Below are 111,421 nucleotides of genomic sequence, written 5' to 3'. Positions count from 1 at the left end.
ACCCGCCAGGCCGGAAAGCCCTGCCTCATACTTCGCGGCGATCTCCCGGCGGCGAGCCACTATCTCGCCCAGCCGGCCCAGCTGCACGATGCCGACCGTGGCCTGCAGATCCGTCATCTGGTAGTCGAAGCCGACCTCGACGTACACCTCCGGCGCGGCAATGCGGGATCCGCGACGGTCCGCCGCCGGCACGTTCAGGGAGTGGCCGCGGAGGCTCCGGGCCCGTGCCGCCCAGTCCGCCCGGTGGGTTGTCAGCATGCCGCCCTCGCCAGTAGTCAGCACATTGTCCTGGTGGAACGACCACACGGAAATATCGGCCCCCGTGCCCACGGGCCTGCCCTTGTATTCCGAGCCAACGGCGCAGCCGGCGTCTTCGATCACAGTGATTTCGTGACGGTCGCACAGTTCGCGGACGGGGTCCAGGTCAACGGGCACGCCGGACTGGTCCACCACGATCACGGCTCGCGTGTCCAGGGTCAATGCCGCCCGGACCGTGGCCGCCGTCACAGTCCCGGTGGCGGGGTCCACGTCGCAGAAAACCGGCCGAGCCCCGATATACGTCACCGCATTCGCCGTGGCGATGAAGGCCAGCGACGGCACCACCACGTCATCGCCGGGACCGATGCCGGCCACTATCAGCGCCAAGTGCAGCGCGGTGGTACTGCTGGAGGTTGCGACGGCGTGGCGCACTTCTTGAGAGGCGCTGAACCTCGCCTCGAACTCCCTGACCTTGGGCCCTTGCGAGAGCAGACCGGTGGCCAGGACGTCCGCCACGGCTCGGGCTTCTTTGTCGCCGAGCCAGGGTTCCATGACGTTGATGCGGGCAAGGACGGTTTCCGCAGTCACCGTGCACCGACCTTCCTGGTGGCCGTTCTCATGTCCGAGTCCTTCCCACGTGCAGCTCCGGGATGTGCATTGCCTATTGCAAAATTAGTCCGTTCCGTCCCGTTCCGGTGCGGAACGGAGGCGGTACTGCGGGCGCTGACCGGGAACAATGCGGGAACTGCGGGTACCTGCAACGCCGGCGCCTCAGCCGGGGGCCCGGCGGCGGAATGTACCCCATCAGGGGGCACGCCGCCCGGCTACTGTCCTAGACGGCAGGAAGGACGAACGGCTCCTTAGCCAGGGCGGCTTCCTTGCCGGCCGCAAGGGCCGTCAGCTGGGCTCGTGATTCGACTCCGAGCTTCCTGTAAATCGCAGTCAGGCGCACCTCCACGGTACGGACGGACACATAGAGGGTGGCCGCGATTTCCTTGTTCCGCATCCCGCGGGCCACCATTCGCGCCAGCACGCGTTCGTGGTCTGCAAGCATCAGCATCGCCGGATTGTCGGGCGTGCCGGCTGGTTCCACCCGCTCGTCGAGCAGCAGCGAGTCCACGTGCTGGGCCCAGGCACGGGCACCCGCTTCGTCGAACATCACTTTGGCACGAAGCAGACCGTCCCGGGCGCTCCGAAGGCGGCCGAAGGCGTTGAGGCGTTCGGAGTAGCAGAGCAGTGTCCTGGCGCGTTCCAGCAGGGATTCCTGGGCGTTCCTGCCTGCAAGTGCATCATTGAACATCTGGAGGGACTGCTCGCCGTCAGCCAGCATCGCCCGGCTCCGGGCAACCGCCATCATGAGCCAGGGCGAACGCAGGCCCACCGCCCGGCTTTCCAAGTGCCACAGTGCCTGGGCGGCTTCCCTGTGCCTGCCCAGCCTGACCAGGACTTCCACCAGATCGGCCTCACAGCGCAGCAGAGTCGGGTTGCTGAAGGCCTGGCCGATCTCCGCTGCCCGGGACAGCTGCGCGAAGGACTCGGCGAGATTTCCGCGCATGAGGGCAAAATGCCCCTGGCACGCGGCCAGTTGCGCCGTGATGGCCGGGTGGCTTTCCGCCCCGGAGAAGTGCTGTGCGTCTGTTGCGTAGGCGTGGGCGAGTTCCTCGTTTCCGAGCGCATTGGCCCGCCAGACCCGGAAGACGTGCCGCATTCCACGGTGGTATTTGGTTTCCGGTTCGGCCAGTTCAAGGTCCTCGATCAGTTTCACGGCTTTCCGGACGTTGCCGGCACGGATTTCGTTGTCCACAGCAAAGAAAGCGGCGGTTTCCCGCCAATTGACGGTATTGGCCTCCAGGACGTTCCGCACCCGGGCAAAGGCCTCCTGGGCGGCAGCATGGTGTTCGGCATAGGCCAGCGCGCGGCCCTGTACCAGAAGGGCCGCCACCGTTTCGTTCCCGCCGTCGGGCTTGCGGCCGAACTGTCCGGACTTCCCGCCGATCACCTCGATGAGTCGCCGGGCGCTCTCCGCCAGCGCCAGGCAGTCGGGGGAGGCATGGTCCAGGTACTTCTCGGCGTACTGCACCAGGCCGGCGGCATCCTCAAGCTCCCAACGGTCCGCGTAGTACAGCGCACCGGCCACGAGCAGGCGGGCTGCAAATGCCGGATCATGCTGTCCGAATTCCTTCACCAGCCGGAGCACCATGCTGGAGCGCACGGCGCCGCCCTGGATGAACTGGATCTCGAAGGCGAGGCCTGTCAGTCGAAGGACCAAGGCAGGGTTCCGCGTCACCCGCTGGGCCCAGTCCAGGTAGCGCTTGGCGTAGACGAACTCACCCCTGTTCAACAGCAGTTCGGCCACCGTGGTGAGCCTGGCGGTGGTCTCCGCTTCCCAGGGGTTGATCGTCAGGGCCCGTTCAATGTACTCGACGGCGAAGGGCACCTCGCCGCTTCGGATCAGGTCAACGGCAAACCGGAGCAGGCCAAACGGAGTCTGCCGCTCCAAAGCGGTAAAACTCAGATGCCAGCGGTGGGCATAGGGGTCCGCGGGCTCCGCCGCGGCCGCCATGGCACGGTGGCTGGCGGTCCGCGTTGCCGGTGTCATGGCAGCATAAACGTAGCCCCGGAGCAGCTGGTCCTGGATCCTCAGGTGTGGTCCGGACCTGTTGACCATGCCATTTGCCAGCAGTTCGTCGATCCCGCCCCACAGTTGGTCGTATGCCCGTTCCAGGGTGGCGATATCGCTGCGGCAGGACAGCGAGAGGAGGTCCAGGACCTGCCTCGCACCTGGCGAGAGCCCGCCCACGGTGGCGGCGAACTCGGCCTCGAAGCTGCCTTTGCCGGGGAGCGGGACGGGGAGTGCGTATTTTCCCTCGGCCTGGCGTTCCAGCAGCAGCCCAAAAAGCTCGACGGCGGCGAGCGGGTTCCCCTGGGTGGCCGCGGCAACTGCATGGACCGCCGCTGTCGCGGTCTGCCGAGCCGGAATGGACTCCAACATGCGGACCGTGTCGTTGTAGCTCAGCGGCGCCAGCTGGAGGGCCGGCAGGGAGGCGAAGGGACTTTCGGCAGTCTCTTCCCGCACACTCATAAACAGTGCCATGTCCGTCCCGGTCAGCCGGCGTGCCAGGTAGCCGATCACGGCCTGGCTGCTGGGGTCCAGCTGGTCGGCATCATCGATGACGATGACCGTCCGGGATGACGAGCGCTGGTGCAGCCCGTTGAGCAGCATGGTGGAGACAGTGGGGACGTTCATGGCGCCGCTGGAATCGCGCAGCAGTTCATCGGCGAAACGGTTAAGGACGGGGTCGTCGATGCCGGTGAGGAGCGCAGTAAGGCCGGAGAGCGGCCAGTCGGACTCGGACACGCTCGCGGTGAGAAAAACGGTCCGGAAGTCGGAGAGGCGGGGAATCTCGGACAGGAGGGCGGATTTGCCCATCCCGCGCCGGCCCACCACCTTGAGGGCTGAATCTTTAGGACCCCGGATTACGGAGAGTATCCGGTCCAATTCCCTGCTTCTGCCTATTAACGACATGTGGTCCCCATCCATCGAAGAAGGAGACCGAACTGCTTGCTCTATCCAAAATCCTGGGTCCATCCAGCCGCTTGCGCGACACGCGGACCGGCTTTCCTGGCCGCGTCATTGCGTCCAGCACGGTACCCAGCCGTTCTTGCAAATATAGCCCTGTTCCGCGGCGGGCACCAGAGACTTTTGCCTCATGCGCGGAGCCTGTTTCCCGGGTTATCCACATAGCCCGCCGGACGCTTCCGGCGACGCGCGCGCTACGCGTAGCCTTGAGTCAAGCGCGAATCGCCTATCCGGTCCAAATGCACTAAGATATTGAAGTCTGTGCTGCGCCCTGCCTCCGTTCTGTTGGCCGGGCATCGCACGGCATCGCAAATGAACCTCCTGTTACGGAAATGCCGTAACCGCTTAGCCCAAAGGAGGTGGGTTCACATATGCGTCCTTACGAATTGATGGTAATCATCGACCCCGAGGTCGAAGAGCGTACCGTTGAGCCGTCGCTTCAGAAGTTCCTGAACGTCATCACCAACGATGGTGGAACCATCGAAAAGGTTGACATCTGGGGCCGTCGTCGACTGGCTTACGAAATCAAGAAGAAGTCCGAGGGTATCTACGCCGTGGTGAACTTCACCGCCAAGCCGGACACCGCCAAGGAACTTGACCGCCAGCTGTCTCTTAACGAGACCATCATGCGCACCAAGATCACCCGCCCCGAAGAGCAGAAGGTTGTTGCTGAGTAATTTCAGCTCCGATTTTCATTCTTTACCCCGCAGGATCGAATTCTTCACCCAGGATCGAACAAGGAGGCAGTAGATGGCAGGCGAAACCACTATTACGGTCATCGGTAATCTCACCAGTGACCCGGAATTGCGGTTCACACCGTCAGGTTCGGCAGTCGCGAACTTCACCATCGCTTCCACCCCGCGCACCTTTGACCGCCAGTCCAATGAGTGGAAGGACGGGGAAACCCTGTTCCTCCGCGCAGCGGTTTGGCGTGAAGCAGCCGAGAACGTTGCCGAGTCCCTCACCAAGGGCATGCGCGTGATCGTTTCCGGCCGTTTGAAGAGCCGTTCCTACGAAACAAAAGAAGGCGAAAAGCGCACCGTTATCGAGCTCGAAGTCGATGAAATCGGCCCGAGCCTGCGTTACGCCAATGCCAAGGTCAACCGCACCCAGCGCTCCGGCGGTCAGGGTGGTCAGGGTGGCTTCGGCGGCGGCAACAGCGGCGGTGGCTTCGGAGGCGGCAACACTGGTGGAAACCAGGGCGGCAACTCCGGTGGAAGCTTCGGTGGCGGCAACCAGCCGGCTGCACAGGAGGATCCCTGGGCGACGCCCGGTGTCTCCAATGCAGGTGGTGGCTGGGGCAACGGCCCCGATTCCGAACCTCCCTTCTAAACCAATCATTTAGGCCCGACGCCGGGACCGCCGAAAGTGCCGCAAGGCACCTGACGTGGCTGCCGCCGTCGGACCACCACCATCCCGTGGATCAACATCCACGGGCTCCATAGAATAGGAGCTCCACGATGGCTAAGGCTGAACTCCGTAAGCCCAAACCAAAGTCCAACCCCTTGAAGGCCGCTGACATCACTGTCATCGACTACAAGGACGTAGCATTGCTGCGCAAGTTCATCTCCGACCGCGGAAAGATCCGCGCCCGTCGCGTCACTGGCGTCACGGTGCAGGAACAGCGCAAGATCGCCCAGGCAATCAAGAACGCCCGCGAAGTTGCACTGCTGCCCTACTCCGGCGCTGGCCGCGGCTAAGGAAGGGACTGACTAACATGGCAAAGCTCATTCTGACCCACGAAGTAACCGGTCTCGGTGCCGCTGGCGACGTTGTCGAGGTCAAGGACGGTTACGCACGTAACTACCTGCTGCCCCGCAACTTCGCCCTGACCTGGTCGAAGGGTGGCGAGAAGCAGGTTGAGTCCATCAAGACTGCCCGCGCCGCCCGCGAGCACGCTTCCCTGGAAGACGCTCAGAAGCAGGCCGCTGCACTCTCCGCCAAGCCGGTCAAGCTCGTCGTCAAGGCTGGCGAGACCGGACGCCTGTTCGGCACCGTCAAGCAGGCCGACGTAGCCGACGCTGTTGAGGCCGCTGGCCTTGGCAAAATCGACAAGCGCAAGGTTGAACTGCCGGCACACATCAAGTCGGTTGGTTCCTACCAGGCCAACGTCCGCCTTCACGCTGACGTTGCCGCTGTGATCGAACTCAACGTAGTCGCAGGCAAGTAGCCTTTCCGGTTACGCAGCCTCAAACTGCACAAAAACCCCCGTTGCCTTCACCGGCGGCGGGGGTTTTCTGTGCCCTGCGCTGCGCCGACATGGCACTTGGCGGCAGTGTCGGTGCCCGGGACTGCGGTTAAGTGCCATCTCGCGCGTCAGTCAGGGGCTGTGAAGGGCCGTGGTCACGTGCCTGTAGCCTGACTTGATCAGCTCGGCCAGCACTGCCTGGTCCACGTCCTCGAGCCTGTTCACGTACAGGCACCCCGCACCGGTCTTGTGCTTACCGAGCCGGGGCAGCAGTTCCGCAGCCTCGGGCCCGTACGTCAGCCCGTAGAGCGAGAGGCTTGCCTTCCGGGGTGAAAAGCCCACCACCGCCGCATCCCCTTCCCTGCCGCTCTCGTATTTGTAGTGGTACCGCCCAAAGCCCACGATGGTCGGCCCCCACATCTCGGGCTCTTTGCCGGTGATCTCCCTCATGAGCGCCAGCAGCCGCAGGCCATCACGGTGCCTGACAGGGTGCTCCACTGCCGCCAGGAATTCGTCCACTGACGCGCCGGTTGCGTGGGTCCTGTTTTCAGCCATGACGGAAGTCTGGCAGAGCCCAGGTCACTTGTCAGCCGCGCCGGTCCGGGTGGTAGCCTGCGGCGGTGAGCCAGAAAACTCCCCGCGCGCGCCGCCGTCGTCATACCCTGCGTGGTAACTACACCTAGACCTGTCCTGGGTGACGCCCGAGGAGGCTGCCTCGCTCGCCGCTCATATCCTTGCACGCGCGCGTGCAGCCCGCCTCCGGTGCGCTGACACCGGTACGGCTCAGCCACCGTCCGGACGCCAGTACCGCAGCCCGCCGCTGGTGGTGCCGTCGCGGGCGGCGTCGACCACGGCATACGGGAACGCCCGACGGTCCGACTGGTCGGGTCCGCGACCGCGGACGTCCGAACACCACGTGCCGGTGTTGACGTACCGGGTGGGGGACGCCTCGATCGCCGCCTCGAGGGCCCGGTGGGTGTGGCCCGAGACGTACCAGGCCACTCCGGAACCGTGCGCCTCGAGGGTACGTGCGAACCGGCCCGCTGCAGCAGGAGCCTTCTCGCCGGTGACTCTGCGCCCGGCGGCCGAGAGCACTATGCGAGTCGCGGCGACCGGGAGCGCCGACACCGTCCGGAACCGGGACAGGCGCGCCAGGTCCCGAACGGCCACCCCGTCGAGCGCGAGCCGCAGTGACTCGCCCTGCAACAGCTCGTCGTACGCGGGCTCCCGAATGCGACGTTCCGCCAGCTCCGACGCCAGGCACGACCGGGCAACGGCCCCGGCACGGCCCAGGCGCGACCTCGACGGATGGGCGTGCCAGGCGGCGAGCGGCGGAAGGTCCAGCTCGTCGGTGCCGTTGACCGCCGCGCGGAGCACCTCGGGAATCCGGTGCAGCGCGTGGTGCTGGTGCCCGTGCTCGGCCACGAGCACATGGGGCACGTGCAGGAACCACGGGTGCACCCGGACCCGCGTGGGCTCTGCGGGGGACAGCAGCGCCGACAGGCGGGCCGCAACCGAGGGCCGGGCCAGCTCCACATCGTGGTTTCCGCACACGAAGTGCAGCTGCACGCCGCGCGCCGCACACTCCTCCAGCGCCCGGAACGTCTCGAGATGTCGGACGAGGATGGACTCGAGCCGGGCCAGGCTCTCGTCCTCATTGACCCCAGCCAGCTCGAACGTGTCACCGACAAAGACGACGTGCTGCTGCAGACCGGAGGCAGCGAGCACCTCGCGGCGCAGGAAATCGGGCAGCACTTTGCCGGGGCACCGGGGGTCGTCGTCGGACACACCCAGGTGCAGGTCGCTGAGGAGCCACCACCGTGCCGGGCGGCTCACGCTAGCAGTTCCAACACACGTGGAAGGAAGAAGAGCAGGGACACCATCCACATGACGGCCACGACCCTGCGGCTCACTGTCCGGCCGAGTAGCCTCGGACGTGTCGTGGGCTGACCGGCTTCCGGCCCAACGCGTCGGACCTCAAGCCCGACGAGGGTAACGAGCAGGGCGAGGGTGACGACCAGCGCGGCTGTCGCGAGCAGTACCGACAGATCGATCATGAAACGGCCTCCTGTCGTGCGCGTGCTATGCACGCGAGGATGGTGATGACGCCCATCGTGACAACGCATGCCTGCCACGACCACACAGCGAGGTAGAACATCGCCGTGGACACCGCCGTGAGGGCGGCGAGGCCAAGCGCCAGGACCAGCAGCGCGCGGAGCGCGAAGTCGGTAACCGGCGTGAGGCGGGCCAGTGCCTGCCCTGGAAGCAGGATGAGGACGGCTATCGCGGCGACCGCCTGCAGCGGTGTCGGCAGCCCGAGGAGCGTCACCAGCGACAGTGCGACGGCCGCGAGACCGAGCACCGCGGTGGGCCGGCTGATGCCGGCGTTCATGGTGTCACCCGGTAAACGCGTGCGTCAACGTTGCTGAACACGAGCTCCACGCCGTCCTGCGCGCTCAACCACGCCTCCAGCTCGTCGAAGCTGCCCTCGCTGCTGACGCCCCGGAGCACGAGACTCGCCTCCGACGAGCGCGTGAGCAGCACGACGGCACCGGCAGGGTTGTCCCTGGCGTCTTCGTAGACGAGTGGGCCGCACGTCGCCGTCGACAAGTCGGACTTGCACATGAAGTCGATCGTCCGGTACCGGTGTTCGAGGTATGCCTCGCTGCGCCACGGCGTCGGGGTGGACGCCGAGATGATCATCGAGCCGGGGGGCGCGAGACGCTTCACAGCGGCGACGGCGGTGATCTCATTGTCGGTGAAGACGTCATACTGGGCGTTCCCGAACCGGCCTGTCACGGTCATCCCGGCCAGCAGGAGGCACGTGAGCACAAGGCCACCCGCGGCGCGGGAGGAGGGGCGTGTGCTGCCGTCCGCGGGAAGCAGGACCGAGCACGCCTGCAGGGCGATGAAGGGCAACGCGAAAAGCGAGACGCGGATGAGCATCTCCCCGCCGTACAACTGCACGGGGAAGAGCAGCAGTGGGGTGACGGCGAGGAGGACCACCCGGATGTCGAGACGCCCCCTGCGCCAGTCGCGCACGGCCCCCGCCGTGGCGAGCGCCCACAGCACGAGGGTGAGAAGGACCCTGACCTGCACCACGAGCACGTGGCCGGCAGTCCCGCTCACGCGGTCGACGACGTTGGCGTCGATCGCGGCCAGCAGTCCTCCTTCCGCCAGGGGTGGGTTTCCGGCGAGGTATGCACTGGCGGGAAAGACGAGCCAAAGCGCCAGCACGACCGCGGTGATCAGGGGCAGCCGGCTGGGCCAGACACGTCCGCTCAAGGTGAGAGCGGTAACGGTGATGAGCACCAGGAACGGCGTCAGCTGATGGCTCGCACTGATGACCGTTATGAGCAAGAGGGTCACCGCGAGGGCGCTCACCCGGTGCCCCGGCCGGTGCTCTGCGGGCGACCGCCCTAGCCACCACGCCGTCAGGTCGGCGCGTCCGAAGCCGAGAAACTTAGGGGTCCGCGCGGCCAGCGGGCCAAGGACCAGCGCGATCACGACGAGGTACAGGAAGAAGCCGAAGGCCTGGGGAGACAAGTAGTCCTGGTCCTGCCAGTTGCCGAGGCAGAAGATCCAGAGCACGAGCCAGCGCCGCCGCGGATCGCGCGTCAGGTAGCCCGTCAGCACACTCAGGGCAGCGAGCCACAGTCCCATGTTGAGCACCGGTGCCCACAGGGCAACGGTCACCGGGTCGAGACCGGTCGCCTTCAGCACCGTCGCCAGAAGGGCGAAGAAACCCGGCCAGTTGAAGTAAGCATCGATGTCGGGGTCGATCCCCTCGGTGCGCGAGAGGGCGTCCGCAATGCCGAGATGACGGAACGCGACCTCACCCCGCGGTACGTCCGTCACGAAGGCTGCGGTCCCGAAGAGCACGAGCACCAGCACCACGACCAGCCACAACATGACCGGGCGGCGCGCAGGGCCCGCGGCATCTCCGCGCAGCGCCACGATGAAGGCGACGTTCAGGATCAGAACCCCCACCCAGAACGGGTAGGGGAGCACGGCGGCGAGCCCCAGATCGCTGCTAACGGGCACTGCCACCGTGGACGCGGCCCACACGGCAAGAGCCAGTGACACTACTCCCGCCAGTGCGCACCACACGTCACGGGGCTTCCAGCGTCCCTGGATGCGTTTGGGTGCTTCAATTGTGGTGGTCATCGTGACTCCTTCGTGATGCGCCGGAGAACGGCGACTAACCGGAGGCCGGCCGCAACGGCCCCAGTGGAGAGCACCACCAGCCACGCAAGGGCCATGGCGCCGGGGCCCGTTCCGGCGACGAACAGCGCTGAGGTGCAGAGGGCGACTCCGAGCGTCACGCCTACTACGATCGGCTCTGTGTAGCGGCCGAGAGCCCGGCACACGGCGTTGTACGCCTGCAGCACCGCGTACGGCACCAGTCCGGCCGCCAACCACCGCAGAGCGTCCGCGGATGCGTCGGCGTACCGCTCGCCCAGCAGACTGAGCAGCGGGTGAGCGAGGAGGACGAGGACGACTGCCGCCAGACCTCCTACGGCAAGCGACCAACGGAGACTCGCCCAGGTTGTAGACACCAGGCGGTGCGGGTCGCGGACGCCTTCGGAGAACTGGACGATGCCCATCAACATCGGAGCGGAGTAGGCGGCCCAGGCCATCATCCATGCGGGATACCAGTAGGCAGCGATCTCCGGCGCCACCGTGTGGGCCAGCAGGAGCGGCAGCACCAGCCCGGGGGCGCGCTCGGTGAGGGTGAGGAGCTGGTACGGAATACCCACCGCCAGCAGTGGACGGCCGCGCGCCGAGCGCAAGGATGGTCGCGGCCGGTAGCCAATCAGTTTTCGCAGCTGGATCACACCGACGACGCACGCCACCGTATTCCCGAGGGTCCAGCAGGCCATTACGACGTCGGCGGAGGCGCCGTGCGCCTGCCAGGACACGAGCGCTGCAGCCCCGAGTGAAACCCCGCCGCCCAACGCGTACCTCAAGGTCGCGCTGGCACCGCGTCCCAACGCCACGAGCGCCTGGTCCAGCACAATCACCAAGGTGCCGGTGACGGCAGCCGCGAGGAACGTAAGCCAGAAGAGAACCGATGCCGACGCCGTGTCCGGCGCCACAGCCGACTGCAGCACGAGGTAGCCGAGGGCCAGCACGGTGCCGGCTACCCCCACGATGGCGAACGCCGCGTCCAGCACCCGTGCGGGGGGCTCTCCTCGCCCCACCGCGACGATTACGGCCGACCCGGCACCCAGCACCGCGAGCTGCGTGCAGATCATCACTGCCGCGACCGCGGCCATGGTGAGCCCGACCTCACGGTCTGACGTCGCGCGCGCGGCCACGACCCAGAAGGCAAAACCCCAGCCAATCTGGGCAGCCTTGCCCACGATGAGGCCGAGCGAGCTCCGCAAGGCGGAGTGCCGGACGGTCGAGGCGTCCCTGACAGTGGTCCCCCGCTCAGCGCTCACGACGCAACCCCTTCGCCAGGCCGGCGTAGTTATACCAGCAGAAGGCGAAGTAGTAGCGCAGCCACCGAGGCTGGCCCGCGGCGAGGCTCAAGGCACTGCCCCGGACTGCCGCGGCGAAGGGCAGTAGCGCCAACCTCGCACCGCGCCAGCCGTGCTTGCGGACCATTCGTCCCAGTCCCGTTCCGTCCATGAGGAACTGGTCGAGCGCGAAGTCGAAGTCGTCTGCGGCGAAACGATGTTCGACGACGACCCGGCGTGACACCGCCGTTCGCAGCCCTGACTCCCGCATCCGCCAACGCAGCTCGATGTCCTCCCCCGACTTGAACGAGTCGTCAAAACCCACGCCCAGCATCAGGTCTCGGTCGACGATCGTCGCCACGAGCCCAAACCAGTTGCGGCTGCGGCCGGTGCGATGGTGATGTGCCAGCGCCTGCCCCCAGTAGCCCGGTCCAGCGACACTCTCCAAGCCGGCCTGGAGGGCGTCGTAGCCGCCCTCGACCAGCTCCGTGAGCAGGTCGGCAACCCCCGCGGGCCCGAACACGACGTCGGCGTCGACGAGCAGGACCCAACGGGTGCTGCTGCTTCGCACACCGAGCGTTCGAGCCCATGGCAGGCCGCGCCCCTCGTCACTCAGGACCCGGGCACCGGCCGCGAGGGCGAGGTCGACGGTGCGGTCGGTGGAGCATCCGTCCACGACGATGATCTCGGCTACACCGGACTGACGCAGGGCCCCCAGGCAGCGCGGGAGCAGGTGCTCCGCGTTGCGGGCCGGAACGACCGCGGTGACCTCGGCAGGGCTGTGACTCTCTGTGTCCCGCACCTCAGGCCTCCTGGTCGAGGACCGACGGCAGCAGCTCCTCGAGATACCGGACGATGTCGTCCGACGCTTCGTCCGCCGTGTACGCGGAGGGCACCTGCAGCAGGTGGCAGGGACGTCCGTCGAGTGCCTTGCTCAGCACGACCCCCTTCGCCGCGAAGTGCTCGCGCCACGGGACGACGGACGTGGCCGCCAGCCCAGTCACGACCCGCTGCGAGAAGCCCGCCATCTCGATGTGGAAATTGCCGATCATGCGGTCGACCATCCACTCGGTCGTCCGCTCGACGATCCGAGACCGGGCGCCCTCGAAGCGCTCGATGTAGATGGCGGCCGCGAGCGGAGCCGACGTCGTCACTTCTCGCCCCGGGAACGCGGTCCCTGCCTCGACCATGCGGTGCTCCGGCGACCATCGCCGGGAGAAGTCCGCGAGGCGCGGATAACGGATGACGTACGGATGCACCACCGTAGTGAGACGGCCGACGCTCCCCGAGAGCCGTGACGGGACGAGGGGCTTCCGGACACCTTCGAACAGGTGCGGGTAGATGTCCCGGTGGTGCGGCTTGATGAACATCGGCTTCGCGTAGCCGAGCAGCGTGGCGTCCTCGGCGAGGAAGGCCCAGTCGTCACCCATGAACGACCACCCCTCGCGCCGCATCAGCTTGGCGGCGGTGCTCGTCTTGCCGGTCCCTCCGGCGGCGGGAAGCGCAATCGCGTGACCCCGGTACGCCATCGTTGCCGCGTGGATCATGCCGGCTCCTCGACCGACCATGGCGGCATCGAGAACAGGGACCACGGAGGTCAACAGCTCGCCCGGCCCGTGAATGCGCCACTGCTCTCCGTCCCTCACGACCTGGACCCGATCGGCTTGGAAACGCACGCTGTTCCCCGTGTACGCGAGCTCGTGCTCGAGCAGACTCGCATCCGGCATCGGCTCCGGCCCGGCATCGACGACGATGTCGGCCGGCCGTTCGGTGTCGGTGGCGAAACACGCCAACATACTCTGGAGCTGGGTCGCTGCCGGCGCCTTTGCGTCGACGCGGATCGTGACGCGGCCGTGGATGTCGAAGTGCAGTGCCTTGGTCTGCCAGGTGCGCATGGTCATCTCCTGTCTGGGTGGTCTCGGTCGGATGGTGTCTCGGCCCCGGCGACTAATCCAGCCAGTGCCCGTAGAGGGATTCCAAACCCCCGGCCGAGTGACTCTGCCCGTAAATTGAGCATATGACCAGCCCGGCCAGGTAAACACCAGTACTGAGTACTCGCTTTTTGTATCGCGTCCTACATAGGGAATTTCGTGCTCCCGCCAGAGCTAGGTGTGGAGGGGCAACGCCGAGTGATCTGTTAGGTGCATTGGGGACTTATCCCGTAAGCGCTTTAGGTAGAAGCGGTGCCCGTCCCGCGCATCCCGGAAAACGCAGATGCTCGTATCATGCCGCCCGGAGTGCAACCGCCGGTGACCTGGCACCGCTGGAATAAACGCGGACAGGCATCGGTTATCTCGATACATGCAAACACATGTAGCATAGGCTGTATCGAACCTCAGGAGTCCAAGTGGAAACCCGCCGCATCACCGTACTGTCCGCCGGCCTGGGCGTGCCGTCCTCGAGCAGGCTGCTCGCCGACCAGCTCGCCGCTGCAGCAGAGCACCGCCTCGCCGATGCGGGTTTCGAGGTGAAGGTTGAGGTCGTTGAGCTCCGGGACCTCGCGGTCGACATCGCCAACAACTTTGTCACCGGCTATGCGGCCCCTCGCCTGGCGGATGTCATTGCCGGCGTGGAGGCTTCCGATGGCATCATTGCCGTTAGCCCGGTGTTCAGCGCCTCCTACAGCGGCCTGTTCAAGTCCTTCATTGACGTCCTGGACCCCAAGTCCCTGGACGGGAAGGCTGTCCTCCTGGGTGCCACTGGCGGCACGGACCGCCACCAGATGGTTCTCGAGTACGCGATGCGCCCGCTGTTCAGCTACCTGCGCACCAGGATGGCCGCTACGGCCGTTTTCGCCGGCCCCCAGGACTGGGGAAACACGGACGACGGCGGCTCGCCCCTCTCGTCGCGGATCGACCGTGCGGCGGCTGAGTTTGCCGCCCTCCTCGCGGAGGATCAGCCCGGCCGCAAGCCGGCGGCACTGGAGTCCCTGCCGTTCGCGCAGCTCCTGGCAGGCATTTCCGGCGGACGCTAAGGCGCGCCGGTCCGCAAAGTCCGCGCCCGTCCGCAAAGCTCCCCCGTCAGCGCCCGGGATCCCGGCTGCTGAACTATTCGGTCTTCCCGGTCGTTGACCGGAACATGAAGTGTCCTGTGGATTCAATTGACCTGATCATGAGCGAACGCAGCGGCGTCGAGATCGACTACTGCCCGCAGTGCCGCGGCGTCTGGCTGGACCGCGGTGAGCTGGACAAGATCATCGACCGCGCCAACGACGCTATGGACGGCCGCGCTCCTACGCCGGCGCGCCCGGCGGCCGCGGCGCCTGTCGCTGCCCCGGTTCCGCCCCCGCTGTATCCGAACTTTGAACCCCGCCGCGAGCAGCCGCGGTACGAGCAGCCCCGTTACGACCAGCCGCGCTACGACGACCGGAAGTACGACAAGCCGGGGTATGACCGCGACCACGAGCGCCGGCGGCCCAAAAAGAAGGAAGGCTGGCTGGGAGACATCTTCGACTTCTGACAGCCGGACGGGGCACTGTGCCGTGGCTGAGAGCCCTGGGGTCCAGGAGCGTAGCCGCCCAGGTGCCCTAGTCGTCCAGGAGGGCGATGAACTCGCGTGCCTGCTTCATGGAGATGTCCGAGTGCTTGGTCAGGGCAGTGGCGGCGCCTTCGGTGTCGCCACTGCGCGCCAGCGTGCGGATGCGGCCGTAGATCTCGTCGTTGAGCATGTTGCTGCTGACCTCACGCGTCACATCGCCCTTGCTGGCAATGGCGCGGTAGCGGTAGGGGAACCGCTGGGGCGTGTCGTCATCGTCGGGCTCTGCCTCCGCCGCTTCAGCGGCAGGGCTGCGGTAGGCCTGCGGGTGGGCGGCCAACGCCCCCACCGCGTCCCGGGATGCCCGCAGTCCTTCTCCTGTGGCCTCGTAGTACAGCTTGATGGCCGCCATCGCCTGTCCCTGGGCAATCAGCGCGTACAACCTGCGGTGCTGGTCCTCAGAGAGCTTGGCGGCGGCCCGGCGGGCCACCTCAATCGGATCCGGCGCAGGGGCCGTGCCGGACTGCTTGATGGCCGCCTGCCGCCTGCTGACCGCCCGGGCAGCCAATGCGACACCGGCGGCCACGACCGCGAGGATGATAACGGGGATCACGAGCGATTCCATTTCTAAAGCCGATCTACATACTTTTTGGCTGTCGCCAGGTCCGTTTGGGTTGCCTGGCGGAGGAGTTTGATGGCCTGGATCTTGTGCCCGTCGTGCGCCATTGTCTGCAACTGCATGGCCAGCTGAGGGTCCAGAATCCCGCCGGGGAGCGCCGCATAGCCATACTGGCCGGCACCCGCTCCGGACTGCCCGCGCCGTGCTGTCCGGGCATGGTCTTCCTGCTGCGATTGCTGCTGTTCGTTCTGGCTGGGCCGGGTGTTGGCTTCCAGGCGGGCACGCACGGCTGTTGCCACGCGTACCTGCTCGGCATAGTGCTCCGCAGAGCGCCTCGCCAGGTCCTGCTGGTACTTCTCGGCGTCGGACGTCCCGGAATTACGGGGTCTGAGGGCCGTCGTAAATGCCCAGATTATTGCCGCCAACACGCCGGCCGGCAGAAACACCATCAGTACATCGCCCATAGTCAGAGCTTATGCCAGATGCCCGTTATCCACAGCACATTCCTGCCGTTGCATACAGTCGATTCGCTGTGGCGTCAAAAGATGGCTGGCGGTGTGCAGCGTATCACCAAGCGGGCATGAATCGCCGGTGGAGACACTCGGAAAGCCGGATCTTTCAACAGCGCCGCGCCGCAAGCTGTGGATGAAGGTTGAGAAAAAAAGAATTTAGTCCACATCCTCGATGAACGTTTTCGCAGGTCAGACGCCTATATACGGCAAAAGTTTTTTTGTTTCCACAGGTTCACCCACAGGCTGTGCACAAGCTATGCCCCTTAGTGCACAGGTTATCCACAGCCCTCCGGGTTGGTGGGCTTGGACGCTGGGGCGGTGGCGGCTACCGTTGCGGGATACCTGCTTTTGGGGCGAGATGACGCCGTCGCGGACATGTGCTGTCGCAGCAGTGGAAGGACTTCGGTCCGGCTGCTGCGGCGCTTTCTGTGGATAACTTGCGGAACATGGGGATAACTCCCACGCGCGTTGCGCAGACTCAACGTTGCGGAGGCTTCAATCGGGCCGCCGGGCTTAATTGTCGGAGGCCGCTGATAGACCTGAATGTATGCCGTCCCGTGGAGGTCCCGCAGGATGGCACCCGGCAGGTGAATGACTTACTCGCCGCCTCAAGTCGCGGCACACTATGGAGGACGGCAGCTTTGTCAGTAACTCACCTGGACTCGATCGAGGGTACCCGCGGATCAGAAGGCAGCCGTAAGCCACCACAGGACATTCCCGCTGAGCAGTCCGTCCTCGGCGGCATGATGCTGTCCAAGGACGCCATCGCGGACGTTGTGGAAATCCTCCGCGGCCAGGACTTCTACCGGCCTGCCCACGAGACCATCTACGAGGCGATCATCGACCTCTACGGCCGCGGCGAGCCGGCGGATGCGGTTACCGTCTCGGACGAACTGACCAAGCGCGCGGAGATCAACCGGATCGGCGGACCCGCCTACTTGCACGAGCTCATCCAGACTGTCCCCACGGCCGCCAATGCCGGCTACTACGCCGAAATTGTGGCAGAGCGCGCCGTTCTGCGCCGGCTCGTCAACGCAGGCACCAAGATCGTCCAGCTGGGATACGGCTCCGACGGCGAGGTGGAGGACCTGGTCAACCAGGCACAGGCCGAGGTTTACGCCGTGGCGGAACGGCGCACAGCAGAGGACTATGTGGTCCTCAAGGACGTCATGGAAGCCACGGTGGACGAGATCGAAGCGTCCGGACACCGCGGGGAAGGCATGACCGGTGTGCCCACGGGGTTCTACGAACTCGATGAACTCACCCATGGACTGCACCCGGGGCAGATGATCGTTATTGCCGCCCGTCCGGCAGTGGGTAAGTCAACGTTTGCCCTGGACTTCGCCCGCTCGGCGGCCATCAAGAACAACCTGGCCACGGTCATGTTCTCGCTCGAAATGGGCCGGAACGAAATCGCCATGCGCCTGTTGTCCGCCGAGGCAACCATCGGCCTGCAGGACCTTCGCAAGGGCACCATCAAGGACGAGCAATGGTCCAAGATCGCCACCACCATGGGCCGGATGAATGATGCCCCGCTCTTCATCGATGACAGTCCGAACATGTCGCTGATGGAAATCAGGGCCAAGTGCCGCCGCCTCAAGCAGCAGCATGACCTGAAGCTCGTGATCCTGGATTACCTGCAGCTCATGAGCTCCGGCAAGAAAGTGGAGTCACGCCAGCAGGAAGTCTCCGAGTTCTCCCGTGCGCTGAAGCTGCTGGCCAAGGAACTCCAGGTTCCGGTCATCGCCCTGTCGCAGCTCAACCGTGGCTCCGAGCAGCGCCAGGACAAGCGGCCCATGGTCTCTGACCTCCGCGAATCCGGCTCCATCGAGCAGGATGCGGACATGGTCATCCTGCTGCACCGTGAGGACGTCTATGACAAGGAATCCCCGCGCGCAGGCGAGGCGGACATCCTGATCGCCAAGCACCGTAACGGCCCCACCAAGGACATTGTGGTGGCATTCCAGGGTCACTACTCGCGGTTCGCCAACATGGCGGCCGACGCCGGAGGCAGCGGCTTCTAGGGTCGTTCCCGCCCGGCTGGCTGAGCCCTGCTCCAGCAGGTGGATCCCTTGTCTTAGCCCTGCCCCAGCAGGTGGTTGGGCAGCCGGTTCCCCGGGGCGGTCCCACGGATTTCGAGCAGTTCGCGGGCGTGGGTATGCAGGCGTTTGTCCTCCGCCGAGACCGGCACCCAGCCGGTGACGGGCACCGAGTTGCCGTCGGCGTCGCGCGCCACCATCACTGTGAGGCAATACGTGGTGAGATTCAGTTCCTTGCCCTTCGGATCTCCGGAGCGCACGTGTACGGCGATGTGCATGCCTTTGGTCCCGGTGTAGACCAGCCTGGCCTCGACCTCCACCACATGGCCGATCAGCAGGGGCCGGTAGAAGCGCACGCCACCGGAGAATACCGCCACGGTGTCCATGCCGCAGTAGCGGGACGCGCAGACGTAGGCGGCTTCGTCGATCCACTTCATCACGATGCCGCCGTGCACTTTCCCGCCCCAGTTCACGTCCGTGGGGGCGGCCACGAACCGCAGCGTCACGCGTTCGGCGGTCCCGGCGTCGGTATATTCCTGGGCGTTCATGGCTTCGACGATCCGTTCACGGACCTTGATCCGCGCCAGGGCGTGGTCCCGCTGTTCGATCTCCGCGGCCGTGACCGGTTCGAACTGTTTGACGGGTATCGGCTTGCCGTTGTCGCCGACCGCCACAAAGATCACCATGCACTGGCTGCGCATCGTGGCAGGCCCGCCCTTGGGATCGTTTGACGAGACGACGGTCCGGATGTGCATGGAGGAGCGTCCCGTGTAGACGATGGTGGCCTCCACCTCCACCATGTCGCCGCTGTTCACCGGGTCCGCGAAGTGGATGTTGCCCACGTAGGCGGTGACGCAGTAGGACTTGGCCCAGCCCACGGCGGCAGCGTAGGCAGCCTTGTCCACCCATTCGAGGACGGTCCCCGCATCTACCGAGCCGCTGTGGCCCACATCCGTGGGGGCAGCCAGGAAGCGGAGGGTTACGGAATTGGCGGCGGTCTCAGTCATGCTGCGATCTTACTGAGACGTTGTGTTACCGGAGGGTCGGGGCTGACATATATGCAACAGGAACTGCCCCGCCCGCCTTATTGTGGCGGACAGGGCAGTTCTGTCTGTGGATTGCTGGCTGCTGGCGGCTACTTTGCGCCGGCGTAGGTGATATCCGGCTGCGCAGGCAGTTCCATGCCCACCCCAATGAAGAAGCTGGGGTGCGGCGGCTGGTTGTAGGCGATGTTCTCGCGCGCAACCGACTGCCGGTACACAGGATCATGCATCAGTGTGCGGAGCCGGACATCAGTACCGACGGTGGTGGTGTAGATCCGCAGTTCGGTGCTGTCCGACGACGGCCACGCAATTTCCTCATGCCAGTCACCGAGAAGATCGGCCTGGATGGCCGGGGTTCCCTTGGTGCTGTTGTTCGACTTCGTTCCGGCCGCCGTCCCGCCATGACGCAGTCGAGGTCATCCAATTTGCCTCACTATTGATAATGACTATCGTTAGCGATATGATAAAAACTCACTCACATCCCGGCCATATGCGCACTTATCCGCAGGCTCTCACGGCAGTTCTCGCGGTTTCGGCACTGCTCCTCACGGCGTGCGGGGCAGCTCCGGGCGCGGGCTCTGGACCGTCGCAGGGCGCAGACCCTGAATCGGCCGGCACTTCCGCCTCTGCCACAGCAGGCAGGCGAAGGAAGGCCAGGCCCCCACCCCTCGGCTGGTCCTGACCCACGACGCGGGCATCACGGTTCTTGACGCGAAGACGCTGAAGCCCGTGGAGGAAGTGCCGCTGGAAGGCTTCAACCGCCTCAGCCCGGCGGGCGACGGCCGGCACGTTCTGGTGGCCACCGGAGATTCCTTCCGCGTCTTCGATGCAGGTGTGTGGACCGAGGCGCACGGCGACCATGGGCACTCCTATGCCGCCGCACCTCGGCTGACGGACCGGGCCTTCAGCGCCAGCAAGGCCGGCCACGTGGTCAACCACGCCGGGAAGACAGTGCTGTTCAATGACGGTTCAGGGAAGGTGGAGGTCTTTGATCCGGCCGCGCTGACTGACGCACTCAAGGCCGGCCTGCCCGAGACCAGCACCTACACCGCTCCCGAAGCCCACCACGGCGTCGCCATCGCGCTGGAGGATGGGAAGCTGCTGGTCACCCTCGGGAACGAGGAGGGCCGCACTGGCCTGGCGCTGCTGAGCGCGCCGGAAAATGGCGGCGGGCAGGGACGCGGTGAACTGCTCCGCAACGAGGAATGCCCCGGCGTGCATGGTGAGGCAGTGGCGGGCCATGAAACCGTGGTGGTGGGCTGTGAGGACGGCATGCTGGTCTACCGCAACGGCGCCTTCACCAAGGTTGCAAGCCCTGACCCGTACGGCCGCATGGGCAACCAGGCCGGAAGTCACGTATCTCCCGTGATCCTCGGCGATTACAAGGTGGACAGGGACGCCGACCTGGAGCGGCCCACCCGGATCTCGCTGGTCAACATCGACGCCGGGACCCTGCAGCTGGTGGACCTGGGCGCCAGCTATTCCTTCCGTTCCCTGGGCCGCGGTCCGGGCGGGGAGGCTCTGGTGCTGGGCACAGACGGGGCGCTTCATGTGATTGATCCGACGACGGGCGAGGAGACCGCTGCCATTTCCGTGGTTGGCGCCTGGACGGAGCCGGATGCCTGGCAGGATCCCCGCCCTACCCTGTTTGTCCAGGGTTCAACCGCCTACGTCACAGAACCGGCGGCTTCCAGGATCCATGCCGTGGATCTCAAATCCGGGAAAATCATCAACAGCACGGACCTGGACCACGTGCCCAACGAACTGACCGGGGTGACCGGCTGACGCTCCGGCCACGGCAAAGACGTTAAAAGCCCGACGGCGGACCGGCACCTGGGTGCCTGTCCGCCGTCGGGCATTGCTCGTTGAAGAGGAGTCCGCTTAGGCGAGGACTGCCAGCTTGGCGCCCTTGCGGGCGAACAGGACGCGGTCCACGGACACGCGGCCGGCTCCGGTGAGTGCGAGTGCCAGGGCGGCAGCGCCCAGGAGCAGCACCAGTTCGTACCCGCCCTTGTCGGCGAAAACTCCTGCCGAGGCATGCACCAGGAAGAAGGCGCCGATCATATTGACGGCCAGCAGGGCGGCTACCACGCGGGTGAGTACGCCCAGGATGAGGGCAATGCCGCCAGCCAATTCGAGGCCTGCGACGAAGGGCGCTGACACATTGGCTGCCGGAACGCCCATCTGGGTGAACGCGGCCTGGGTGCCGGCGATGGTCCATTCGTTGAACTTCTGCCAGCCGTGGGCGGTGAAGAGGAAGCCGAGGATGACGCGCAGGACGGTGATGGCGGTGGTGGTGAGGCGTGACTGATTCATAAGTCGAGTCTGTGTCATCGTTAGTTGAAGTGTCAACTAACCGTCCACCGTTGTGTCCTTTGTCATGACTTCCGGCGTCACGGAAGCAGGGCCGCCAGGTGGTCGGTTCCGGCCGTTAGGCTGAAACTGTGCCCAACCAATCCGCCCCCGCTGCCGTCCAGCGTCCCGCCAGCCATGCCCGGGAAATCCTGCGGCTCGCCGTTCCGGCGTTCGGCGCACTGATCGCCGAACCGCTGTTCCTGCTCGCGGATTCGGCCATTGTGGGCCATCTCGGCGTGGCCCAGCTGGCCGGCGTGGGGCTCGCCTCCGCCGTGCTGCACACCGCCGTCGGCCTGATGGTTTTCCTCGCTTACTCCACCACCCCGGCGGTGGCCCGCGCGATGGGACACGGCCAGCTGGGCAGGGCACTAGCCGCAGGGCGCGACGGCGTCTGGCTGGCTCTTCTGCTCGGCATAATTCTGGCGGTGGCCGGCTTCTGGGCCGCTGAACCGCTGGTGGCCCTGATGGGGGCGGAGGGTGACGTTCGCTCGTTCGCTGCTGACTATCTCCGCTGGTCCATGCCCGGCCTGGTGGCCATGCTGCTCATCTTCGCGGGCACCGGCGTCCTGCGCGGATTGCAGGACACCAGGACGCCGCTGCTCGTGGCCACCGCAGGCTTTGCCCTGAATATTGTCCTCAACCTGTGGCTGGTCTACGGGCTGGACTGGTCCGTTGCAGGCTCGGCGGCAGGCACCAGCGTGGCGCAATGGGCCATGGCGGCCGTCTATCTGGTGATGGTCCAGCGCAATGCCGCCCGGCACGGCATCAGCCTGTGGCCCGACTGGAGCGGCATCCGCGCGATGACCCGGGTCGGTTCGTGGCTTATGCTCCGGACGCTGAGCCTGCGCATCGCCATCCTGGCCACGGTATTTGTGGTCACGGGGCAAGGTGCCGTCAACCTGGCCGCGCACCAGCTGGCCATGACCATCTTCTCGTTCCTCGCCTTTGCCCTCGATGCCCTTGCCATCGCCGCCCAGGCCCTGATCGGCAAGGAACTGGGCGCCTCCAACGCCGTCAGGGCACGGCACCTGACCCGGACCATGATCCGCTGGGGTATCGGATTCGGCGTGGTCACGGGAGCCCTGCTGGCCGTCGCGGCGCCCTGGGCAGGGGCGCTGTTCACTTCCGACGCCGGCGTCCAGTCCGTGCTGACCTACGCCCTGTGGATCCTGGCCGCCGGTCAGCCTCTTGCCGGTTATGTTTTTGTCCTGGACGGCGTGCTGATCGGCGCCGGAGACGCCAAGTACCTGGCGCTGGCGGGCGTGGTCAACCTCGCTGTCTACGTCCCCATGCTCGTGGCCGTTGCTGTCTCCGGCATGTCCGCCGCTGCAGGCCTCGTGTGGCTGTGGGCCGCCTTTGCGCTGGGGTATATGGCAGCCAGGGCGCTGACGCTGGGCCTGCGCGCCCGGTCGGACCGCTGGATGGTGCTGGGTTCGCCATAGGGCTGGCGGCCACTAAACTGGACCGGTGAACCAACCACTGACGCCCACAGATGCTCCCGCCGGCACCGCCCAGCAGGCAGACCTGTGGAAGCCGGTTCTGCTCCGGGCCGTGGCCGCACTGGTGTTCGGCGCCGTGACCATTTTCTGGGCCGGACCATCGGTCCAGGTCATGGGTTGGGCGGGCGGGCTGTATCTGCTGGTCACGGGCCTGCTGCTGCTCTGGGCCATCCCGAAGACCGGCTACGCGCGTGACGGCATGCCCGGCAAAATCCTCTCCGCTGCAGGGGCCGCCCTGGCAGGCGCCGGTGTTGCCTTGGCGCTGCTTCACGGGGACCGCGTCTTCGGCGTCGTTGCGGCAGTGGGACTTGGCCTGGCCGGAGCCGTGGAGCTGTACTGCGGCCTCAAGTATCGCGGCAGGCACGTGCTTGCCCGCGACTGGCTGGCCTCGGGCATCATCGGGCTTGGTACCGCGGCGATCCTGCCGTTCTTCATCAGCCTCGGAGCCCATGCCCTGCTGGGCGTCGCCGGTGGCGGAGCCATCATCTCCGGTGTGCTCTGGGTCCTGTCGGGGCTGACTCTATGGCACGATTCCCGGCCCGCCTCCGCGAAGCCGTAAACTAGAAGCGAAAGGTTCTACCCGGCGTAGAAAACGCGCCCGGAACAACCCCACACACACATTCGAACCAGCACGCCCTTCGGCATGGCTGTAGGAGAGGAACTACCTTGGCAGACCAGAAACCAGGAAAACCGCGCAAGCTGCGGACCTCGGTGAAGGGGCCGCTGATGTTCTCTGCGTTCTGGGCCGTCCTCGCCTTCGTTACGGTGCTGATCTTCGCCTCCGGCGGCAGCTCGAAGACCCCGCGGTTCGACCTCGCCTTCACCGGCGCCGGCATTGCGTTCATCGTCACGCTGGTGATCGCGGCCATGCTGGCCATGAGCCACAAGGAGAACTCCGAACACCTTGGCAAGGGATCCGGCGTAAACCTGAGTTCAGCCCGGAAACCCTCGCACGGATTCGGGGGACACGGCCCCAGCCAGGCCGGCGGCGCCCCTGAGACTCCGGACGCTGACGGTACCGGCTCCAGCCACTCCTAGCGAACGGTAGCCTGCCGCGCGCGGTACGCTGCCACGTGCGCGCGGTTGGCGCAGTTCCCGGTGTCGCAGTACCGTTTCGACCGGTTGCGGCTGAGGTCCAGGACCACGGCATCGCAGTCCTCGGCCTCGCACACGAGCATGCGGTCCATCTCCTTGCTCCGGATGACGTCCGCCAGGGCCATGGCGGCTTCGGTGCCCATTCGCTCTGCCAGCGGCGCGTCCCTGGCAGTGGCGTGCAGATGCCAGTCCCACTCATCGTGCTTCATCAGCTGGGGGAGTGCGTTGGCCTCGCGCAACAGGCGGTTGACGCCCGCCACAGCAGAGTCTTCGTCTGCAGTCCAGAGGGCGGCAAGCTGCCCGCGCAGTTCGTGGACACTCGACAGCTCCGCCGCATCGCCGGCGCGGGCTCCACTGAACCCCTCGGACTGAAGGAAGTCATCGAGGTCCGCCACCGTGGCGAGTGATTCGCGTCCGTTGGCGGCGGTGTTGATCAGGTTGACGACGGCGCGCAGGGCTATTTCGGTGTCAGGGGCAAAGACCATCTTGACTCCTTACTGAGGTCGGGCGTAATGTCAGGACCATTACCCCACTTTACTCCTGACAGGAGGCGTCGGTGACTGCCGCCCCTAACCCCGCAGCCGCGGGCGGATTCCTTGGCTCCGGCCTTGGAATCGCGTTGTTCTCTTCTGCCGTCTTCGGGCTCTCCGGCTCCTTCGCCAAAGCGCTCCTGGAAACCGGCTGGTCCCCGGGCGCTGCCGTAACGGCCCGCCTGACCGGTGCCGCGCTGATTCTCGCCGTTCCTGCCGTTCTGGCTTTGCGCGGACGGTGGTACCAGCTGCGCGACAACTGGGTCACCATCGGTCTATTCGGCCTGATCGGCGTGGCCGCGTGCCAGCTGTTTTACTTCAACGCGGTAGCCCGCCTGTCCGTGGGCGTAGCGCTGTTGCTTGAATACCTGGCTCCCGTCCTCATCGTCCTTTGGCTATGGGGAGCCAGCAAGAAGCGGCCACGGGCGCTGACCTTCGGCGGAACAGTGCTGTCGCTCGGCGGCCTGGTCCTCGTCCTGGACCTCACCGGAACGGTCAAGATCGACATCATCGGGGTCCTGTGGGGGGTGGCCGCTGCCGTATGCCTTGCCATCTACTTCTTCATCACGGCCAAGGAGAATGATTCCCTGCCGCCCATCGTCCTGGCGTCCGCCGGGCTGCTGGTGGGGGCAGCCGTTATGTGGCTGGCGGCCGCCACGGGACTGCTTCCCATGGCCTTCAGCACCGCGGATACCAGGCTCGGCCCCTGGATCACACCCTGGTGGGTCTCCCTGGGTGGCCTGGTCATCCTGGCAACAGTCCTCGCGTACGTTTCCGGCATTGTCGCTGCCCGCGCCCTTGGCTCCAAGGTTGCATCCTTCGTCTCGCTGACCGAAGTGCTGTTCGCCGTGACCTGGGCCTGGCTGCTTCTGGGTGAGCTGCCCGGCGCCATCCAACTCCTGGGCGGCGTCCTCATTGTCGGCGGGGTGGTTCTGGTCCGGCTGGACGAGCTGCGCTCCGGCACAGCCGCTGCAACTGTCGGTGCGCCAGCCCCGCTGGACCACGCGAACGACGTCGAGCCGGTGCCCTGAGTGCCGGCAGCCTTGCCCTGAAGGACTTGCCCTAAAGGGCAGGTGCCACAGGCCGGGGCACCGCCGTCGCCCCGCCGTTGTGCCTCCCATTCGTTGAGCACCCGCCGTTAAATGCCGCGGGGGCCCGGACACTGTGCAGTGTCCGGGCCCCCGCAGTAGGGCTTCTGCGGTTAGCGTGAAGCCTGGTCCTGCTCGCTGGCGTTCTTGGTGGCCTTCTGGCCCGCGTCCTTCAGCGCCTGGATGACCTGGTTCAGCGCCGCCGTGTGCGTGCCCGCCCATTCGCCGCGGAAGTGGTCGGCGTCCGGGCCCTTCCAGTTGGTGCTGTCCAGCACGCGGGTCAGGTTGGACCTCTGCTGCTCGATCTCGCCGGCACCGGCCTGCAGCTTGCTGCCAAGAGTCCTGAGCTGTTCTACATCTGCGCCCCACATAGCCATCAGTTTTCTCCTCGTTAGTCTTGGATCCGATCCAGATCGGCATCCCCAGCGGCCCCCGGCTCATCCGGAAGATCCATTACCTAGAACCTATCCCGGCCCCAAATCACTGTCGATGGGCACCGCTGCCCATGCACCACTCCCCATGGGCCACAGCTCCCGGTGGTTGAATCTCGACAAGCTCGATCACCGGTGGGCTGGGGGTCGATCCGAGGCGTTCCAGAGCCTAGCATGGGCATATGTGCCGGAACATCCGAACCCTCCACAATTTCGAACCCCATGCCACCTCTGAGGAAGTGCATGCCGCCGCGCTGCAGTATGTGCGCAAGGTCAGCGGCAGCACCAAGCCGTCCAAGGCCAACGAGGACGCCTTCGAAGCGGCGGTGCACGAGATCGCCCACATCACCCAACACCTGCTGGATTCGCTGGTCACCCACGCTCCCGCCAAACACCGGGACGAAGAGGCCGCTAAGGCCAGGGCCCGCGCGGCCGTGCGCTTCAGCACCGCCTGAGCGGCGCTTCCCCTCAAAGTAAGTAGCGCCAACAGTCGTTTTGAACGTCCATAACGACAGTTAGCGCTACCTAGTTGGGGTGGGGGCTGCCTACTTGCCGAAGCTGCGCAGCCGGAGCGAGTTTGCCACCACCAGGACGGAACTCGCCGCCATCGCGGCACCGGCAATCATCGGGTTCAAGAGGCCAAGGGCGGCCACTGGAATGCCGACGGCGTTATAGAGGAACGCCCAGAACAGGTTGGTCTTGATGGTGGCCAGCGTACGCCGGGACAATTCGATGGCCTGTGCCACCTGTCCCAGATCGTTTCCCATGACGGTGAGGTCCGCCGCCTCGATGGCCACATCCGTACCGGATCCCATGGCGATGCCCAGGTCAGCCTGCGCCAGCGCGGCGGCGTCATTCACGCCGTCGCCGGCCATGGCCACAATGGCCCCGCCCGCCTGGAGCCGACGGACGGCGTCCACCTTCCCGGCAGGCAGGACACCTGCATAAACATCGTCAGGGGAAATGCCGACGGCGGCAGCGACCTGCGCGGCCACCGCGGCGTTGTCCCCGGTCAGCAGGATGGGGCGCAGCCCGAGCCTCTTCAGCTTTGCCACAGCCTCCGCAGATCCCGGCTTCACGGTGTCACAGAGGCTGATGATGCCGGCAGGGCTACCGTCCACCGTTACCCAGATGGCCGTGGCACCGGTGGCTTCCGCGGCGGCCAGCGCCTCCAGTTGCGCGCCGGAAGGGCGGACGCCGTTCTCCGTGAGCCAGCCGGTCCGGCCAGCCAGGACCACGCGTCCTTCAACGGTTCCCACCACTCCGCCGCCGGGTGCCGAACGGAAGTGTTCGACGGCGGGAAGCCGCCCGCCGTCGTCGTTCCCGGTTTGCGCCTCAACCGCCGCGGCCGCGATGGCGTGTGCGATCGGGTGCTCCGATGCCGCCTCCACGGCGCCGGCGAGCCGCAGCACGTCGGTACCCTGGTAACCGTCAAACGCGAGAGTGCTGCCCACGGCGAGTTTTCCGGTGGTGACGGTGCCGGTCTTGTCGAGCAGGATGGTGTCCACCGTGCGGGTGTCTTCGAGGACCTGCGGGCCCTTGATCAGGATGCCCAGCTGGGCTCCCCGGCCGGTTCCGGTGAGCAGTCCCACCGGAGTGGCGAGGCCCAGAGCGCACGGGCACGCGATGACCAGGACGGTGACCGCGGCGGTAAAGGCGGCCCTGAGCTCGGCAGGTTCAATCACCGGGCCGCTGAACGCGAGCCACAGCCCAAACGTGAGCACAGCGATGGCCAGCACAATCGGGACAAAGACGGCGCTGATCCGGTCGGCGAGGCGGGCGATGGGGGCTTTGCCGGTCTGTGCCTGCGAGACCAGCCGGGCCATCTGCGCCAGCGTGGTTTCGGCGCCCACGCGGGTTGCCCGCACCAGCAGCCGGCCGGAAGTGTTGATGGTGGCGCCGGTGACTTTGCTCCCGGGTTCCACCTCCACCGGGACGGATTCGCCGGTCAGCAGGGACGCGTCCACGGCCGAAACGCCGTCGATCACCTCACCGTCCGTGGCGATCTTTTCGCCGGGGCGGACCACCACGACGTCTCCCACGCGGAGCTGATCGGCGGGGACTTTATGTTCGGATCCGTGGTGCAGGATGGTGGCGTCCTTGGCGCCGAGGTTCAGCAACGCTTTGAGGGCGTCGCCGGCTTTCTGCTTGGCGTTGGCTTCGAGGAACCGGCCCAGGAGCAGGAAGGTGGTGACCACGGCGGCCACTTCGAAGTAGAGGCCTGCGGACTCCATCCCCTCCATGGCCAGATGCTCGGTCATCCGGGGATCCAGGACCAGTTGCCAGAGGCTGAACAGGTAGGCGGCGGCGACGCCGATCGACACCAGTGTGTCCATGGTGGACGCCATGTGGCGCGCATTGACGGCCGCCGCGCGGTGGAAGGGCCAGGCCGCCCAGCTGACCACCGGAAGCGCCAATGCCCCGGCTACCCAGCCCCAGTTGGGAAACTGCACGGCCGGAACCATCGAAATCGCGAGGACCGGGAGCGTCAGTATCGCGGCCACGATCAGGCGCGGGCGTAGTTGCGAGGAGGCGGGGCCGTGGGACATGTGGTCACGTTGCGCGCCGCCTTCGTGGGTCGCGTGGTCACCAGCCGCGGCACCGTCGGAGACATGCTCTGCATGCTCGCTCGTTCCTCGCTTAGACGCATGCTGCCGCAAGTCCCCGGCATCGGCGCTGTGCCCGCCTTCCGGACCGCCGTGGTGACTTTGGTCGTGATCGTGGTCCTCGCGGCCTGCACTTTGGCTCGGGTAGCGCGGGAGGCGGACCTTTGCTTTGTAGCCTGTGGCGTTGACTGTGTCCACTATTTGCTGGTCCGTGATGCCGGCCGGGACCGTGACGTGGGCGGATTCCAGCGGCAGGTTGACGGAGGCTTCGACGCCGTCGAGCTTGCCCAGCTTCTTTTCCACGCGGTTCACGCAGGAGGCACAGGTCATGCCCTCAATATCCAGTTCAACCACCCGGGTTTGGGGCTGGTGATGGAGATGGTCTGTACTCATGTGGGATCCCCCGATCGGACAGCGTTACGCGTCGTTGGCAACAACCAGGTAGCCGGCTTCGGCTACCGCTTCGCCGATCTCGGACGGCGACAGCTCCTGGCTTGAGGTGATGGTGACGGTGGAAATGCCGCTGGCGTTGAGTTCGACGTCGACCGTTTCAACCCCGGCGAGCGATTCAAGTTCCTCGCTGACGGACGAAACGCAGTGGCCGCAGGTCATGCCGGACACGTTGATGGTGGTGGAGGTGGTGCTCATGGCTGGCTCCTTCGAAGGGGCCGGCGGTGGCCGGCCGTGAATGGGTGGCAGGTGGTAAGTGCTCAGCGCAGGAGGCGGCCGATGGCCGCTGTGGCTTCCCTGACTTTGGCGTCTATGGACTCAGCGCGAAGGGCCGGATCGGGTTCCCCGGCGGCGCCCACCACGCAGTGGCCGATGTGCTCTTCCACAAGTCCCAGGCTCACGGCGTGCAGGGCCTTGGTGGCCGCGGCGACCTGGGTCAGGATGTCGATGCAGTATTTGTCCTCATCCACCATCCGGGCGATCCCGCGGACCTGGCCCTCGATGCGCTTGAGCCTGCGCAGGTATGCCTCCTTGTTGGCGGTGTAGCCATGCGGAGGCGCCGGGTCAGCGCCGGCGTGTGTGGTCAAGGTTTCCAGCGAAGGTTCCATACTGCCAACATATACCCCATAGGGGTATATGGCAAGTACCCCCTGGGGGTATCCATTCGGAGATGAGCGCCACGAGGTTGGGTGGGTGCGGCTCCGGGAGGGCACAAAAAAGCTCCGGAGTGCGTTATTGGGGGATACGCACTCCGGAGCAGCCTTTGGGCAGATTCACCCGGCCACTGCGGCCGGATCCTTCTGCTTGAATTAGCTTACTTGCCAGTACAGCCCTCCGCTACCACCTCGAATAACTACTTTCGCTTTATTATTTCGGTCACCCGAAAACCGCCCGAGTGGGGCGAGGCAGCCGGCTCAGGATCCCGGCTCAGGTAACGGCTCAGGCATCGTCCTGATGCGACGGCCTCCGGTAGGGAACCACCAGCACCGGCCGGCTTTGATGGTGCGTCAGCCAGAGTCCCACAGATCCGTTGAGCATCTCGGAGATCCGGTGGGTCAGGCCGCGCTCCGACGTTCCCACAATGATCATGGGGGAGTTGCTTTCCGCGGCGAGCCGGGCGAGGGCGCGGCCCGGATCCCCCGCCAGGGTCCGCAGCGTCCAGTCCACGGGGGTGGCCGGCGTCGCGGCGTCGGCCACGGCTTCCGCGATCACCCCCCTGAGTTCCGTGGTGACCGAGCGGATGTCGTCGTCGTCCTTGTCCGGGTGCAGCGACAGCCGGTGTGCGGATCTGGTGGGATCCCATTCCACCAGGTAGCTGGCCTCGTCGACATAGGCACACAGCAACGGCACGGCCAGTTTGGCCGCCAGGGAGGTGGCGGTCTTCAGCACTTCCGGGTGCTGATGGGGCAACACGCCCACCAGCAACGGAGGCGGACCACTGAATCGTTCGGGACTCATAGGACCATTCTGTGCCTGCGCGGAGCCACTTGAACAGGGCCGACTTGAACAGGGCCGACGGCGCGTGGACGTGTCAGGCGGCAGCGGGCGACGCCGAGACAACCACGTTCTTGCCCCACGGGTCTTCCGTGTAGCAGCTGATCAGGACCACACGGCTGGGCACCATGTCCCAGATGGGGCTGTCCTTAAGGCTGTCCTTGAGGTACGTGGTGACGCTGTCCACCCGGTAAGGGATGGTGCCGGTCGCGGTGACGACGTCGAAGGTGTCTCCGACGGCTGCGGCGGAGCTGAGGTGGTTGAACGGGGCGTCCCGGCCCTCCCAGCTGTGTCCGATGATGTACGTGGTGTTGTCCGACCCGTTGCCGGGAGTCCCGAACGGTGTCAGCCAATACCCGTCCATGGTGGGGGGCGGCTCCACTGTACGCGTGGCGACGGCCGAGGCGTCCGGTTCAAGGGGATGGACGGCCGTGTCGATTGCCGCAGCGGGATAGAGGATACGCAGGGGTGCGGAGGCTTCCGGCAAGGCCGGGCCGGGGGTGGTGGCGTCTGCGGCCGGGGCTGTTGCCGTCTTTGGAGCTGCCCCCGGAGCTTCGCCCGTGCCGGACAGCGGCCAAGGAGCGGACGACGGCGTGGCCCGGAATGGTGCCGACAGTTCCGCTGTGGGGACGGCGGCTTCCCCGTGCTTGAGCAGGGGTGCACCGAAGGTGAGGGACAGGAAACCCAGGACTCCGCACAGCAGGATTGCCAGATCTCCACGGTTCCATCCCCGGTCGCGCAGGACTTCCAGGACACGCAGAACGCCACCGCGGAAGCCGTGGGTGCCGGAGTGCTTGGCCATGATGTTCCTTTGCGTTCAGAAGCCTTTGCGTTCAGAAGGTGGAGGGTGCGCCCGCTTGAAATTGCGCCGAGGGCGTCCCGCCAGGTTTTGGCGGGACGCCCTCGGTAACAGACCCCGGAGGCTCTGGCGGCGTCAGCCCGCCGTCGGCGATTCCGTCCGGGACTTGCGGCGCACTGCAACCACAGCGCCCGCACCTAGCAGGACGCCCAGACCGGCCAGCCAGGTAGTATTTTCATCTGATCCGCCGATGGCGGTTTGCGCGTTGAAGCCCTGGTTGGTGCCCTGGCTGACAGCGGCTGCTGCTGCGGCGGGCGCCTTTGCGGCAGCTGCCTTCGGTGCGGCAACCTGGGGTGCTGGCGTCTGAGCCGCCGGAGTAAGCGCCACGGGGACCTCTGTGACCACTGGGTCCGCCTCCGCGGGTGGGTCCACAGGCGGATCGACTGGCGGGTCCACAGGCGGATCCACAGGCGGGTCCACTGGGGGCGGCGTGAGGCAGGCTTGGGTAGGATCGCCACCCACAGGCCAGTTCGAGCCGCCGGGCAGTAGAGCATTCGGCGGAATGATGTCATCCGCGTGTCCGGCATGCCCAGCCAGGCCGTTCACCCCGTTGAGGTCGATGGCGATGGTTCTTCCGTTATGGCAAAGAGTGAAGTTGTCGGCCGCAGTGGCCGGAGTCGCCGTGACGCTGAGCATTGCTAGCCCCACGACCCCCAAAGTTGCGAATGTTCGTTTCATGGTTTTCGTCTCCCCAGATTGTTCTGAAAGGACCACGGCGGCAAGGGAGAAGCGACGGTTCTGAATGCCCCCAGCAGCATGATCAGTTTTGCTTGTGGCTTCAGGCTAGGGGCGCCGGACGGGCGCGGTCGCGAGTAGCGGGTACTCGTCTTTTTCGGCCTTTGACCTGCGCCGTTACCTGCATGTACGCGGAATCGGGAGCATTGCCAGGTTGTGGCCACCCTTGAACGTGGACAGGGCGGCGCCTAACGTTGGAGCATACGAAAGGTGCGTGACCGGCATGGAAATCTACATGTGGTGGCTGGATCTGGACCTGCAAACCAAGGAATGGCTGAGAGAAAACCTCCGTGCGGCGGAACTGCCGCTGCCGGTGCTGCAGGGCATCGCCGAAGCCGGCGGGCCGCATCCGGGTACCCCGGTGGCTGTGCTCACCGAAGCGGACTGGGATTTCATCGAGACGCAGTCCGAATTCGTCGACTGACAGGGCGCGGTCCGGCCACGCCGGACCAGTCCACATAGCGAAGAAAAGCGTTGCGGCCCTCCGGCCGGGGTGGTTGCATGGGGTGCATGGCAACCGTAGAGAACTTTGTCTTAGCAATCGGGACCAAAAAAGGCCTCTGGCTGGCCACCAGCCAGGACCGGAAACAATGGTCCTTCTCCGGCCCGCATTTCCTGATGAGCGAAATCCCCAGCATCGGGATCGACACACGGGACGGCCGTACCCGGATCATGGTGGGCGTCAGGTCCGAGCACTGGGGCCCCACTGTGGCCCATTCCGATGACCTCGGCGCCACCTGGACCGAGCCCGAACAGGGCGCCATCATGTTTCCCGAAGACACCGGCGCGGCAGTGGAGCGCATCTGGCAGATCTATCCGGACGCAGAGTCGCGGCCAGGAGTGGTGTGGGCAGGGGCCGAACCGATTTCGGTCTGGAAATCCACCGATGGCGGCGAGCATTTCGAACTCAACCGCGGGCTATGGGATCATCCTCATCGCAGCGAATGGGGTGCGGGCTACGGCGGCGCCGCCGCCCACTCCATCGTGGTGAACCCGGCCGGGGACAACGTCCACGTCGCCATGAGCACCGGCGGTGTGTACCGCTCGCTCGACGGCGGTGCGTCCTGGGAGCCCCGCAACAAGGGTATTTCGGCCTACTTCATGCCGGACCCCAATCCTGAGTTCGGCCAGTGCGTCCATAAGATCGCGGCGGATGCTTCGGTGGAAGGACGGCTTTACGCGCAGAACCATCATGGCGTCTACCGCACGGATGACAACGGCGAAAACTGGAACTCCATCGCCGGGGGCCTTCCTGCCGACTTTGGCTTTGTGATGCTGACGCACCCGCGGCGGGATGGAACCGCCTGGGTTGTGCCGCTCAAGGCCGACGGCGAGCGGATCCCGCCCGAAGGGAAGCTTGCCGTGCACCGAACGGACGATGCCGGGGCCACCTGGAAGCGCCTGGATACCGGCCTGCCCAAGGGGGAGTACAACAGCGTCCTCCGCGACGCCGCGGGCGTGGACGCATCCGAGCCGGCCGGCGTCTACTTCGGAACGCGCGGCGGCACGGTGTACGCCAGCGCGGATGAAGGGGAGACGTTTGCCGAGGTTGTCAGCCATCTCCCCGACGTCCTGTGTGTCCGCGCGACCGTAGTCTCGGCGGCTGGACTGGCGGCTCCGGAAACGGCAGCGACCCGCGGTGCCTGACATCAGCGTGGTACTACCCAGCATCCTCCAGCCGCTGGCCGGCGGGCAGTCCATCCTGACTGCGCCCGCCGACGGGACGGTGACGGTGGGAAGCCTGCTGGATTCGGTGACCGGGGGTTACCCGGTGCTGGCCAGGCGGCTGCGGGACGAAACCGGGGCGCTTCGCCGGTACGTGAATATTTACGTTGCCGGTGACGAGGTGCGCCGGCTCCAGGGCCTGGAAACCGAGGTGTCGCCCGGCCAGGAGGTACTGGTCATCCAGTCGGTGGCGGGAGGTTAGGGCCGAAGTAGCTCTCCGGCGGTCCGGCGGGCAGTCCTGACTGACTTCACCCGCCGCCGTCGCACGCGCTCGCGGTGCAAAAATGCCGTGCTGCAAGATTCCGCAGGGCGGTTCTGCGTCAGCGGCCCGAAACAGGATCAGGCAATCCGCCAAACGCTGCATTCGTCCGTATTGATCGCTTTCCGCGAGCCGCTGTTATGGTCCATGATCCAGACAACGCCGATTCCCGGCGCTGTCTCCTGGACACGGCCACGGCGGATGACCACGTCGTCGTAGCTGGGGCCTACGGAGAGGCGGGCCTCGATTTCATCGCCGCGGTGGAGCTGGTCCAGGGCACGGACTCTTGTTACATGGGCTTTGGCTTCCTTCAACATGGGGTCCTCCTGGCTGGAGCTGGTGCCTGCGCTTGCCGGCACTTCCAGTGTGGCGGGGCAATGTTGCGCCCTGGTTTCCCCAACGTTAGGGGCCGGTTAGTTCTCCGCGATCGATTCGTTTCCGGTGGCACCACAGGATTCGGCGAATGCCACGCGTCAAACCCCGCCGCGGCCTTCAGTTGGGCATCGTGCCAGTTCAGGCCTACCGCCGCGGGCCCTCCCGGGCAAGAATGGGCCCTATGCAACTTCCCGTGATGCCTCCCGTCCCGCCCATGCTCGCTAAGGCCGTCAGCGGAATGCCCGACGGGGCCCTCAGCTATGAGCCCAAGTGGGACGGGTTCCGGTCGATTATTTTCCGCGACCGCGATGAGCTGGAGATCGGCAGCCGCAACGAAAAGCCCATGACCAGGTATTTTCCTGAGCTTGTGGAAGCCCTCAAGGAGAACCTGCCGCCCCGCTGTGTGCTGGACGGCGAGATAGTCCTGGTGGGGGCATCCGGTGACCGGCTGGATTTCGATGCCCTGCAGCAGCGCATCCATCCCGCCGCCAGCCGGGTAAAGCTTCTCGCCGAACAGACCCCCGCCAAGTTTGTGGCCTTTGACCTGCTGGCCCTGGGCGACGAGGACTACACCGGCCGGCCCTTTGCCGAGAGGCGGGCAGCATTGGAAAAGGCGCTCGCCGGAAGCAAGGCGCCCGTCCACCTCACCGCCGCGACCCAGGACAAGGCCATTGCCGAGCAGTGGTTCCAGCAGTTCGAAGGTGCGGGCCTGGATGGGATTGTGGCCAAGCCGCTGGACGGCAGCTACCTGCCGGACAAGCGCGTGATGTTCAAGATCAAGCACGAACGCACAGCAGACTGCGTCGTGGCCGGCTACCGCGTACACAAGAGCGGACTGGACGCGATCGGCTCGCTGCTGCTGGGGCTGTACAAGGACGACGGCGGCCTGGCCAGCGTCGGCGTGATCGGCGCCTTCCCCATGAAGCGCCGGCAGGAGCTGTTCGAGGAACTCCAGACGCTGGTCACGGATCTTGACGGACATCCCTGGGCATGGGCCAAGCAGGCGGACGGCGAACGGACCCCGCGCAACGCGGAGGGCAGCCGGTGGAGCGCCGGCAAGGACCTGTCCTTTGTGCCGCTCCGGCCCGAACTGGTGGTGGAGGTCCGGTACGACCACATGGAAGGTGAGCGCTTCCGGCATACCGCCCAGTTTTCACGCTGGCGGCCGGACCGGGACCCCGAATCCTGCACCTACGCCCAGCTGGAGGAACCGGTGAGCTTCGACCTCGCGTCCGTGCTGGAGACCGGCCGGCCCTGACGCCTGGTTCGGGAGGCACCCAACCCGCCGCCCGCCGTCGTACGTTCTTGCCCGGTTGCCTCCCCGAGGACACGGAAAAGCCCGGCGCGTCCTGGGGACGCGCCGGGCTTTCCGGTAAGCAACCGGGCAGGAACGCCAGCTCGCCGAGGAACCCTACTTCAGGCCGAGCTGCTTGGTGGGGACGTTGAAGGTCTCCTTGGCCGTCAGGGCGGAGATGGCCGAGATGCCGCAGATGATGGCGGTGAAGACGCTGATCTGGACCCAGCCGCCGGGCTTGATGCCGCCCATCGCCGCCACGATGGCCGGGGCGAAGCCTGCCATCAGGAAGCCCAGCTGCGTACCGATCGCCAGGCCGGAGAAGCGGACCTTGGTGCTGAACATCTCGGCGTAGAAGGACGGCCAGACCGCGTTGGAGGCCGCGTAGCCGCAGGAGAAGAAGCCGATGGCCGCGAGGAACATCAGCGGGATGCTGCCGGATTCCAGGCTGAGCAGGAACACCGGAGTCAGGATGGCGCTGGCCACGGCACCGTAGATGAAGACCGGCTTGCGGCCGATCCGGTCCGCGAGCTTGCCGAACAGCGGCTGGGTGCCCAAAGCGACCAGGTTGGCGCCGACCACGAGCCACAGCGTGGTGGTGCCGTCAACACCGGCCACGGTCTTGGCGTAGCTGATGGCGAGCGTGCCGAACACAGTGGAGACGGCGGCGATGAAGGCACAGCAGACCACGCGGAGCACGTCGCGCCAGTGGTCCTTGAGGAGGTCAGCGACCGGCAACTTGGAGATCTGGGCGGTTTTCTGGGCTTCCTCAAAGGCCGGGGGCTCGTGCAGCGTGCGGCGGATGAAGAACGCAACAAGAACGACGACGGCGCTGAGCCAGAACGGGACGCGCCAACCGATGCCGTACTTGATCTCGTCCGGGAGTGCCAGGACGGGGATGAAGACGAGGGCGGCGAGGATCTGGCCGCCCTGGGTGCCGGTGAGGGTCCAGGACGTGAAGAAGGAGCGGCGGTTGTCCGGTGCGTGTTCCAGCGTCATGGATGATGCGCCGGCCTGCTCGCCCGCTGCGGAGAGGCCCTGGCAAAGCCGCGCCAGCACCAGCAGGGCCGGAGCCCACCAGCCCACGGTGTTGAAGTCGGGCAGGCAGCCGATCAGGAACGTTGAGGCGCCCATCAGCAGCAGCGTGAACATCAGGACCTTCCGCCGGCCCACCCGGTCACCGAAGTGGCCCAGGATGACTGCGCCCACCGGCCGTGCCACGTAGGCGAAGCCGAAGGTGGCGAAGGACATCACGGCCGCGTTGGCTCCGGCATCCGGGAAGAACACGGTGGGGAAGATCAGGGCGGCGGCGGAACCGAAGATGAAGAAGTCATAGTATTCGACGGCGCTGCCCAGGAAGCTGGCGAGGGCTGCCTTCTTTGGCGTCCCGGCCGGGGCAACGGTGCCCGGCCCCGCGGACGGAAGTGTCTGGCTCATGGAGTTCCTTAGGTGTGACGACGTTGTCGCGGATGGTTCTGGAGGGTCGCAGCCGCAGCTGCCTGTGTGGAGGCCTGGTGCGGTGCGGCTGGAGTCCGTTGAAAGACCCGTGCTAGTAGCCACATGGTGGGAGCTACTTGTGCGATACAGCAATGATGGCTGTGAGCGCAGTCACTTGTCAAGAAAATAATCACCATCTAGAAATAGTTCTCACGATGTGGCAACATCAACCTATGAGTGTGAATCAAACCACAGCGCCCGATGACGTCGCCGCTGAGCCAAAGACGCCCAAGGGTGACCGTACGGACATGGTGGGCAAGGCCCTGGGCCTGCTGGTCCTCCTGGGTGACGAGCCGCGTGGCGCCAGCGCCGCGGAGATCTCGCGCCGCGCCGACCTCCCCTTCAGCACCACCTACCGCCTGCTGGGTTCCCTGACGCGGGACGGGTTTGTGGACTATGAGCCGGACGGCCGCCGCTACCATCTGGGCCTGCGGATCTTCCAGCTGGGCCAGCGCGTCTCCAACCATCACGGATTTGCCGGCACGGCGCTGCCGGTCCTGCGCCGCGTCACCGAACAGACGGGGGAGGCCACCATCCTCAGCGTCCGCGACGGCCACCATCACCTCACGGTCAACAAGGTGGACGGCCCGCAGACCTTCCGCGTCACCAGCGATCCCGGGCATCTGGGCGCCCTGCACGCAACAGCCGTGGGCAAGGCGCTGGTGGCTTTTGCCGAGGATGCGGAGCGTGCGGCGCTGCTTGAGGAGCTTGAGCTGGAGCCCCTCACTGAACACACCATCACTGACCGTGCCGCTTTCCGTGCGGAGATCGAGAAGGTGCGCCGGCAGGGGTATGCCGTCATGGACGAGGAGAACGAGAGCGGCATGCGGGCCGTGGCCGTGCCGCTGCTCAATTCGCAGGGCCATGCCTTCGCCTCCCTGGCCACCGCTGTTCCGGTGTTCCGGCTCAGCATGGAAGCCCTGCTGGCCCATGTGCCTCTGCTGCAGGAAGCCGCGGCAGAGCTGGCTGCGCGCTTGCCGCAACGGTAAATAGTCTCTAAATGTTCGTATGTAGAACAAGCGTGCGAGAAGTGAACAAGTGTTGTACTGTAATCCCTATCACCCGACCCACCGCGGACGCCCCGAGCGCCGCCGCCCGCCGGGTGTCGTATCAAAGGAGCTGCCCGGATGAGCAATCGAACTGAGTCCTACCTTGTGGGACTGGTTGGCGACGGCGTCATGCCGTCACTCACTCCCCCCATGCACGAACGCGAAGGCGATGTGCAGGGCCTGCGCTACCTCTACCGCCCCATCGACCTGCTGGAGCTCGGACTCTCCGGCGACGCCGTGGGGGACCTGCTCAAGAGTGCCCGCAGCCTGGGCTTCAACGGCCTGAATATCACCCATCCGTGCAAGCAGCTTGTCCTGGCGCACCTGGACGAGGTCTCGCCGGATGCCCGCAGGCTCGGCGCCGTCAACACCGTGGTCATCGAGGACGGCCGGTTCATCGGCCACAACACCGACTTTTCGGGCTTCGCCGCCGCCCTCGCCTCCGGCCTCCCGGGCGCGCGGCTGGACCGCGTTGTCCAGCTTGGCGCGGGAGGTGCCGGTTCCGCCGTCGCCTATGCCCTGCTCACCGCCGGCGTGAAGGCGCTGGACCTGGTGGACGTGGACCCCGCCCGCTGCGCGGCACGCGCCGCAGAACTGGCCGGCTTCTTCCCGGGCAGCACCGTCACAGCGCGTACGACGGCGGAGCTGCCGCAGCTGATGCCGCAGGCCGACGGTCTGGTGCACTGCACGCCCGTCGGCATGGCCGCCCACCCGGGCGTCCCGCTGGACCTGGGCCTGCTGGAATCACGACACTGGGTGGCGGACATCGTCTACCGCCCCATCGATACCGAACTCGTCCGCGGCGCCCGCGCCAAGGGCTGCGAGGTCCTGGACGGCGGCCGCATGGCCGTGGGCCAGGCCGCAGACTCGTTCCGGATTTTCACCGGGCTGGAAGCCAACGCGGACCGCATGCGCAGCCATTTCCTGGAGCTCGTGGCCAAGGAAGAGGTGGCGGCCTGATGCGCACCGGAATCGCCACGGTCTGCCTCTCCGGCACGCTGAAGGAAAAGATGCAGGCCTGCGCCATCGCGGGCTTTGACGGCATCGAAATCTTCGAACAGGATCTGGTGACGTCGCCGCTCACGCCCGAGGACGTCCGCAAGATGGCGGCCGACCTTGGCCTCACGCTGGATCTTTACCAGCCGTTCCGGGATTTCGACAGCGTGTCCGACGACCTCCTGGCCGCCAACCTCCGGCGCGCCGAAGCCAAATTCAAACTCATGGCGCGGCTGGGCATGGACACCATCCTGGTCTGCTCCAACGTGGCCACCGCCAGCATCGACAGCGACGACCTCCGGGTGGAACAGCTCGGCCAACTGGCTGCGCTGGCGGGGGAGCATGGCGTCAAGGTTGCCTACGAGGCCCTGGCCTGGGGCAAGTACGTCAGCGAATACGAGCACGCCCACAAGCTGGTGGAAGCCGTGGACCACCCCAGCCTGGGCACCTGCCTGGACTCCTTCCACATCCTGTCCCGCAGCTGGGACACCGCCCCCATCGAGGCCTTCAACCCGGACAAGATCTTCTTCGTCCAGGTGGCGGACGCCCCCAAGCTCGCCATGGATGTCCTCTCCTGGAGCCGGCACTACCGCGTGTTCCCGGGCGAGGGCCAGTTCGAGCTTGCCAAGTTCATGGGACACGTGGTCCGGGCGGGGTACAGCGGCCCGGTGTCGCTGGAAATCTTCAACGACGTCTTCCGCCAGTCGGACGTGGACCGCACCGCCGTCGACGCGATGCGCTCGCTCATCTGGCTGGAGGAACAGAGCGCCAAGTGGCTGGATGCTGCTTCCGACGGCGGGACCGGCGCCGGGATCAACGCCGCCGCGTCCCGCCGTCGTTATCCGATGGAACTGGCCACACTCCCGCAAGTGGCCGAGCCGGCTGGCTACAACTTCGCCGAAGTCAGGGCCGCGGACACCAAGGGGCTGGAAACGGTCCTGGGCCAGCTGGGCTTCGAGTTCAACGGCCGGCACCGCACCAAGGACGTGCAGCTCTGGAGCATGGGCCACGCCCGGGTGATCATCAACGAGGCCGCACCGGCAGAGGGGGACGATTCAGCGGGGGATGCGTCGCCCGCCATCGCTCCTGCTATCGCGGCTTTGGGGTTCGACGTCGACTCCCCGGTGATTGCCGCCGCCCGCGCCCAGCAGCTGAAGGCCCCCGCGGTCCCGCGCAAGAGCCAAGCCAACGAGGAGGTGTTCCAGGGCTTCGCCGCCCCGGACTCCACCGAGATCTTTCTGTGCCAGGGCAGCCCGGACGGCACCGCGGCCTGGACCAGCGAGTTCGGGGAAGGGCTCGAAAAGCCCGCCGCCGGCCACACCGCCGTGATCGACCACGTCAACCTTGCCCAGCCATGGCAGCATTTCGACGAGGCCGTCCTCTTCTACACGAGCGCCCTGGCCCTGGAGCCGCAGCCGTTCGCGGAGGTGCCCAGCCCCACCGGCCTGGTCCGCTCGCAGGTCATGGCCACCAGGGACCGCGCCGTGCGGCTGGTGCTGAACCTCGCGCCGCTGAACCAGCAGCGCAGGACCTATCAGGAACACATCGCCTTCGCGGTGGATGACCTGGTGGCCACCGCCAGGGACTGTAAGGCCCGCGGCCTGGAGTTCCTGGAGATTCCGGCGAACTACTACGAGGACCTGGGTGCACGGTTCGGCCTGGCCCCGGACTTCCTGGCAACGCTGCAGGAACTGAACCTCCTGTACGACCGGGATGCGGACGGGGAATTCCTCCATTTCTACACAGCCACGGTGGGGAGTGTGTTCTTCGAAATGGTGGAACGCCGCGGCCCCTACGACGGCTATGGGGCCCCCAACGCGCCCGTGCGGCACGCAGTCCAGTACGACCACCTGCAGCACCGGTAAGACAGCACCACCAACACCCCCAGCAGCAACAACCACCTAGCAGCAACAACCAGAGAAAAGGAGGCCGCAGTGGAGACACAGCAGGATCTCAGTGCAGAGATTAACGCCATGGGCGATGCCTACGCGCGGGCGCTCAAGGACGGCGCCCCGGCCGAAACACAGCCCCGGCTGGACTACGCGCCCTACCGCAGCAGCATCCTGCGGCACCCCACCAAAAGCCTGCACCACGCTGACCCGGAAACCATCGAGCTCTACTCGCCGGCGTTCGGCCACCAGGACGTGCACGCCCTGGAAGCGGACCTGACCATCCAGCACAACGGTGAACCCCAGGGCGAGCGGATCATCGTTGCCGGCAAGGTCCTGGACGGCGACGGCCGCCCCGTTGCCGGGCAGCTCGTGGAGATCTGGCAGGCCAACGCCTCCGGCCGCTACATCCACAAGCGTGACCAGCATCCGGCACCGCTGGACCCGAACTTCACCGGAGTGGGCCGCTGCATCACAGGCCAGGACGGCTCGTACCGGTTCACCACCATCAAGCCCGGCGCCTACCCGTGGAAGAACCACGTCAACGCCTGGCGCCCCGCCCACATCCACTTCTCCATGTTCGGCACCGAGTTCACGCAGCGCATCGTCACCCAGATGTACTTCCCCGGCGACCAGCTGTTCCCGCTGGACCCCATCTACCAGTCCATCGTGGACCAGGACGCCCGCGACCGGCTCGTTGCTACCTACGACCACAACCTGACCGAGCCCGAATGGGCCCTGGGCTACAACTGGGACATCGTCCTCACCGGCTCCAAGCGGACCTGGACCGAAAACGAGGCGCTCGGCGCAGCAGGAGACGAGGAATAACGTGAGCACAACCACCAAGCTTGTTCCCACCCCCGGCCAGACCGTCGGCCCGTTCTACGGTTACGCCCTGCCGTTCGTGAAGGACAACGAACTCCTGGCGCCCGGCTCGCCCGGTTCCATCCGCCTCCAGGGCACTGTGTATGACGGCGCCGGGGAAACCATCCCGGACGCCATCCTGGAGATCTGGCAGCCCGACGGCGACGGCAGGATCGCGCAGCAGACCGGTTCACTGGTCCGCGACGGCTACACCTTCACCGGCTGGGGCCGCGCTTCCGTGGGCCACTCCGGTGTGTACACGTTCACCACCGTGAACCCGGGCCCCACCGAGTCCGGTGCTGCTCCGTTCATCTCCGTCGCCGTGTTTGCCCGTGGCCTGATGAACCGCCTGTTCACCCGCGTGTACCTGCCGGAGAACGAGGAAGCCCTCGCCAAGGATCCGCTGCTCAGCTCCCTGGACCCGGACCGCCGCAAGACCCTCATTGCCCGGCGCGATCCCGACGGCGGGCTCACGTGGGACATCCACCTGCAGGGCGACGGCGAAACAGTCTTCCTGGACTTCCAGTGACTGACGCTGCCCTGGGCCACTTCGGAAGCGCGGCTGACGGTGACGTCGGCCTGTTGAGTCCTGTTTCGGCGTCGCCCCTGGTGACGGCGCTGACCGGTGACCGCGCCGTGCTGGCGGCGATCCTCGCCGTCGAGTCCGGCTGGGCCGCCGTGCTGGAGAAGGCGGGCCTGGTGCCTGCCGGTTCCGCCGCCGTCGTGGCCTCGGCCGCCGAGGCGGGCCGCTACGACGCGGCAGACATCGCGCTCCGGGCCCAGGGCGGCGGCAATCCTGTCATCCCGGTGCTGGCAGACCTTCGCAAGCACGTCACAGCGCTGGACACCGCCGGGATTGGCGCAATGAAGGCGGTTCACACATCGCTGACCAGCCAGGACGTGCTGGACACGGCCCTGATGCTGCTCGCGCGCAACACCGTTGAGGCGGTGCTGGCAGACCTGAAATGCACGACGGCGGCGCTCGCTTCCTTGGCGGAACAGCATGCGGACACGCTGGGCGTGGGCAGAAGCCTGACCCAGCACTCGCTTCCGTTCACTTTTGGGCTGCGGGCGGCGCAGTGGTTCCACGGACTGGCCGCCGCAGGCCGGCAGCTGGGCAACGTGCAGTTCCCGGTGCAGTTCGGCGGGGCGGCCGGAACGTTGGCTGCAGGAACCGTGCTGACCGCAGGAACGTCCGCCACCCCGTTTGACCTGGCCGAATCCCTGGCAGCACAGCTTGGCCTGGCCGCAGCACCGGCACCGTGGCACACGAACCGGCTGGCCGTCACGGCCCTCGGCAGCGCGCTGGCCTCGGCGCTGGACGCCGCCGGCAAGGTCGCCACGGACGTCCTGTTCCTGAGCCGGCCCGAGGTGGCCGAACTCGCCGAACCGCGCGCCGCCGGACGCGGCGTATCCTCTGCCATGCCGCAGAAGCAGAACCCGGTGTTGTCGGTCCTCATCCGCAGCGCCGCCCTCCAGGCGCCCCAGCTGGTGGCCCAGCTGCACCTGGCCGCCGCGAACTTCAACGACGAACGCCCCGACGCCGCCTGGCATACGGAATGGCCGGCCCTGCGCCAGCTTCTCCGCCTGGCACTTGGCGCGGCCGGGCACCTGCGGGAACTTGCCGAAGGCCTGCAGGTTTTCCCCGACGCCATGCGCCGCAACCTCGAGCTCGCCGGCCCGTTGCTGCTGGCCGAAGGCGTGGGCGCCGCAGTTGCCCCGCTGCTGGCCGAACAGGATGGCCGCAGCGGGAAGGAGCAGCTGCAGGCCGTGGTGGACCGGGCGCTCCAGGCGCCCGCCGCCGAGCAGGGCGCCACCTACCGCCGGCTGCTCCGCGAGGCTATCCCGGCGGGCGTGCTCACCGATCTGCGGCTCGACGAACTCCTGGACCCGGCCAGCTACCTGGGCCAGGCAGCCGAGATATCGCGCCGCATCCTGGCCGCGTACCCCGACTTTTCCAAACCTACCCAGAACGGAGCCAACCGTGGCTAAACCGACCCTGAAGGCAGTTCTGCTGTCGCCCCAACGGGCCCTAGGCGATCGTCCCCTGCTGGTGGTTGGACCATCACTGGGTACGTCCTCCGTCCTATGGTCCGACGTGGCCACCCTGCTCAGCAACGACTACGACGTGGTGGCCTGGGACCTGCCCGGGCACGGCGTCTCACCCGCCGCAACCGAGACCTTCGACGTCGCGGGCCTGGCGGATTCAGTGGTGGACCTGGTGGACTCGATCGCCCCGGGCGAAGTCTTCCACTACGCGGGGGTTTCGCTCGGCGGTGCCACCGGCCTGCAGCTGGGCATCAAGCACGGCGAACGCCTCAAGAGCCTGTCCATCCAGTGCGCCGGGGCCAAGATCGGCACCCCCGAGGCGTGGCTGGAACGTGCTGAAACCGTGCGCAGCCAGGGCACTCCCGTGATGATCCAGGGCTCCGCGCAGCGCTGGTTCGCGCCGGGCTTTATGGACCGTGAGCCCGAGCGGAGCAGCCGGCTCCTGCATGCCCTCCGCGACACCGACCGCTTCAGCTACGCTTTCTGCTGCGAAGCCCTTGCCGGCTTTGACGTCCGTGCCGAACTCGGCAGCATCACCGTCCCCACCCAGGCAGTGGCGGGTGCGGCAGACACTGTTGTGCCGCCGTCGTTCGCGGAAGAAATTGTTGCCGGCATCACCGCCGGGGGCGGCACTGCGAACGCTGTGACGCTCGGGGGAGTGGCGCACCTGGCCCCCGCCGAGGCGCCCGCCCACGTTGCCGAACTGCTGCGGACCCTCATCACCTGGAGCGAATCGCGCAGGGCAGCCAAGTGAGCGCGCCGGATATCAGCGGGGCTGAACGGAACGGCGTGGTCCAGCCGGATGCCACCAGCCAGGAAATTTACGACGGCGGCATGGTGGTCCGCCGCGAGGTGCTGGGCGCCGCGCATGTGGACCGGGCCAACGCCACCAAGGACGATTTCACTGAGGATTTCCAGGACATGATCACGCGGATCGCGTGGGGTGGCATCTGGACCCGGCCGGGCATCTCACGGCAGATGCGCTCTGCGGTGACCATCACTGCGATGGTGGCGCACGGGCACTGGGAAGAGCTGGCCATGCACATCCGCGCGGCCATCACCAACGGCCTGAGCAGGGACGAAATCAAGGAAATCCTGCTCCAGACGGCCATCTACTGCGGGGTTCCCTCCGCCAACACGGCCTTCAAGACCGCCCAGCAGGTCTTCCTCGAACTCGACCGCGCCCCCACCCCGGACTCCGCCGCCACCCCACCCAACTAGCGCCCCCACCCAACTAGGTAGCACTAACTGTCGTTTTGAGCCTCCATAACGACACTTACTGCTACCTAGTTGGGACCATCCACAGAATTCAGAGGAACATTCATGAACCAGGCCTTTATCTACGACGCGGTCCGCACCCCTTTCGGCAAGTTCGGCTCCGGCCTTGCCGCCGTCCGCCCGGATGACCTTGCCGCGCACGTGATCAAGGAATCCGTGAAGCGCGCCCCCGGGCTCGATCCGGAGCGGATCGACGAGGTCGTCTTCGGCAACGCCAACGGCGCCGGCGAGGAGAACCGCAACATCGCCCGGATGGGCACCCTGCTGGCCGGCCTGCCGGTCTCGATCCCGGGTACCTCGGTGAACCGGCTCTGCGGTTCGTCGCTGGATGCTGCGATCATCGCCTCGCGCCAGATCAACGCCGGCGACGCCGAGCTGATGCTGGTTGGCGGCGCCGAATCGATGTCCCGCGCCCCCTGGGTCCTGCCCAAGACGGACAAGCCCTACCCGGCCGGGGACATGACCCTGGCGTCCACCACGCTGGGCTGGCGCCTGGTGAACAAGGCCATGCCCAAGGAATGGACCATCTCCCTTGGCGAGGCCACCGAGCGGCTCCGCGAGAAGTACGGCGTGACCCGGGAAGCCCAGGACGAATTCGCCGCTGACTCACACAACCTCTCCGCAGCTGCCTGGGATGAGGGCTTCTACGACAACCTCGTGGCCCCGGTCCCGGGCACGGACCTGGTCCGGGACGAGGGCATCCGCGCCGGTTCCTCGGCAGAGAAGCTGGCCGGGCTGAAGACCGTGTTCCGCACCGAGAACGGCACCGTCACCGCCGGGAACGCATCCCCGCTGTCCGACGGCGCCTCCGCGGCCTGGATCGGTTCCGAAGCCGCCGCCGGGCTGCTCGGGCTGGAACCGCTGGCCCGCATTGCCGGCCGCGGCGCGCACGGCAACGACCCGCAGTTCTTCGGCTACGCCCCGGTGGAGGCCGCGAACAAGGCCCTCGCGAAGGCGGGCATCGGCTGGGACCAGGTGGGCGCCGTCGAACTTAACGAAGCGTTTGCCGCGCAGTCCCTGGCCTGCATCAACGCCTGGGGCATCGATCACTCGATCGTGAACCGGCACGGCGGCGCGATCGCCATGGGCCACCCCTTGGGCGCGTCCGGCACCCGGATCCTGGGTACCCTGGCCCGGTCCCTGCAGGCCTCCGGTGAGCGCTGGGGCGTGGCCGCGATCTGCATCGGCGTTGGCCAGGGCCTCGCCGTTGTCCTCGAAAACGTTACGGCCGGTGCCGGCACCAGCACAGGAAGGGCATAAGCGATGCTGACATTTGTTGACTCCGTGAACGAGGCCGTGTCCGTTATCAAGGACGCCTCCACCGTGATGATCGGCGGGTTCGGCAACGCCGGCCAGCCGTTCGAACTGATCGACGCCCTGATGGCCTGCGGCGCCAAGGATCTGACCGTGGTGAACAACAACGCCGGACAGGGAGACCAGGGCCTGGCGCTGCTGATCAAGGAGGGCCGGGTGAAGAAGATGATCTGCTCCTTCCCGCGGCAGTCCGATTCGTGGCACTTCGACGCCAAGTTCCACGCCGGCGAGATCGAGCTGGAGCTGGTCCCGCAGGGCAACCTGGCCGAGCGGATCCGCGCCGCCGGTGCCGGCATCGGCGGGTTCTTCACGCCCACCGGCTACGGCACCATGCTGGCCGAGGGCAAGGAAACCCGCATCATCGACGGCCGTGGCCAGGTGTTCGAGACGCCCATCCACGCCGACGTGGCGCTGATCAGGGCCCTGAAGGCCGACGGCGTGGGGAACCTTGTGTACCGCAAGACCGCCCGGAACTTCGGTCCCATTATGGCCGCCGCCGCGAAGCACACGGTGGTCCAGGTTTCCGAGATCGTCCCCACCGGCGGGCTCGACCCCGAAAACGTCGTCACTCCCGGAATCTACGTCAACAGCATCGTGAAGGTGGCCTGATCATGAGCGCACAGACCAACAGCCAGGCCAGCATCCAGACGTCCGACAAGCCCCTGGGCCGCGATCAGCTCGCCGAACTCGTGGCCCGCGACATCGCGCCCGGCTCGTTCGTGAACCTCGGCATCGGCCAGCCCACCCTGGTCTCCAACTACCTCAAGCCGGAGCAGAACATCACGCTCCACACGGAGAACGGCATGCTGGGCATGGGCCCTGCCGCTGAGGGCGACGAGATCGACGGCGACCTCATCAACGCCGGCAAGATCCCCGTCACAGAGCTCCCAGGGGCCTCCTACTTCCACCACGCGGACTCGTTCGCGATCATGCGCGGCGGGCACCTGGATATCTGCGTGCTCGGTGCTTTCCAGGTCTCAGCCACCGGCGACCTCGCCAACTGGCACACCGGCGCCCCTGACGCCATCCCGGCCGTTGGTGGCGCGATGGACCTGGCCACCGGCGCCAAGGACGTGTTTGTGATGATGACGCTCCTGACCCGCGAGGGCGCCTCGAAGATCGTGGAAGCCTGCACATACCCGCTCACCGGAGTTGGCTGCGTGACCCGCGTGTACACGGACAAGGCCGTCTTCCTGACCGGACCCGACGGCGTCACTGTCCGCGAAACGTTCGGCTACACCTTCGAGGAGCTCCAGGACCTGGTGCCCGTCCCGCTCAAGGCAGCCGCCGCCGGCGTTGGTTGAGCCTGCCGAAACCCACCGCCGAATAGGATTGGTAACCATGACCAACGCGCCAGCAGACTCACGGACCGCCCCGCAGGCGAGCGACCAGTACGTGCAGTCGCTGGCGCGCGGGCTGGCCGTGATCCGCGCCTTTGATACCGACCACCCGGTCATGACCCTCACCGAGGTGGCGGCACGGACGGACCTGACCAGAGCCACAGCCCGGCGCTTCCTGCACACCCTCGTTGAGCTGGACTACGTACGGACCGACGGTAAGACGTTTGCGCTCACGGCCAAGGTCCTGCAGCTCGGCTACGCCTACCTCAGCGGGCTGTCCCTGCCGCAGCTGGCCCAGCCACATCTGGAGGAACTGTCCCTCAAGCTGGGCGAATCCACGTCCGCGGCGGTGCTGGACGGCACGGATATCGCCTACATCGCCCGGGTGACCACCCGCCGCATCATGAACGTGGGAATCACCGTGGGCACGCGCTTCCCGGCCTACGCCACGTCCATGGGCAGGGTGCTGCTCGCGGCCCTGCCGCCCGCCGGGCTCAAGGAATACCTGGCGGCGGCGGACATCAAACCCTTGACGCCGCGCGCGCTGGGCACTGTCCCCGAGCTGCTGGCGGTGCTGGACACCGTTCGCGCCCAGGGCTGGTGCCTGCTGGACCAGGAGCTTGAGATCGGGCTGATGTCCGTTGCCGCTCCCGTGTACGACGGGCCAACCAAGGTGGTGGCCGCGGTGAACGTGTCCCTCCAGGCCCAGTCGGTCGCGGCCCAGCCGGACCCGGATGCGTACCTCGCCGCCGTGGCCCGCGAAATCGTGGCTACCGCGAAGCTCGTTTCGGCGGACTTGACCGCGCGGCGGTAGCCTCCGCAAAGGTTAGGTCCGTTTCGACCAGGCGGCGATCGGCCGTTTTGGCTTTCCGATCGACTTTCCGGATTCAATCCGGTCGAGGTTATAGCCGATTCTGTCCCGGAGAGCGGGGCTGCCGCCGGAAATGACCGGCGTTTCGTTCAGGGCAATAGCCAAGCGGGCAATCGTGTCGTGAATGACCGACTCGGTGCGTCGTTTTCCTATTCCACCCCAGCCGGCGGCTTCGGCGTAGAAATGATCAAGGGTTATCCGGTGGTGATTGAACTCACCGCCGATCGCCAACGACAGCTCGTCGCCAATCTTCCTTGATCCGATCCGCGACGGATCATCGTTGATGTGCAGAATTGGGACGGCGTCGTAGAGGTCGGCGATCCGTGAATCCCCCGTCGGTTCATGAACTATGGACGCGTTTTTCGCGTGCGCGTCATGATTGCCGATGATCACGTTGTAGACCAGGTGCTGCAACCAAATCTCCAGATCTGTCCCGTCGCCAAAGGATCCAAAGAGTTCCGCGATCCTCCGGGCCGTGGGCCTTAGCGGCGAGTGGGGCTGCTCGGGATTCTGAAACTTGACGGCCGAGTCAGCCCAGTCGAGTCCGAGGGCCTGTGCAGCGTCCTCCTGATGGATGGGACGGATGCTTTCCCCCTGGACGATGCGGTCGTATCGCTGGATGGCAAGAAACGTGACTTGGTTGTAGGTGACCAGCTCACTCTGGAAGCTGGTCAGACCCATGTGCCGTGACAGTTCGTGGGAGTAGTACTCATCGAAGATTGTGGCAGGGCGGTGTGGTGGCGGCGGCTTGAGAATGTGAGTCGAATGCGCCCGATTTTCCGGGTAGGCCCACTCATCAGCGAATTTCGCCAAGAGGACTTTTGGCTGGAATCCCGGGAGCATCGAGCGGCCGCTGGCTGGCTCATTTCCCAGGTCAAAGTCCCGCTGGGCTGTTTCGAGCTTACGGATTACTTCTCGCGTAGTGAGCGGCCGGTAAGCGCCAGAGGCATGGTCGCCGGGCGAATCGGTTCGGAAGGAGAGGGCCCCGGCCATGGTGAGACCGTATTTCTCGAGGAATGCGAACAGGTCACTCTCATCAATGCGGGCTTTACGTGCAAGCTGGATGCGGTGGTTTCCTTCCGGGGCGTACCCGCCGAGAAAATTGGAGACCTGCCGGGTGTCGAGCGTTGTCCCCGGGACCAGTGAGAAACCCTCACTAAGAAGCCCCGGCGCTCCGGCGAATGAAGGGTCCACCGTGAATGTCACCTGCCGCCGGTCCCGCCGCGTGGGCGTTACCGTGCCAATGTGATCATCGTAGAGATAGACGTCCAAGTGATCAGGCACCAGTGGATCCTGCAGGAACCTCGTAACTGATGGTCACCCTGATTCCAAGGCGACGAAGAGTCCGGAACATGCGTGTGGCCCACAGGGTCGGGGTGCCGGACTCAAGGCTCGCAAGATACAGGCGGGGGATGCCGAGTTCTTCCGCGAGCTGTTCCTGCGTCAATCCGCGTCCAGTGCGCGCGTGCTTTACTGCGGCGCCAAATTCCTTGGGGCTGCGGGCTTCGAAGGCGGGCATGCCACTCCTCATGATTGATTATGGCAACACTGTCCAGTGTATGAATATTACAACATTGTGCAGTGTTTGAATATACCAACATCGTCGGATGTTTGGATATTGAAACACTCGCTGGCGTTTCCAGCTTCGTGCCATCAAAGCGCCATAGACTCTAGCCAACTACGTGCAGCAGTGCCGCTACTCGAAGCCCGGGCCTGAGACAGCCGGACCACGGCCGGGAGTCGACGCCAGAGGTACTGCCGCACTCGTCCGAAAGGGAGTTGGCGGTTTGAAACTGGGCATACCGCGGGAACGTCATGAGGGTGAGCGGCGTGTGGCCGCCACGCCGGAAACGGTCAAGCAGCTGGCGGGGCTGGGGCTGGACGTCCTGATCGAGGCAGGAGCAGGTGCCGCCGCCGGCCACTCAGACCACGATTACGCCGACGCCGGCGCCCGCGTCGTCCAGGACCTGGATCCCGGCGAACTGAACGTCCTGGTCCACGTCCGCCCGCTGGAACCCCCGACGGCGGCAGCCCTGAAGAGGGGCGCCGTCACTGTTGGCCTTGCCTCGCCGTCGTCCGAGCTCGCCACCGTGCAGGCGCTCGTGGATGCCGGCGTCACCGCCTTCGCCCTGGAACTGGTGCCCCGCATCTCGCGCGCCCAGTCCATGGATGCGCTCAGCTCCCAGGCCCTGGTGGCCGGCTACCGCTGCGTGCTGGAGGCGGCCATCCGGCTGCCGCGCTTCTTTCCGCTGTACATGACCGCCGCCGGCACCGTCCCGCCGGCCCGGGTGCTGGTGCTCGGCGCCGGGGTTGCCGGCCTGCAGGCCATCGGCACCGCTAAACGGCTCGGCGCCCGCGTCTCCGCCAACGACATCCGGCCCGCCTCCGCTGACGAGGTCGCGTCGATGGGTGGCACGTTCATCAAACTGGATCTGGAAACGGCGGAGGCTTCGGGCGGCTACGCCCGCGAACTCAGCGCCGACCGCGGCGCCCTCCAGCGTGAACTTCTCGCCCCGCACGTCGCCGTGGCGGATGTCCTGATTACGACGGCGGCCGTCCCGGGCAGGCGCGCACCGCTCCTCGTGAGCCGCCAAATGGTGCAGGGCATGCGCCCCGGTTCCGTCGTCGTCGACCTCGCCGCTGAGTCCGGCGGCAATGTGGAGGGTGCCGTCCCCGGCGAGGACATCCTGGTGCCCACCGCTGACGGGCAGGGCCACGTCACCCTGGTGGGGCTGAAGGACGCGCCGTCCGAGATGGCGCAGGACGCGTCCCGGCTGTATGCCAAGAACGTTGCCAACCTGCTCGCCCTGATGGTCCGGGACGGCACCCTGGCCCCCGATTTCGACGACGACGTAATCGCAGGGACGTGCCTCACGCACGACGGCGCGGTGCGGCACCTGCCCACGGCCGAGGCGCTAGCGGCGCTCATCCCCGCCCTGCCCGACCACGCGCCCCGGGTCCCCATCCAGAACGAGGGGGGAATCTGATGGACGGCATGAGTCTGCTGACGGTCACCGTGCTGGCGGTGTTTGTGGGCTTCGAGGTGGTTTCCAAGGTCTCCAGCACCCTGCACACTCCGCTGATGTCCGGCGCCAACGCCATTCACGGCATCATCCTGGTAGGCGCCATCATCGTGGCCGGCCAGGCCGCGGACCCGGGGATCCTGGCCGTGGCGCTGCTGGCCGTGGTGCTGGCCACCGCCAACCTGGTGGGCGGCTTTGTGGTGACGGACCGGATGCTGCACATGTTCCGTGCCCGCAAGGACGTCGCCCGCCAGGAAGCCCCGGCTAAGGAAGCCACCGGCAGGGAGGACGCAAAGTGACCCTCCTCGATCCTGTCTGGACCTCACTCCTTTACCTCGCTGCGGCGGTGTTCTTCATTCTGGCGCTCCGCGGCCTCAGCTCGCCCCGGACGGCCCGGCGCGGCAACCTGATCGGTGCCTTCGGTGCGCTGCTCGCCGTCGTCACGGTCTTCCTTTCCGCCCGGCTGGACAACATCCCCTGGATCATCGGTGCCATCGCAGTGGGGTCCGCCGTGGCCGCGCCGGTGGCCCGGCGGGTGCAGATGACCCAGATGCCGCAGCTCGTGGCCCTGTTCAACGGCGTGGGCGGCGGCGCCGCAGCCCTGGTGGCGCTGCTGGAACTCAGCCACACGGCCGACCCCTGGGTCCGCGTCGCCATCGTGTTCACCCTGCTGGTGGGGGCCGTGTCCTTCGCGGGCTCCGGGGTCACCTTCGCCAAACTCCAGGAGCTCATGACCACCCGGCCCATCGTTTTTCCGGGCCTTCCCGTGGTTATGGCAGCGGTGCTGCTCGCCGCGGTGGGCACCGCCGTCGCCGTCGTCCTGACAGGTTCCCTGGCGCTCGCGGTGCTGCTGATGGTGCTGGGCTTGGCCGCCGGTGCGCTGCTGGTGCTGCCGGTGGGCGGCGCGGACGTGCCCATCGTCATCTCGCTCCTGAACGCATTCACCGGACTGGCCGTCGCCGCGTCCGGCGTGGTGTTGGGCAACGTGCTGCTGGTGGTGGCCGGCACGCTGGTGGGCGCCTCCGGTACCATCCTCACCCGGGCCATGGCGGCCGCGATGGGCCGCAGCGTGGCTGGCATCCTGTTCGGCGCCTTCAAGGGAGGTTCGACGGCGGGATCCACCGCCGTGAGCGAACGTCCAGTCAGGTCCTCCAGCGCGGAGGACGTCGCCGTGCTCCTGGGCTACGCGCAGCGGGTGATCATTGTCCCCGGCTACGGCCTGGCGGTGGCGCAGGGCCAGCACACCGCGGCCGAGCTGGCCCTGGCCCTCGAAGCCCGCGGCATCGAGGTGGACTTCGCCATTCATCCCGTGGCCGGCCGCATGCCCGGGCACATGAACGTGCTCCTGGCTGAGGCGAACGTGCCGTACGAATCGCTCAAGGAGATGGGCGAAATCAACTCCGAGTTCCGCATGGCCGACGTCGCTTTGGTGGTGGGCGCCAACGACGTCGTGAACCCCGCGGCGAAGACGTGCTCCGGCTCGCCGATCTACGGCATGCCCATCCTGGAAGTGGCCGACGCCCGGCAGGTGATCTTCCTGAAGCGCTCCATGCGGCCAGGATTCGCGGGCATCGAGAACGAGCTCCTGTACGAGCCGCAGACCTCCCTGCTCTTTGGCGACGCCAAGGATTCCCTGGCCAAGGTGCTCGGCGCGGTGAAGGCGCTGTAGCGAAGTACGCTGTCCCCAAGGCCCAATTCCCATGTCAGCGAAGGAAACCATGACAGCCAACAGCCCCACTTCCCTCAAGCGCCCGGCCATCATCATCAATCCTGCCAAGCCGGTGGACATCGACGTGCGTGCCCTGGCAGCCAAGCATTGCTCGGAGAACGGCTGGGGAGATCCCATCTGGCTGGAGACCACCAAGGAGGACCCCGGCGTCGGCCAGGCGAGGGAGGCACTCAAGCAAGGGGCCGACGTCGTTATTGCTGCCGGCGGCGACGGTACCGTGCGGTGTGTGGCCGAGGTCCTTTCGGGCGGGGACGTGCCCATGGGGTTGCTTCCGTTCGGCACGGGAAACCTCCTGGCCCGAAACCTGGGCATGGACGTCACGGACTTTGACGGGGCCATGGCCGGGGCCTTGGCGGGCACGGAGCGGAAGATCGACGTGGTCCGGGCCGTCCGCAATGAACCGGACAGAGAGCAGGTCTTCCTGGTCATGGCCGGAGTGGGCTACGACGCCACCATCATGGCCGACACCAATGAGGACCTCAAGGACAAGGTGGGCTGGCTGGCCTACGTGGACGCCGGGATCCGGAACCTGCCGGGCAAGCCGGTGAAGGCCACCATCGTCCTCGACGGCAAAACGGTAGTGCACCGCGGAGTCCGCAGCGTGATGGTGGGGAACTGCGGCAAGGTCCAGGGCGGACTGGAGATCTTCCCGGAAGCCAAGATGGATGACGGCCTGCTGGATGTGGCCGTGCTGGCACCGAGGGGGAAACTCGGGTGGTTCTCCGTAGTGGCCGGCATGATCGGCAAGGGCCGCGGCAAGGACACATCCGTGGAGTACTACCAGGGCAAATCCGTAGAGGTCACCCTCGAGCACAACGATGACTACCAGCTCGACGGCGACCACGAAGGCGACGGCAAGCACGTTCTGATGACCATTGAGCCCGGCGCGTTGACCATCCGGATGTAACCGGCCCAACTAGGTAGCGCTAACTGTCGTTTTGAGGCCCCATAACGACAGATAGCGCTACCTACATGCGGGGAACCTACATGCAGGGTGAGGGCGCCGGCCGGTGGGAGAGGATTTCGGCGAGCTCGGCGAGCCGGTGCGCGCGGGCTGACTCGGCGGGTGTGAACGGTTCGCCGGGACGGGCGAAGGTGATGGGTCCGTGCCAGGCGGTGGGGATCTTCAGGCGCGTGCCGGCGTCGTCCGCTTCCAGGGTGGCCTCTGCGGGGGTGAGGATGCGGGCGCGCAGCAGCTCGGCGACTGCCAGCGGCAGCTCGTCCGGGGCGTCGGCGATTCGTGCCGCCAGGCTCAGCGCCTTCGTCTGGCCGTCCGCCATGGCCAGGGCGGTGGTGGGCCAGACCCGCGGACTTGAGCCGCCGCCGTCGTGCAGTGCCTCCAGCAGGTGCCGTTCACTGAGGTTCCCCGGCGCCGAGAGCACGAACTCGTCCAGCACACCGCCGGCCACGGGGTGGACGTGGATGCTGAGGATGTTGGTGTCCAGGCGGGCCAGCGCCCGGGTGATTTTCTGCAGCGAACCTGGTTGGTCCTGGAGCACCGTTCGCGCCCGCCATAACGCCGGTGCGCTGCCCAGCTTCCTGTGGTGCCGGAGCGCCGGCGCGTGCAGCCAGCCGCGGAGCATCCGGGCGGCGGAGGGCTCCGCCACCCAGATCACCAGCACGGTTGCGGTGAGGGTGAGGACCAGCACCTTGGCAAGATAGGGCAGGTGCGTTTCCACCACGAGGGCGTGGACCAGCAGTTCGATCGGGAGCATAACGGCCACGTTGGCCAAGGTCAGGCGGGTCTTGGTGGGTTCCGGCATCAGGCCGCAGACTTCACAGCTCAAATCAGCCGCGGCAGGGTTCCTTGCAGTGGGCTTCATGCCTCAAGGATCACAGCGGGGTGTTTCGGCGGCGTTGCCCTGCCGTTCCGATTGTGGGAACAGGCTGCGGGGGCAAACTCACGAGCCCAAGCGGCCGCCGGACTCCTCGAGATAGCAGGAGCCGCAGAGGGACTCGTACCAGACGTCCTGGCCGTCGATGGCCACCTGGTCGCCGTCGAACACTACCTCGTTGCCAACGCGACGGGTGTTGAAGATGGCCTTGCGCCCACACCGGCAAATGGTCTTGAGCTCTTCCAGCGTGTGGGCGACCTCCATAAGCCGGCGCGATCCCGGGAAGGCGCGGGTCAGGAAGTCTGTCCTGATGCCGTAGGCGAGAACCGGCACGTTGTCCAGGACGGCGATGCGGAACAGGTCATCCACCTGGTCCGGGGTGAGGAACTGGGCCTCGTCCACCAGCAGGCAGGCCACCGGTTTCTGGTCCACGTGCTCCAGCAAAGCATCGGGGTCGTCCCCGGCCGCATGGGCGGCGAAGAGCTCACGGACGGGCGTGGTAGCGGAGATCAGGAAGTCCACGGACCGGGTCATGCCCAGCCGGGACACAATGTCGGTGTCGCCTTTGGTGTCCACATCGGGCTTGGCGAGAAGGACGCGCTGGCCCCGCTCCTCGTAGTTGAAGGCGGCCTGCAGGAGTCCGGTGGACTTTCCTGAGTTCATGGCGCCGTAGCGGAAGTAGAGCTTGGCCAAGAGGGTCCTTTCAATGGGTCCGGCTATCGATCCTATGCCGTTCTCTACAGTGACCCATGGCGGTGGCCCATGGCCCCGGCCGGGCGGCGTAGGGCGCGTCCCGCCGTCGTCAGTCCTGAATGAGGGTTTCCGTCAGGTGATGCGTGGGAATCCGGTCCCGCTCATAGGTGATTTCGGTGTAGCCGTGGGGCTCGGGCTTGCCGGCCGGGCTGAGGTTCACAAAGACGATCTCTTCGATGGTGAGGATGCTTTGGCGCGTGATCATGTTGCGGACTTCGGCGCGCATAGTCAGTGACGTCCGGCCGAAGCGCGTTGCCGTCAGGCCCATTTCCACAAGGTCTCCCTGCACTGCGGAGCTCACGAAGTTGATCTCCGAGATGTACTTCGTGACCGCGCGGCCGTTGCCAAGCTGGAGGATGGCGTAGATCGCCGCTTCCTCATCGATCCATTTGAGCAGGCTTCCGCCGAAAAGGGTTCCGTTGGCGTTCAGGTCCTCCGGCCGGATCCATTTGCGCGTGCGGAAGGTGATGTCAGTGGATTCCATATGGCGAGGTTAGCGTGCCGCGGCGCACGTTACGTCGTAGCGGTTGTAGTGTAACGGGCCGCCCGCCCGGATTTGGCTCAGGCCATGGCCGTGTGGGCGGCGCTGTGCGAGTCAATCGACTTGGCGTAGCAGTACGAGTGCTCCACTCCCACGTAAGCGCCAAAGTTGGAGACGGAATCGAAGCCGGAGTTCTCGTAGAAGTTCCGGCCGTCCGGCTGCGCCGAGCCTGCTTCGGCCTTGATGCGTGTGATGCCCTGCTTGTGCGCCTCGGCTTCGAGGGCCGCCAGGATGGAGCTGGCCACGCCCGATCCGCGCGTATACGGGAGCACGTAGAGCCGCTTGATTTCGGCCGTGGCGCTGTCCAGGAGCCTGAGTCCGCCGCAGCCTACGGGCTGGCCTGAGCCTTTGTCGTACGCCACGAGGAACACGGCGCAGTCAGCGCCCGACGGCGGGGTCCCCGGTTCGTGGTCAGGGGTACCGAAGCGGGCGTCCAGTTCCGCCTGCTGGGCCCTGCGCAGATCGGCGCCCACGGGGTTGGACCAGGTGACGGACCGGATGTTGAGCCGCGGATTGGTCTGCATGACTGCCTCGTTTCGCCGAAGGGTGATGCAGATCAAGCCTACGACCCCACCGTTAACGCCGTGTTTCCTGTGCGTAAGGGGATGGAGAATTTGCCTGCTATCCCTGGGTGCCGGTGGGGTCTTCGGCGGTCGGATCCGCGAGAGCGAGGCCGCCCACCGGGCTCCCGTCCCAGTGGATCAGCTTCCAACCTGCATCCGGGTCCCCTTCGAGGGCCACGATGCCCGTGTTGGACAGGACGTGGCGGGCTGCGAAGTCGTGGTCGGCGCCAGCCGCGCGGAGCCCTGTCCAGGTGCGGATGGCGGCGCCATGACTCACCACGGCGGCGACGTCGGAGCTCCCGTTGCTGGCCGCGCGCTCGGCAATCCGGTTGATGGCGGCATCGTACCGTTCGAAAAACTCGTGGCCGTCCGGACCGGCAGGCATCCGGCGGTCCAGGTCACCGGCTGCCCACGCGAACACTGTCCCCATGTAGCGCATGTGCGACTCGTGGTCGGTCAGTTTCTCCAGTGCCCCTGCTTCGATCTCGTGTAGCCCATCCAGGACTTCAACCCCAAGCCCGTGGAGCCGGGACAGCGGGGCGGCCGTGATCTGGGTCCGCAGAAGTGTTGATGCGTACACTGCGCCTATCTGCTCGTTGGCCAGGGACCGTGCCATGGCCTCTGCCTGGCGTTCTCCCAGCTCGGTCAGCCCCGGCCCCGGGTGGGCGGTGTCCAGCTGGCCGAGTACGTTGCCGGGGGTCTGTCCGTGGCGGATGAGGAGCAGCTTCATGACTCCAGTTTCGCATCCGGCGGCGAGATCCGGCGTCTGTCTGCCGGTCCGACGTCGTGCGTTCCTGCCCAGTTCGTTCCGCCCGAAAGCGGCAGGACACCGCGTGTCGCCCGGAAACGCCCGATCCTGATCGAGCAACTGGGCGGGAACAAACAAGCGCCGGGCCCCCTCAGGAGCCCGGCGCCGCCGTCGTACTTCTTGTGCCCGTGCGGACTTGTTTACTTGAGGTGGTCCACCAGCTGGTCCGCGATGCCGGTGTACTTGCCCGGCGTGAGGGCGAGCAGCCGCGCCTCGGCCTCGGGGGAGAGGCCCAGGCTCTGCACGAATTCCTGCATGCGGGCGGCATCCACACGCTGGCCGCGGGTGAGGTCCTTGAGCCGCTCGTACGGGTTTTCCATGCCTTCGACGCCGGCAATCGCCTCGGCGCGCATGACCATCTGGATGGCCTCGCCCAGGACTTCCCAGTTGGTGTCCAGGTCCCCGGCGAGCACGTCTTCGGCAACATCGAGGCGGTCAAGGCCCTTGGCCACGTTGGAGATCGCCAGGAGGGAGTGGCCGAACGCCACACCGATGTTGCGCTGGCTGGAGGAGTCGGTGAGGTCGCGCTGCCAGCGGGAGGTCACCAGCGTGGAGCCCAGCACGTCCAGGAGGCCTGAGGAAATTTCCAGGTTCGCTTCGGCGTTCTCGAACCGGATGGGGTTGACCTTGTGCGGCATGGTGGAGGATCCGGTGGCGCCGGCCACGGGGATCTGGGCGAAGTAGCCGATGGAGATGTAGCTCCACATGTCCGTGCAGACGTTGTGCAGGATCCGGTTGAACCGCGCGACGTCGGCGTAGAGCTCGGCCTGCCAGTCGTGGCTTTCGATCTGGGTGGTCAGCGGGTTCCAGGTCAGGCCCAGGCCCTCGACGAAGGACTTGGCCACCTGCTGCCAGTCAGCGCCGGGGACAGAGGCCACGTGGGCTGCGTACGTGCCGGTGGCGCCGTTGATCTTGCCCAGGTATTCGGTCTTCGCGATCCGGTCCAGCTGGCGGGTCAGGCGGTGCGCAATGACTGCCAGTTCCTTGCCCAGGGTGGTGGGCGTGGCCGGCTGGCCGTGCGTGCGGGACAGCATGGGGACTGCGCGGTTGACCTCGGCCATCTTGCTGATCTGGGCAACGAGGGCGCGTGCGGCGGGCAGCCACACGTCCTCCACAGCACCCTTGATGCCCAGGGCGTAGGAGAGGTTGTTGATGTCCTCGGACGTGCAGCCGAAGTGGACCATGGCGGTCAGGTTCTCGATGCCGATGGCGGGCAGCCGGCGGCCGATGTAGTACTCCACAGCCTTCACGTCATGGACGGTGACGGCTTCGATTTCGGCGAGCTCGGACACCGAGGCGGAGTTGAATTCGGTGACGATCGCGCGGAGCTCTTCCTGCTGTTCCGCGGTGAGCTGGCCTGCGCCGGGAAGGACATTGTTGCTGGTCAGGTGGATGAGCCACTCGACTTCCACGGCCACGCGGTCACGGTTCAGGGCTGCCTCGGACAGGTAGTCAACGAGGGGCGCAACGGCGGACTGGTAACGGCCGTCCAGCGGACCCAGGGCGATCTGGTCCGGTGACGCGGCGAGGGCCAGGCGTCCGGAGGGCGTGCGGGTATCAGCTGTGGCGGCAGTTTCAGGCATGTGCTGATTCTTTCATGAACTCCTCACTGCCGCTTAAGCGGTCCGTCGCATGTGAACAATGGCGTGACTTGTCCACATAGCCGACGGCGGTGCTTCCGTCGTGCGGGCGGCTTTCCGTAGCGTCGGGGTTCAGGAGTTGGCCTTGGCGGACGAGAAGTTCGGGCGGGTATCCGGGAGAGGGAACGGGCATGGGCAGTGACGTGACGGCAGCCGACATGGCGGCATGCATGTCCCGAGGTTATGAGGTTCAGCAGTTGGCGGCCCGGGTTGACCTTTGCTTGGGGAGGGTGGAAAAGGTCCTCGGCGGCTTTCGCGAGATCCAGCTTTTGGACTGGCAGTCACCTGCCGGGAGGGCGTACAGGAACTCGGTGGCTCTGCAGGAGGTGGCTCTAGGGAGGGCGAGGGTACGGCTCGAGGACGCGCTGGCTTCGGTGAAACGCCACGCGCAGGCGGTGGGAACGTCCGCCGGCAACCCGGCGGGGCGGTACTGATGGCCGAGGTGACGCCGTCCGGCAGCGGCGGCCCTATCCAGCTGACAGGGCCTGCCGTGGACGGGGGCATGGAAATCAGGGGCGGCGTTGGTGGCATCAGTTTTCAGTTGGAGGAGCTCGTAGGCGGCGCGGAGAAGCTCGACGCTGCTGCGGGGGAGCTGGCTGCCGTGGAAGTGGAGGTCCGCCGCATCTGGGAAGACCTGTGCCCGTACCAAGATGAAGCGCGTCCCACCGGAACGGCGGCCCTGATTGGCGTCGGAGAGGCGCAGTGGAGCGTCCAGGCCGTCAGGACGGAACTGCAGGGAATCAGCAGTCAGGTGCGGGACTGCAAAAGGGACTACGAAACGGCGGAAGCGTGGGCGGGATTCTCGCGCGGAATTGGCGGCGGACTGACGAGCCCCGAAACCCTTGGCAGGCAGGCGGTAGACCTCGGCTTGGGTCCGGTTCCCAACAGGGAAGTCACGGAACTCGCCGTGGGACCTATTGCCATGGCTGCCTTGCTGGCAGTCTCCCCGGAGCGCTTTTGGGTAGCGCTCGCGGCAGACCTGGCGGCGGGCAGGCATATTGCGGCGGCGGTACCTTTGCTCGCCGGTGTGCCCGGGCGTTCAAGCCGAATCCTTCAGCCGCGTTCGGTCACGTTGGAAAAGAAGGAGTCGCTGCCCATTGAATTTGACGGTTCTCCGGCTGCGTTGTTGGAACGGGCACGGATCATCGATGAACGCGGTGAAGGCTACATCGAAGTCGTCGAAGTGGATAACAGGGGACAGAAGGCTTACGTGGTGGTCATTCCCGGAACGCAAGCCGGAGGTGAAATGGGCGGCGTGAATCCCTTCGACGAAGCCGGCATCGTTGAAGGGCTGGGCCACAACTCCGCGGAGGTCAACGCAGCGGTGTTGCGTGCCTTGCAGGATGCCGGCGCAGAAAAGGGGGCACCCGTAGTGGCCGTGGGTTACAGCCAAGGCGGAATCCACGCCATGAACCTGGCGGCCGACGACCTATTCCTTAACGAGTACGACATGAAATATGTCCTCACCGCGGGGTCTCCCGTGGGTGGCATTGTTCCGGACGCCGACGTCACTGCTCTTCACCTGGAGCACAGGCAGGATTGGGTGCCCGGCACTGACGGTACACCGAACCCGGACGCCCGAAACCGGGTTACGGTGACCCTCAATAGCCCAGTAACCACGCCCGAAGGTGGCGAATTCGGTATTGGGCCGGGCCACAATCTCAACAACTACCAGGGAGCCGCGAGGCTCGTCGCAGCAAGCGACGATCCCTCTCTGATGGCGTCAACCGCGGTTCTTGGCGGCGTCGTGGGGGCAGGCGGCACGGCAACGGCCACCCGCTTCGCGCTGTCCCGTTCGAAGCCTCCCGAGACCGCGATGGCCCCTGGGGCGGTGCCAACGCCCATGGCGCAGGCGCCACCTCAGCCGCCGCAACCCTCAGCGCAACCGTCCTCACCCCAGCCGGTGCGACGTGATAGTCCGGTGCCGTCGCCGCAGCCGACACAGCGCTAAATGATGCTGCTAGGCAATCCGGCCGAGCAGATCTGGCTCGCCGGTCAGCGCCTGCCGGCGCCTGTCAGCCGCCCGGCAACCAGCGAAATGAGCGTGATGATGATGGCCGCGAGGACGGCCGTCCAGAGGAACGAATCGATGGTGAAGTTCACCGGCGTGTAACTGCTGAGCCAGGACGTCAGATACAGCATGGCGGCGTTGATGACGATGGTGAACAGTCCCAGCGTGAGGATGGTGATGGGCAAGGACAGGAAGCTGACCAGGGGGCGGACAAACGCGTTCACCACGCCGAAGATCAGCCCGATAAACAGGTACGCGAGAACGACGCCGATGGTCTCCGTGCCCTGCGTGACACCCGTGGTGGCCACGGCCTCGGTAGCGGCGGAAGTTGAGATATCCAGGCCCGGCAGTATCCAGCTGGCAATCCAGAGGGCCAGCCCGTTGATAAGGACTCGAACAATAAAAGAGCGCATAGGCCCATGCTGTCACACTGCCCTGAGCCCCCCTGGGCGCCCACCGGGCCCGTGCCGGTCAGGCGAAGTAGGCTAGTTTGCATGACTTCATCAGAGATCCTGCCTGGCGAAATCCGGCCGCGCCCCGTGGTTAGCCGGCTACCCCGGTACGCCGCAGGAAAGCCTCCCGTCGCCGTGGATGGGCTGGCCAGCTACAAACTGTCCTCCAACGAGAACCCCCTGCCCCCTCTTCCGGCAGTGCTGGAGGCAATTTCCAACCAGACGGACTTCAACCGCTACCCCGATCCCCTCAGCAGCAAGCTTCGGGCGGCGCTCGCCGAGTTCCTGGCAGTGCCGGCCGAGGACGTGGTCACCGGCGCCGGAAGCCTCGGCGCCCTCAACCAGTTGCTGTCCACGTTCGCCGGCCAGAACGACGACGGCAAAGCGGACGAGGTGATCTATGCGTGGCGGTCCTTCGAGGCGTATCCCATCAGCGTGGGCCTTGTGGGTGCGGAGAGCGTCCGCATTCCGCTGACGGCCGAGGGAGGCCACGACCTGGATGCCATGGCTGCAGCCGTAACGGTCCGCACCAAAGTCATCCTGCTCTGCACCCCGAACAACCCCACCGGTCCCATCCTGACCAGGGCCGAAACGGAGCGGTTCATCCAGGCGGTCCCGTCCGACGTCGTGGTGGTGATTGATGAGGCCTACCAGGAGTTCGTCCGCGCCAGCGATGCTGTGGACGGCATCGCGATGTACCGCAAATACCCGAACGTTGTGGTGCTCCGGACGTTCTCCAAGGCACACGGACTGGCGGGCCTGCGCGTGGGCTACAGCGTCTCGAACCCCGAACTGACCCAGTACCTGCGCGTGGCGGCCACGCCCTTCGCCGTGTCACAGATCGCTGAAAATGCAGCCATTGTGTCGCTGCAGAATTACCCCCTGGTTGTAGAAAGGGTACAAAGCATCGTGGACGAACGAACCCGCGTAACCTCCGGACTGCGTGAACTCGGCTGGTTCGTACCCGAGGCGCAGGGCAACTTCGTCTGGTTGAACCTGGGCGAAAACAGCTCGGAATTTGCCGAACTGGCGGGCACGCAGGCGCTTTCGGTGCGAGCCTTCGGCGGCGAAGGCGTGCGGGTCAGCATCGGCGAGGCGGAGGCCAACAGCCGGTTCCTCGATCTCTGTGCAAACTATACAAAGGCGCCACGACGTTCCTAGCGCTTAACATGCATCAGGAGCGGCACCTACTGAAGATAAAGTAAGGACCAGTAAGCCAATATATATGCCAACACGGGAATGCATTCCTCTAGCGGCATATATCCCAGCGACATTGCAATGCATCCGCATGCGGCAAGCAAGGAGACGGTATGGGCGCCACACATCTGCCCTCCACCGAGTTCGATGAGACAGCGGCAGACGACCAACAAGAGGCTGAGGCCGAGGCCCAACTGGGCAGTCCGGCCGAGCCTATGGTGCAGCTGCTGGCGCCTGACGGGACCCTGGGGACGGATCCGGTCTTCTCCGCGTATGCGGATCGGCTGGACGGTGAAAAGCTGCGTGGCTTCTACGCTGACATGGCCAAGATCCGCCGCTTTGATGTGGAGGCAACCGCACTCCAGCGCCAAGGCCAGCTGGCCCTGTGGGTCCCGCTGACCGGCCAGGAGGCCGCGCAGATCGGCTCCGGGCGGGCCAGCCAGCCGCAGGACTACATCTTCCCCACCTACCGCGAGCACGGCGTGGCGCTGACCCGCAATGTGGACCTCGCGGAGCTCCTACGCCAGTTCCGCGGGGTTTCGAACGGCGGCTGGAACCCGAAGGACACCAACTTCCATCTCTACACCCTTGTCCTCGCCGCGCAGACGCCGCATGCCGTCGGCTACGCAATGGGGATCCAGCGGGACCAGAAGGCGGCCGCCGCAGTCGCCGCTGATGGGGCGCAGGACCGGCCGGCCGAGCCCAAGGCCGCGGTGATGGTCTACTTCGGTGACGGGGCCAGTTCCGAGGGCGATGTCCACGAATCCATGGTGTTCGCCGCCTCCTACAACGCGCCGGTGGTGTTCTTCTGCCAGAACAACCACTGGGCCATCTCCGTTCCCAGCTCGGTGCAGACCCGCATTCCGCTGTCCAACCGCGCCAAGGGTTACGGTTTCCCGGGAATCCGGGTGGACGGCAATGATGCGATCGCCGTCCACGCCGTGACCGAGTGGGCGCTCGAACATGCCCGCGAGGGCAAGGGGCCGGTGCTGATCGAGGCGTTCACCTACCGCGTCGGTGCGCACACCACGGCTGATGACCCCACGAAGTACCGGGAATCGGCCGAGGAAGCCCTGTGGCGGGCCAAGGATCCGCTTGACCGCCTGGAAAAGTACCTGCGGGCCCAGGGGCTGGCCGATGACGCGTTCTTTGACCAGGTCAAGGCCGACGGCGACGAACTCGCCGCCTACGTCCGTAAGACCACCTACGACCTCGAGACCCCGGACATCCGGACGGCCTTCGCCAACACCTATGTCGAGGCCCACCCCCTGGTGGCTGAGGAATTGGCCTGGTTTGAGGAATACAGTGCAGGGTTCGCCGAAACGGCGGAGCACAACAGCGCTGAACCTGGCAGCCCGGACCCGGATGACGCAGCGACAGGAGTGGCCCGCTGATGACCACCATGACCATAGCCAAGGCCATTAACGAGGGCCTGCGCGCAACTCTGGACAACAACCCGCGGACCCTGCTCATGGGCGAGGACATCGGGGCCCTGGGCGGCGTCTACCGCGTCACCGACGGCCTCCTCGCGGAGTTCGGCGCGGACCGCGTGGTGGACACGCCGCTCGCCGAGTCCGGCATCATCGGCACCGCCATCGGCCTGGCCCTGCGCGGCTACCTGCCCGTCTGCGAGATCCAGTTCGACGGGTTTGTGTTCCCCGGTTTCAACCAGATCACCACCCAGCTGGCCAAGATGCACGCCCGCAGCAACGGCAACCTCACCGTTCCCGTCGTTGTGCGGATCCCTTACGGCGGCGGTATCGGCTCCATTGAGCACCATTCGGAATCACCGGAGGCGCTGTTCGCCCACACCGCAGGCCTGCGCATCATCACACCGTCCAACGCCCACGACGCCTACTGGATGATCCGGCAGGCAGTGGAGTGCCAGGACCCGGTGATCGTCTTCGAACCGAAGCGCCGCTACTGGCTCAAGGGCGAGGTTGACACGGAGAACCCCGGCGCGTCCGCCGACCCGTTCAAAGCCCACGTGCTCCGCGAAGGCACGGACGCCACCGTGGTGGCCTACGGCCCGCTCGTGCCGGTGGCCCTTGCCGCTGCCGACGCCGCTGCCGAGGACGGCCACAGCATCGAGGTCATCGACCTGCGCTCCATTTCGCCGATCGACTTCGACACCGTCACGGCGTCCGCCAAGAAGACAGGCCGGCTCGTTGTGGCGCATGAGGCGCCGACCTTCGGCGGCATCGGCGGCGAGATCGCAGCCCGGATCAGCGAACGGGCCTTTCTCTCCCTGGAGGCTCCCGTGATCCGTGTGGGCGGCTTCCACATGCCGTACCCGGTGGCCAAGGTCGAGGAAGACTACCTCCCCGACATCGACCGCATCCTCGAGGCGCTGGACCGCGCCCTGGCCTACTAGGCGCAGGCACCTTCCCCGCTCACGCTTCCCGCTCACGCTTGCCGCGAAAGAGGACATCATGACTCTGAACAAGTTCAACCTGCCCGACGTGGGCGAAGGCCTCACCGAGGCGGAAATCGTCGCCTGGAAGGTCAAGCCGGGGGACACCGTTGCCATCAACGACGTCCTGTGCGAGATCGAGACCGCCAAGTCGCTCGTTGAGCTGCCGTCCCCCTTCGCCGGCACCGTCACCGAGCTGCTGGTTCCCGAGGGCGTGACCATCGACGTCGGAACCGCCATCATCAGCGTCTCTGACGCCGTCTCCGGTGACCCGACGCCGGCCGATGTCCCGGCCCCTGCTACTCCCGTCCAGCCCCTCTACGGCAAGCTTCCCGCGGACGACGGCGGCACTTCAGGCAGTGCCCTGGCCGGCGGTCCGCTGGTGGGATCGGGCCCCAAGGCCGACGCCGTCAAGCGCCGTCCCCGGAAGGCGGCACCTGCCGCCCAGGCCGGGTCAGCCCCGGTCCCCGCGATTTCGACAAGCTCAATCACCGAAAACCCGGTGGTCGAGCCTGTCGAGACCGAAGCCGTTGATAACCGGCCCACTCTCGGCGGAACGATCACAGGCCTCGTGAACCGCGTTCTGGCCAAGCCTCCCGTCCGCAAGATCGCCCGGGATCTGGGGATCGATCTCGCCGATGTGGTGGCCACCGGCTCCCGCGGCGAAGTCACGCGCGAAGACCTGGTCAGCTATCAGTCCCAGCGCGATGCAGAGCTGGACCAGGCCGAAGGCTTCTGGGGCAAGGCAGGCAAGCCGCAGGACCAGCGGATTGAACGAATTCCAGTCAAGGGCGTCCGCAAGGCGACGGCCAAGGCCATGGTTGAATCGGCGTTCGCGGCCCCGCACGTGAGCATCTTTGTTGATGTTGATGCCAGCCGCACCATGGAGTTCGTCAAGCGGCTGAAGGCTTCGCGCGACTTTGAGGGAATCAAGGTTTCCCCGTTGCTGATCCTGGCCAAGGCCGTCATCTGGGCTGCCGCCCGGAACCCTAGCGTCAACGCCACCTGGGTGGACAACGTGGACGGGACCGATGCCGCGGAGATCCAGGTCAAGCACTACATGAACCTCGGCATCGCCGCAGCCACCCCGCGGGGACTAATGGTTCCGAACATCAAGGACGCGCAGGATCTCTCGCTCAAGGAGCTGGCGCTGGCCCTGAACAACCTGGCCACCACAGCCCGGGCGGGCAAGACCCAGCCCGCCGAAATGCAGGGCGGAACGCTCACCATCACCAACATCGGTGCGCTTGGCATTGATACCGGAACGCCGATCATCAACCCGGGTGAAGTGGCCATTGTTGCCTTCGGAACCATCAAGCAGAAGCCCTGGGTCCTGGACGGAGAAGTCATCCCGCGCTGGATCACCACCCTCGGCGGCTCCTTTGACCACCGGGTGGTGGACGGGGACCTGTCCGCCCGCTTTATGGCCGACGTCGCCGCGATCCTTGAGGAGCCAGCGCTCCTGCTGGACTAGGACGCCGGGACTAAGAACATCAACACCGTGAACCAAACCGCCATTCAGTCCAGGAACCGGGCAGCCAGATGGCTGACAGAGGTATTCCAACCACCGGTGGTGGTGACGCTTCAGCTCCTCGTCAGCCCTGTGGTCGAGGCCGGATTCCCAGGCACCATCGGCTATGGAGCCTTGGCTGCGCTGTTTGTGTGCGAACTGCCGCTAGTTGTGCTCCTGGGGCTCGTAAGGCTGGGCAAGGTTACGGACCACCACGTAAGCAACCGCAAACAGCGGGCACCCGTACTGCTCATGGCACTGGCGTCCGTGGCCGCCGGCCTGGTGGTGCTGCAAGCCGCCGGTGCGCCGCGAAGCGTGATGGTCATGGTCCTGGCCATCGTCGGCGGCATCATTGTGCTGGCCGCCGTGAGCCCCTTCTGGAAGATCAGCGGCCACGCGGCGGCGGTGTCGTCGGCGGCAGTTATTTCCGTCCTGATGCTCGGTCCGGCCTGGCTGCCGTTACTCCTGCTGGTTCCCGCCGTCGGCTGGTCCCGGGTGGTGCTCCGCGCGCACACCCTGGCGCAGGTGGTGGCCGGATCGCTGTTCGGCGGGCTAGTGATGGCAGGCCTGTGGTGGCTTCTGCGCGGCTGGCTCCTCTAGAAGTGGAAGCCTAACGTCAGGCCGCCGAGGATCAGGGCAATGCCTGAGAGGGCCGCGAAGAATTTCCAGTCGCCGCGCAGGACGCTCTCCAGAGTCTCCGGCAGGCGCAGTCCCGGCGCGATGAGGTTGGGTGCGCTGTCCACGGAGCCGTCATCCAGCAGCGCAATGACGCGACCGTTGCCGCGGTCCACCCGCATGGAGCAGATGTGGTTGCCATGGCGGGCCAGGAGGATGTCGTGGCCTACAAGTTGGCGGCGCTGAAGAGTAATCAAGGGGGTGAGAACGGACACCATGCACCGCCGCGGTGCGGCTGGTGCATGGTGTCCCGTTGTCAGTTAGTCGGCGTCGTAAGTGTTGGCGATGTAGACGTCGCATGGGGCGTTGTGGGCCACGCTGTTGGCGACGCTGCCCAGCACCCGGCCAATGCCGCGCATCCGCCGGTTACCCACCACGATCATCGTGGCGCCCAGGCGCTCGGCTTCCTTGATGAGCGCGTCGGCAGGCTTGCCGCGGGCCGCTGAGTAGGTCACCTTGATGGAACCGGCCAGGGCCTCGGCCACTGTCTTGGCAACATGCTCTGCACCGTCGGCGTCGGAAACGATCCACTGGTCGCTGCCCGAGCCGAAGACCTCGGTGCGGTCGCTGTCGAAGGCTGAGACGACGTGCAGCGAGGCGCCCACGGCGGCGGCGAGATCCCGCGCAGCTTCGGCTGCCTTCTTGGCAGTTCCGCTGCCGTCAACCCCCACGACAATAATTCCGCTCATGCTGTACTCCTTGTTCGGTATGAATTCTTGACCACACTCAGTCCGGCCCACGTTACAGCGCTGTAAGGGCCTCGCGCAGTACCGGGGCCAAGCGCCGGACACCTTCCTTGATGGCGTCGGGCGGCACCGCGCTGAACGCCAGCCGCAGCTTATTGGACGGCGCATCTGACGAGGTGAAGGCAGCCCCCGGGATAAAGACGACGCCGGCGTCGATCGCCTTCTGCAGCAGGGGATAGGTATCCACGCCTTCCGGAAGCGTGACCCAGACGAAGAAGCCGCCCTCCGGGCTGGTCCAGCTGGTGCCCGCAGGCATGTGTTCGTCCAGGGCTGCGAGCATGGCCGTGCACCGTTCGGCGTAAAGCCAGCGGTAGGTCTCGATCTGGCCCCTCCAGTCATAGTCCCGGAGGTAGGCGGATACCAGCATCTGGTTCAGGGTCGGAGGGCACAGGGTGACAGATTCGGACGCCAGATAGTAGCGCCGCTGGAGGTGCTCCGGGACCAGAGCCCAGCCGATGCGCAGACCAGGAGCAAAGATCTTGGAGAAGGACCCCATGTAGATGACATCAGCCGGGTTTGCCGCGCGGAGCGGTGCCAGCGGCTCCCCGTCGAACCGGAGGAGCCCATAGGGGTTATCTTCGAGAACCAGAATATTCGCGTTCCGGCATATATCAACAACCCGCTGGCGGCGTTCCTGTGCCAGCGTGATCCCTGAGGGGTTGTTGAAGTTGGGGATGGTGTAGAGGAACTTAATGTTCTTCCCGGCTGTCTGGAGGGCGGCGATCCGGGCCTCCAACAGCTCAGGCACCAGGCCGTCGTCGTCCATCTCCACGGTGGCCACCTCCACCTGGTAGGCCTCAAAGGTATTGAGGGCGCCCACATAGGTGGGGTTTTCCACCAGCACCACGTCCCCCGGGTTGCAGAAGACCTTGGTGGCCACATCCTGGGCCGACTGGGAGCCTGCGGTGATCACCACATTCTGCGGGAGCGCGTCCAGAATTCCTTCTGCCGCCATCACCTCGCAGATCTGGGTGCGCAGTTCTTCCGTGCCCTGACCGCCGCCGTACTGCAGGGCCGTGAGCCCTTCGTCGGCGATAATGCTTGCAGCCGTGGCGGCCAGCCGCTCAAGCGGAAGGGATTGCAGGTACGGACTGCCCCCGGCAAGGGAGACCAGCCCGGGGCGCATCGAGATGTCAAAAACGTCCCGCACTGCTGACTGCTTAATGTTGGCTGCGCGCTCCGAAAACAGCGCCTCGTGGGGATGGGCGGCGCGGTGGGCGGACGTGGCCGCGCGCTCGATGGCATCAATGGCTTCGGCCGGTAACTGCACTGCGCCGGCATCAAGTGTTTCGTGGGTCACATCCTCAGGATACAGCCGACAGTTGCCGATCAGGCAACACCTGTTGATCAAATGGCGCTAGTTGAGGCGTAGTGCTTCGACGAGCCTCACGCCGTTGACGTAGACCTCGGCGCGGATGGCGCCTACCGAGGCAACGGCAGTCTGCGTGAGCTGGGCCTCGATGCGGGGGATGTCGCACACCCCCGCCGGTCGGACCGAGCCGGACAGGTAGACCGTCACGGCCGTGCCGTCGAAGGTGCCGGACAGGAACGTCAGGGTTGAGCCGGACAGGGAGTTGTACAGGCCGGGGGCAGGTTCTGCGGCGCTGTCCAGCAGGGCGCGCATGGCGTTGGCCAACGGTTCCGCGGAGCCGGCCACGGTGCGGCGGACGCCGGCCAGGCTGTCGTTGCAGCCAAAGCGCACGCCTCCGGCCCCGCCGTCGTCGAGCAGTACGTAGTAGGCAGTCACCGTCTGGGATCCGCCGGACTGGCCAGGGGCCGGCTGGGCCGGGGGCGGCGCCGAGGGCTCGGGGGCCGGCGAGGGGCTTGCTCCGACGGCACCAGTTGAACCGAATGCCGCGCCGACTCCGGGCGAAGCCGTTCCGGACGAGGGGATGGTGTCGGAGCTCTGCTCGGGTGTTCCGGGCGTCCCGCCGGCGGCGCGGCCCGAGGGCTCGGGGGGAGAAGCGGCGGACGGGCCGGTGGTTTCGGCGGGCACAGCGGTGACCGGCGGGGGTGCCTGCGGCTGGGGAATTGGAACCAAGGGCGGCTGGGCGCGGTCAGTGTGTTCAATGGTGGTTGCGCCGGGCGCGACACTGCTCCCGGCAGACGGGTTGGGGGTGGGGGCGCAGGTTCCCAGCCACAGCGGAAGCGTAAGTGCTGCCGCTGTCGCCATCAGCTTTCCGGCGCTCCGCCTGCCTGCCATGTCCGCACCGCGTTCCATCCCAGAATGCTTTCCGTGCATTAAACGTTACGGCGGTCTCTCAGCCCTGAAAATGCCCGCGAGGTACCGGTTGGAACAAGACTTGGTTACACGTACGGGCGTGCGCGCCAGTCCGCTCACGGTGCGATAACAAATGCCCCGGCCACCTTGCGGCGCCCGGGGCATTTGGTTGCTTGGCGCTGCTGCGTGCGGCTGCCTTACGCTGCCGGCTGGGCGGTGGCGAGTGCGTCGAAGACGCCCTTGATCTGCTCCACTACCTCGGCATCGTCCTTCGGGTGCAGCTCGGCAAAGCGGACCATGGAGCCCGGGACGGCGAGCTTGACGTCCTCGAGCACCTGGGCGCCGGCAATGCCCGCTGCCTTGCGGGCTTCGTCCTGTGCCCACACGCCACCGAACTGGCCAAATGCGGTACCGACGACGGCGGTGGGCTTGCCGGAGAGGGCGCCGGCACCGAAGGGGCGGGACAGCCAGTCGATGGCGTTCTTCAGCGAAGCCGGCACGGTGCCGTTGTGCTCCGGGGTCACAAGGAGAATGGTGTCGGCGTCGTTGGCTGCTGCGCGGAGGGCCGCGGCAGCGGCGGGAACCTTGCCCTCGACATCGATGTCCTCGTTGTAGAACGGGATGTTGCCCAGGCTTTCGTGGATGACCACGTCAACCAGGTCGGGGGCGTTCAGCTGGATGGCTTCGGCGAGCTTCTGGTTGGTGGATTCGGCGCGCAGGCTGCCAACAAGGGTAAGGACGGTGCTCTTCGACATACGGACTCCTTTAGTGGGCCGCGGCGGGACCGCTGGCCGGTGGAAGGGTGGAGGCTTGGTGCCTTCATGGACTAAACGGACCGTAGTCCGATTATTATTCCCGGGTCTAGGATATGGACTGTGAGCTTTATCCCGCTGCTGCCCGGTTCGCTCTCCGGCCCGCCCGCTGAGCGCAGTGATGCTGCCCGGAACCGGGAGCGGCTGTTGGGCGCGGCGCGGGAGCTGATTGCCGAGTGTGGCCCGGACGCCCTGACCATGGACAGGCTGGCCGAGCGGGCCGGCGTGGGCAAGGGCACCGTCTTCCGCCGATTCGGCAGCCGCGCCGGGCTGATGATGACGCTGCTGAGCGATTCCGAGGCCGCCTTCCAGGCCCGCTTTATGTTCGGTCCGCCGCCCTTGGGGCCGGGCGCCTCGGGCCTGGAGCGGTTGATCGCCTTCGGTGCGGAGCGGATCGCGTATGTGATGGAGCATGGGGACCTGGCGAGGGCAGCCGAGGCTTCGGCCCACAGCCGCTACGAGGTCCCGGCGGTCAAGCTGTGGCAGCGCCACATCGAGCTCCTCCTCCGGGAGGAGGGCATGGATGCGGATCCGCTGCTGATGGCCATGTCCCTGACTGCAACACTGGATCCGGACCGGCTCCTCCACGCCGTCCGCGTCCAGGGCCTGGCGCTCGAACGGCTGACTGACTCCTGGCGGGAACTTGTCACGCGGGTGGTCTGCGGGCCGTAGGATACGCCTAAATCCCGCGGCTCGTCCAGTCAAATCAATTCCACTGAATTATTCATAACAATCTGATACGGAGCGCACGGATTCCGCGCAGGCGCCCGCATTTCGGGCGCTACTCTGTGGTAGTTTCCTCTGGAATGTGACCCGCAACATAGTCCACCCGGACTTGCTCTGCGCTGGTCGCGGGAGGCCGGCTACACGCTGGTGGGGACCCGGTGGCGGCGAGACCCGTTGCTGGCCGGGAAATCGGAAGGATCTGGAACGTGGATGTAGTGAAGGCAGAAAATCCGTTGCCGGCCCAGGGGCATCCCTTGGAGTGTTCGTCCGCAGTCCTGGTGGCAAAGATCCTGAAGTAGCTGCCACATGATCAGGTACCTCGCCAAGCGCGGCATCACCTACGTCTTTATGATTTTCCTGACCACGTCTGCCGGTTATTTCCTGGCGGTCAGTTCCCTCAAGCCGGCCCTCCTCGAGCAGGAGCGGATTCCCCGTCCCGCACCCGAGCAGGTTGCCAACTCCATGCGCCTGAAAGGCCTGGACCCGGACCTCAGCCCGTGGGAGCGCTACGTTGAGTGGCTCACCGGGATCGTGACCCGCTGGGACTGGGGACGCAGCCCCAACGGCGCCTTCATCAACGCTGAATTCGGGGACCGCGTCTGGATCTCCACCCGGCTCTTCCTCGCATCCATCGTCCTGACCCTCGTCATCGGCGTCGCTCTTGGGGTGTACTCGGCGGCCCGGCAGTACAAGTTCCAGGACCGGGTGATCACCTCCTACAGCTACCTCGCGTACATCGTGCCCGCCCCCATTGCCTACTTCCTGGTGCAGCTCGGTGCCATCAACATCAACGAGACCGTCGGGGAGCGCATCTTCTTCGTGACTGGGATCTCCACGCCGGGCATGCAACCCGGGTTGGCGCAGTTTGTGGACATGGTGGCCCACTATGCAGTTCCTACCATCGCCATCACGCTCGTCGGCTGGGGTTCGTACCAGATCGCGCAGCGGCAGTATCTGCTGGACAACGTCAATGCGGACTTCGTCCGGACGGCACGGGCCAAGGGGCTCACCCGGAACCAGGCCATCACCCGGCACGCCCTCCGGGTTTCCTTCATCCCGGTCGCCCAAAGCATCGCCTTCACCATCCCGGCCATCTTCGCCGGCGGCTTCTTCGCCGAGAAGATCTTCGCCTGGCCCGGAGTGGGGTCCTGGAGCATTGACGCCATCTCGCTGCAGGATGTGAATGCGGCCACGGCCACCCTCGCCTACGGCTCGGTCATCTTCGCCCTGGGCGCCATCCTCGCCGACTTCGCCACCACGCTTGTTGACCCGAGAGTGAGGGTGCAGTAGCCATGACCAACCTCAACGCCGTTGATCCGGCAGCCGTGGCGCAGGACGCGCACCTCGAAAATGCCGATGTGGTGATCGCCAAATCAACCATCATTTTCCGCCGTTTTATGCGGAACAAAACTGCCGTCGCCGGGCTGGCGGTTTTCCTGGGCCTGACCATCTTCTCCTTCGTCGGCGGGTTCTTCACTCCTTGGGACAAGGAGACCATCGACCCCTTCAATATCGGCATGCCGCCTTCCGGCGACCACTTCCTGGGCACGTCGCAGGCCGGCATCGACCTCTACGCCATGACTGTCGAAGGCACCAGGATCTCCATCCTGATCGGCCTGGTTGTGGGCCTCGTGTCCGTCCTGGTCGCCGCGGTCTACGGCTGCACCATGGCCTATTTCGGCGGAAAAGTGGACAAGGTGATGCTCTTCGTCCTGGAGGCCCTCATCATGATGCCCGCCCTGCTGGTGGTGGCAGTGGCCACCAGCGGCGGAGGGGACGGCCTGAAGAAGAACCTCCCCAGCTGGCTCCTGCTGATCATCGTGCTCCTGGTGTTCAGCTGGATGGGGACCGCCCGGCTTATCCGCTCGATGTCCATGTCGCTGATGCAGCGGGACTTCGTCAAGGCGGCCCAGTACATGGGCGTCCCGCCGCGCCGCATCGTGTGGCGGCACCTGGTCCCCAACATCGGGTCGCTGCTGGTCCTGGACATCACCCGCGGCGTGACCGGGGCCATCCTGGCCGAAGTGGCGTTCTCCTTCATCGGCATCGGCATCAAGGTGCCGGATGTGAGCCTCGGCGTGCTGATTGGCGGCGCCACGTCCCAGGTCCAGACCTTCCCCTGGATGTTCTGGGTCCCGCTCACCGTGATGTTCCTGCTCACGGGGTCCCTGGCCATGATGAACGATGGCCTGCGTGACGCCTTCGACCCGAGCTCCAGTTCGGTTGGCCGGGCCAAAAAGAACAACGCAGAGAAGAAGAGCAAATGAGCACCTTCCTTGAACCGGCTGACCCGGCCCCCACAGCGTCCGAGCGGCTCCACATCGTGGGTCTCCACTCGCCGTCGGACGCTGTCCTGTCCGTCCGGGACCTGAACGTCAGCTTCAACTCCGAAAACGGGGCTGTGCAAGCCGTTCGGGGCGTCGACTTCGACCTGATGCCCGGCAAAACACTGGGAATCGTGGGGGAGTCCGGGTCCGGCAAGTCGGTGACATCGCTGGCCATCATGGGCCTGCTGCCCGCCACTGCCGAGATCTCCGGCTCGGTCAGGCTCAATGGCAAGGAACTGCTGGGCCTCAGCGACAAAGCCATGTGTGCCTACCGCGGCAACGACATCGCCATGGTGTTCCAGGACCCGCTGTCCTCCCTCACCCCGGTGTACACGGTGGGAACCCAGATCACTGAGGCCCTCACCATCCACAACCCGGGCATGAGCAACGCGGCGAAGGAAACCCGCGCCGTCGAACTCCTGGCGATGGTGGGCATTCCCAGCCCCAGGAACAGGCTCAGGGCCTTTCCTCACGAGTTCTCCGGCGGCATGCGCCAGCGCGTGATGATCGCCATCGCCATCGCCAACAACCCGCGCGTACTGATCGCGGATGAGCCGACGACGGCCCTGGACGTCACCATCCAGGCCCAGGTGCTTGAGGTGCTGCATACGGCGCAGGAGGAAACTGGCGCCGCCGTCGTGATGATCACGCACGATCTGGGCGTGGTGGCGGGCATCGCCGACGACATCATGGTGATGTACGCCGGTAAGCCGGTGGAAACCGGCAGCGTGGATGACATCTACTACGATCCCCGGATGCCCTACACGATGGGGCTGCTCGGGGCAGTGCCCCGAGTGGACGTCGCGGAGAAATCCTCGCTGGTCCCCATCGACGGCATCCCGCCAAACCTCCTCCACACCCCCACCGGCTGCTCCTTCGCGCCGCGGTGCCCGCTGGTGACCGATGCCTGCCTGGACGGCGAGCCCTCCTTGGACCCGGTTCCGGGAAGTGGCTACCACCAGGCGGCGTGCATCAAATCCGGTTCCCTCGGCGCGGACGTGGATGTCCATGAGATCTTTTCCGCCCCGCCCGTCCCGGTCTCCCGCTTTGACCTCATCCCCCGCGGAGAACGCTCAACCGTGCTGGAACTCAAGGATGTCCGCAAGCACTTTCCGCTGACCAAAGGCGCGCTGCTCAAGCGGCGCATCGGTACGGTGAAGGCCGTGGACGGCCTGAGCTTCGACATCCGCGAAGGTGAGTGCTTCTCGATCGTGGGGGAGTCCGGATCCGGCAAAACCACCACCCTGCTGGAAATCATGGAGTTCCACAAGGACCAGGACGGCGAGGTGATCATCGGCGGCATCAGCAACAAGCAAGCCGCCGACACCAAGACCAAAAGCGCCATGCGCAGGGAAATGCAGATGGTTTTCCAGGATCCCACCGGCGCCCTTGACCCCCGCTTCACTGTCTACGAGGTCCTGGCCGAGCCGCTCCAGAACGCCGGACTCAGCAAGCCGGCCATCAAGAAACGCATCATGGAACTCATGAAACTGGTGGGCCTGCAGCCGGACCACGTCAACCGGTTCCCCAACCAGTTCTCCGGCGGCCAGCGGCAGCGCGTCGGCATCGCCCGGGCCCTGGCCGTGAACCCCAAGCTGGTGGTCCTGGACGAGCCGGTGTCCGCGCTGGATGTCTCCGTCCAGGCCGGCGTCATCAACCTCTTGGACAAGCTCCGCGCGGAGCTTGGCCTCAGCTACCTGATGGTGGCCCATGATCTCTCCGTGGTCCGCCACATCTCCAACCGGGTGGCGGTGATGTACCTGGGCAAGATCGTGGAGATCGGTGAGGTTGACCGGGTGTTCGACAACCCCCGCCACCCGTATACGCGCGCCCTGCTGTCTGCGATCCCGGTCCCGGACCCGCAGTTCGAGCGCACACGGGAGCGGATCATCCTCCAAGGGGACCTGCCGTCCCCGTTGGATGCCCCGAAGGGCTGCAATTTCGCTACGCGCTGCCCCGTCTTCGCGGCGCTTCCCGCTGCGAAGCAGGAGCAGTGCCTGACCCTGGAGCCCCCACTCGAGGCCGTGCAGCCTTCCCCGGCGGTGCAGGTTTTGGAGGCCGGCCCGGTGCCCGCGCCGGATCAGCAGTTCGCCTGCTTCTTCCCGGATGGCGAACTGGACGAGCACATGCTGGTGGTCCACGGGACGGCGGAACCCCATGCACCCTAGATTTTTTCGACCCATCACAAGCACCACCCGCACCTATGAAGGGAAAACCATGAGGAATCTGACCAAGATCGGCGGCGCAGCGGCCATTGCCGCAGCCCTGACGCTGACGGCCTGCGGCGGTGGAGGAACACCCACCGGACCGGAAACCGCCAAGGGGCAGGGGACGGGCAGCGATCTGGCCAAGCTCATCAGCATCAATGAGAAGCCAGCCGGGGATCTTGAGCCCGGGGGCAAGGTCACCCTGCCGCTTGGCAGCATCGGGCCGGACTTCAACGGGTTCTCCAACAACGGCAACAGTGCGGACAACTCCGCCCTGCAGATCCCCATGAACCCGGTGGCTGTGAACAGCGGCGGCATCGGCGGCTGCTGGAAGATCGACTTCGTCGGCAAGGCAACACCGAACAAGGACTTCTGCGAGTCCGTGGAGAGCAAGGTGGTGGACGGCAAGCAGACCGTCACCATCAAGGTCAACCCCAAAGCCACCTACAACGACGGCACGCCGATCGATGTCAAGGCCTTCCAGAACACCTGGAACATCCTCAAGAGCCCGGATGCCGGCTACGACATCGTGACCTCCGGGGCCTACGAGTTCGTTGAGTCGGTTGAGGCCGGCAGCAGCGACAAGGAAGTCATCGTCAAGACCACCCAGCCGGTCTACCCGCTGGATGCGCTCTTCTTCGGCCTGATCCACCCTGCGGTGAACACGCCTGAACTCTTCAACGAGGGCTTCAACGGCGAAATGCACCCCGAGTGGATGGCCGGACCGTTCAAGCTGGACCAGTACGACACCGCAGCCAAGACGGTGACGCTGGTGCCCAACGACAAGTGGTGGGGCACCAAGCCGGTCCTGGCAAGCGTCGTCTTCCGCCAACTGGAGACCAGCGCACAGATCGCTGCTTTCAAGAACGGCGAGATCGACGCCATGTCAGCCAACACCATCTCGCTGTACAAGCAGCTTGAGGGCACCAAGGACTCCGAGGTCCGCCGTGGCCAGCGCCTCTTCGCCGGTGGCATGAACATCAATGCCCAGAAGATCACCGACGTCGCCGTCCGCGAGGCCATCTTCGCCGCCGTCGACCGCGAAGCCCTCCGCAAGGTCCGCTTCAATGGCCTGAACTGGGAAGAGCCCAGCTCCGGTTCCATGATGGTCCTGCCGTTCTCGGACTACTACCAGGACAACTACCCGGTGAAGGAAACCGGCGCGGACGTTGCCAAGAAGGTCCTGACCGACGCCGGCTATACGCCCAACGCCGCCGGCATCATGGAGAAGGACGGCAAGCCCGCCGCCTTCAAGATCAGCAACTTCGGTGACGACCCCACCACCCTTGCCTTCACCCAGACCCTGCAGAAGCAGCTCCAGGCCGGGGGCATGGACGTTGGCATTGACCAGCGTGCCTCCGCCGACTTCGGCAAGGTCCTGGGTGCACGTGAGTTCGACATGAGCGTCTCCGGCTACACCGTCGGCCCGGACGCCACGGATGCCGTCAAGCAGTACTACGACTCCAAGGTCAACGAAAACGGTCTTGGCGACGCCGAGCTGGACAAGAAGATCGCCGATCTCGCCTCCATCGAGGACAACGCCGAGCGCAACAAGGCAGCCATGGAGGTTGAAAAGGAGCACATGGCCAAGTACTTCTCCATGGGTGTTGTGATGAACGGCCCGCAGATCTCCTTCGTCCGTACCGGCCTGGCCAACTACGGCCCGTCCCTGTTCCAGAGCCTCTCCCAGGTTCCGGACTGGTCCACCCTGGGCTGGATCAAGAAGTAACATTTCCTGACTGAATCAGCTCTTCACGGCGAAGGCCGGCACAACCCGCGAACCGGGAAGGGCCGGCCTTCGTCGTATTGCGATATCAGGGCCGGCGTGGCGGTAACTTTGCTCTATGACCTGGACTGAACCCGAACGCCGTATCCGCACCGCCGTCGTCGGCTATGGACTCTCAGGGAGCGTTTTCCACGCGCCGCTGATCGCGGCGGACCCCCGCTACGCGTTGGACATGATCGCGACGTCCGACGCCGGCCGGCAGGCTGCCGCGACGGAGCGGTACCCCGGCACCAAAACAGTGCCCGACGGCGATGCGGTCCTTGCGCTCGCCAGTGACCTTGATCTTGTGGTGCTGGGGACCCCGCCGGCCACGCACTTCCCGCTGGCGAAGGCCGCCCTGGAGGCCGGCCTCGACGTCGTCGTCGACAAGCCGTTCGCGGTCCGATCTGCCGAGGGTCAGGAACTGATCGCCCTCGCGGAGCGGCTGGGCCGGGTGCTCACGGTCTTCCAGAACCGGCGTTGGGACGGCGATTTCCTCACGGTCCGGAAATTGCTGGCCGGCGAAGCCTTGGGTGCCGTGACCCGCTTTGAGTCCAGCTTCGAGCGCTGGTCCCCTGACATCTCCAAGGCGTGGAAAGCCAGCGCCACGGCGGCGGACGGCGGCGGCGTGCTGTTCGACCTGGGCACGCACCTTATCGACCAGGCGCTTTTGCTTTTCGGTCCAGCCGCCGTGGCCCACGCGGAACTGCAGGCGCGGCGTCCGCACGAGAAGGTGGACGATGACGTTTTCCTGGTGCTCAACCACGAGTCCGGGGTGACCAGCCACCTGAGCATGAACATGCTTTGCGCCCAGCAGGGCCCGCGCTTCCGCATTCTCGGATCCACTGGCGCGTTCACCAAGCACGGGATCGACCCGCAGGAACCGTACATCGTCGCCGGCGGCAGCCCGCTGGACACTGAATACGGCGTTGAGGCACCGGAATGGGCAGGAGCCCTGGGCCGCGACGGCCACCTCGATCCGCTGCCCACGGAACGAGGTGCCTACCCCGAGTTCTACCGGCTCCTGGCAGCCAAGATCGACGACGGCGGAACTGCCTCCGCGCTGCCGCTCCCGGTAGACCCGGCAGACGCCGTCGAGGTGCTGAAGATTATCGAATCAGCCCGGGCTTACGAAACCGCCGGCTATTGAAATTGCGTGAGGTGAGTCACTAGGGTCTCTTGTTGCGGGTGTTACCGAATTGTTGGGCAGGTGTAGCCGGAAGGATCCGAGGCAAACAGCCGTCAGGATGGTGATCGATTGACTCTTGCCAGCGGCACCTGCGATCGCGTGGTGCCGCTGGCAGAATTGGAGCAACACCATGCAAAGATTCACCACGTTTGTGGCGCCAATCGGGGCATTGGCCCTCGCCATTGGCCTTTCGACCGCCGCGGCTCCTGCGGCGTTGTCGGCCAATGGGCACTCTGTCCAAGCCGGAGTGCAAGAAACTGTCCAAGCCGGAACCCAAACCTACATCGTCCTGTACAAGGCCAACGGGGTTTCCGGCAGGTCGCTTGCGGCAGTGCGGGACGCTGGCGGCACCGTGGTGCAGGCCTATCCGCAGATCGGTGTGGCCATCGTAAAGTCGGACCGCGGCGGCTTTGATGCGGCCCTGCGCGCAGCAGATTCTTCCGTTCAGGGGGCCGCTTCCACAGCGGGCTTCGCCGTGGCTGTCGAAGACGACAACTCCGGTGCGGCTGTGGCGGCCATAGCACCCGGCGCCCCGGCGCCCGGCGATGACAACCTGGCCGCACTCCAATGGGATATGGACCAGATCCAGGCCCCGGCGGCGCGGGCCATCAACGGCGGCAGCACCTCGGTGGTGGTGGGTAACATCGACACCGGCCTGGACTACACGCACCCGGACCTTGCCCCGAACGTTGACTTCTCCAGGAGCGTTTCCTGCGTTGGCGGCGTCCCGAACACGGATCCGGCGGCCTGGATGGATAACAACGGCCACGGCACCCACACGGCCGGCACCATCGCCGCCGCGAAGAACGACATCGGCATGGTGGGCGTTGCGCCCAACGTAAAGATTGCCGGGATCAAGGCCGGCGACGACGACGGATTCTTCTACCCCGAGGCCGTGGTCTGCGCCTTCATGTGGGCAGGATCGAACGGTATCCAGGTCACCAACAACAGCTACTTTGCCGATCCCTGGCTCTTCAACTGCAAGAATGACCCCACCCAGCGGGCCATCTGGGAAGCCGAGCGCCGGGCCATCAAGTTTGCCCAGCAAAACGGCACCACAATTCTGGCCTCGGCAGGCAATCAGTCAGACGACCTGGCTCATCCCACCCAGGATGTCACCAGCCCGGATGACACCACCCCGGTCACGCGCGACATCACCAACGCCTGCGCCGTGGTTCCGGTGGAAGTTCCCGGCGTGATCGGCGTCAGCGCCAACGGCAACAAGCTGATCAAATCGTTCTACTCCAGCTACGGTGTGGGCGCCGTCAGCGTGATCGCGCCTGGTGGAGACTCGATCCTGCAGCGGACGGCGGCCGCCACTAACGGCCGCGTGCTCTCCGCTTGGCCGTCCGCCGCACCGTGCGCCCGTCCGGTGGTGGACTCGGGCGCCACGTACTGCTACCTGCAAGGCACATCGATGGCCGGACCTCACGTTGCCGGTGTCGCGGCGCTGGTGGTCAGCACCGGAGTCAGCAACCCGGGCACCGTGGCATCGCGGATCAACACCACCGCCGACAAGATGGACTGCCCGGCGGACATGAGTGTGTACGCCCCGTTCCCTGCAACGGACAACGGCGCACCTCAGGTGTGCCAGGGCGGTGCCGGCTACAACGGGTTCAACGGCCACGGCCAGGTGAACGCCCTCCGCGCGATCGGCGGCTGACGCGGGCGCCTGACGCACAACCACTGATGCGCAACGAGTAAAGTACGACGGCGGGTCCCCGGTTTCGCTAGGAAGCCGGGGACCCGCCGTCGTTCTCGCCTATTTTGAATCGGTTGCTCCGTAAGTGCCGTTCTGAGCGTTCAAAAGGGCACTTGTGGAGCAATCGATGGGGTTCTTACGCGGAAACCAGTTCGTGCCAGTCCGAAACGAGGGGCAGGTTGTGCGCCTCGGAGACCGAGCGGTGAGCAACCTTGCCACCGGCGATGTTCAGGCCGGCGGCGAGGGACGGGTCGCGGTCGAATGCGGCCTTGACGCCCAGGTTGGCCAGGGCCACGGCGTAGCGCAGGGTGACGTTGGTCAGCGCGTAGGTGGAGGTGTTCGGGACGGCGCCCGGCATGTTGGCAACGCAGTAGAAGATCGTGTTGTGGACCTTGTACGTCGGTTCCTGGTGTGTGGTGGGGTGCGTGTCCTCGAAGCAGCCGCCCTGGTCCACCGCGATGTCCACGAGCACGGAGCCGGGCTTCATCCGGGAGACGAGCTCGTTGGTGACCAGCTTGGGTGCCTTGGCGCCCGGGATCAGCACGGAGCCGATGACGAGGTCGGCGTCGACGACGGACTTCTCGATCTCGTAGGAGTTGGAGGCAACCGTCTTGAGTCGGCCCTGGTACTGGGCATCCAGTTCGCGCAGGCGGTTGATGTTGATGTCCAGGATGGTCACGTCGGCCCCGAGGCCAAGGGCCATCGCTGCGGCGTTGGTGCCGGCAACACCGGCGCCCAGGACAACCACCTTGGCCGGGCGGACGCCCGGTACACCGCCGAGCAACACGCCCTTGCCGCCGGCCGGAGCCATCAGCGAGGTGGCGCCCACCTGCACGGACAGTCGCCCGGCAACCTCGGACATGGGGGCCAGTAGCGGCAGCGTTCGGCCTTCCTGCACGGTCTCATACGCGATGGCGGTGACGCCGGAGTTGATGAGCGCCTGCGTCAGTTCCGGCTCCGCGGCGAGGTGGAGGTAGGTGAAGAGGATCAGGCCCTTGCGGAAGCGGTGGTACTCGGCCTTGATGGGTTCCTTGACCTTCATGACCATGTCGGCGCGGTCCCAGACGTCATCGGCCTCGGCGACGATTTCGGCGCCGGCGATCGCGTATTCCTCGTCCGTGATCCCTGAGCCCAAGCCTGCGCCGCGTTCCACCAGGACCGTGTGGCCGTAGGTGCGGAATTCGTGAACGCCAGCAGCTGTGATGGCGACGCGGAATTCGTTGTTCTTGATCTCTTTGGGGACACCGATGATCATTTGTGGCTCCATATTCTCAGGCCGGGGTAGGCCCGAAATTGCGGGGAAGGTTGTGATTCCAGAATAAATCCGGCTGTGACTCAGCTGACAGGAAGGCGGGGTCTAGGGCATTCAACCTCCGCGTCATTCCGGGAATTTTTGGTTTCATGGATCGACATATGTACAGCGGGAGAGCGTCAGGTGTCGCCTGCTGTTCGTTCGCCCGGATGCCTGCCGGAGCAGTATGGTTACCCCATGCAGCAGGACGTGGAACAACTGGTGGAGCAGGTGGCGCAGAAGCTTGGCCGGGGACTGTCGCTGGAGGACCTGGACGGCCTGCTGCTCGCTTACAGTTCCAACCAGTCCCATGCCGACCGGGTCCGGGTGAACTTCCTGTTGAGCAAGCGGGTCCCGGCCGATGTCAGCGCCTGGCAGCTTTCCCACGGCATCGCCACGGCGGTCCGCCCGGTAGCGATTCCCGCTAATCAGGAGCTGGGGATGCTGGGCCGGGTGTGTGTTCCGTTGATGGTGCGCGGTTTCCGCGTCGGCTACCTCTGGGTGCAGCAGGACTCGGCAGAGGAAAATCCGACGGCGATCCTCTCCCAGTTGCCCGACGTAGCCCCGGAGATCGAGCGGCTTTCCGGCCTGCTGCTGGATTCCAACACCGCCGAGTCCGAGTTCCGGCGGGGCCGCGAACGCGAGTTCCTGGCCGCCTGTTCCGGCGAGGCCAACGCGGTGGCCGCCGTGGCGGGCTGGAAGGAAATCCAGGGGAGGGGGCCGTGGCAGATGGTCACAGTGCTCGACGCTGATGGCTGGGCCGGCGGGCCGGACCCCATCGCCTCCACCTTGATCCACCGGTCAGCCGCACTGCAGGCCACGGTGGGAGTGGACGTGGCGCTGTTCAGCGCCGGGACGGAAACCCATTCCGTGGTGCTGTTCCGTGAGTCTGTGGGCCGGGCCAACCATGCCCAGGTGCTGGTTCACTACCAGCTGGAGCTGGCCAAACGTTCGGGCCGGCCGGTGCACCGCATCATCCTGGGCATCAGCGAGGGTTTTACCAAGCCACGGGGGCTTGCCGAGGCATACCGGCAGTCCAAGCAGGCGGCTCAGGCGGCGGCCGTGGACCCCCAGCTGGGCGAACTGGTGGACTGCCGCGCCACCGGGGTGTACCAGCTGCTGGCCTCGGCAGGCGGGGGAGCCGGCGCCTGGGCTGACTCCGGGTCCGTTTATGTGCGGATGCTGGAGGACCACGACCGCAACGATGAGCTACTCCCGGTACTGGAGCTCATCTATGACAACGACGGCTCAGTCCAGGACGTGGCCACCAAACTCCACCTGCACCGCAGCAGCATCTACAACCGGCTGGGCCGCATCCGGCAGCTCCTGGGCGTTGATCCGCTGAGGGGGATGCCCCGGCTCGAACTCCATGCGGCACTGAAAATGCGGCGCTGGGCGGCGCGCCCGCGGATCTAGCCCACCCCTGAGCCAGCCCCCTAGGAGTGCGCTGAACCAAAACCCGCGGATCCAGCGGCTCTGGTCCACCGCCTCCGCGGATCAAGCGCGCCGGAATTAAGCCACGCCTCGTGAGACCTAGGCCTGTTCTGGCGGCTGTTGCTGCCCGTTGGTCTTTTGCCGGTCCAGCCAGGCCATGATCGCCGCCAGCCTGATCCGGCGGTGCGTGCCACGGTATTCCACGGGGATCTCGCCGCGATCGGTCATGTTGCGCAGGTACGTGTGGGAAATCCCGGCGAGTTCGGCAGCCTGTGAGGTGGTGAGCATTTCCTCCACGCTGCTGACGGTCACCGCTTCGCCGCGGCTAAGCCGAGCGAGCAGGTCCACGACGGCGTCCCTCGCTTCACCCGGGAGACGGTGGACGGTGCCGTCCACGAACACGGTGATGTCGTTGCTGTCCCGGAGGGAACGCGCGAGGTTCAGGGCGTCGTCGGCGGGTAGGCCAGCCGTGACGCGTGGAGCTATGAGTGCCATGCCAGAAGCCTAACCCGAGCACTTCCTGGCCTGATCCGATCCGGGCCTTGCCTAGCCAGACCCCCGCCCCCGCCCGCGCTTCCGGAGGATTCTGCTCAATCATTCCGATCCACGCGAAGGCAGGCCCCGGAATGGCGCGGCCGCTTCTCCGGAACGCGCGAATGATGGCGCAGAATCCGACGCCCGCGCCGCACTCCAGCCACGGCAGGCACTTTCAGGAGTGAGGTCTCGGCGGGCTTTCGGGCTTTCGAAAAGCCTAGATCTCACGTTTGGAGTCCGCGGTTGAGCTCGTCTGCATTCGCCAACTCAGCTGCAAGCGCCTGCCGCGCCTCGGCGTCGAGTTCCAGGGCGCCGACGCTGTCCAGCACAGACCGGGCCAGCGCGTGGTTGCCGGTCCGCTCATGCAGCTCGGCGAGGTACACCAGCAGCGGCAGTTTCTCGGCGTCCGTCGCCTCAGGATGCCGCTGGAGCCCAGCCTCGATCACGGAGATTGCGGTCGCCTCGCTGCCATGCGCGTCGCCCTGCCGCGCCGCGTTCAACAGGACTCGGTCGAGCCGCCCCGCCGGCGCAGACACCGTCCCGAAAGCACCAGCCGTCCCGAAAGGACCAGGCGTCCCGGAGGCATCAGCGGCATCCTCGGAATCACCGAGTGCGCTCACCCGCAGCCAGTTGCCCGAAGAAGTGCAGGTCGATGCCGCCACGCGTGAAGCCCATGTACGGATTCGGCCGTTCCTGCCGGTAGGTGACGTGGAAGCCGAGCGCTTCGTAGAACGGCGCCACGTCATCCAGACGGCGGCACGGCAGGATCGGGACGGCACGCTCGTTCATACCCTGAACCTACTCTCGGGGGGCCCTGGCCGTCGCCCGTTTCGATGGTTCCCTGCCCAGCAGATGTTTGCGAGCGTCGATCCGGCAGGGAACCATCGAAACGGCGAAGCAGAAGCTATTCGGCGTCGAGGTCCGTTTCCAGGAGCTTGACCAGCGAATCCAGGGCCGCGTCGGCGCCGTCACCTTCAGCCCGGAGCACCACAACATCGCCCTTGGCGGCGCCCAGGGTCATCAGCGACAGGATGCTCGAAGCGTCCAATGCGTCATCCTCCGGGTCGCCCTGCATGGCAATGGTGACCTCCACGCCCACGTCTCCCGCCGCTTCCGCGAACAGGGCGGCGGGGCGGGCGTGCAGGCCGGAGCGGCTGGCGATGGTGGCGATGCGTTCGGGCATTGTTCCTCCTGGTGGGTGCTTCTTTGTGGCTAGCGGCGGGCGGTTCGTCGAAGGCGGGCGGTTGGTCCGAACCGGCCGGTCAGAGGCCGAGTTCTTCGAGGACGGGCAGTTTTTCCCGAACCCAGGCCTTGGCTTCAGTGGCGCTGGGCGCGGACAGGGCCAGCTTGGCCAGCTGCTGCGCCTCGGCCAGTGTGACGGTCTTCAGCACCGCGGCCACGGCGGCAAGGGACCGCGCGGTCATGGACAGGGTGGTGACGCCAAGCCCGGTAAGTACGACGGCGAGGGCCGGGTCAGCGGCCGCCTCACCGCAGACGCCCACGGGTTTGTTGTGGCCTTCCGCGCGGGAACCTTCCACGGTCAATCCCACCAGGCGCAGCACGGCAGGCTGCCACGGGGTGTTGAGGTTGGCCAGCGGGCCCAGCTGGCGGTCCGCCGCCATGGCGTACTGGGTGAGGTCGTTGGTGCCCAGACTGGCGAAGCCCACCTCGCGCAGGATGGATTCTGCGGTCAGGGCTGCGGACGGCACCTCCACCATGACGCCCGGGTTGGTGATCCCGGCAGCGGTGCACATCGAGGCGAAATGGGCGGCCTCCTCCGCGGTGGAAATCATCGGGGCCATGACCCAGACATCAGCCTCCGAGTCCTTCTCCGCGAGGGCGATCGCCTGCAGCTGGCGTTCCAGAACACCCGGCGTGGTGAAGTCGGTGCGGTAGCCGCGGACGCCGAGGGCCGGGTTCGGCTCGGTGGCGTCGGTCAGGAAAGGCAGCGGCTTGTCGGCACCCGCATCCAGCGTGCGCAGGACAACTTTCTTGCCGGGGAAGGCGTCAAACACGCTCTTGTACGCGGCTGCCTGCTCCTCCACGGAGGGTTCGGTATCGCGTTCCAGGAAGCAGAATTCCGTGCGGAACAGCCCTACGCCCTGCGCGCTGAGGCCGGCAGCGGCCACGGCATCCTTGCCGCCGCCAACATTGGCGAGGAGCGGCACCAGGTGCCCATCCGCCGTCGTGCCGCTGCCGTCAAACACGGCCAGCAAGGACGCGTTGGTGGCCCACGCTTCGGCGGCGGCGCGCTGGGCGTCGTCCGGGGCAACGGTGATGGAGCCCGCGGCGCCGTCCACAAAGACCTCGGTGCCGTCGGCCAGTTCGTCCACGCCTGCGGCGGCGACGACGGCGGGCAGGCCGAGGGAGCGGGCAATGATGGCGGTGTGGGACTGCGGTCCGCCGCCGGCTGTGACGAGGGCCAGCACCTTTTCGGGGTCCAGTGTGGCCGTGTCCGCGGGTGCCAGGTCCTCTGCCACGAGGATGAACGGCGTGGAGGAGGAAGGGATGCCCGGGGCGGGCACGCCCCGAAGCTCAGCCACGATGCGGGCACGGACGTCCAGGACGTCCGTGGCGCGTTCGGCCATGTAGCCACCGAGGTTGTGCAGCATTTCGGAGACCGAGGCGCCGGCGTCCCAGATGGCGCGCTGCGCCGAGGTGCCGCGGGCGATCAGCTTGGCGGCGTTCTTCAGGAGCATGGTGTCCTTGGCCATCAATGCCGTGGCTTCCAGGACAGCTTTGCCGTCTCCAGTGGCCGTTTCCGCGCGGGCTTTGAGCTCGTCATGGACAGCGGCCGCTGCCGCCTTGAGCCCGGCGATGGCTTCTTCGGCTGACGTACCGCCGGCCAGCTGCTCGCCTGCGGGGGGTTCGCTGATCGGTTTGGGCATCTGCCGGACGGTTCCGATGATGCGGCCGGGGCTGACGCCAACTCCTGGGAAGGTCTGCACTGAAGGTCCTCGTTCTCTGCCGGTAGCCAGGCCCGCCTAGGTTTATCCCGGCGCCATGCCGGGGCCGCCGCGACCACTGTGTGCGAGGGCGGAAACGTGCCTGAAAAAATTGTATGTGATTCAGTTCATATAGCAATGCTATAGGTGATAGGGTAGCGGCTATGAGTTTGGATGGCCAGCTTCCCCCCAAAATGCGTCTATTGCATGCAGCCGCCGAGTTGCTTGCGAAATCCGCCGGAGCATCCGTGTCCACCCGCCAGATCACGCAGCTGGCAGGGGTAACGGCGCCCACCCTGTACCACCACTTCGGTGACAAGGAAGGCCTTTTCGACGCCGTTGTCACCGCAGGCTTTGAGGAGTATGTCGCGGGCGAAAGAGATTTCGCCCCGTCCGGAAATCCATTGGAGGATATCCGGAGGATGTGGGACAACCACGTCCAGTTCGGACTTAAGCAGCCGGAACTGTACCTGGTGATGTTCGGCAATATCCGCCCGGAAAGCCGCCCCGCCATCGTTGCCGATGCCGAGGCGCTGATGGAGGAGATGCTGAACAAGGCAGCGGCAGCGGGTCAGCTGAATGTCCAGCCACGGGAAGCGGCCAGGTCCATTCTGGCCGCCAACGTGGGTGTGACGCTCATGCTGATTGCGGAGCCCGCCGCCGAACGTAACCTCGAACTGTCCACTATGACCCGGGACGCCATGATCTTTGCGGTGTCCACGGCACAAGCCGAAGGGGCGGCCACGGAAGACTCCGCAAGGTCCTCCGTGGTGGTGGCAGCGATTGCCCTGAATGCCGCGCTTCAGGCATCGCACTCAGACCAGCTCTCCAGCTCGGAACTCAAACTTTTCCTCGAATGGCTCCACCGGATCTCTACCAGCACGTCGTCGTAAGTATCGGATCTATCCTGCACAGCCGCAGGAATGACGGTTAGGAAAGCACATGGCAACAGAGACAGTTGCAAAACCCCGCACCAGCGTGCGGGTCGGCGTCCAGAAGTTCGGGACGTTCCTGTCCGGCATGATTATGCCCAACATTGGCGCGTTCATCGCGTGGGGGCTCATCACAGCCCTCTTTATTGAGAAGGGCTGGATCCCGGTCCCGGCCTTGGGCGGCTTCGGCACCAACGCCGAAGGAGTTCCCTATGTAGGCCTGGTTGGTCCTATGATCACCTACCTGCTGCCGCTCCTGATCGGCTACACCGGCGGCAAAATGGTCTATGACGTCCGCGGCGGCGTGGTGGGCGCTATCGGCACCATGGGCGTCATTGTTGGCGCCGGCATCCCGATGTTCATCGGCGCCATGATCATGGGTCCCCTCGGCGGCTGGACCATGAAGAAGATCGACCTCCTGTGGGAGGGTAAGATCCGCCCGGGCTTCGAAATGCTCGTGAACAACTTCTCCGCCGGTATCTGGGGCGCGCTGCTGGCGATGCTGGGCTTCTACGGCATCTCGCCGCTGGTCCAGGCTTTCAGCACCGGGGCCGGGAACGTGGTCCAGTTCCTGGTCAACAACGGCCTCCTGCCGCTTACCAGCATTTTCATTGAACCTGCCAAGGTGCTGTTCCTGAACAACGCCATCAACCACGGCGTGCTGACTCCGCTGGGCATCCAGCAATCACTTGAACAGGGCAAGTCCATCCTCTTCCTGCTCGAGGCCAACCCCGGACCTGGCCTTGGCATCCTGCTGGCGTACATGTTCTTCGGCCGCGGCCTTGCCAAGGGCTCTGCCCCTGGCGCAGCGATCATCCACTTCTTCGGCGGCATCCACGAAATCTACTTCCCGTACGTCCTGATGCGCCCGCTGCTGATCCTGGCCGCGATCGCCGGCGGCATGACGGGTATCGCCACCCTGGCCGTCACCGGCTCCGGCCTCGTTGCGCCGGCGGCGCCTGGTTCGATCATCGCCGTGCTCGCCCAGACGTCCCGTGACAGCTACGTCGGGGTGATCCTCGCGGTGGTGCTCGCCACCTCGGTTTCGTTCCTGGTGGCCTCGGTGATCCTGAAAACCACCAAGCACAGCGACGAGGTGGACCTGAGCGATGCCACGTCCAAGATGGAAGCGATAAAGGGCAAAAAGAGCTCCGTCTCCTCGGTGCTGACCGGCGCCGGTGCAGGCGTGGGCACCGCCGTCCTAACCGGCCCCATCAAGAACATCGTGTTCGCGTGCGACGCCGGCATGGGCTCCAGTGCCATGGGCGCCTCGGTGCTGCGGAACAAGATCAAGGCTGCCGGGTTCCCGGACGTCAAGGTCACCAATGCCGCGATCGCCAACCTCAGTGACACCTACGACGTGGTGATCACGCACCAGGACCTGACCGAACGCGCCAAGCCCGTCACGTCCAGCGCCGCGCACTTCTCGGTGGATAACTTCATGAACAGCCCGCGGTACGACGAGATTGTGGAGCTGGTCAAGGAGCGCAACACCGAAGGCGCAACCCCCGACGCCGGTGCTGCCGCCGGCCACGGCGCGCACGTTGCCAGTGCCACGGTAGATGCCGAGCCCGGCAGCGGTACGGCACCAGCCGAGGCTGCGGAGACGGCGGCGCCTTCCGACATCCTCGTGGCCGACAGCGTCATCCTCAACGGCACCGCCACCACCCGCGATGCCGCCATCGACGAAGCCGGTCAGCTCCTCCTGGCCCGCGGCGCCGTGGACGAGGGCTACCTCGCGGCCATGCACGAACGTGAGGAATCCGTGTCCACCTACATGGGCAGCTTCCTGGCCATCCCGCACGGCACCAATGCCGCCAAGGACCACATCCTGAAGTCAGCGGTGTCAGTCATCCGCTACCCTAACGGCATCGACTGGGACGGCAAGCAGGTCAAGTTCGTGGTTGGCGTGGCGGGCATCAACAACGAACACCTCCACATCCTGTCCTCCATCGCGAAGGTCTTCACGAACAATGCTCAGGTGGCCCAGCTGGAAGCAGCCACGTCCGTTGAGGAAGTCCTGGAGCTGTTCGGAAAGGTGAACGTATAGTGAAGGCAGTACATTTCGGAGCCGGGAACATCGGCCGCGGCTTTGTGGGGCTGCTGCTGCACCAGGCCGGTTATGAGGTGGTGTTCGCGGATGTCGCGGACGCGCTTATCGACCAATTGGCGGCCGCAGACAGCTACAACGTCCACGAGGTGGGGGAGAACCCCACCCTCCGGACGGTGGACAACTTCCGCGCGCTCAACTCCGGCACGCAGGAAGCGGAGCTGGTACGGGAAATCGCGACGGCGGACATCGTCACCACCGCCGTGGGGCCACACATCCTGAAGTTCGTGGCGCCCGCCATTACCAAGGGCATCGCGGCGCGGGCTGCCGGGCTGGCGCCGCTGCAGGTCATGGCCTGCGAGAACGCCATAAACGCCACGGACATCCTGCGGGCCGAAGTCGGCGCGCTCTGGGACGACGCCGCCGGCCCCCTGGATTCCCTTGCGGTGTTTGCGAACACCGCCGTGGACCGGATTGTGCCCAACCAGGAGCCGGGGCAGGGCCTGGACGTCACCGTGGAGACGTTCTACGAGTGGGTCATCGACAGGACCGCATTCGGCGATGCTGCGCCGGTGATTCCGGGCGCAACGTTTGTGGACGAGCTCTCGCCCTACATCGAGCGGAAGCTCTTCACCGTGAACACCGGCCACGCCTCCGCCGCGTACTTCGGGTTCGAAGCAGGCCTGGAGAAGCTCTCCGACGCCATGGCCGACCAGGACGTGGCAGAGGACGTCCGCGCGGTCCTGGAAGAGACCAAGCAGCTCCTCGTGGCCAAGCACGGCTTCAACAACGACGAGCAGGAAGCCTACGTCCAGAAGATCCTGGTCCGGTTCTCCAACCCGCACCTGCCGGACACCGTGAACCGGGTGGGCCGCGCCCCCATGCGCAAGCTCAGCCGGCACGAACGGTTCATCGGTCCCGCGGCTGAACTGGCCGAACGCGGGATCGTGCCCGAGGCGCTCCTGGGTGCCATCGCCGCGGCCCTGCGCTTCACGGACCCCGCCGACGCCGAGGCCACCGAGCTCGCGCAGATCCTGGCTTCGTCGTCGCCTACCGACGCCACGGCCAGGATCACCGGGCTGGCCTCGGAGCACCCCCTGTTCGCGGCCGTGTCGACGCTGGTGGAGGAACGCCAGGCGGAAGCGGCGAAGGCCCCGGCCTGACCCCCCAGACGCGCTCTCACTTCCTGCAGCTTTTTCGGGAACCCTCTCGCAGATTCTGCGGGTTTTTGGCCAACGCTCTCTCACATGGATGAGAGAGCGTTGGCGTTTAAGGCACCGAAAGTGAGAGAGGGTCTCGGGGGATAGGTTCGCAAGCCTTGTGGAATGCTGGGGAGATGACCACGAACCCCGGCGCCTTGACCCCCTTGCTGACTGCCGACGTCGACGGCGGGACCTTCCGCCTCAGGCACGCCGTGTCCGCCGACCTGCCCGCCATCGTGGCGCTGCTGGCCGACGACTCCCTGGGCGCCAGCCGCGAAGTCGGCCACGAGATGGCGCCGTACGAGCGGGCTTTCGAAGCGATCCACGCCGACCCGTCCCATTTGCTCGTGGTGGGGGAGTACGCGCCGGCTGGGGCAGCTGACTGCACCGTGGTGGCTACCTTCCAGCTGAGTTTCCTGCCCGGCATTTCGCGGCAGGGCTCGTGGCGCTCGCAGATTGAGGCGGTCCGCGTGGCGGGCAGCCTTCGTGGCCAGGGCCTGGGGAACCTGATGATGGGATGGGCGATTGACGAGGCCAGGCGCCGCCGCTGCACGCTGCTGCAGCTGACCACGCACAAGACGCGGACAGCCGCCCACCGCTTTTACGAGCGGCTCGGCTTTGACGCCAGCCATGAGGGCATGAAGCTCACGCTCTGACAACCGGCCCGGGAGCATCAGCCCTTGGCGGATCCCTTGGGCACAAACAGCGTCTCGGCCTGCTCCAGGGACATGCCGTTGGTCTCCGGCACCTTCAACATCACAAAGAAGAACGACGCCGCAGCGAACAGCGCGTACATGGCGTAGGTCAGCGGCAGGGAAGCCGCGGCCATCACGGGGAAGCTGAGAGTGATGGCAAAGTTGGCCACCCACTGCGCGGCCGCGGCCAGGCCCAAGGCACGGGCACGGATCCGGGACGGGAAGATCTCGCCAAGGAGGACCCAGACCAGCGGTCCCCAGGACGCGCCGAAGCTGACCACAAAGATGTTGGCCGCCACGAGGGCCACCGGACCCCAGGCGCCCGGCAGGGAGATCTCCTCGCCGGAGCCGACGGCCGAGGAGAACGCCAGCGCCATGGTGCCCAGTGAGACCGCCATGCCGATGGAACCGGCCAGGAGAATGGGCCGGCGGCCGATCCGGTCCACCAGGGCGATGGCCACGAGCGTCACCAGGATGTTGGTGATGGAGGTTGCCACCGAGATGGTGAGCGAGTCCTTCTCCTGGAATCCGACGGCCTTCCACAGCGTGGTGGAGTAGTAGAAGATCACGTTGATGCCCACGAACTGCTGCAGGACGGAGAGGATGATGCCCACCCAGACCACCGCCTGCAGGCCGAACGTCTTGCCGCGGAGCGAGCCCTTCTGGCCGGACAGCTTGTCCTCTTCGATCGCGTCCTGGATCTCGCGGATGTGCCGGTCGGTGTCCTCGGCCGGGGCGATGGAATCGAAGACCTTGCGGGCTTCCTCTTCCTTCCCCTGGACCACCAGGAAGCGCGGGGATTCGGGGAGCGTGTACGCGATCCAGCCGTAGGCCACAGCCGGAACGGCGGCAGCGAGGAACATCCAGCGCCAGGCTTCGATGCCCAGCCAGAAGGCCTGGTCCGCGCCGCCGGCGGTGGTGGCGAAGAGCGCGTCGGACAGGAGTGCGGCGAAGATACCGGTGGTGATGGCCAGCTGCTGCAGCGACGCCAGCCGGCCTCGGACCTGCCGCGGGGAAATCTCGGAAATATACGCGGGTGCGATCACCGAGGCCAGGCCGATGCCCAGGCCGCCCACCAGGCGCCAGAAGATCAGGTCCCAGACGCCGAACGCGAAGCCGGTTCCGATGGCGCTGACCAGGAACAGCAGCGCGCCGAGCTTCATAGCGGGGATGCGGCCGTACCGGTCGGCGACTTTGCCGGCGAGGAAGGCGCCTGCCGCGCAGCCCAGCAGGGCGATGGCCACGGCAAAGCCGGTGACGGCCTCGGAGAGCGCGAACTCGTCCTTGATGGCGTCCACTGCACCGTTCACCACGGAGGAGTCGAAGCCGAACAGGAATCCACCCACCGCGCCTGCGAGTGCCAGCCAGATCACCCGCTGCGGGATCTTGGCGGTGGTCTGCTCCTTGGCGGTGGGCATGCTGCTCCCTGAGATTTGGGGGTGGGGTGGATGCGGTGCGGACGTCGTCGGCTGCGGTACCGGCTCGCAGGCCGGCGCACACGCGCTAAACAGTGTGGCACGTCACCGCCCACCGTTCCACTTGCGACTTGTGCCGTCCGAAACAGAAAGACGACGACGGCGGGGTGTGCCGCCGTCGTCGTCTGCCGTTTCAGAGCAGCGCTAGTGGGCCGCCACCGGCTCCTTGGCGACCTTCGGATCCGTCAGCTTCTTGTTCGGCAGGGCGAAGCTGATAAGGAACGCGATCCCGGTGAGGACGGCCGCGGTGATCATCACGGTGTCGATCGCGTACGCGAAGCCCTCGGTGATGGGGCGGGTGAGCACGCTGTTGGCCGTGTGGAGCCAGCTGGTGTCATTGAGCGATTCGTTCGATGCCCCGTTCTGGAAGAACTCGTAGAGCTTGGCGTTGGCGGGGTCCGCGGCCACCGCCGGGTCGCGCAGCAGGGCCTGGTAGTCGGCACTGGACATGGCTGACTTCATCGTTTCGGCGATCCGGCTCGCGGCCAGGCTGAACAGCATGGAGATGAACACGGCCGTGCCCACCGCGCCGCCCATGGACCGGAAGAACGCTGCGGACGACGTGCCCACACCCATGTCCTTCGGCGGCACGGAGACCTGCATGGCCAGCGTGAGCGGCTGCATGCAGAAACCCAGGCCCATGCCGAAGAACACGGCGATCACGCCGGGAACCCAGAGGCCCGTGTCCACGCCCAGGGACAGTCCCATGACCAGCGCGGCGACGGTGAGGATGCCGGTGCCCACGATGGGGAAGATCCGGTACGTGCCCGACGCCGAAATGGTGCGGCCCGCGGTGATGGAACCGGTCAGGATGCCGAGCGTGAAGGTGATCATCATCAGGCCGGCTTCGGTGGGCGTGAGTCCCTTGACCAGCTGCAGGTACATGGGCAGCATGGCGATGGCGCCGAACATGCCGATGCCGATGATGAAGTTCAGCAGCGAGGACAGGCCAAAAGTAGCGTTCCGGAAGAGCCGGAGCGGGATCAGGGCGTAGTCTCCGGCGCGTTTTTCAGCCAGCAGGAACCAGATGATGCCCACCGCGCCCAGTCCGTAGCAAAGGAAGGAGTTCAGCGACGTAAAGCCCCAGCTGCGGCCCTGTTCCGCCACCAGGAGCAGCGGGACGATGGCCAGCGTTATGGCGGCCGCGCCGAAATAGTCGATTTTCTGCTTCACGTGCTTGGCCGGCAGGTGCAGGAACATAAACACCACGGCCAGGGCCGCCAGGCCGATGGGCAGGTTGATGAAGAACACCCAGCGCCAGCCGTCAAAGCCCAGGATGTTGGCCGACCCTGCGAACGCGCCGCCCACCACCGGGCCGAGCACGGAGGAGATGCCGAACACCGACATAAAGTAGCCCTGGTACTTGGCCCGGTCCTTGAGGGACACGATGTCGCCGATGATGGTCAGCGCGAGGGCCAGCAGGCCGCCGGCGCCCAGGCCCTGGACGCCGCGGGCGATGGCCAGTTCGGTCATGGAGTGCACTGAGCCGGCGTAGAGCGAGCCGACCAGGAAGATGACGATGGCGATCAGGTACAGCGGACGCCGGCCGAAAATGTCGCTCAGCTTGCCGTACAGCGGCGTGCTGACCGTGGACGTGATGAGGTAGGCGGTGGTGGCCCACGCCTGGAGGGACAGCCCGTCCAGGTCATTGGCGATGGTGTAGATGGAGGTGGACACGATGGTCTGGTCCAGGGATGCCAGGAACATGCCCAGCATGAGCCCCACCATCACGGTGACGATCTGACGCTGTGTCAGGGTTTCGCCGGCGGCACGCACAGCGGTTGTTTTGGACATGGCTTCTCCAGGAAAGAATAAGGGATCACGCTCGATAGTTGCTTTCAGTAACTATGTTAGTTCGCGTTTCATTCCCGCTGCCAGATATTCCTTCCGGAACCGCCGCTCCCGCCCGGGCCCCCGCCCGAACTGGAGGACCCCGATCAGCGCTCCACGAGGATGCCGTCCGGATCGCACCAGACGGTGACGCCGGGACGGAAGGTCACGCCGTCGAGCACTACATCCACGTCAACCTCACCGGCGCCGGCCTTGGCGCTCTTGCGCGGGTTGCTGCCCAGCGCCTTGACGCCCAGATCCAGTTGGGCGATCGCCTCGCGGTCGCGGATGGCGCCGTTAATTACGACGCCGGCCCAGCCGTTCGCCACGGCGCTCTCAGCGATCATGTCCCCCATCAGGGCTGTGCCCAGTGAACCGCCGCCGTCCACCACCAGCACGGCGCCATTGCCGGGGGTGGCCAGGGTGGACTTGACCAGGGCGTTGTCCTGGAAGCAGCGGATAGTCCGCACCGGGCCGCTGAAGTGTGAACGGCCGCCGAGGGACTGGAACTGGAGGGATACGGAGGCCAGCTCCTCGCCGCGCTCGTCGTAAAGATCGGCGGTGTTGACGGGGCTGGTGGTGTTGCCTGCAGCAGATGCGGTCATTGGATCTCCAGGTGTTCAGTGTCGTGAGGGGCTGCGCGCTGTCCATAGCCACACAAGGAAAGCGCCGTATGACAAGCGGGGCGATGCAGCCCACGATAGTCTGATTTTCAGAATCACCAACCGTTCCAGGGGGAACCAGCCATGAGCCTGTCCGACACACCCGCAGCACCGGATCCCAGCGCTGCGTCGGCACCCGGAACGGGATCGGAAAGCTCGACGGCGGCGCTCGCCGAGCCGACGCAGAAGGTCACCGCGCGCTGGGTGACCGGGCTGGTGCTGGTCAACGTCGGCATTAACGCCGCCTTCTTTGGGCCCATCAACGTCTTTATCGGCCAGCAGGCCATCGGCATCGACGAGGCCAATAAGGAAGCCATCCTGTCCCTCGTGACAGGGTGTGGCGCCGCCGTTTCGCTGGTGGCCAACCCGCTTTTTGGGGCCCTGTCCGACCGGACTGTCTCCGGTTTCGGCCGGCGTGCCCCGTGGGTCCTGGCCGGCGCCGTCCTGGCCACGGCTGCGTTGCTGGCGATGTCCGGAGCCACGGCCGTGGCCCTCATGGTCCTCTTCTGGTGCCTGGTCCAGCTGGGTGCCAACGCAGCCTACGCGGCCATCACCGCCGCCGTCCCGGACCGTGTTCCGGTCCTGCAGCGCGGTGGCGTGGGCGGCCTGGCGGCGATGGGCCAGACGGTGGGCATCCTCCTCGGCGCGGTCTTCGGGGCCGTGGTCTCGGGAAACTTCATGGTGGGGTACACCATGTGTGCGGCCGCCCTGCTGTTCTCCGTGGTGCCGTATCTCTTCCACCGGAACGATCCGCCGCTCCCGCGGGAAGCCCGGCCGCCGTTTACCTGGACCGGGTTCATGCGCGGCTTCTGGATCAGCCCTGCCCGCCACCCGGACTTCGCCTGGGCCTGGCTCACCCGCTTCCTGGTCAACGTCTGCAACCAGATGACCATCGTCTACCTGCTCTTTTTCCTCAGGGACGTGCTCAAACATGAGGATCCGGCACTGGGGGTCCTGACCTTGACCGGCATTTACGCGGTGATGGTGATGATTACTGCGGTGATAGCGGGGCCGTGGAGCGACCGGCTGGGCCGGCGGAAGCCGTTTGTGATCGGGTCCTCCGCCATCATTGCCGCGGCGGGACTGACAATGGCCTTCTTCCCTGTCTGGACCGGCGCCCTCATTGGAGCCGGCATCCTGGGCGTGGGGTTCGGCGCCTACCTTGCCGTTGACTTCGCGCTGCTGACGCAGGTCCTTCCCCTGGCCGCAGACAGGGGCAAGGACATGGGCATCATTAACGTGGCGAACTCCCTGCCGCAGGTGTTCGCGCCCGTCCTCGCATTCCTCGCCGTGACGTACTTCGGGGGGTACGTCACGTTGTTCACCACGGCCGCCGTCATCGGCCTGCTGGGCGCTGTGTTCGTGGTCAAGATCCGAGGGGTCGACTGATTCCGGCTTTTGCCTGTGCCGCGTATAGTTGAGGCGGACTGCAGGCACACGGGATGGGGACTCTCCCTGCCGCTGCACCATAAGAACACAACCCCGGAATCCTGATGCCCGAGACCTTTTCAGCCCATCCGTCCATGGCCGCCCGGCCCTCCACGCCGCGTCAGCGGCTGCGCTACACGCGCGTCCTTGAGTCTGCCGCAGGGTTTGCCCGCAAAGGGCTGGAGTCCGTGGACCTCGCGGAAATTTCGGAAAAGTCCGGCGTGCCGTTGGGCACCGTCTACCGCTATTTCCCCACGGCCAACCACCTGATGCTGTCCCTCTACCGCCAGCAGCTGGACGAGCTTCAGGGCAGGGCCCGCACGTCGGCGGCCAGCTTCGGTGGCCGCGCCCTCACCGGCGTGGTGATGGAGATCTTCCATATGCGGGTGATGCAGCCGGCAGTCGAACAGTGCCTGAGCCGCTGCGTGTACCTCAAGGACAAGGACACCACGGCACTCCTGCATGAAATCGATGCCCTGAGCGAAACGGCTGTAGCCACCGCCTCCGACGACGCCGTAGCGGCCCGCGTGCTCCTGCTGACCGTCACTGGTCTGGTCCAGTCCGTCCGCAACCGCCGGCTTTCGCTCTTTGAGGCCGAAGAGGACCTCAAAAAGGCCTGCACCTTGCTTGCTCCGGTGGCTGCCGGGGCCCGTGCGGCCCACCGATCGGCGTAACTGGTCTAGACCAGTAAGCCAATAAATACGTCTTTATGCAGTGACGTGGCTCACAAAACGGCCTGATTAAACGATTTGGCACGGTCCCGGAGCGTCGAATGCACTTTCTGGCGCGTGGGCGCTGTTTATTATGGCAGGACCGGAGTGGCTGGCAACCCGCATCTGCAAGGGCTTCACCCCGGGCCCGCCACCTCTGGGCCCAAGAAGCAACGAATTCCACCTTGAGCCTCCCTGTGCTTGAGCCTTTCTGCGCCGTGCGCCCACGGCTAGCCCCAGGAGACAACGACGTGTCCATTGACGTAATCGCACCTACCGACAATTCAGCAGCCACTGCCCTGAGCCAGGCCGAGATCTTCGACGCCCATCAGGGCGGGAAGCTCTCGGTGACCAGCACGGTCCCGCTGTCCAACAAGCGCGACCTGTCCATCGCCTACACCCCCGGTGTAGCCGAGGTCAGCCGCGCCATCCACAACAACCCGGAACTCGCCAAGACACTCACCTGGGCGCAGCGCCTTGTGGTTGTGGTCAGTGATGGCACCGCGGTGCTGGGCCTGGGCAACATCGGCGCCGCCGCCTCACTGCCCGTGATGGAGGGCAAGTCCGCCCTGTTCAAGACCTTCGGCGAGCTGGATTCCATTCCCCTGGTCCTGAACACCACGGACGTTGACGAGATCGTGGAAACGCTGGTCCGTCTCCGCCCCAGCTTCGGCGCCGTCAACCTTGAGGACATCTCGGCCCCCCGGTGCTTCGAGCTGGAAGAGAAGCTGATCGAGGCGCTGGACTGCCCGGTCATGCACGATGACCAGCACGGCACCGCGGTGGTGGCCCTCGCCGCCCTGACGAACGCCGCCAAGGTCACCGGCCGCGAACTCGCAGACCTCCGCGTGGTGGTTTCGGGCGCCGGAGCCGCAGGCATCGCCGTCGCCGAAATCCTGCTCGCCGCCGGCATCACGGATGTTGTCCTGCTCGACTCCAAGGGCGTCATCAACCGGGAGCGGGCGGACATCGCCGCCGACCCGCAGAGCAAGAAGTCCCAGATGGCAGAGCGCAGCAACCCCCGCAGCGTCACGGGTGGCCCCGGCGAAGCGCTGCTCGGCGCTGACGTGTTCATCGGGGTTTCCTCCTCGAAGCTGGACGAGGCGCATCTGAAGCTGATGAACGCCGACTCCATCGTGTTCGCCCTCTCCAACCCGGACCCCGAAGTCCTGCCCGAGGTGGCCGCCAAGTACGCCGCCGTGGTGGCCACCGGCCGCAGCGACTTCCCCAACCAGATCAACAACGTCTTGGCCTTCCCCGGAATCTTCCGCGGCGCGCTGGACGCCGGCGCCCGCCGGATCACGCCCGCCATGAAGCTCGCCGCGGCCCGCGCCATCGCCGAACTCGCGGAAGCTGACCTTTCGGTGGACTACATCGTGCCCAGCCCGCTGGATCCGCGCGTTGCCCCGGCAGTGACGGCCGCCGTCGCCGCCGCCGTGGAAGCCGAGTAACCTCCGCCGCCACACTGCCACAACGCCCGACGGCGGTGCCTCCCCGCGCAGGGGACGCACCGCCGTCGGGCGTTAAGCTGCCGGGCTCACCGCTGCGCCGCCCTAAACTGGGGCTCATGAACTCCGAAACCGTGGTGAGCATCCTGTGCGGCCTGGCGATCCTGGTGGGGGTGGCGGGCACCATCGTCCCCATCCTGCCCGGCAGCTTCCTGATCGGGCTCAGCCTGCTGGCGTGGGCAATCTGGGGTGGCGCCGGCGCTATCGGCTGGGTGGTCTTCGCGGTGGGAATGGTGTTTGTGCTGGCTGGCATGTCGGCCAGCGCCGTGCTGACCGGACGGAAACTCAAGCAGCACGGCATTCCCAACCGGAGCGTGGTGATCGGCCTCGTGGCGGGCGTGATCGGCATGTTCATCATCCCCGTCGTGGGGCTCTTTATCGGGTTCGCCGCCGGCCTACTGCTTAGTGAGCTGCGCCGGACCCGGCGCGTACGCACCGCAACCACCACCAGCTGGGCCGCATTGAAGGCCACCGGGCTGGGCATGCTGGCCGAGGTCGGGCTCGCGTGCCTGGCGGCCAGCACCTGGGTGATCGGGCTCTGGGTCGCCGCGGCCACGTAGGGCTCCACGCAGGTCCGCCACGTAGGGCGTCCACGCAGGTCCGCCACGTAGCATGGAGAGATGACCGCGGGGGATGCCAGAGGACCGATCTACCGGGACACCCGTGACCTGACGCCGTTCGGGCACGCCCACCTGCAGACCCCCGTCCGGGAACTCGCCGGAAGTGTGGGAGGGCTGATCCACGGAGTGCTGGGCGGCCGGGATGCCGCGCGGATTGCCGTGGACGGCGAGGTCCCCAGGCTCAAGCGGATGCCTGGAAAAGCGGTCAAAGCCGTGCATGATGCCATCTTCACCAGCAGGGAACCGGAGCGGCTCATCGCGGTGGGGCGCGCCTATCCGGGCTGGGCGGGGCTCTGCTCCGTTATGGCCGGGCTCCTGGCGTACCAGCACGGCGGCTACCTGCGCGCGTCCGAACTCCTCCAGCGTGGGCTGTCCATCAGGAACGACGACGACGCCAACCAGTATGCGGCCACCTATCTCACGCGCGTGGTCACCCGGGTGGAGGTTGCCGAGCGCATCGAAGTCCCCGTGCTGTTCAGCCAGGAATCGGTCTTCCTGGCCCTGTCGCACTCCCTGCGGGAGACGGGCCAGCTGGAAGCCGCGCTGCAGACGGTGGCCGGGCTGCCGCCGTCGTTGCCTTCAGCCTTGGCCCGCTGCGCACTGGCGTTCGCGCTGGGACGCGACAAGGAAGTGGTGATCTGGACCGAGGGGCTGCTGAACTCCGACGACCTCTCGGCGGCCCTGCTGCTGCTCCGTGGGCGTGCGCTCCGGCGGCTCGGCGCCCACACACAAGCGCACGAGGCCCTGAAGGAGGTGCTCCGCCGTCGTAAAACGGACGTGGTGCTCCGCAACGACGCCCTCACCGACCGTGCCCTGCTGGTGCTCGACAACGGCCGCAAATCCCTCAACCCGCGGGACTGGCTCCGCGGCCGGCCGGCGGAGCTGGAAACGTTCGAAGTCATCCGTAAGGACATCGACGAGCGCCGGCTGTGGGAGCAGGAGTGGGAAAACCTGGACGGGAAATAGACTCCGGTTGCGGGCGGCCTTACCGACCTGCCTAGGGACTTGCCTTGGGGTCTTGCCTTGTGGACCAGGCCGCCCCGGAGTACAACGGAGGCATGAGCGACGAAGTGCGGTCCTGGATGGAAAAGTACCTCGCGGCGTGGACCTCCAACAACCCGGAGGACATCAGGGCGCTGTTCACCGAGGAAGCCGTCTACGCCACCCGGCCGCATGATGCCGACGCATGGCGGGGCCGCGAGCAGATCGTGGACCGCTGGCTGGAGGCGCAGGACGACCCCGGGAACTGGACCTTTGACTGGTCGGTGCTGGGGACCGACGGCGGGCTGGCCTTTGTGCAGGGTTTCACGGACTACCTTGGCGATAGTCCCAGCTACGACAACTTGTGGGTCATCCGCCTTGAACCGGACGGACGGGCGTCCGAGTTCACGGAATGGTTTATGGAGCGCAAGGCCTAGGTTTGCTGCGTGAGCCTTGCAACCAGCGGAACCAGCTGCTCTGAGAGGAGCACCACGCCGAGGGCAACCATGATGATGCCGCTGGCCAGGGTGACTGTCCGCGCGGCGCCGGGCCGGGACTGCAGGAGTTTGCGGGCCAGCAGCGCCACGCAGGTGTAGACGGCCCCGGCCAGCAGGACAAACGTCAGGCCCAGCAGGCCGGACTGGACGGGGACAGGGAGGGAGGCCTCCGGGCTGACGAACTGCGGCACCAGCGCCACATAGAACAGCAGCCCCTTGGGATTGATGCCGCTGGTGCCCATGCCCTGAAAGAAGGTGCGGAGCTGGTTGGCGGGCTTCCCGACGGCGTCTGCCGCACTGAAGGAGGCGCCGCGCCAGGAGCGGAGGGTGCTGATGCCCAGCCACAGCAGGTAGCCCGCGCCCGCCACCGTAAGCCAGCCCAGGACGCCCGGCAGGCCGGACAGCAGGGTCGCGAGGCCTGCCACCATCAGCAGCGTATGCAGGACGTAGCCGCCGCAAAGTCCGGCCACGGCCGGGACGAAGCTGCGCTGCCGCAGACCGGCCGTGATGGAGTACGCCCAGTCCACGCCGGGGGTGCAGGCGAGGGCGACGGCCACCAGCACAAAGGCGAAAAACAACTGGGGATTCATGGCGGGCTCCTGTCCGATGCGGTACAGGACAAACCTTATGAAGTTTCAGGCCATAAGTGCTTACCCTTTTCGCCCACCTTGAGTCAGAATTGGTAAGATATTTGCGTGATTGACCACATTGACAGAAACATTTTGCGCCACCTCAAGGAAGATGGTCGGATGACCGCCACGGCGCTGGCCGCGAAGGTCGGGCTCACGGTGGCGCCATGCCACCGGAGGCTCCGGGACTTGGAGGCGTCAGGGGTGATCCGCGGCTACAAGGCGGACATCGATCCGGCCGCCGTCGGGCTGGGTTTCGAGGCCATCGTGTTTGTGACTTTGCGCCAGGTGGACCGCTCCACCATGGAGATCTTCGAGAACCGGGTGGCGGACAACCCCAACATTGTGGAGGCGCAGCGGCTGTTCGGCTCCCCGGACTACCTGTTGAAGGTCATCGCCGAGGACCTGCCCGGCTACCAGCGCTTCTACGACGCCGAGCTCACGTCACTGCCCGGGGTTGAGCGGCTGACGTCCACGCTGGTGATGAAGAACATCAAGTCCAATGCGGGCCCGCCGCTGTAGCGCTTGTGCCCTTGAGATGCGTCCGTCCTGCGTTGCCTCAGTCCGTGGGGCGGACGTGGACAATGATCACCTGGGTGTCCTTGCCGCCGTCGTACCGGAGGTCGTAGTTCACGTCCAGGCCAGTGGAGGTGCCGGAGGTGATGGAGAAATCGGTCTTTCGTTGCGGGTCCCGCTGGGCACCGGCGATCCAGCGTTCGGCGGAGTCGGCGTCGATCCCGTACCGCGCCACACCGTCCCTGATGAGCTCAAAATACTCGTCGGGCGAGCCGGCGGTGAGGAAGTACGTGACCTCGCTGAAGTCCGGCCGCTTGTTCGTGGTGTTCAACCGGATACGGTCCGTTTCGCCACTGATCTCGCCGCTCGGAGCAACGATGGTGAGCTTGATCTTTCCCGAGTCCCTGGTATTGATCTCGGGCCCATAGCTGTCTTCCGTGACCCGGACAGCAGCCTTTTCCAGCTTTCCCGAACTCATGTCCAGCCGTGCGGTCTTGGATTCGCGGATCTGGTCCACGCCGGCAGCGTCGAGGGTGGAAAATTCCGAGGTGCTCATGGTGCTCCCTTGAGAGGTCGGTTCGTTCGTGGTGCCACTGATCTGGCAGCCCGTCAGGGCAAGGCAAGCGGAAAGGGCGAGGAGTACGACGGCGGGCCGCCGCCGCTGGCGCCGAGGTGCGGTTGGGCATGTGGTCTTCACTGGTGGACCTCCGCGCCGAAGCCATCCACAAAGCGGTCCATGATGCCGGGGATGTTGTTGGTGGGGCGGTGCTGCTCCACGCGGTCGTTGAAGTCCGAACCGATAATTTGTTCTGCACGTGCGGGATCCGTCGCCAGGAGGTTCTGGTAGGCCGGGAGGGTGTCCTGCCGGATGAGCTCCCACCGCTGGTCCGCGTTGGAGATGTTCCCGTCGGGGAACCCTGTGGTGAAGTCGGTGCGGAACTGGGTGGGGTTGTCCCAATTTGTGAAGGGCACGTTTTCCGGGCCGGGACTCTCCACGCTGAAGGTGTAGGGAAAGACTTACGGGTAGCTTTTTGCGCCCGGGATGGACGGCTCGCCGGCCAACGTGACCATGTACGTCACGGCCTCTCCGCCAGGGTGGTTCCGCATGTCGTCGTAGTCGTCCGCGATGATCTCGTTCTGCTCGCGGTACAGGAGGGCTGCGTTGCCCTCCTGGATCAGGTCCGGGTCATCGGAATCGATCTTGGCCCATTCCTCGGCGGTACCGGTATCGATGGCACCCGAGTCCCGCAATCTGTTGATTTCCTCGATTCCGCCGTTCATGTAGGCCTCATGCTGGCGGGCCTGGTCCAGGAAGATCTCCTTGTTCATGTCCAGCATGCTGGTCTCGTAATAACGGATCTCCTGGTCGGTCATGCCGGCGAGCTGTTCGATCTGGTCAAGGATGGGGAGCGGGATGTCCGAAGCCGGATTGTCCGCGATCTGCTGGGCGAGGTCCCGCAGCATGGCCATGTCCTTGAAGCCGCCCGCGAAGGACGGGCCGATCATGTTGGCCATGCCGGCCCACTGCAGGTCCGGGTTGGAGAGGTACGCCTGGCCGTAGAAGTCGTAGACCTTCTTGATGGTCTCCCAGTTGTGTTCGGTGCCTTTGGAGGTGTCCCAGCTGGCGGGGTCGATGCCCATGTCCAGCATGGCCTGGTTGTTCCAGTAGTCGCTGAGGAAATCCGCGTATTCCTCGGAGCTTTTGTCGATCAGCCCCGAATCGGCGGCAGCATCCATGGCGGCCTTTGCGGCTTCAGGGTTTTCAAGCGCCCACTGCCTGAATGCCTCGCTGCCGAGGTAGGCCTGGCGTTCTTCGGGTGCCATGCCGTTCAGCCGGTCCGTCAGTTCCTGGGCAGCGCCGTCCCCGGAACCGCTGCCACCACTCCCGGAGCCACCGCCGGAACCGGCCCCGTTGCTGGCCTTGTCCTGCTCGTCGGCGTTGGCGAGCACCGTCCTGGAGGCCGACTCCAGCCCGGCCGTTGCGGACTTCAGCAGCAACAAGCACGATGACGTCCAGTCGCTGCGGAAGCGCTCGCCGTCGTGCCCTTTCCAGGCGCCTGTGCCGATGACGCTGCTGAGCTGCTGGCCGAGCAGGCTCAACCTGGTGGCGCCGCCTGACAGGTCCTTGGCGAGCTGCCGCAACTGGGCAACGTCGCCGCCGTAAAAGTTCCCCGCCATGTTTCCCCCTGAATGGATTCCCGTGCCAGCCTAGCTGCGATGCGTCCGCGAGGGCGATGGGTAGAGCTCCCCGTGCGGGGTTGAGCGCGGGCCCGGAAGGCGGAACTCAGTCCAGCAACAGCCCGGTGGTGCGGTACGGGATGACTTCACGCAGGAACATGCTGGTGGACGTCCGGACAATGCCGGGGCAGAGCCGGATCTCCTCGGACACGCGGTAGAGGTCGTCCGGGCTGGTGGCCACCACGCGGATCAGCAGGTCGGTGTCGCCGGCAGGCGCATGGCATTCCAGGACCTCGGGGATTTCTCGCAGGGCCGCGATGGCTTCGTTGAGGTGGCTCTGGTCCAGTTCGGCGCTGACGGCCGCCGCCACACCCCTGCCCAGGGCGGAGGGGAGCACCCGGCTGCTGTTGGGACGGAGAGCGCCCGACGACGTCATCCGCTCCAGGCGCGACTGGACGGTCCCGCGCGCCAGGCCCAGCCGCTGGGCCAGCACCATGATGGGGACGCGCGGGTCCTCGTCCAGGGCATTGAGGATGCGCTTGTCCGTGGCGTCCAATTGCTGCAATCTGATCAGTTCCTGTCGGAGCTTGTGGTCTCTATTGGTCAGACTGACCAACGAAATGCTTGCCAGTTGTGCCAACTGTATGGCGTCTGCTCAAATTGTGGCAACAAGGGCTGAGGCTACCGCCGAATCCCGCAGGCTACAGGAACCCCGGCACATCACCCGGCAACTGGACACCGCCTCCCGCAAGGAGGACGCCGCTGATTGACGCTTGTTCACACCACGGTCATTCTGCACACACGGCAAGAGCCCCTGAGCCACCGACGTCGGATCCCCGAAGTCATCGGTAGCTGAGGGGCTCTTGTGCTGCCCGGACTAGGGTTGGTCCATGACCCCTGCCGGCCGCTTTGCCCCCAGCCCCTCCGGCGAACTGCATATAGGAAACCTCCGCACCGCGATGCTCGCCTGGCTGTTCGCCCGGTCCACCGGCCGCGACTTCCTGCTGCGCGTCGAGGACCTTGACCGGGCGCGGGCCGGCGCAGAGGCGGAGCAGCTCCGCGATCTGGAGGCCGTGGGCCTGACGTGGGACGGCGCCGTCGTGCGCCAGACGGACCGCGGCGCCGTCTACGCTGAAGCGATCGGGCGGCTGGCTGCCGCAGGCCTCACCTACGAATGCTTCTGCACGCGCCGCGAAATCCAGGAGGCGCCGTCAGCGCCGCACGCGCCGCAGGGCGCCTATCCTGGCACCTGCCGGGACCTCGACCCTGCCGAGCTGGAGTTCAAACGCTCCACCCGGCCGGCGGCCATCCGGCTCCGCGCCGAGGTAACGGAGTACGCCGTGCGGGATGTGCTGCACGGCGACTTCACCGGCCTGGTGGACGATTTTGTCCTTCGCCGCAACGACGGTGTGACCGCCTACAACCTGGCCGTCGTGGTGGACGATGCCGCACAGGGCGTCGACCAGGTGGTGCGGGGCGATGACCTGCTGCCGTCCACGCCGAGGCAGGCATATCTTGCGTGGCTGTTGAATATTCCTGTCCCGGAATATGCGCATGTGCCGCTGGTGGTGAACTCCGACGGCGCCCGGCTGGCCAAGCGCGACGGCGCCGTGACGCTGGCCGATCTCGCCCGTGCCGACGTTTCCGCCGCTGACGTGCGGAACCTCATCCTGCAGTCCCTGGGGCTGCCGGCCGGGACGCTGGAAAACGCACTCGCGGCGTTCCGGCCGGGTGCTCTCCCGCGGGAACCGTGGGTGTGGAGCGGCCCCTAAGCAGCGCGCGAACGGACGCTTGCGGCCCCGCCGACGTGAGGTCACTTGCTGCCCTACGCGTAGGCTGGAGCTATGTCGGCACCCGAATTCACTGAAGCACAAATCCCTCAACCGCGATTCACTGTCGAGACGGCGCGAGTCCTGGCCGAGGTGGCCCACAACCGGCAGAAGGACAAGCTCAAGAGGCCCTACCGTGACCACGTGATCGCGGTGGGTGATGCCCTGGCAGATTTCGACGACGATATCCGGATCGCCGGTTACCTTCATGACATTGCCGAGGACACTCCCATCACGCGGCAGGCACTGCTGGACATGGGCGTTTCCGAGCGGGCAGCGGACATCATCGAGCGGGTCACTAACAGGCTGCACGATAACCCCGATGACTATCAGGCCGGGATGCACTTCATTGCCGAGGACCACGACGCGGCACTCGTGAAGATCGCCGACAATGCCCACAATTCCCTGCCCGAACGCGTCAGGGCTCTGGCCGCGAAGTGGCCGGACAAGCCGCCGGTCACCAAGTACCGGGATGCCCGTCCGGTGCTGTATGCCGCCGTCGACGTTGAGGAAGTCCGCAAGATCCTTGCGCGGGTTAATCCCTGGCTGCTGAAGGAGTTGGACGACAGGCTCGACGACGAAGACGACACGGATTACGAGAACCTGACGTACGACGACGCCCCCGTCGCTGAGCCGGTCCCGGTGGTCTTGCATGTCGATACCTTGGAAAAGGCGGACGCCACTACGGGCGAGGAGAAGTAGCCTCGGCTTGGAGTTTCGCCAAGGCAGCGTTCACGCGCTCTGCGCCGCGCCGCTCGTCGATGACAATCGAAGCGCCCAGTGCCAAAACGATGACCAGTAGGCATACCGGGACCGAAACCCAGGCTGCCGCCAGGCCGATGGACCCGGCAAGGGCCACCATGATGCCGGCGGCGACGGCCAACACCGTCCGGTCCCGGCCCATCATGATGCTGAACAGCCAGGTCAGGGCGAGCTTGAACAATGCCACCGGTATCGCGATGCTGGCCACAGCCACCGCTCCGCTGATGTGTGCCGCGTGGGGCGAATCCGCAGGTTTCCGGCGAATTCGCGCCCTGGGCCGGGGGTTTTAGACCCGCCCCAGCGCGTCGATGTCTTCAAGGAACTGCTCGTGGACCTCCTGGCTCACGGTGGTCCGGGTATCGCCGATCGCGTCGAGGTAGTCCTCGGTGCAAGGCCCCTTCCGGACCGCCTCGCGGACTGAAACGCTGCCCGCGGAAGCCGCGCCGCCGTCGTCGTACACTGCCTTTTCCAGCGCGCGCTGGGAGGCGCTGCGGGCGGCGTACTCAATGTCCGCTGGGGAGAAGCCCTCGGTCCGTTCCACCAGGAGCTCCACGTCCACATCGTCCACGACTGTGGCCGGGATGAAGCGCTGCCACATGGCTTCGCGGGCCTGGCGGTCCGGCAGGCCGATGGGGATGACGTAGTCGAACCGGCCGTGGCGTAGGAAGGCGGTGTCCAGCGCGCGGATGAAGTTGGTGGCGCACACCAGCAGGCGGCCGGGCTGTTCGCGGAACGCCGGGATGATCTTCAGGAGCTCGTTGGTGACCCCCTGCAAGGGGGACGGCGGTTCACCCGAACGCTGGGAGGCGATTTCCTCCACCTCGTCGATGAACACCACGCAGTGCTCCAGCTCCGCGATCTCGAGGAATGTTTCGCGCAGGGCCCCGGCGAGGCCCTTGGGATCTGAGGCCAGACGGGACGGGAAAACCTCCACAAACGGCCACTCGAGCCGGGACGCGATGGCCTTCGCAAACGTGGTTTTGCCGGTCCCGGGAGGACCAAAGAGGACCACGGCGCGGGGCGGCACCACACCGTATTCATCCGCGAGGTCGGCCTCCGCGAGGGGCAGGACAAGCCGGCGCTCCAGGAGTTCCTTTTCCTTGCGCATGCCGGCCACGTTCTCCCACAGGTCGCGGGCCAGGATCCGGCCGCCCAGCTGGCCCAACGCGCCGAGCTCCTGCCGCTGGACGGGGATGGTCCGCTCGAAATAGCGCAGGTTCTTCTTGAGCGCGAAGCCGCGGCTGAGGAACGCCTCCACCCGGGTTTCCGCTTCCGGCATCAGCGCGGAGAGTTTGTTGAGGCCGTGCGGGGCCATGCGGTTTTCGACGGCGGCGAGCAGTGAGGTGCCGATCCCGCGCCCGCGGTATTCAGGCAGCGTGGCCAGGAAGACGATCCAGCCCTGGTCATGCGCAGCGCGGCCGACGGCGGCGCCCACCACCTGATCGCCCTGCACCGCCACCACCGCGTGGTCCTTCTCGCAGGATGCCAGCACCTCGGAGAGGGCATAGACGGGCTCCACATCAGTGGCCTTGAGCGACTCCCAGAGGTGCAGGATCCCGTCCAGGTCTGCTGAATGGAAATCCCTGATGCGCCAGTTGGTCATGCCGTGTCTCCCGGGTGGTTCGTCGTTGAACTTTCACAGAGGTCGCGTGTGAAGCGCTCTGCTGAGCATAGGCGATCACCTCCCGTAGGGGGGTTGCGGGAGCGTTGCATTACGCCCGGGCGGATCCGGGGCTACAGCCTCGACGTTTTCTCGCCCTTGGAGCCTTTCCAGAGATGGTGGGGACGGTGGCTTGGGTCCGTATGCACTACGAGGACCGGGCAGGCAGCGTGAGAAACGCATGCTGAGCTCACAGACCCTAGATGCATACCCATGACTCCGCCGTGCCCGCGGCGGCCGACCACCAGCATCGCGGCGTCCGCACCGGCTTCGACCAGCTTGGCAGGCGCAGGGCCGCGGACCAGCTCCTGGCTAACGTTCACAGGAAGGTCCGGCCCGAATGCTTTGCCAAGCGCCTCGGCCAGGGTCTTGGCAGCGGCCCCTTCGAAGGCGTCAAAGTCCGGCGGAACGTAGCCGGCGTACATCTGCGGAAAGTCCCAGCAGGCCACCGCGTGGATCCGGGCGTCTAAGGCGGGCGCCAGCCGTGCCGCGAAACGCAGCGCCTGCACCGAGGAATCGGAGCCGTCCACCCCGACAACAATCTTGGCTTCCTGATTGTCCAGCACGGTCCTCCTTGGAGAATGGAAACGTACGACGGCGGCACCTGGGTTCCGTGTCCACAGAACCCGGGTGCCGCCGTCGGACTCTGCTGCCTGATCAGACCTTGATCGGAACGGGGTGGACCTCGTCGGCGGGGTGGCCCGCGCGCTCGTGGATACGCCGTACAGCTTCCTCTGAGGGGGCCTCGGACAGGCAGTAAACCAAGCCTGACTCGGGATCGGCCCAGGCAGATTTAAAGTCAACGCTTTCGTCGCTTTGAATGGCGAGATCGGCGTCGTGGGCCGCTTGAAGGGCTTCCTGGGTGATTCCGGTCATATTGCGATGAACATCCATGAATTCCGGCATGAAACTGATGCTCCTTAAACTGGGTTCGCCGTTGATACAGCAGGATGTTGCCGACGCTAGACCTGACCTGCACGTTCGTCAAGAGAACGCGTTGACTCATCAAAGATGCCCGCGTAGCTGCTATCGAAGAATCATTTGGTAATGCCCGCGTAGCGGCGCGTCTGCTGGGGTGGTATCCGCTG

General features: G+C 66.0%; 117 protein-coding genes and 1 pseudogene (1 of these 118 cut by a window edge). 61 read left to right on the top strand and 57 right to left on the bottom strand.

The annotated features are described in order from the left end of the window. Together ACVWY0_RS12060 and ACVWY0_RS12055 are read right to left on the bottom strand one after the other, a co-directional pair. On the bottom strand, window positions 1–846 hold the 5' portion of the coding sequence (locus tag ACVWY0_RS12060; RefSeq protein ID WP_485836900.1) for a DegT/DnrJ/EryC1/StrS family aminotransferase. The gene continues 318 nt to the left of window position 1, outside the view; 846 of the gene's 1,164 nt are visible here — the first part of the coding sequence; its start codon is at window positions 844–846; its stop codon lies beyond the left edge, outside the window. A gap of 244 nt (window positions 847–1,090) precedes the next feature. Beyond that, entirely contained in the window at window positions 1,091–3,784 is a 2,694-nt protein-coding gene (locus ACVWY0_RS12055) for an AAA family ATPase (protein WP_485836899.1), read from the bottom strand. A gap of 425 nt (window positions 3,785–4,209) precedes the next feature. On the opposite strand from ACVWY0_RS12055, the gene rpsF reads away from it, so the two are divergent. The 4 genes from rpsF to rplI all read left to right on the top strand — a co-directional run bounded on the left by rpsF (window position 4,210) and on the right by rplI (window position 6,008). Continuing rightward, on the top strand, window positions 4,210–4,515 hold the full coding sequence (gene rpsF, locus ACVWY0_RS12050; protein ID WP_011693941.1) for a 30S ribosomal protein S6: 306 nt from the start codon (window positions 4,210–4,212) through the stop codon (window positions 4,513–4,515). A 73-nt stretch (window positions 4,516–4,588) separates the two neighbouring features. After that, on the top strand, window positions 4,589–5,170 hold the full coding sequence (locus ACVWY0_RS12045; protein ID WP_056341689.1) for a single-stranded DNA-binding protein: 582 nt from the start codon (window positions 4,589–4,591) through the stop codon (window positions 5,168–5,170). Between the two features lie 128 nt (window positions 5,171–5,298). Then, complete coding sequence (gene rpsR, locus ACVWY0_RS12040; protein WP_003800144.1) at window positions 5,299–5,538, top strand: 30S ribosomal protein S18; 240 nt, start codon at window positions 5,299–5,301, stop codon at window positions 5,536–5,538. Window positions 5,539–5,555: 17 nt separating this feature from the next. Then, window positions 5,556–6,008: a 50S ribosomal protein L9 gene (rplI, locus tag ACVWY0_RS12035; protein ID WP_056341694.1), complete on the top strand. Its 453-nt coding sequence runs from the start codon at window positions 5,556–5,558 to the stop codon at window positions 6,006–6,008. Window positions 6,009–6,158: 150 nt separating this feature from the next. Here rplI and ACVWY0_RS12030 read toward each other — a convergent pair whose 3' ends face one another. The 8 genes from ACVWY0_RS12030 to ACVWY0_RS11995 all read right to left on the bottom strand — a co-directional run bounded on the left by ACVWY0_RS12030 (window position 6,159) and on the right by ACVWY0_RS11995 (window position 13,386). Further along, window positions 6,159–6,581 carry a DUF1801 domain-containing protein gene (locus ACVWY0_RS12030; RefSeq protein ID WP_485836898.1) on the bottom strand — a complete coding sequence of 141 codons (423 nt, stop codon included), beginning with the start codon at window positions 6,579–6,581 and terminating at the stop codon, window positions 6,159–6,161. Window positions 6,582–6,809: 228 nt separating this feature from the next. Then, window positions 6,810–7,862 carry a hypothetical protein gene (locus tag ACVWY0_RS12025; protein ID WP_485836897.1) on the bottom strand — a complete coding sequence of 351 codons (1,053 nt, stop codon included), beginning with the start codon at window positions 7,860–7,862 and terminating at the stop codon, window positions 6,810–6,812. Beyond that, window positions 7,859–8,083 carry a hypothetical protein gene (locus tag ACVWY0_RS12020; protein ID WP_252611452.1) on the bottom strand — a complete coding sequence of 75 codons (225 nt, stop codon included), beginning with the start codon at window positions 8,081–8,083 and terminating at the stop codon, window positions 7,859–7,861. The genes ACVWY0_RS12025 and ACVWY0_RS12020 overlap by 4 nt, the downstream gene beginning before the upstream one ends. Continuing rightward, window positions 8,080–8,418: a hypothetical protein gene (locus ACVWY0_RS12015; protein WP_104062931.1), complete on the bottom strand. Its 339-nt coding sequence runs from the start codon at window positions 8,416–8,418 to the stop codon at window positions 8,080–8,082. The genes ACVWY0_RS12020 and ACVWY0_RS12015 overlap by 4 nt, the downstream gene beginning before the upstream one ends. Then, entirely contained in the window at window positions 8,415–10,193 is a 1,779-nt protein-coding gene (locus tag ACVWY0_RS12010; protein WP_485836896.1) for a glycosyltransferase, read from the bottom strand. The genes ACVWY0_RS12015 and ACVWY0_RS12010 overlap by 4 nt, the downstream gene beginning before the upstream one ends. Then, window positions 10,190–11,473 (bottom strand): MATE family efflux transporter, encoded by a 1,284-nt coding sequence (locus tag ACVWY0_RS12005; protein WP_485836895.1) that lies wholly within the window; start codon window positions 11,471–11,473, stop codon window positions 10,190–10,192. Before ACVWY0_RS12005 ends, ACVWY0_RS12010 begins: the two co-directional genes overlap by 4 nt. After that, the gene (locus tag ACVWY0_RS12000) at window positions 11,463–12,293 is read right to left on the bottom strand and encodes a glycosyltransferase (protein WP_485836894.1); all 831 of its coding nucleotides are present in this window, start codon (window positions 12,291–12,293) and stop codon (window positions 11,463–11,465) included. Before ACVWY0_RS12000 ends, ACVWY0_RS12005 begins: the two co-directional genes overlap by 11 nt. Window position 12,294: 1 nt before the next feature. Further along, window positions 12,295–13,386: a hypothetical protein gene (locus ACVWY0_RS11995; protein WP_485836893.1), complete on the bottom strand. Its 1,092-nt coding sequence runs from the start codon at window positions 13,384–13,386 to the stop codon at window positions 12,295–12,297. A 452-nt stretch (window positions 13,387–13,838) separates the two neighbouring features. On the opposite strand from ACVWY0_RS11995, the gene ACVWY0_RS11990 reads away from it, so the two are divergent. Next, window positions 13,839–14,465, top strand: a complete 627-nt coding sequence (locus ACVWY0_RS11990; protein WP_485836892.1) for a CE1759 family FMN reductase — start codon at window positions 13,839–13,841, stop codon at window positions 14,463–14,465. 104 nt (window positions 14,466–14,569) lie between these two features. Further along, window positions 14,570–14,950: a TFIIB-type zinc ribbon-containing protein gene (locus ACVWY0_RS11985; protein WP_485836891.1), complete on the top strand. Its 381-nt coding sequence runs from the start codon at window positions 14,570–14,572 to the stop codon at window positions 14,948–14,950. A 67-nt stretch (window positions 14,951–15,017) separates the two neighbouring features. On the opposite strand, the gene ACVWY0_RS11980 is transcribed toward ACVWY0_RS11985, so the two are convergent. Next, on the bottom strand, window positions 15,018–15,590 hold the full coding sequence (locus ACVWY0_RS11980; RefSeq protein ID WP_485836890.1) for a hypothetical protein: 573 nt from the start codon (window positions 15,588–15,590) through the stop codon (window positions 15,018–15,020). Between the two features lie 2 nt (window positions 15,591–15,592). Then, window positions 15,593–16,048, bottom strand: coding sequence for a hypothetical protein (locus ACVWY0_RS11975; RefSeq protein WP_485836889.1), 456 nt, complete (start codon window positions 16,046–16,048; stop codon window positions 15,593–15,595). Between the two features lie 689 nt (window positions 16,049–16,737). On the opposite strand from ACVWY0_RS11975, the gene dnaB reads away from it, so the two are divergent. Beyond that, entirely contained in the window at window positions 16,738–18,120 is a 1,383-nt protein-coding gene (gene dnaB, locus ACVWY0_RS11970) for a replicative DNA helicase (protein WP_485836888.1), read from the top strand. Window positions 18,121–18,173: 53 nt separating this feature from the next. Here the strand turns inward: dnaB and ACVWY0_RS11965 are convergent, their stop codons facing one another. Continuing rightward, complete coding sequence (locus ACVWY0_RS11965) at window positions 18,174–19,142, bottom strand: acyl-CoA thioesterase (protein WP_485836887.1); 969 nt, start codon at window positions 19,140–19,142, stop codon at window positions 18,174–18,176. Window positions 19,143–19,270: 128 nt separating this feature from the next. Continuing rightward, a pseudogene (locus ACVWY0_RS11960) lies at window positions 19,271–19,573 on the bottom strand (rhamnogalacturonan lyase family protein); the annotation flags it as partial. Between the two features lie 334 nt (window positions 19,574–19,907). On the opposite strand from ACVWY0_RS11960, the gene aztD reads away from it, so the two are divergent. After that, on the top strand, window positions 19,908–20,963 hold the full coding sequence (gene aztD, locus ACVWY0_RS11955; RefSeq protein WP_485836886.1) for a zinc metallochaperone AztD: 1,056 nt from the start codon (window positions 19,908–19,910) through the stop codon (window positions 20,961–20,963). Between the two features lie 96 nt (window positions 20,964–21,059). Here aztD and ACVWY0_RS11950 read toward each other — a convergent pair whose 3' ends face one another. Beyond that, on the bottom strand, window positions 21,060–21,494 hold the full coding sequence (locus tag ACVWY0_RS11950) for a DoxX family protein (RefSeq protein ID WP_485836885.1): 435 nt from the start codon (window positions 21,492–21,494) through the stop codon (window positions 21,060–21,062). A 128-nt stretch (window positions 21,495–21,622) separates the two neighbouring features. On the opposite strand from ACVWY0_RS11950, the gene ACVWY0_RS11945 reads away from it, so the two are divergent. The 3 genes from ACVWY0_RS11945 (at window position 21,623) to ACVWY0_RS11935 (ending at window position 24,070) form a co-directional block, all read left to right on the top strand. Then, window positions 21,623–22,975 (top strand): MATE family efflux transporter, encoded by a 1,353-nt coding sequence (locus ACVWY0_RS11945; RefSeq protein WP_485836884.1) that lies wholly within the window; start codon window positions 21,623–21,625, stop codon window positions 22,973–22,975. A 25-nt stretch (window positions 22,976–23,000) separates the two neighbouring features. After that, a complete protein-coding gene (locus ACVWY0_RS11940; RefSeq protein ID WP_485836883.1) occupies window positions 23,001–23,591 on the top strand; it encodes a hypothetical protein in 591 nt (196 codons plus the stop codon). Between the two features lie 107 nt (window positions 23,592–23,698). After that, complete coding sequence (locus ACVWY0_RS11935) at window positions 23,699–24,070, top strand: hypothetical protein (RefSeq protein WP_058930682.1); 372 nt, start codon at window positions 23,699–23,701, stop codon at window positions 24,068–24,070. Here the strand turns inward: ACVWY0_RS11935 and ACVWY0_RS11930 are convergent. Continuing rightward, window positions 24,067–24,612, bottom strand: coding sequence for a CGNR zinc finger domain-containing protein (locus ACVWY0_RS11930; RefSeq protein ID WP_485836882.1), 546 nt, complete (start codon window positions 24,610–24,612; stop codon window positions 24,067–24,069). The genes ACVWY0_RS11935 and ACVWY0_RS11930 overlap by 4 nt on opposite strands. A gap of 71 nt (window positions 24,613–24,683) precedes the next feature. Between ACVWY0_RS11930 and ACVWY0_RS11925 the strand changes: the two genes are divergently transcribed. Further along, complete coding sequence (locus ACVWY0_RS11925; protein WP_485836881.1) at window positions 24,684–25,688, top strand: EamA family transporter; 1,005 nt, start codon at window positions 24,684–24,686, stop codon at window positions 25,686–25,688. A 170-nt stretch (window positions 25,689–25,858) separates the two neighbouring features. Here ACVWY0_RS11925 and ACVWY0_RS11920 read toward each other — a convergent pair whose 3' ends face one another. Beyond that, on the bottom strand, window positions 25,859–26,122 hold the full coding sequence (locus ACVWY0_RS11920; RefSeq protein ID WP_485836880.1) for a WXG100 family type VII secretion target: 264 nt from the start codon (window positions 26,120–26,122) through the stop codon (window positions 25,859–25,861). 236 nt (window positions 26,123–26,358) lie between these two features. Between ACVWY0_RS11920 and ACVWY0_RS11915 the strand changes: the two genes are divergently transcribed. Further along, window positions 26,359–26,631, top strand: a complete 273-nt coding sequence (locus ACVWY0_RS11915; protein WP_485836879.1) for a DUF2277 domain-containing protein — start codon at window positions 26,359–26,361, stop codon at window positions 26,629–26,631. Window positions 26,632–26,721: 90 nt separating this feature from the next. Here ACVWY0_RS11915 and ACVWY0_RS11910 read toward each other — a convergent pair whose 3' ends face one another. From ACVWY0_RS11910 to ACVWY0_RS11885, 6 genes are all read right to left on the bottom strand, one after another. After that, window positions 26,722–29,175 (bottom strand): heavy metal translocating P-type ATPase, encoded by a 2,454-nt coding sequence (locus ACVWY0_RS11910; protein WP_485836878.1) that lies wholly within the window; start codon window positions 29,173–29,175, stop codon window positions 26,722–26,724. Between the two features lie 24 nt (window positions 29,176–29,199). Further along, window positions 29,200–29,430, bottom strand: a complete 231-nt coding sequence (locus ACVWY0_RS11905) for a heavy-metal-associated domain-containing protein (RefSeq protein WP_485836877.1) — start codon at window positions 29,428–29,430, stop codon at window positions 29,200–29,202. Window positions 29,431–29,492: 62 nt separating this feature from the next. Next, window positions 29,493–29,840 (bottom strand): metal-sensitive transcriptional regulator, encoded by a 348-nt coding sequence (locus ACVWY0_RS11900; protein ID WP_485836876.1) that lies wholly within the window; start codon window positions 29,838–29,840, stop codon window positions 29,493–29,495. A gap of 331 nt (window positions 29,841–30,171) precedes the next feature. Next, window positions 30,172–30,690 carry a universal stress protein gene (locus tag ACVWY0_RS11895; protein WP_485836875.1) on the bottom strand — a complete coding sequence of 173 codons (519 nt, stop codon included), beginning with the start codon at window positions 30,688–30,690 and terminating at the stop codon, window positions 30,172–30,174. A gap of 73 nt (window positions 30,691–30,763) precedes the next feature. Further along, window positions 30,764–31,528: a class F sortase gene (locus ACVWY0_RS11890; RefSeq protein ID WP_485836874.1), complete on the bottom strand. Its 765-nt coding sequence runs from the start codon at window positions 31,526–31,528 to the stop codon at window positions 30,764–30,766. A 132-nt stretch (window positions 31,529–31,660) separates the two neighbouring features. Further along, window positions 31,661–31,930, bottom strand: a complete 270-nt coding sequence (locus tag ACVWY0_RS11885; protein ID WP_485836873.1) for an LPXTG cell wall anchor domain-containing protein — start codon at window positions 31,928–31,930, stop codon at window positions 31,661–31,663. A 613-nt stretch (window positions 31,931–32,543) separates the two neighbouring features. On the opposite strand from ACVWY0_RS11885, the gene ACVWY0_RS11880 reads away from it, so the two are divergent. The 3 genes from ACVWY0_RS11880 to ACVWY0_RS11870 all read left to right on the top strand — a co-directional run bounded on the left by ACVWY0_RS11880 (window position 32,544) and on the right by ACVWY0_RS11870 (window position 34,247). After that, window positions 32,544–32,744 carry a hypothetical protein gene (locus ACVWY0_RS11880; RefSeq protein ID WP_058932884.1) on the top strand — a complete coding sequence of 67 codons (201 nt, stop codon included), beginning with the start codon at window positions 32,544–32,546 and terminating at the stop codon, window positions 32,742–32,744. A gap of 77 nt (window positions 32,745–32,821) precedes the next feature. Continuing rightward, the gene (locus ACVWY0_RS11875) at window positions 32,822–33,967 is read left to right on the top strand and encodes a WD40/YVTN/BNR-like repeat-containing protein (protein WP_485836872.1); all 1,146 of its coding nucleotides are present in this window, start codon (window positions 32,822–32,824) and stop codon (window positions 33,965–33,967) included. Next, on the top strand, window positions 33,960–34,247 hold the full coding sequence (locus tag ACVWY0_RS11870; protein ID WP_485836871.1) for a MoaD/ThiS family protein: 288 nt from the start codon (window positions 33,960–33,962) through the stop codon (window positions 34,245–34,247). The genes ACVWY0_RS11875 and ACVWY0_RS11870 overlap by 8 nt, the downstream gene beginning before the upstream one ends. Before the next feature lie 137 nt (window positions 34,248–34,384). On the opposite strand, the gene ACVWY0_RS11865 is transcribed toward ACVWY0_RS11870, so the two are convergent. Continuing rightward, window positions 34,385–34,621: a hypothetical protein gene (locus tag ACVWY0_RS11865; protein ID WP_485836870.1), complete on the bottom strand. Its 237-nt coding sequence runs from the start codon at window positions 34,619–34,621 to the stop codon at window positions 34,385–34,387. A 239-nt stretch (window positions 34,622–34,860) separates the two neighbouring features. On the opposite strand from ACVWY0_RS11865, the gene ACVWY0_RS11860 reads away from it, so the two are divergent. Next, complete coding sequence (locus ACVWY0_RS11860; protein WP_485836869.1) at window positions 34,861–35,937, top strand: ATP-dependent DNA ligase; 1,077 nt, start codon at window positions 34,861–34,863, stop codon at window positions 35,935–35,937. Between the two features lie 153 nt (window positions 35,938–36,090). Here the strand turns inward: ACVWY0_RS11860 and ACVWY0_RS11855 are convergent, their stop codons facing one another. Next, on the bottom strand, window positions 36,091–37,410 hold the full coding sequence (locus ACVWY0_RS11855; protein WP_485836868.1) for an MFS transporter: 1,320 nt from the start codon (window positions 37,408–37,410) through the stop codon (window positions 36,091–36,093). A gap of 233 nt (window positions 37,411–37,643) precedes the next feature. Between ACVWY0_RS11855 and ACVWY0_RS11850 the strand changes: the two genes are divergently transcribed. The 12 genes from ACVWY0_RS11850 (at window position 37,644) to ACVWY0_RS11795 (ending at window position 49,063) form a co-directional block, all read left to right on the top strand. After that, complete coding sequence (locus ACVWY0_RS11850; RefSeq protein ID WP_485836867.1) at window positions 37,644–38,459, top strand: IclR family transcriptional regulator; 816 nt, start codon at window positions 37,644–37,646, stop codon at window positions 38,457–38,459. A gap of 138 nt (window positions 38,460–38,597) precedes the next feature. Next, the gene (locus ACVWY0_RS11845) at window positions 38,598–39,479 is read left to right on the top strand and encodes a shikimate dehydrogenase (protein WP_485836866.1); all 882 of its coding nucleotides are present in this window, start codon (window positions 38,598–38,600) and stop codon (window positions 39,477–39,479) included. Next, complete coding sequence (locus ACVWY0_RS11840) at window positions 39,479–41,380, top strand: TIM barrel protein (RefSeq protein WP_485836865.1); 1,902 nt, start codon at window positions 39,479–39,481, stop codon at window positions 41,378–41,380. The genes ACVWY0_RS11845 and ACVWY0_RS11840 overlap by 1 nt, the downstream gene beginning before the upstream one ends. A 69-nt stretch (window positions 41,381–41,449) precedes the next feature. After that, entirely contained in the window at window positions 41,450–42,232 is a 783-nt protein-coding gene (gene pcaH, locus ACVWY0_RS11835; RefSeq protein ID WP_485836864.1) for a protocatechuate 3,4-dioxygenase subunit beta, read from the top strand. A gap of 1 nt (window position 42,233) precedes the next feature. After that, the gene (gene pcaG, locus ACVWY0_RS11830; protein ID WP_485836863.1) at window positions 42,234–42,797 is read left to right on the top strand and encodes a protocatechuate 3,4-dioxygenase subunit alpha; all 564 of its coding nucleotides are present in this window, start codon (window positions 42,234–42,236) and stop codon (window positions 42,795–42,797) included. Beyond that, on the top strand, window positions 42,794–44,260 hold the full coding sequence (locus ACVWY0_RS11825) for a lyase family protein (RefSeq protein ID WP_485836862.1): 1,467 nt from the start codon (window positions 42,794–42,796) through the stop codon (window positions 44,258–44,260). The genes pcaG and ACVWY0_RS11825 overlap by 4 nt, the downstream gene beginning before the upstream one ends. Then, window positions 44,253–45,071, top strand: a complete 819-nt coding sequence (locus ACVWY0_RS11820; protein ID WP_485836861.1) for an alpha/beta fold hydrolase — start codon at window positions 44,253–44,255, stop codon at window positions 45,069–45,071. The genes ACVWY0_RS11825 and ACVWY0_RS11820 overlap by 8 nt, the downstream gene beginning before the upstream one ends. Window positions 45,072–45,082: 11 nt before the next feature. Continuing rightward, window positions 45,083–45,538, top strand: a complete 456-nt coding sequence (gene pcaC / locus ACVWY0_RS11815) for a 4-carboxymuconolactone decarboxylase (RefSeq protein WP_485836905.1) — start codon at window positions 45,083–45,085, stop codon at window positions 45,536–45,538. A 102-nt stretch (window positions 45,539–45,640) separates the two neighbouring features. Then, window positions 45,641–46,855 (top strand): thiolase family protein, encoded by a 1,215-nt coding sequence (locus ACVWY0_RS11810; protein WP_485836860.1) that lies wholly within the window; start codon window positions 45,641–45,643, stop codon window positions 46,853–46,855. Window positions 46,856–46,858: 3 nt separating this feature from the next. Further along, complete coding sequence (locus ACVWY0_RS11805) at window positions 46,859–47,518, top strand: 3-oxoacid CoA-transferase subunit A (protein ID WP_485836859.1); 660 nt, start codon at window positions 46,859–46,861, stop codon at window positions 47,516–47,518. 2 nt (window positions 47,519–47,520) lie between these two features. After that, window positions 47,521–48,213, top strand: a complete 693-nt coding sequence (locus ACVWY0_RS11800) for a 3-oxoacid CoA-transferase subunit B (RefSeq protein WP_485836858.1) — start codon at window positions 47,521–47,523, stop codon at window positions 48,211–48,213. A 37-nt stretch (window positions 48,214–48,250) separates the two neighbouring features. Continuing rightward, complete coding sequence (locus tag ACVWY0_RS11795; RefSeq protein WP_485836857.1) at window positions 48,251–49,063, top strand: IclR family transcriptional regulator domain-containing protein; 813 nt, start codon at window positions 48,251–48,253, stop codon at window positions 49,061–49,063. Between the two features lie 12 nt (window positions 49,064–49,075). On the opposite strand, the gene ACVWY0_RS11790 is transcribed toward ACVWY0_RS11795, so the two are convergent. Both ACVWY0_RS11790 and ACVWY0_RS11785 read right to left on the bottom strand, forming a co-directional pair. Further along, complete coding sequence (locus ACVWY0_RS11790) at window positions 49,076–50,392, bottom strand: type II toxin-antitoxin system HipA family toxin (protein WP_485836856.1); 1,317 nt, start codon at window positions 50,390–50,392, stop codon at window positions 49,076–49,078. Between the two features lie 4 nt (window positions 50,393–50,396). Continuing rightward, window positions 50,397–50,639, bottom strand: a complete 243-nt coding sequence (locus ACVWY0_RS11785) for a helix-turn-helix transcriptional regulator (RefSeq protein WP_485836855.1) — start codon at window positions 50,637–50,639, stop codon at window positions 50,397–50,399. A gap of 268 nt (window positions 50,640–50,907) precedes the next feature. On the opposite strand from ACVWY0_RS11785, the gene ACVWY0_RS11780 reads away from it, so the two are divergent. The 4 genes from ACVWY0_RS11780 to ACVWY0_RS11765 are packed head-to-tail and all read left to right on the top strand — an operon-like array spanning window position 50,908 to window position 54,779. Further along, entirely contained in the window at window positions 50,908–52,107 is a 1,200-nt protein-coding gene (locus ACVWY0_RS11780) for a Re/Si-specific NAD(P)(+) transhydrogenase subunit alpha (protein ID WP_485836854.1), read from the top strand. After that, complete coding sequence (locus tag ACVWY0_RS11775; RefSeq protein WP_485836853.1) at window positions 52,107–52,442, top strand: NAD(P) transhydrogenase subunit alpha part 2; 336 nt, start codon at window positions 52,107–52,109, stop codon at window positions 52,440–52,442. The genes ACVWY0_RS11780 and ACVWY0_RS11775 overlap by 1 nt, the downstream gene beginning before the upstream one ends. After that, on the top strand, window positions 52,439–53,812 hold the full coding sequence (locus tag ACVWY0_RS11770) for an NAD(P)(+) transhydrogenase (Re/Si-specific) subunit beta (protein WP_485836852.1): 1,374 nt from the start codon (window positions 52,439–52,441) through the stop codon (window positions 53,810–53,812). Before ACVWY0_RS11775 ends, ACVWY0_RS11770 begins: the two co-directional genes overlap by 4 nt. A gap of 49 nt (window positions 53,813–53,861) precedes the next feature. Then, window positions 53,862–54,779, top strand: coding sequence for a diacylglycerol/lipid kinase family protein (locus tag ACVWY0_RS11765; protein WP_485836851.1), 918 nt, complete (start codon window positions 53,862–53,864; stop codon window positions 54,777–54,779). A 76-nt stretch (window positions 54,780–54,855) separates the two neighbouring features. Here ACVWY0_RS11765 and ACVWY0_RS11760 read toward each other — a convergent pair whose 3' ends face one another. From ACVWY0_RS11760 to purB, 6 genes are all read right to left on the bottom strand, one after another. Further along, window positions 54,856–55,695 (bottom strand): ACT domain-containing protein, encoded by an 840-nt coding sequence (locus ACVWY0_RS11760; protein ID WP_485836850.1) that lies wholly within the window; start codon window positions 55,693–55,695, stop codon window positions 54,856–54,858. Between the two features lie 78 nt (window positions 55,696–55,773). Further along, entirely contained in the window at window positions 55,774–56,400 is a 627-nt protein-coding gene (locus ACVWY0_RS11755) for a thymidine kinase (RefSeq protein WP_141138805.1), read from the bottom strand. A 109-nt stretch (window positions 56,401–56,509) separates the two neighbouring features. Continuing rightward, window positions 56,510–56,944, bottom strand: coding sequence for an acyl-CoA thioesterase (locus tag ACVWY0_RS11750; protein ID WP_082575848.1), 435 nt, complete (start codon window positions 56,942–56,944; stop codon window positions 56,510–56,512). Window positions 56,945–57,021: 77 nt separating this feature from the next. Further along, window positions 57,022–57,525: a GNAT family N-acetyltransferase gene (locus ACVWY0_RS11745; protein WP_485836849.1), complete on the bottom strand. Its 504-nt coding sequence runs from the start codon at window positions 57,523–57,525 to the stop codon at window positions 57,022–57,024. A gap of 97 nt (window positions 57,526–57,622) precedes the next feature. Next, entirely contained in the window at window positions 57,623–58,294 is a 672-nt protein-coding gene (locus ACVWY0_RS11740; RefSeq protein ID WP_485836848.1) for a histidine phosphatase family protein, read from the bottom strand. A 218-nt stretch (window positions 58,295–58,512) separates the two neighbouring features. After that, on the bottom strand, window positions 58,513–59,955 hold the full coding sequence (gene purB / locus ACVWY0_RS11735) for an adenylosuccinate lyase (RefSeq protein ID WP_485836847.1): 1,443 nt from the start codon (window positions 59,953–59,955) through the stop codon (window positions 58,513–58,515). A 188-nt stretch (window positions 59,956–60,143) separates the two neighbouring features. Between purB and ACVWY0_RS11730 the strand changes: the two genes are divergently transcribed. Both ACVWY0_RS11730 and ACVWY0_RS11725 read left to right on the top strand, forming a co-directional pair. Beyond that, a complete protein-coding gene (locus tag ACVWY0_RS11730) occupies window positions 60,144–60,446 on the top strand; it encodes a hypothetical protein (RefSeq protein WP_058930722.1) in 303 nt (100 codons plus the stop codon). After that, entirely contained in the window at window positions 60,446–61,963 is a 1,518-nt protein-coding gene (locus ACVWY0_RS11725) for a hypothetical protein (protein WP_485836846.1), read from the top strand. The genes ACVWY0_RS11730 and ACVWY0_RS11725 overlap by 1 nt, the downstream gene beginning before the upstream one ends. 44 nt (window positions 61,964–62,007) lie before the next feature. Here ACVWY0_RS11725 and ACVWY0_RS11720 read toward each other — a convergent pair whose 3' ends face one another. After that, complete coding sequence (locus ACVWY0_RS11720; RefSeq protein ID WP_485836845.1) at window positions 62,008–62,436, bottom strand: phage holin family protein; 429 nt, start codon at window positions 62,434–62,436, stop codon at window positions 62,008–62,010. A gap of 81 nt (window positions 62,437–62,517) precedes the next feature. Here ACVWY0_RS11720 and ACVWY0_RS11715 point away from each other — a divergent pair, with 81 nt between their 5' ends. The 5 genes from ACVWY0_RS11715 to ACVWY0_RS11695 all read left to right on the top strand — a co-directional run bounded on the left by ACVWY0_RS11715 (window position 62,518) and on the right by ACVWY0_RS11695 (window position 68,195). After that, window positions 62,518–63,636, top strand: coding sequence for a histidinol-phosphate transaminase (locus tag ACVWY0_RS11715; protein ID WP_485836844.1), 1,119 nt, complete (start codon window positions 62,518–62,520; stop codon window positions 63,634–63,636). Between the two features lie 149 nt (window positions 63,637–63,785). Further along, complete coding sequence (locus ACVWY0_RS11710; RefSeq protein WP_485836843.1) at window positions 63,786–65,066, top strand: thiamine pyrophosphate-dependent dehydrogenase E1 component subunit alpha; 1,281 nt, start codon at window positions 63,786–63,788, stop codon at window positions 65,064–65,066. After that, window positions 65,066–66,046: an alpha-ketoacid dehydrogenase subunit beta gene (locus tag ACVWY0_RS11705; protein ID WP_485836842.1), complete on the top strand. Its 981-nt coding sequence runs from the start codon at window positions 65,066–65,068 to the stop codon at window positions 66,044–66,046. The genes ACVWY0_RS11710 and ACVWY0_RS11705 overlap by 1 nt, the downstream gene beginning before the upstream one ends. A gap of 58 nt (window positions 66,047–66,104) precedes the next feature. Next, window positions 66,105–67,559, top strand: a complete 1,455-nt coding sequence (locus tag ACVWY0_RS11700) for a dihydrolipoamide acetyltransferase family protein (protein WP_485836841.1) — start codon at window positions 66,105–66,107, stop codon at window positions 67,557–67,559. A gap of 27 nt (window positions 67,560–67,586) precedes the next feature. Next, on the top strand, window positions 67,587–68,195 hold the full coding sequence (locus tag ACVWY0_RS11695; protein WP_485836840.1) for a phosphatase PAP2 family protein: 609 nt from the start codon (window positions 67,587–67,589) through the stop codon (window positions 68,193–68,195). On the opposite strand, the gene ACVWY0_RS11690 is transcribed toward ACVWY0_RS11695, so the two are convergent. The 5 genes from ACVWY0_RS11690 to ACVWY0_RS11670 all read right to left on the bottom strand — a co-directional run bounded on the left by ACVWY0_RS11690 (window position 68,192) and on the right by ACVWY0_RS11670 (window position 71,992). Next, a complete protein-coding gene (locus ACVWY0_RS11690; RefSeq protein ID WP_485836839.1) occupies window positions 68,192–68,467 on the bottom strand; it encodes a hypothetical protein in 276 nt (91 codons plus the stop codon). The two genes, ACVWY0_RS11695 and ACVWY0_RS11690, sit on opposite strands and share 4 nt — an antisense overlap. Window positions 68,468–68,530: 63 nt before the next feature. Then, window positions 68,531–68,959, bottom strand: a complete 429-nt coding sequence (locus ACVWY0_RS11685) for a universal stress protein (RefSeq protein WP_485836838.1) — start codon at window positions 68,957–68,959, stop codon at window positions 68,531–68,533. A gap of 52 nt (window positions 68,960–69,011) precedes the next feature. Next, on the bottom strand, window positions 69,012–70,316 hold the full coding sequence (locus ACVWY0_RS11680; protein WP_485836837.1) for an aminotransferase-like domain-containing protein: 1,305 nt from the start codon (window positions 70,314–70,316) through the stop codon (window positions 69,012–69,014). A 57-nt stretch (window positions 70,317–70,373) separates the two neighbouring features. Next, the gene (locus ACVWY0_RS11675; protein WP_485836836.1) at window positions 70,374–71,237 is read right to left on the bottom strand and encodes a GerMN domain-containing protein; all 864 of its coding nucleotides are present in this window, start codon (window positions 71,235–71,237) and stop codon (window positions 70,374–70,376) included. 197 nt (window positions 71,238–71,434) lie between these two features. Continuing rightward, window positions 71,435–71,992 carry an NAD(P)H-dependent oxidoreductase gene (locus ACVWY0_RS11670; protein ID WP_485836835.1) on the bottom strand — a complete coding sequence of 186 codons (558 nt, stop codon included), beginning with the start codon at window positions 71,990–71,992 and terminating at the stop codon, window positions 71,435–71,437. A 120-nt stretch (window positions 71,993–72,112) separates the two neighbouring features. Here ACVWY0_RS11670 and ACVWY0_RS11665 point away from each other — a divergent pair, with 120 nt between their 5' ends. From ACVWY0_RS11665 to ACVWY0_RS11635, 7 genes are all read left to right on the top strand, one after another. Then, window positions 72,113–72,721: a TetR/AcrR family transcriptional regulator gene (locus ACVWY0_RS11665; protein WP_485836834.1), complete on the top strand. Its 609-nt coding sequence runs from the start codon at window positions 72,113–72,115 to the stop codon at window positions 72,719–72,721. Between the two features lie 360 nt (window positions 72,722–73,081). Continuing rightward, window positions 73,082–74,065 (top strand): ABC transporter permease, encoded by a 984-nt coding sequence (locus ACVWY0_RS11660; protein WP_485836833.1) that lies wholly within the window; start codon window positions 73,082–73,084, stop codon window positions 74,063–74,065. A 2-nt stretch (window positions 74,066–74,067) separates the two neighbouring features. Further along, a complete protein-coding gene (locus tag ACVWY0_RS11655) occupies window positions 74,068–75,042 on the top strand; it encodes an ABC transporter permease (protein WP_485836832.1) in 975 nt (324 codons plus the stop codon). Further along, the gene (locus ACVWY0_RS11650; protein ID WP_485836831.1) at window positions 75,039–77,270 is read left to right on the top strand and encodes an ABC transporter ATP-binding protein; all 2,232 of its coding nucleotides are present in this window, start codon (window positions 75,039–75,041) and stop codon (window positions 77,268–77,270) included. Before ACVWY0_RS11655 ends, ACVWY0_RS11650 begins: the two co-directional genes overlap by 4 nt. 49 nt (window positions 77,271–77,319) lie before the next feature. Further along, window positions 77,320–79,038, top strand: a complete 1,719-nt coding sequence (locus ACVWY0_RS11645) for an ABC transporter family substrate-binding protein (RefSeq protein WP_485836830.1) — start codon at window positions 77,320–77,322, stop codon at window positions 79,036–79,038. Between the two features lie 115 nt (window positions 79,039–79,153). After that, entirely contained in the window at window positions 79,154–80,224 is a 1,071-nt protein-coding gene (locus tag ACVWY0_RS11640; RefSeq protein WP_485836829.1) for a Gfo/Idh/MocA family protein, read from the top strand. Between the two features lie 169 nt (window positions 80,225–80,393). After that, on the top strand, window positions 80,394–81,926 hold the full coding sequence (locus ACVWY0_RS11635; RefSeq protein WP_485836828.1) for a S8 family peptidase: 1,533 nt from the start codon (window positions 80,394–80,396) through the stop codon (window positions 81,924–81,926). A gap of 175 nt (window positions 81,927–82,101) precedes the next feature. Here the strand turns inward: ACVWY0_RS11635 and ald are convergent, their stop codons facing one another. Continuing rightward, the gene (gene ald / locus ACVWY0_RS11630; RefSeq protein WP_485836827.1) at window positions 82,102–83,220 is read right to left on the bottom strand and encodes an alanine dehydrogenase; all 1,119 of its coding nucleotides are present in this window, start codon (window positions 83,218–83,220) and stop codon (window positions 82,102–82,104) included. Window positions 83,221–83,454: 234 nt separating this feature from the next. Between ald and ACVWY0_RS11625 the strand changes: the two genes are divergently transcribed. Next, window positions 83,455–84,672 carry a PucR family transcriptional regulator gene (locus tag ACVWY0_RS11625; protein WP_485836826.1) on the top strand — a complete coding sequence of 406 codons (1,218 nt, stop codon included), beginning with the start codon at window positions 83,455–83,457 and terminating at the stop codon, window positions 84,670–84,672. 117 nt (window positions 84,673–84,789) lie between these two features. Here the strand turns inward: ACVWY0_RS11625 and ACVWY0_RS11620 are convergent, their stop codons facing one another. From ACVWY0_RS11620 to ptsP, 5 genes are all read right to left on the bottom strand, one after another. Then, entirely contained in the window at window positions 84,790–85,185 is a 396-nt protein-coding gene (locus ACVWY0_RS11620) for a helix-turn-helix domain-containing protein (RefSeq protein ID WP_485836825.1), read from the bottom strand. 263 nt (window positions 85,186–85,448) lie between these two features. Then, window positions 85,449–85,844: a hypothetical protein gene (locus ACVWY0_RS11615; RefSeq protein ID WP_485836824.1), complete on the bottom strand. Its 396-nt coding sequence runs from the start codon at window positions 85,842–85,844 to the stop codon at window positions 85,449–85,451. Further along, entirely contained in the window at window positions 85,828–86,013 is a 186-nt protein-coding gene (locus ACVWY0_RS11610; protein ID WP_485836823.1) for a VOC family protein, read from the bottom strand. The genes ACVWY0_RS11615 and ACVWY0_RS11610 overlap by 17 nt, the downstream gene beginning before the upstream one ends. A gap of 115 nt (window positions 86,014–86,128) precedes the next feature. Further along, the gene (locus ACVWY0_RS11605) at window positions 86,129–86,407 is read right to left on the bottom strand and encodes an HPr family phosphocarrier protein (protein WP_056341927.1); all 279 of its coding nucleotides are present in this window, start codon (window positions 86,405–86,407) and stop codon (window positions 86,129–86,131) included. 79 nt (window positions 86,408–86,486) lie between these two features. Beyond that, on the bottom strand, window positions 86,487–88,172 hold the full coding sequence (gene ptsP / locus ACVWY0_RS11600; RefSeq protein WP_485836822.1) for a phosphoenolpyruvate--protein phosphotransferase: 1,686 nt from the start codon (window positions 88,170–88,172) through the stop codon (window positions 86,487–86,489). Between the two features lie 161 nt (window positions 88,173–88,333). On the opposite strand from ptsP, the gene ACVWY0_RS11595 reads away from it, so the two are divergent. The 4 genes from ACVWY0_RS11595 to ACVWY0_RS11580 all read left to right on the top strand — a co-directional run bounded on the left by ACVWY0_RS11595 (window position 88,334) and on the right by ACVWY0_RS11580 (window position 93,009). Further along, on the top strand, window positions 88,334–89,062 hold the full coding sequence (locus tag ACVWY0_RS11595; protein WP_485836821.1) for a TetR/AcrR family transcriptional regulator: 729 nt from the start codon (window positions 88,334–88,336) through the stop codon (window positions 89,060–89,062). Between the two features lie 49 nt (window positions 89,063–89,111). Then, complete coding sequence (locus tag ACVWY0_RS11590) at window positions 89,112–91,151, top strand: PTS mannitol transporter subunit IICBA (RefSeq protein ID WP_485836820.1); 2,040 nt, start codon at window positions 89,112–89,114, stop codon at window positions 91,149–91,151. After that, complete coding sequence (locus ACVWY0_RS11585) at window positions 91,151–92,314, top strand: mannitol-1-phosphate 5-dehydrogenase (protein WP_485836819.1); 1,164 nt, start codon at window positions 91,151–91,153, stop codon at window positions 92,312–92,314. Before ACVWY0_RS11590 ends, ACVWY0_RS11585 begins: the two co-directional genes overlap by 1 nt. Window positions 92,315–92,487: 173 nt before the next feature. Further along, window positions 92,488–93,009, top strand: a complete 522-nt coding sequence (locus ACVWY0_RS11580; RefSeq protein WP_485836818.1) for a GNAT family N-acetyltransferase — start codon at window positions 92,488–92,490, stop codon at window positions 93,007–93,009. A 17-nt stretch (window positions 93,010–93,026) separates the two neighbouring features. On the opposite strand, the gene ACVWY0_RS11575 is transcribed toward ACVWY0_RS11580, so the two are convergent. From ACVWY0_RS11575 to rraA, 3 genes are all read right to left on the bottom strand, one after another. Next, window positions 93,027–94,466, bottom strand: coding sequence for a sugar porter family MFS transporter (locus ACVWY0_RS11575; RefSeq protein ID WP_485836817.1), 1,440 nt, complete (start codon window positions 94,464–94,466; stop codon window positions 93,027–93,029). Between the two features lie 201 nt (window positions 94,467–94,667). Then, a complete protein-coding gene (locus ACVWY0_RS11570) occupies window positions 94,668–96,317 on the bottom strand; it encodes an MDR family MFS transporter (protein WP_485836816.1) in 1,650 nt (549 codons plus the stop codon). 143 nt (window positions 96,318–96,460) lie between these two features. Next, complete coding sequence (rraA, locus tag ACVWY0_RS11565) at window positions 96,461–96,958, bottom strand: ribonuclease E activity regulator RraA (RefSeq protein ID WP_463943984.1); 498 nt, start codon at window positions 96,956–96,958, stop codon at window positions 96,461–96,463. Between the two features lie 141 nt (window positions 96,959–97,099). Between rraA and ACVWY0_RS11560 the strand changes: the two genes are divergently transcribed. The 6 genes from ACVWY0_RS11560 (at window position 97,100) to ACVWY0_RS11535 (ending at window position 102,699) form a co-directional block, all read left to right on the top strand. After that, on the top strand, window positions 97,100–98,404 hold the full coding sequence (locus ACVWY0_RS11560; protein WP_485836815.1) for an MFS transporter: 1,305 nt from the start codon (window positions 97,100–97,102) through the stop codon (window positions 98,402–98,404). A 104-nt stretch (window positions 98,405–98,508) separates the two neighbouring features. Further along, window positions 98,509–99,117 carry a TetR/AcrR family transcriptional regulator gene (locus tag ACVWY0_RS11555; RefSeq protein WP_485836814.1) on the top strand — a complete coding sequence of 203 codons (609 nt, stop codon included), beginning with the start codon at window positions 98,509–98,511 and terminating at the stop codon, window positions 99,115–99,117. A 287-nt stretch (window positions 99,118–99,404) separates the two neighbouring features. Further along, window positions 99,405–100,604 (top strand): NAD(P)-dependent malic enzyme, encoded by a 1,200-nt coding sequence (locus ACVWY0_RS11550; protein ID WP_485836813.1) that lies wholly within the window; start codon window positions 99,405–99,407, stop codon window positions 100,602–100,604. A gap of 116 nt (window positions 100,605–100,720) precedes the next feature. Next, a complete protein-coding gene (locus ACVWY0_RS11545; RefSeq protein ID WP_485836812.1) occupies window positions 100,721–101,221 on the top strand; it encodes a DUF456 domain-containing protein in 501 nt (166 codons plus the stop codon). 60 nt (window positions 101,222–101,281) lie between these two features. Beyond that, the gene (locus tag ACVWY0_RS11540) at window positions 101,282–102,247 is read left to right on the top strand and encodes a hypothetical protein (RefSeq protein WP_485836811.1); all 966 of its coding nucleotides are present in this window, start codon (window positions 101,282–101,284) and stop codon (window positions 102,245–102,247) included. 92 nt (window positions 102,248–102,339) lie between these two features. Further along, window positions 102,340–102,699 carry a nuclear transport factor 2 family protein gene (locus tag ACVWY0_RS11535; protein WP_485836810.1) on the top strand — a complete coding sequence of 120 codons (360 nt, stop codon included), beginning with the start codon at window positions 102,340–102,342 and terminating at the stop codon, window positions 102,697–102,699. On the opposite strand, the gene ACVWY0_RS11530 is transcribed toward ACVWY0_RS11535, so the two are convergent. Beyond that, window positions 102,696–103,349 (bottom strand): LysE family translocator, encoded by a 654-nt coding sequence (locus ACVWY0_RS11530; protein WP_485836809.1) that lies wholly within the window; start codon window positions 103,347–103,349, stop codon window positions 102,696–102,698. The two genes, ACVWY0_RS11535 and ACVWY0_RS11530, sit on opposite strands and share 4 nt — an antisense overlap. Window positions 103,350–103,454: 105 nt before the next feature. Between ACVWY0_RS11530 and ACVWY0_RS11525 the strand changes: the two genes are divergently transcribed. Beyond that, window positions 103,455–103,910: an Lrp/AsnC family transcriptional regulator gene (locus ACVWY0_RS11525; protein WP_141138772.1), complete on the top strand. Its 456-nt coding sequence runs from the start codon at window positions 103,455–103,457 to the stop codon at window positions 103,908–103,910. Between the two features lie 37 nt (window positions 103,911–103,947). On the opposite strand, the gene ACVWY0_RS11520 is transcribed toward ACVWY0_RS11525, so the two are convergent. The 4 genes from ACVWY0_RS11520 to ACVWY0_RS11505 all read right to left on the bottom strand — a co-directional run bounded on the left by ACVWY0_RS11520 (window position 103,948) and on the right by ACVWY0_RS11505 (window position 106,647). Further along, on the bottom strand, window positions 103,948–104,460 hold the full coding sequence (locus ACVWY0_RS11520) for a hypothetical protein (protein WP_485836808.1): 513 nt from the start codon (window positions 104,458–104,460) through the stop codon (window positions 103,948–103,950). Between the two features lie 137 nt (window positions 104,461–104,597). Next, window positions 104,598–104,876 (bottom strand): hypothetical protein, encoded by a 279-nt coding sequence (locus ACVWY0_RS11515; protein ID WP_485836807.1) that lies wholly within the window; start codon window positions 104,874–104,876, stop codon window positions 104,598–104,600. A 45-nt stretch (window positions 104,877–104,921) separates the two neighbouring features. Next, window positions 104,922–106,082 (bottom strand): WXG100 family type VII secretion target, encoded by a 1,161-nt coding sequence (locus tag ACVWY0_RS11510; RefSeq protein ID WP_485836806.1) that lies wholly within the window; start codon window positions 106,080–106,082, stop codon window positions 104,922–104,924. A gap of 106 nt (window positions 106,083–106,188) precedes the next feature. Then, entirely contained in the window at window positions 106,189–106,647 is a 459-nt protein-coding gene (locus tag ACVWY0_RS11505; protein ID WP_485836805.1) for an Lrp/AsnC family transcriptional regulator, read from the bottom strand. 325 nt (window positions 106,648–106,972) lie between these two features. Here ACVWY0_RS11505 and gluQRS point away from each other — a divergent pair, with 325 nt between their 5' ends. Beyond that, window positions 106,973–107,854 carry a tRNA glutamyl-Q(34) synthetase GluQRS gene (gluQRS, locus tag ACVWY0_RS11500; protein WP_485836804.1) on the top strand — a complete coding sequence of 294 codons (882 nt, stop codon included), beginning with the start codon at window positions 106,973–106,975 and terminating at the stop codon, window positions 107,852–107,854. Between the two features lie 72 nt (window positions 107,855–107,926). Further along, the gene (locus tag ACVWY0_RS11495) at window positions 107,927–108,613 is read left to right on the top strand and encodes an HD domain-containing protein (protein ID WP_485836803.1); all 687 of its coding nucleotides are present in this window, start codon (window positions 107,927–107,929) and stop codon (window positions 108,611–108,613) included. Here the strand turns inward: ACVWY0_RS11495 and ACVWY0_RS11490 are convergent. The 4 genes from ACVWY0_RS11490 to ACVWY0_RS11475 form a co-directional block, all read right to left on the bottom strand. Then, a complete protein-coding gene (locus tag ACVWY0_RS11490; RefSeq protein ID WP_485836802.1) occupies window positions 108,594–108,881 on the bottom strand; it encodes a hypothetical protein in 288 nt (95 codons plus the stop codon). The genes ACVWY0_RS11495 and ACVWY0_RS11490 overlap by 20 nt on opposite strands. A 78-nt stretch (window positions 108,882–108,959) precedes the next feature. Next, complete coding sequence (locus ACVWY0_RS11485; RefSeq protein WP_485836801.1) at window positions 108,960–110,276, bottom strand: ATP-binding protein; 1,317 nt, start codon at window positions 110,274–110,276, stop codon at window positions 108,960–108,962. Window positions 110,277–110,407: 131 nt separating this feature from the next. Next, on the bottom strand, window positions 110,408–110,899 hold the full coding sequence (locus ACVWY0_RS11480) for a universal stress protein (RefSeq protein ID WP_485836800.1): 492 nt from the start codon (window positions 110,897–110,899) through the stop codon (window positions 110,408–110,410). Window positions 110,900–110,990: 91 nt separating this feature from the next. Continuing rightward, entirely contained in the window at window positions 110,991–111,239 is a 249-nt protein-coding gene (locus ACVWY0_RS11475; RefSeq protein WP_485836799.1) for an SCO4226 family nickel-binding protein, read from the bottom strand. Window positions 111,240–111,421 lie beyond the last annotated feature (182 nt).

It is taken from the genome of Arthrobacter sp. UYNi723, assembly GCF_054057635.1.
This window is presented reverse-complemented; position numbering and strand designations above follow the sequence as displayed.

Coding starts and splice junctions, on each gene's coding strand:
- ACVWY0_RS11860 (WP_485836869.1), top strand. CDS start 34,861: ATGCAACTTCCCGTGATGCCTCCCGTCCCGCCCATGCTCGCTAAGGCC.
- ACVWY0_RS11765 (WP_485836851.1), top strand. CDS start 53,862: ATGACAGCCAACAGCCCCACTTCCCTCAAGCGCCCGGCCATCATCATC.
- ACVWY0_RS11840 (WP_485836865.1), top strand. CDS start 39,479: ATGCGCACCGGAATCGCCACGGTCTGCCTCTCCGGCACGCTGAAGGAA.
- ACVWY0_RS11555 (WP_485836814.1), top strand. CDS start 98,509: ATGCCCGAGACCTTTTCAGCCCATCCGTCCATGGCCGCCCGGCCCTCC.
- ACVWY0_RS11775 (WP_485836853.1), top strand. CDS start 52,107: ATGGACGGCATGAGTCTGCTGACGGTCACCGTGCTGGCGGTGTTTGTG.
- ACVWY0_RS11635 (WP_485836828.1), top strand. CDS start 80,394: ATGCAAAGATTCACCACGTTTGTGGCGCCAATCGGGGCATTGGCCCTC.
- ACVWY0_RS11595 (WP_485836821.1), top strand. CDS start 88,334: ATGAGTTTGGATGGCCAGCTTCCCCCCAAAATGCGTCTATTGCATGCA.
- ACVWY0_RS11855 (WP_485836868.1), bottom strand. CDS start 37,410: ATGAGCCAGACACTTCCGTCCGCGGGGCCGGGCACCGTTGCCCCGGCC.
- ACVWY0_RS11890 (WP_485836874.1), bottom strand. CDS start 31,528: ATGGCCAAGCACTCCGGCACCCACGGCTTCCGCGGTGGCGTTCTGCGT.
- ACVWY0_RS11590 (WP_485836820.1), top strand. CDS start 89,112: ATGGCAACAGAGACAGTTGCAAAACCCCGCACCAGCGTGCGGGTCGGC.
- ACVWY0_RS11710 (WP_485836843.1), top strand. CDS start 63,786: ATGGGCGCCACACATCTGCCCTCCACCGAGTTCGATGAGACAGCGGCA.
- ACVWY0_RS11800 (WP_485836858.1), top strand. CDS start 47,521: ATGAGCGCACAGACCAACAGCCAGGCCAGCATCCAGACGTCCGACAAG.
- ACVWY0_RS11975 (WP_485836889.1), bottom strand. CDS start 16,048: ATGGGCGATGTACTGATGGTGTTTCTGCCGGCCGGCGTGTTGGCGGCA.
- ACVWY0_RS11850 (WP_485836867.1), top strand. CDS start 37,644: ATGAGTGTGAATCAAACCACAGCGCCCGATGACGTCGCCGCTGAGCCA.
- ACVWY0_RS11655 (WP_485836832.1), top strand. CDS start 74,068: ATGACCAACCTCAACGCCGTTGATCCGGCAGCCGTGGCGCAGGACGCG.
- ACVWY0_RS11730 (WP_058930722.1), top strand. CDS start 60,144: ATGGGCAGTGACGTGACGGCAGCCGACATGGCGGCATGCATGTCCCGA.
- ACVWY0_RS11740 (WP_485836848.1), bottom strand. CDS start 58,294: ATGAAGCTGCTCCTCATCCGCCACGGACAGACCCCCGGCAACGTACTC.
- ACVWY0_RS12020 (WP_252611452.1), bottom strand. CDS start 8,083: ATGATCGATCTGTCGGTACTGCTCGCGACAGCCGCGCTGGTCGTCACC.
- ACVWY0_RS11795 (WP_485836857.1), top strand. CDS start 48,251: ATGACCAACGCGCCAGCAGACTCACGGACCGCCCCGCAGGCGAGCGAC.
- ACVWY0_RS11610 (WP_485836823.1), bottom strand. CDS start 86,013: ATGAACGAGCGTGCCGTCCCGATCCTGCCGTGCCGCCGTCTGGATGAC.
- ACVWY0_RS11745 (WP_485836849.1), bottom strand. CDS start 57,525: ATGCAGACCAATCCGCGGCTCAACATCCGGTCCGTCACCTGGTCCAAC.
- ACVWY0_RS11575 (WP_485836817.1), bottom strand. CDS start 94,466: ATGCCCACCGCCAAGGAGCAGACCACCGCCAAGATCCCGCAGCGGGTG.
- ACVWY0_RS11650 (WP_485836831.1), top strand. CDS start 75,039: ATGAGCACCTTCCTTGAACCGGCTGACCCGGCCCCCACAGCGTCCGAG.
- ACVWY0_RS11720 (WP_485836845.1), bottom strand. CDS start 62,436: ATGCGCTCTTTTATTGTTCGAGTCCTTATCAACGGGCTGGCCCTCTGG.
- ACVWY0_RS11845 (WP_485836866.1), top strand. CDS start 38,598: ATGAGCAATCGAACTGAGTCCTACCTTGTGGGACTGGTTGGCGACGGC.
- rplI (WP_056341694.1), top strand. CDS start 5,556: ATGGCAAAGCTCATTCTGACCCACGAAGTAACCGGTCTCGGTGCCGCT.
- ACVWY0_RS11865 (WP_485836870.1), bottom strand. CDS start 34,621: ATGTTGAAGGAAGCCAAAGCCCATGTAACAAGAGTCCGTGCCCTGGAC.
- ACVWY0_RS11980 (WP_485836890.1), bottom strand. CDS start 15,590: ATGGAATCGCTCGTGATCCCCGTTATCATCCTCGCGGTCGTGGCCGCC.
- ACVWY0_RS11545 (WP_485836812.1), top strand. CDS start 100,721: ATGAACTCCGAAACCGTGGTGAGCATCCTGTGCGGCCTGGCGATCCTG.
- ACVWY0_RS11995 (WP_485836893.1), bottom strand. CDS start 13,386: ATGCGCACCTGGCAGACCAAGGCACTGCACTTCGACATCCACGGCCGC.
- ACVWY0_RS12010 (WP_485836896.1), bottom strand. CDS start 10,193: ATGACCACCACAATTGAAGCACCCAAACGCATCCAGGGACGCTGGAAG.
- ACVWY0_RS11810 (WP_485836860.1), top strand. CDS start 45,641: ATGAACCAGGCCTTTATCTACGACGCGGTCCGCACCCCTTTCGGCAAG.
- ACVWY0_RS11805 (WP_485836859.1), top strand. CDS start 46,859: ATGCTGACATTTGTTGACTCCGTGAACGAGGCCGTGTCCGTTATCAAG.
- ACVWY0_RS12045 (WP_056341689.1), top strand. CDS start 4,589: ATGGCAGGCGAAACCACTATTACGGTCATCGGTAATCTCACCAGTGAC.
- ACVWY0_RS11580 (WP_485836818.1), top strand. CDS start 92,488: ATGACCACGAACCCCGGCGCCTTGACCCCCTTGCTGACTGCCGACGTC.
- ACVWY0_RS11895 (WP_485836875.1), bottom strand. CDS start 30,690: ATGAGTCCCGAACGATTCAGTGGTCCGCCTCCGTTGCTGGTGGGCGTG.
- ACVWY0_RS11915 (WP_485836879.1), top strand. CDS start 26,359: ATGTGCCGGAACATCCGAACCCTCCACAATTTCGAACCCCATGCCACC.
- ACVWY0_RS11535 (WP_485836810.1), top strand. CDS start 102,340: ATGAGCGACGAAGTGCGGTCCTGGATGGAAAAGTACCTCGCGGCGTGG.
- ACVWY0_RS11520 (WP_485836808.1), bottom strand. CDS start 104,460: ATGAGCACCTCGGAATTTTCCACCCTCGACGCTGCCGGCGTGGACCAG.
- rpsF (WP_011693941.1), top strand. CDS start 4,210: ATGCGTCCTTACGAATTGATGGTAATCATCGACCCCGAGGTCGAAGAG.
- ACVWY0_RS11625 (WP_485836826.1), top strand. CDS start 83,455: ATGCAGCAGGACGTGGAACAACTGGTGGAGCAGGTGGCGCAGAAGCTT.
- ACVWY0_RS12015 (WP_104062931.1), bottom strand. CDS start 8,418: ATGAACGCCGGCATCAGCCGGCCCACCGCGGTGCTCGGTCTCGCGGCC.
- ACVWY0_RS12030 (WP_485836898.1), bottom strand. CDS start 6,581: ATGGCTGAAAACAGGACCCACGCAACCGGCGCGTCAGTGGACGAATTC.
- ACVWY0_RS11905 (WP_485836877.1), bottom strand. CDS start 29,430: ATGAGCACCACCTCCACCACCATCAACGTGTCCGGCATGACCTGCGGC.
- rpsR (WP_003800144.1), top strand. CDS start 5,299: ATGGCTAAGGCTGAACTCCGTAAGCCCAAACCAAAGTCCAACCCCTTG.
- ACVWY0_RS11715 (WP_485836844.1), top strand. CDS start 62,518: ATGACTTCATCAGAGATCCTGCCTGGCGAAATCCGGCCGCGCCCCGTG.
- ACVWY0_RS11965 (WP_485836887.1), bottom strand. CDS start 19,142: ATGACTGAGACCGCCGCCAATTCCGTAACCCTCCGCTTCCTGGCTGCC.
- ACVWY0_RS11705 (WP_485836842.1), top strand. CDS start 65,066: ATGACCACCATGACCATAGCCAAGGCCATTAACGAGGGCCTGCGCGCA.
- ACVWY0_RS11510 (WP_485836806.1), bottom strand. CDS start 106,082: ATGGCGGGGAACTTTTACGGCGGCGACGTTGCCCAGTTGCGGCAGCTC.
- ACVWY0_RS12055 (WP_485836899.1), bottom strand. CDS start 3,784: ATGTCGTTAATAGGCAGAAGCAGGGAATTGGACCGGATACTCTCCGTA.
- rraA (WP_463943984.1), bottom strand. CDS start 96,958: ATGACCGCATCTGCTGCAGGCAACACCACCAGCCCCGTCAACACCGCC.
- ACVWY0_RS11570 (WP_485836816.1), bottom strand. CDS start 96,317: ATGTCCAAAACAACCGCTGTGCGTGCCGCCGGCGAAACCCTGACACAG.
- ACVWY0_RS11985 (WP_485836891.1), top strand. CDS start 14,570: ATGAAGTGTCCTGTGGATTCAATTGACCTGATCATGAGCGAACGCAGC.
- ACVWY0_RS11750 (WP_082575848.1), bottom strand. CDS start 56,944: ATGGAATCCACTGACATCACCTTCCGCACGCGCAAATGGATCCGGCCG.
- ACVWY0_RS11950 (WP_485836885.1), bottom strand. CDS start 21,494: ATGAATCAGTCACGCCTCACCACCACCGCCATCACCGTCCTGCGCGTC.
- ACVWY0_RS11485 (WP_485836801.1), bottom strand. CDS start 110,276: ATGACCAACTGGCGCATCAGGGATTTCCATTCAGCAGACCTGGACGGG.
- ald (WP_485836827.1), bottom strand. CDS start 83,220: ATGATCATCGGTGTCCCCAAAGAGATCAAGAACAACGAATTCCGCGTC.
- ACVWY0_RS11645 (WP_485836830.1), top strand. CDS start 77,320: ATGAGGAATCTGACCAAGATCGGCGGCGCAGCGGCCATTGCCGCAGCC.
- ACVWY0_RS11900 (WP_485836876.1), bottom strand. CDS start 29,840: ATGGAACCTTCGCTGGAAACCTTGACCACACACGCCGGCGCTGACCCG.
- ACVWY0_RS11685 (WP_485836838.1), bottom strand. CDS start 68,959: ATGAGCGGAATTATTGTCGTGGGGGTTGACGGCAGCGGAACTGCCAAG.
- ACVWY0_RS11540 (WP_485836811.1), top strand. CDS start 101,282: ATGACCGCGGGGGATGCCAGAGGACCGATCTACCGGGACACCCGTGAC.
- purB (WP_485836847.1), bottom strand. CDS start 59,955: ATGCCTGAAACTGCCGCCACAGCTGATACCCGCACGCCCTCCGGACGC.
- ACVWY0_RS11560 (WP_485836815.1), top strand. CDS start 97,100: ATGAGCCTGTCCGACACACCCGCAGCACCGGATCCCAGCGCTGCGTCG.
- ACVWY0_RS11495 (WP_485836803.1), top strand. CDS start 107,927: ATGTCGGCACCCGAATTCACTGAAGCACAAATCCCTCAACCGCGATTC.
- ACVWY0_RS11640 (WP_485836829.1), top strand. CDS start 79,154: ATGACCTGGACTGAACCCGAACGCCGTATCCGCACCGCCGTCGTCGGC.
- ACVWY0_RS11620 (WP_485836825.1), bottom strand. CDS start 85,185: ATGGCACTCATAGCTCCACGCGTCACGGCTGGCCTACCCGCCGACGAC.
- ACVWY0_RS11700 (WP_485836841.1), top strand. CDS start 66,105: ATGACTCTGAACAAGTTCAACCTGCCCGACGTGGGCGAAGGCCTCACC.
- ACVWY0_RS11785 (WP_485836855.1), bottom strand. CDS start 50,639: ATGCCCGCCTTCGAAGCCCGCAGCCCCAAGGAATTTGGCGCCGCAGTA.
- ACVWY0_RS11725 (WP_485836846.1), top strand. CDS start 60,446: ATGGCCGAGGTGACGCCGTCCGGCAGCGGCGGCCCTATCCAGCTGACA.
- ACVWY0_RS11880 (WP_058932884.1), top strand. CDS start 32,544: ATGGAAATCTACATGTGGTGGCTGGATCTGGACCTGCAAACCAAGGAA.
- ACVWY0_RS11910 (WP_485836878.1), bottom strand. CDS start 29,175: ATGAGTACAGACCATCTCCATCACCAGCCCCAAACCCGGGTGGTTGAA.
- ACVWY0_RS11930 (WP_485836882.1), bottom strand. CDS start 24,612: ATGGTCTTTGCCCCTGACACCGAAATAGCCCTGCGCGCCGTCGTCAAC.
- ACVWY0_RS11760 (WP_485836850.1), bottom strand. CDS start 55,695: ATGAAGCCCACTGCAAGGAACCCTGCCGCGGCTGATTTGAGCTGTGAA.
- ACVWY0_RS11660 (WP_485836833.1), top strand. CDS start 73,082: ATGATCAGGTACCTCGCCAAGCGCGGCATCACCTACGTCTTTATGATT.
- ACVWY0_RS11670 (WP_485836835.1), bottom strand. CDS start 71,992: ATGTCGAAGAGCACCGTCCTTACCCTTGTTGGCAGCCTGCGCGCCGAA.
- ACVWY0_RS11920 (WP_485836880.1), bottom strand. CDS start 26,122: ATGGCTATGTGGGGCGCAGATGTAGAACAGCTCAGGACTCTTGGCAGC.
- ACVWY0_RS11530 (WP_485836809.1), bottom strand. CDS start 103,349: ATGAATCCCCAGTTGTTTTTCGCCTTTGTGCTGGTGGCCGTCGCCCTC.
- gluQRS (WP_485836804.1), top strand. CDS start 106,973: ATGACCCCTGCCGGCCGCTTTGCCCCCAGCCCCTCCGGCGAACTGCAT.
- ACVWY0_RS11475 (WP_485836799.1), bottom strand. CDS start 111,239: ATGCCGGAATTCATGGATGTTCATCGCAATATGACCGGAATCACCCAG.
- ACVWY0_RS11605 (WP_056341927.1), bottom strand. CDS start 86,407: ATGCCCGAACGCATCGCCACCATCGCCAGCCGCTCCGGCCTGCACGCC.
- ACVWY0_RS11875 (WP_485836872.1), top strand. CDS start 32,822: ATGGGGTGCATGGCAACCGTAGAGAACTTTGTCTTAGCAATCGGGACC.
- ACVWY0_RS11675 (WP_485836836.1), bottom strand. CDS start 71,237: ATGGAACGCGGTGCGGACATGGCAGGCAGGCGGAGCGCCGGAAAGCTG.